Genomic DNA, 108,979 nt, shown 5'->3' with positions numbered 1-108,979 from the left:
GCCAGGCGCACCCCGCCCTTGGCGTCGGCAGGCAGTTCCTTGAACTTGCCCTTGCCGCGGCCGCCCGCATGGATCTGCGACTTCACCACGTAAAGCGGACCAGGAAGCTCCTTCGCCCCCTTCACCGCTTCCTCCACCGTCAGCGCCGGGACGCCCTTCGACACGGGCAGGCCGAATTCCTTCAGAACCGCCTTTGCCTGGTATTCATGAATGTTCATGGCCAGTAGCTCCAGATTGGCTAAAGCGTTTTGGGATTTGATGAAATCGCCTCAGATCCCAAAAACGCGTTGTCATTCGAACGCGTTTTGCTCTGGGAATCAGGCGAGCGAGGGAGCGATGGTCTTGCACGCGTCGACCAGCGACTTCACCGCGTTGACCGACTTCTCGAAGCCGGCACGCTCTTCCTTGTCGAGCTGGATCTCGACGATGCGCTCGACGCCGCCGGCACCGATGACCACGGGCACGCCGACATAGAGATCCTTGACGCCGTACTGGCCGGTGAGATGCGCGGCGCAGGGCAGCACGCGCTTCTTGTCCTTGAGATAGCTCTCGGCCATCACGATGGCGGAGGCGGCCGGGGCATAGAAGGCCGAGCCGGTCTTCAGCAGGTTGACGATCTCGGCGCCGCCGTCACGGGTGCGCTGCACGATCTCGGCAAGGCGTGCCTCGGTGATCCAGCCCATCTTGACGAGGTCGGGCAGCGGAATGCCGGCCACCGTGGAGTAGCGCACCGAGGGAACCATGGTGTCGCCATGGCCGCCGAGCACGAAGGCGGTGACGTCTTCCACCGAGACGTTGAACTCGTCGGCCAGGAAGTGGCGGAAGCGCGAGGAGTCGAGCACGCCGGCCATGCCGACGACCTTGTTGGCCGGCAGGCCGCAGGACTTCTGCAGCGCCCAGACCATGGCGTCGAGCGGGTTGGTGATGCAGATCACGAAGGCATCCGGGGCATATTTGGCAATGCCGGCGCCGACCTGCTCCATCACCTTGAGGTTGATGGTGAGGAGATCGTCACGGCTCATGCCGGGCTTGCGCGGCACGCCGGCGGTGACGATCACCACATCGGCGCCCTTGATGCCCTCGTAGCTCTGGGTGCCGGCAAGCTTCACGTCGAAGCCATCGACCGGGGCAGCCTCGGCAATGTCGAGGGCCTTGCCCTGCGGCACGCCTTCCATCACGTCGAAGAGCACGATATCGCCCAGTTCCTTCAGACCGGCCAGAAGAGCCAGCGTGCCACCGATCTGTCCCGCCCCGATAAGAGCGATCTTGCTACGTGCCATAACGTAATGTCCCTGAGATTGTAGCCAAAGGTGAGTTTCGTTCCCCACCTCCCTAGCCCCTTTGGAAGCGTGGTTCAAGCGACAGCCGATTCCAGGTTGAAATGCCCCCTTCTTCGCGACTGGGGGCTGTCGGCGCTCGAAAAATAATCCTTTCCAATCAATATGATGGCAGATATGGCTCCGCTTACGTTCCGGCAAGACCGAGCCTTAAAATCCATGTTACAAATTTCATATTTTGTAACATGTAACATGGTTCTGAAGATTTTTCTCTGAATTCCCCATCCTACCCGTCCAGGTAGGATGGCTGCGCTTCCAGGTGACGCTCCGGGCGAGGGCTTGCCCCCGGTCCCATCCCTTCATTGCCACGCAATATGCACGGCACCGTGACAGGCAGCGCTGGCCGGGCTACAAGGCGGCCACAAATTTGGAGAATCCGATGCGTCCTTCCCGCCGCGCTTTCGATGAGCTGCGCCCCGTTTCGATCGAGCGCAACGTCGCTCGCTATGCCGAAGGCTCCTGCCTGATCAAGTTCGGCGAAACCCATGTGCTGTGCACCGCCAGCCTGGAGGACAAGCCGCCGTCCTGGCTGCGAGGCACCGGCAAGGGCTGGGTCACGGCCGAATATGCCATGCTGCCGCGCGCCACGCATGAGCGCACGCGCCGCGAATCCTCTTCCGGCAAGCCGTCCGGCCGTACCCAGGAGATCCAGCGCCTGGTCGGCCGCTCGCTGCGCGCGGTGGTCGATCTGGTGCGTCTGGGCGAGAAGCAGATCACCATCGATTGCGACGTGCTGCAGGCCGATGGCGGCACCCGCACCGCCTCGATCACCGGCGGCTTCGTCGCGCTCCAGGAATGCGTGAAGTGGATGATGGAGCGCAAGATGCTCACCGTCAGCCCGATCAAGGACCATGTCGCTGCGATTTCCTGCGGCATCTCGAAGGGAACGGCGGTGCTCGACCTCGACTATGCCGAGGATTCGGAAGCGATGACCGACGCCAACTTCGTGATGACCGGCTCGGGCGGCCTGGTCGAGATCCAGGGCACGGCTGAAGGCGCCCCCTTCAGCCAGGAGCAGTTCCTGGACATGCTGGCATTGGCCCGCAAGGGCATCGGCGAGCTGGTCGAGCTGCAGAAGCAGGCGGTGGCGTGATGGGTCGGCGCCTCACCGGCAAGCTGGTGCTCGCCACGCACAACAACGGCAAGCTCTCCGAGTTCAAGGCCCTGATGGCGCCCTATGGCGTGGATGTCGTCTCCGTCGGGCAGCTCGGCCTGCCGGTACCGGAGGAAACCGGCACAACCTTCGTCGAGAATGCCCGCATCAAGGCGCTCGCCGCCCTCGAAGCCACCGGCCTGCCGGCCATCGCTGACGATTCAGGGCTGTGCATCGAGGCCCTGGGCGGCGCGCCCGGCGTCTACACCGCCGACTGGTCCGGCCCGACCCGCGACTGGGACATCGCCATGCAGAGGGCGCAGGACGAACTCCTCGCTGCCGGAGCCACCGAGCCGGCCCAGCGGCGCGGCAGCTTCGTCTCCGTCCTGACCGTGGTCTGGCCCGACGGCCATTCCGAAACGTTCGAGGGGCGGGCCGAGGGTACCCTGGTCTGGCCCACCCGCGGCCAACACGGGCACGGCTATGATCCGATGTTCCAGCCGGACGGCTCGGACAAGACCTTCGCCGAGATGACGGAAGCGCAGAAGAACACCATCTCCCACCGCGCGCGCTCCTTCCAGAAATTGGCTGAGGCCTGCCTGAAGGATTGACGGCCCGCCGCCCGGAATCACCCTTCCACGAGTGCCCGCCGGAATGCCTCGAAGGCCGGCGACGCCTCGCCCCGGCGCCGGACGAGCAGGGTTTCGATCCGCCCGAGGGGATGGGTCTGGACTTCGCTCCCGCCCGGCAGGAGGTCGAGCACCGAACGCGGCATGACGCCGATGGCATTGCCGGTCGAGACCGCCGCCAGCATGGCATGATACGAGGCCAGCTCCTGCACGCGCAGCCTCCTGGCGCCGCGCCCCCAATGCTCGGCCACCGCCCGGTAGGTACAGCCCGGCTCCAGGGCGGCAAGGCTGTCGACCCTGAGGTCGGCAGCCTCGGCAATGGGCGGATGGCGGGGTGGCAGCACGATCAGCAGATCCTCGGTGAAGACGCGCTCGCCTTCGAGCCGCCCGGCATCATAGCCGGTGTCGATCCCCTCGACGGACGGCTGGCCGATCAGGGCGCAATCGAGGTCATGCGCGAGCAGCTGGCGGATCAGCCCCTTCGTGCCGCCGGTGATCAGTTTCAGCGAAACGGCAGGCCAGGCGGCGTGAAATTTCGCCAGCACCGGCGGCAGGCGGCTCGCAGCCGTGCTCTCCATCGTCCCCACTCGGAAAGATCCCGCCGGCCCCGACGGCTTCAGCGCGCCGCGGGCTTCATCCGCCAGGGCGATCAGACGATTGGCATAGGTGAGGAAGACCTCACCTTCCTGGGTCAGACGCATGCGCTTGCCCTCTCGGCTGAACAGCGCCGCGCCGAGTTCCTGTTCGAGTTGCTTGACCCTTGTGGTCACGTTGGACGGCACTCGCCCCAACCGGCTCGAAGCCCTGGTAACGCTCTGCTCGTCGGCAACGGCAAGGAAGATATCGAGGGAAGACAGATCCAATTTTATTCTCTTTTTAAGAACGAAAAAACAATTATCATTTTCAAAAAGGAAATGATAGGCCTGTTTTCAGTTTAGTCCTTTGTGGCATTTCCGCCCCCCGGTCGTGGGGACATTCGGAAACGCCGCATAGACCATACAAGGAGAACGGCGATGTGGCCCGATCGGCGCATTCAGGAGCTCTTCGGCATCGAGATCCCCCTCATCCAGGCGCCGATGGCAGGCCCCTGTCACTACGACATGGTGATCGAGGTCAGCGAAGCGGGCGGGCTCGGCTCGCTGCCCTGTGCCACGCTGACACCCGAACAGGTCCGCACCGAACTCGGCCTCATCCGCCAGCAGACCGCGAAGCCGTTCAGCGTCAATTTCTTCAGCCACACCTCGCCAACGCCCGACGCTGCCCGCGAAACCGGCTGGCGCAAGCGGCTCGAACCCTATTACCGCGAGGTAGGCATCGATCCCGCCGCGCCGATTCCAACCTCGAACCGGGCTCCCTTCGACGACGAGCTCTGCACCCTCGTCGAGGAGTTCAGACCCCCAATCGTCAGCTTTCATTTCGGGCTGCCCGAGAAATCCCTGCTCGACCGCGTAAGGGCGACGGGCGCCAAGATCCTGTCCTCCGCCACCACGGTCGACGAGGCGCGCTGGCTCGAGGATCGCGGCTGCGACGCCATCATCGCCCAGGGTTTCGAGGCGGGTGGCCATCGCGGCGTCTTCCTCACCGACGACATCGCCACCCAGATCGGTACCTTCGCCCTGGTGCCGCAAGTCGCGGATGCCGTGAAGGTGCCGGTGATCGCCGCCGGCGGCATCACCGACGCCCGCGGCATCGTGGCGGCCTTCGCGCTGGGAGCGGCGGCGGTGCAGATCGGCACCGCCTATATGTTCACGCCTCAGGCTCGTCTTCCTGCCCCGCATGCCGCCGCCCTGCGCAGTCCCGATGCCGACAAGACGGCTCTCACCAATCTGTTCACGGGGCGGCCGGCCCGCGGCATCGTCAACCGCCTGATGCGCGAAGTCGGCCCGATATCGGACCTCGCCCCCGCCTTCCCGCTCGCCGGCGGCGCCCTGGCACCGCTGCGCGCCAAGACCGAACCGCAGGGCTCGGGCGATTTCATGTCGCTCTGGTCCGGCCAAGCCGCGCGTCTTGCCCAAGACGGCTATTCGGCGGGCGAATTGACGAAGCTTCTGGCGGCGGAAGCGCTGGCCAAGCTGGGGAGGTGATGGGGGTCGATCTCCAGATCGACCCTCCGGTTCCGCGCCAAACCGGCGAGGCCGATGCTTGCGGATATATTGTTCTCTTCCTACTCAGCGGCAATCGCCATGGCCGGCGTCAGCCAGAGATCGAGGAAGCGGTGCAGCCATTGCTGCATGCCGGGATCATATTGGCAACGGTTGGAGAATTGCTGCGCCCGATCTTGCGCGCCGGGCAATTTGCAGCTTTCCTCGCTGCCCGTCGTCCAGCGGTTCATCATCAGATAAGTAACTTCGGGATGAAACTGCAGGCCATAGGCGGCGCGCCCGCAGGTGAAAGCCTGGTTGGCGAAGGTCGAGCCGGTGGCAAGCAGCCGGGTGCCGCGGACATGCTCGGAGCCTTCATTGTGCCAATGATAGACATGGCTCGGCCAGGACATCAGGGAACGGCCTTCCGCCGTCGGCTCGATCGGCCAATAGCCGATCTCGACCGTGCCGGCCTCATGGCGCGAGACACGGCCGCCGAGATGGCGCGTCAGCATCTGGGCCCCGAGGCAGACGCCGAGAAAGGGCTTGTCCTCGTTGAGAGGCACGCCGATCCAGTCGATCTCGCGGCGGATCCAGGCGTCCCCGTCATTCACGCTCATCGGGCCGCCGAAAATGATGGCGCCGGCATGGTCGCGCATGGTTTCCGGCAGGGGATCGTCGAAGCGGGGGCGCCTGATATCGAGTTCGTAGCCGCGTTCGATCAGGAAGCGCCCGATCCGCCCGGGCGAAGAATGTTCCTGATGCAGAACGATGAGGATCTTTCCCGTCACGATTCGGCCTGTGAAACGATTTCGTAACCATGATGTTACGGAAGTCTTAGCGAAAAGTTAAGCATTCGCGGTGCCGGAAAGCACATTACCCGCACTACTGGTGCCATTTTGCAGCACTTTGCGTGAAGCGGCCGTGAGCAGGTTGAATTCCGCCACCGGCACGCCGTGGTCGCTGGCGGTGCGGATATTGCGGGTCATGTCGGTCATATGCGTGTCGACGACGTGGTCGTTATAGACCTGCAGATAGCGGAAATCGCCGATCCGGTGCGGATTGCGGCTATGGAATTCCTGGCTGAACAGGATGTGGTCCAGCACCTGATAATCGCCGAAATGGATATGGGTATAGAGCGTGGTGCCCTTGATGTGCATGGCCTGCTGGTCGGAGGCGGCATAAAGATGCAGGTCCCACAAGCGGCGGTTCTTGCGCTGCCAGTCGCCGGGATCGGCCATCAGCGGCTTCAGCGTCTCGGGCAGAGGCTGCTCGCCCCGGATGAGCTCGGTGGTCACGCTGGTCAGCTCGTCGTTGAGATCGCCCAGCACCATCACCGGGCGGGGTTCGGTACCCCGTCCCGCCATCTCCCGCGACAGCATCACCCTGAGCGCCGCCGCCTCGGCGCCCCGCTGCAGCAGCGCCCTGACCACGGCGAGCGCGCGCACGGCGGGGTCGCGCCGGTCCTCGTCCTCCAGCACCACGGGCCGGCGCGACTTGAGATGCACCACATAGACGGTCAGCGGCACGCTGTCGGGCAGCAGCACCTCGGCCCTGAGGACCGGGCGCTCGAAGAAGCCGATGCCGACCGGCACGGCCTGCTGGCGGCCGTTTTCGTCGCGCCTGACCGCAAAGCCCTGGCCGAGGCCGGGCGGAAAAGCTGCGATGGATTCGACCTTCAGCACGGGAAGCCGGCTCGCCAGCCCGACCCGCGGCGCGTTCAACGCCCCGTCCGGCGTCTTGGGGCCGTCATCATCCGCCAGCGGCGCATTGACGGTCGCTCCTCGCAGGCGCGGCGCCTTCCAGACCGCCTCGCGCAGGGCTTCCTCGTGGAACACTTCCTGGAAGCCGGCGAGATCGACCTGGCCGCGTTCGAGCAGCCCGCCGATGAAGGCGGTCTTGGCGTCATATTCCTCGGGCGAATAAGGCGGCTGCTCATGGAAGCGCACGCCGGGCCTCGCCAGCAGCTGGGTGTTGAAGGTGGCGACGCGCAGGACGGAGGAGGACATCGGGATACCCTTGCGAGAGCCGCAATCTCGCAAGGGTTGGGATTCGTGGCAATGGCCGGGAAGGAGCCGGTTTGCGAACACCACGACCACACCAAGCGAAATGCGACGAGCCTCCCCCACGAAGCTGGGGGAGGTGGCCTTGCGAAGCAAGGTCGGAGGGGGGGAGGCAGCATGGCATCGTTTCAGAACTTTGCGCAACCGTTGTGCCATCTCGTCATGCTCAGCGCACTGCCCGCAGCCCCCCTCCGTCACGACTTCGTCGTGACACCTCCCCCAGCTTCGTGGGGGAGGCTCGTCGCGCTTTGCTCCGCTAAGGTAGTCGCCGCCCCCTCATTCCGCCGGCGCCAGCTCCCGCCGGTTGCGGATGGGCCGTCCCGGCGACAGGGCCTGGGCCGCGTGCAGGATGGCATTGGCGTCGAGGCCGTGGTGGCGATAGAGATCCCCAATGCTGCCGGTCTGGCCGAAATGCTCCACGCCGAGCGAGGTTACACGCTGGCCGCGCACGCTGCCGAGCCAGGCCAGGGTGGCCGGGTGGCCGTCCAGCACGGTGACGAGGCCGCAATCGCGCGAGAGTGGCGCGAGCAGGCGCTCGATATGGCTCCTGGCCCCGGCATTGCCGCGCTGGCGGGCCCGTTCGGCCGCCGTCCAGCCGGCATTGAGCCGGTCGGCCGAGGTGATGACCAGCAGGCCGGCATCGCGGCGGTCCTCGCCCATCAGGCCGATGGCCTCGATCGCCTCGGGCACCACGGCCCCCATGGCCGCCACCACGATCTCGGCGTTCGGCCCCGGCGGACGCAGCCAATAGGCGCCATTGACGATATCGGCGGCCAGGGCCGGCGACATCGTCCGCTGCGGCTGGTCGATGGTGCGGGTCGACAGGCGCAGATAGACCGAGCCGCCTGTCTCGTCGCGCAGCCAGGTGGTCTCGTCAGGGTCACCCTCCCCGTCCCGCTGCATATAGTCGAAGGCAAAGCGCATGATCACCGCGAGCTCGTCGACGAAGGCGGGCTCGAAGGCGGCGAGGCCGTCCTGGGCCAGGCCGATCAGCGGCGTGGCGATCGACTGGTGCGCCCCGCCCTCCGGCGCCAGAGTGATGCCCGAGGGCGTCGCCACCACCATGAAGCGGGCATCCTGGTAACAGCCATAGTTGAGCGCATCGAGGCCACGCTGGATGAAGGGATCGTAGAGCGTGCCGATCGGCAGGAGCCGCTCACCATTGATGGAATGGGACAGGCCCAGCGCCGAGAGCAGGATGAAGAGATTCATCTCGGCGATGCCGAGCTCGATATGCTGCCCCTTGGGCGAAAAGTCCCAGGCGAAGGTCGAGGGGATCTTCTCCTTCCTGAAGGTGTCGGCCAGTTCCTCGCGGGCGAACAGGCCGCGCCGGTTGACCCAGCCGCCGAGATTGGTGGAGACGGTGACGTCGGGCGCCGTGGTGACGATGCGCTCGGCGACGGCCAGGTCCGTCCCCGCGAGATCGTTGAGGATGATGCCGAAGCCCTGCTGGGTCGACATCGAGGCCGAGGCCCGGTAGGGCAGCGCGGCCGGCACCTCGACCTTGGCCGCGGCCAGGCGGCGCCTGCCCTTCTGCACGAAGGGCACCTGGTCGAGTGCCGACTGCATCGCCTCCGGCGTCAGGTCGAGCCCCTCGAACTTGTCCCATTCATGCCCGGGGCGGATGGCCATGGCCTGCTGCCAGGCCTCCATCTGGGCCGGCGTCATCAGGCCGGCGTGGTTGTCCTTGTGGCCCTGGAACGGCAGGCCGAAGCCCTTCACCGTATAGGCGATGAAGCAGGTCGGCTTGTCATGGCGGGCCGCCGCCTCGAAGGCGTCGACGAGGCTCGGCATGTCATGGCCGGCGAGATTGGTCATCAGCGCCGCGAGTTCGGCGTCGGAGCGTCTCTCGATCAGCCTGCTGACCTCGCCCTGGTCGCCGATGGCATCGGTAAGGTGGCGGCGCCAGACTTTGCCTCCTTCGGCCGAGCCGCCCTGATAGCATAGCGCCGCATAGAGCTGGTTGGGGCAGTTGTCGATCCAGCGCCGCAGCGCCTCGCCGCCAGGCTCGGCGAAGGCCGCCTCGAGCAGGCGGCCATATTTGAGGATGACCACCTCCCAGCCGAAATTGCGGAAGATGGATTCGAAGCGCTGCCACAGGCCCTCGCGCACCACCGCATCGAGCGACTGGCGGTTGTAGTCGACGATCCACCAGACATTGCGCACGCCCTGCTTCCAGCCCTCCAGCAAGGCTTCGAAGATGTTGCCCTCGTCCATCTCGGCATCGCCGACGAGCGAGATCATCCGCCCTTCCGGCCACTCGCCCCAGCCCTTGGCCTTCACATAGTCCTGTACCAGGGCCGAGAACAGCGTCTGGGCCACGCCGAGGCCGACGGAGCCGGTGGAAAAATCCACGTCGTCGATATCCTTGGTGCGGGAGGGATAGCTCTGGGCACCCTTGAAGCCGCGGAAATTCTGCAGCTTTTCGAGGCTCTGCAGGCCGAAGAGATAGTTGAGCGCATGGAAGACCGGCGAGGCATGCGGTTTCACCGCGACGCGGTCCTGCGGCCTGAGCACCGCGCCATAGAGCGCCGTCATGATCGTCGCCAGCGAGGCCGAGGAGGCCTGATGGCCGCCGATCTTGAGACCATCCTCCTTGGCCCTCAGGTGGTTGGCGTTGTGGATCATCCAGGACGACAGCCACAGGGCCTTGCGTTCGAGAGCGGCGAGAAAAGGAAGACGAGGGTCGGCCATGACAGGGGTTCCAGCTGAACTGTCTCGTTATATCAAAAGCCGAGAAGCGATTTTGGTTGATCTTATCAGATCCTGAGCATTATCTCAGCGATAATCACTCGGATTGAGAAACATTTAGCTTAATATGGTCTCAATTCCGGCTCACGCCTGCGACCCCAGGGGAAGGCCCATGCCGCTCGATATGATCGACAACAAGATCCTGCGCCTGCTGCAGGAGGACGGCCGCATAACGGTGCAGGCCCTGGCCGAGCAGGTCGGCCTGTCGCATTCGCCCTGCCTGCGCCGCGTGCGGCAGCTGGAGGAGAGCGGCGTCATCCGCGGCTATGTCGCCGTGGTCGAGCAGAAGCAGGTCGGGCTGCCGGTCAGCGTGTTCATCTCGATCAAGCTGGAGCGCCAGCGCGAGGAGGACCTCGACCGGTTCGCCGCCGCCATCGCCCCCTGGCCGGAAGTGCTGGAATGCTATCTGATGACCGGCACGCGCGACTATCTGCTGCGCGCGGTCTGCGCCGACCTCGCCGCCTATGAGCGCTTTCTCAAGGAAAAGCTCACCCGCCTCGACGGCATCGCCTCGATCGAATCGAGCTTCGCCCTGGCGCAGGTGAAATATACGAATGTGCTGCCGATCAGGTGAGGCTTGGGGCGCGGACATCACAGCGACATGCTCGCATGTCGCGATGTCGCCTCTTCCTCTCCTGAAAGCACAGCGTTTTCCAAGGGCGGACAGGATGTCCGCGCTCCGCTACCTCTTCGCCGCCAGCGCCGAGACGCCAACCAGCAGCCAGGCCAGCATCGAACCGGTACCGCCGATCGGCGCGGCCATCGGGAACAGGCGTTGGCCGGTCATGGCGTTCAGCACCACATCGGCCGAGAACAGAGCCACGGCCGCCGCCAGCAGGAAGGCGGCGGGACGGGCCAGGCTTGCATGGAGCAGGCCGGCGCGAACGGCCGCGACGATGGCGATCAGGGCCGGCGCGTGGGCGAGCACCATGATGGCGGCATAATCGATGCTGGGCCATTTGCCATGCGCGGCCAGCGCCATCAGGCCGATGCCGGCCGCGCCGAACAGGCAGCCCAGTACTGTGAGGAGCCGGTCGGCCATCACAGCGTCAGGCCGCCGCGTTCGGCCAGGATCTGGGCGATGGTCGCGCGTAATTCGTCCATGCCGGTGCCGTTGCGGCTGGAGGTGACGATCAGTTCCGGGAAGGCGGCCGGTCGGCGCGAGATTTTTTCCCGGGTCTCGGCGATACGGCGTTCCAGCTCGGGCTTCTTCACTTCGTCCGCCTTGGTCAGCACGATCTGATAGACCACGGCCGACAGGTCCAGCGTCTTCAGCACGGCATCGTCGGTGGTCTTCAGGCCATGCCGGGCATCGATCAGCACGAAGACCCGCGCCAGGTTCACCCGACCGCGCAGATAATCGTGGATCAGCCGAGTCCAGGCCTTCACCTTGGCATCGCTGACCTTGGCATAGCCATAGCCGGGCATGTCCACCAGGGTCAGCGGCGCGTTCGAGGAAAAGAAGATCAGTTCCTGCGTTCGCCCGGGCGTGTGCGAAGTGCGGGCCAGGGCGTTGCGATTGGTCAGCGCGTTGATCAGGCTCGACTTGCCGACATTGGAACGCCCGGCGAGGGCGATCTCGACTCCGTCGGGCGGCGGCAAGGCCTCCAGCGTATTGGCGGCGTGGCGAAAATCCCACGTCGAGGCAAAGAGTTTCCTGCCCGCCGCCGTATAGTCCGGGCCCTCCGACATCAGCTCGATGCCGAGGGCGCCTTGCGCCCGAACATGGCCCTGAGGTTATCCCACAATTCGACCTTCACGCCGTTCTTCTTCATGATGAAGACCTGCTGCAGGATCGAGAGCGTGTTGTTCCAGCAATAATAGATCACCAGGCCGGCCGGGAAGGCTGCGAGCATGTAGGTGAAGATGATCGGCATCCAGCGGAACATGGCGGCCTGGGTCGGATCCGGCGGCGCCGGGTTGAGCTGCATCTGGATGAACATGGTGATGCCCATCACCACCACCCAGAAGCCGACCATCAGGAAGGAGGGCGGCGTCCACGGGATCAGGCCGAACAGGTTGAACAGAGTGGTCGGATCGGGCGCCGACAGGTCGTGAATCCAGCCATAGAACGGCGCCTGGCGCATTTCGATGGTGACGAACAGCACCTTGTAGAGCGCGAAGAACACCGGGATCTGCAGCAGCATCGGCAGACAGCCCGACAGCGGATTGATCTTGTGCTCCTTGTAGAGCGCCATCATCGCCTGCTGCTGCTTCATGCGGTCGTCAGGGAACTCGTCCTTGATCTTCTGCATTTCGGGCTGGAACTTCTTCATGCGCGACATCGACTCGTAGGAGCGATTGGCGAGCGGGAAGAAGAACAGCTTGAGGATGACGGTGGTGCCGAGGATGGCGAGGCCGAAATTGCCGAGGAGATGGAAGAGGATCTCGATCAGGCGGAACAGCGGCTTGGTGATGAACCACAGATAGCCCCAGTCGATGAGGTAGGACAGATAATCCGACTTCAGCTTCTCATCGTAATAGGACAGCGTGGCGACTTCCTTGGCGCCGGCGAACAGATCGGTGCTCACTTCGGCCTTGGCGCCGGGCTCGATGGTCTGCACCGGCCGGTCGAGCTGCGCGGCATAAGCCGGCTTGCCGCTGCGATCGTCCATCGCGAAGCTGCCGGTGAAGGTCGCCGTCGGGTCGGGCACCAGGGCGTTGGCCCAATATTTGTCGGTAAAGCCCAGCCAGCCGGTGGCGTTGGGATGTTCGACCGGCTTGCCGGCCTCCAGCTTGGAGTAGCCGGTTTCCACCAGCGCCCCGCTGAAGCGGCCGATCAGGCCCTCATGCAGCACCATGTTGCCGCCGACGGTCGGCGTACCCTGGCGCAGGATATAGGCATAGGGCGCGATCTGGACGGCTGCCGAGGTCTTGTTCTCGACGCTGTCCTTGATGGTGAACAGGAAGCCGCCGACCGGCTTGGCGGCATTGGCCTGCTTGTCCTTGGGCAGGTTCTGGCGCGGCAGGTCGAGCGCGTCGGCGGGCAGGAGATCGCCGGTCGTAGGCACCAGCCAGCCGGTTTGAGCCCGGTCGCCGTCGATCGAAATAGTGCGATGGAAGACCAGGCCCTCGCCATTGTCCCATTCGAGCTCGACCGGAGAGGTCGCCGACAGCGGCTTGGTGGATTTGACCGTCCACACCGTGTTGCTGTCGGGCAGCTTCATCTTGGCGCCCGGCTGGGCCTTCCAGCCGAAGGCGGCGAAATAGGGGCCGTGATTTTCGAGAATATCGTGGTGGTTCGCTGCCTGGATCGGCGTGCCGCGCGGCGAGAACAATTTGACGTTGGGCGAATTGGGATCGAGCGTCTCGCGATAGCCGCGCAGAGCGAGATCGTCGATGAGGCCGCCGGTGAGATTGATAGAGCCGATCAGGCGCTGGGCGTCGATCTGAACGCGCTGGCCGCTCGCCGCCACCGCTTCCTCGCGGCTAGAGAACTGCTTCTGGCCACCAGCGCCGCCGGGAATGCCGGGCGTCGGAGTGGCGGCCGGCTGCTGTTGTTGCGCCTGCTGGGCCTGCTGGACCTGTTGCTGCAGCCGCGCCTCTTCCTGCTGGCGCCTTTGCATGGGCTGGCCGATGAAATATTCCCACACGACGACGACGAGCAGCGTCAGGACGACCGCCAGAACGACGTTCTTGGTGTCAACATTCTTCATCGCACAGCCTCATCGGCCGAACGGCGTGGCTTGCGGGCGCCTTGGCGCTCGCCATGCACACGGCCGAACGCCGTTACCATTTCATCAACGATCGTCGCAAAAGATGCATCGAGGGCGGAGCGCCGCCCGAGCACGACATAATCATAGCCCTCGCGCGCGTGAAGCGCGCCAGACAGCCGCACCGCCTCGCGCAAGCGCCGACGGATCCGGTTGCGCTCGACGGCGCAACCTTCCTTCTTGGTCACGGTGAAGCCGACGCGCGGCTCGAGATCCTCAGGCGTCGACGGCGCAGCCTCGCTTGCGCCAGCGCTTGCGCGGCGGCGTGCCTGCAGGGATAGCGTTGCAGCATGTGCCCTGCGGCCTTCGCGGACGAAAAGGAAGTCCCGACGCTTGAGCAGACGCTGCATCGATAAGGGCTCGGAGGCTCTTGAGCACAGTGCTCGCGCGCAATGATACGCAATCATTGCGCCAACCCGGCCAGGTCAGGCCGACAGGCGCTTGCGGCCGTGGGCGCGGCGAGCAGCCAGAACCTTGCGGCCACCCTTGGTGGCCAGACGGGCCCGGAAGCCGTGGCGGCGCTTGCGAACAAGCTTGGACGGTTGATAAGTACGTTTCACGGGTCGTTCTCCGCGGTCGCGGCCGGATGCCGATCGAGTTGACTGGAAAAGCGCTCCCCCGAACACCAAAAACGCGCCCCGGCCTTCGCCCTGGGTGCGTCCGGGCCCGATGGGGCGACGCCAAATTCGCCGGTGCTTATGGGGGATGGCGTCCGGGAAGTCAATCGGGACTCGCATGAACTCACGCAGATTGCGACGATCGGGTGACGGAGCCGCAGATCGCAGCGAGGCCCGGGTGAAGATACCCCCCACGGATCGGCCGGGATTCGCAAAACCGGCTCCTGAAGCAGGGTACCGTCATCGAGCGATCCGGCTGACGGCCAATGACGAGGAGATCGACGCCGCCGCGACTTCCATCAACGGCCCGATCCTGCGTACGGAATTCGTGTGCAGGCGTTACGGGCCCCGATCAGGGGCCACACGGTCGCCACCGCAAAGCAACCCAGCTTGCGGCATCGGCATAGCTGAGTTTCGCCCTCAATCAATCGGGCAACCCCCTTCCCCGCCGAATGTTATATTTGGTTAACATTCTTGAATTTCCGCGTCTGATTTTCTGCAATTTTGGAACTTAGTATTTGAACAAGTGTTTAATCATTCGAGGTTATCGACATGACCTTTTTAGACCTGTGGCATCGTATTTTGGATCATCTTCCGCGTCGCGCCGAGTCACGCTCCATCGACAAGGAGGCTGCCCCGCCGGATATCCGCATCGTCTCGCTGCCGCCGTCGCCGGCAACCGACGCCCTCGCCGAAGCGCTTAGGGAGGTCCATAGTCAGGACGACAAATCCTGATCGGGCTGGTTCGGCTTGCGCGTGGCCGGCGATCGGCTTGGAGATCGGCCGGGAGGGCGCCGACATTATCCCTCGTTCTCTTCATGCCAAGCTAAGATAAGAGAGCATTCACTGATCAAAAATCGGGATGCAATGTCGGTGGATCATCCCAGCGCGGCGACGGCGAATGCCGGGGCCCCGCCGCAATCGAGGAGATCGACATGCGCATCCTGGTCATCGGCGCCTCAGGAACCATCGGCCGGCCGCTCTGCGAAGAGCTCGGCAGGCGTCACGAGGTGATTGCCGCCGGCCGCCGAGGCCCTGATGCGGTGGTCGACATCCGCTCGGCCGAGAGTATCCGGGCTCTCTATGAGGCGGTCGGCCCGGTCGATGCCTGCATCTGCGTCGCCGAGTCGGGCGCCCTGGACAGGTTCGAGATCCTGACCGAGGCCGAGCTTCTCGAAAATATGCGCGGCAAGTTCTTTGGCCAGATCAATCTGGTCCTGATCGGGCAGAGTTTTCTCAAGGATCGCGGCTCCTTCACTCTGACCAGCGGCATCTTTGCCGACGAGGCCTGGCCCGGCGTCACCGGCGGCGCGGTGATCAGCGGCGGCTTGCACAGCTTCGTGCTGTCGGCGGCGATCGAGCTCAAGCGCGGCCTGCGCATCAATGCGGTGAGCCCAACCATCGTCGCCGATTCGGTCGAGGCCTATGCCCATCTCTTTCCCGGCATGGAGCCGGTCGAGATGGACCGCCTGATCGGCACCTATGTGAACTGCGTGGAAGGCAGCGAGACCGGCCGGATCCACAGACTGTACCGCCCGGCGGGCTCCGCCGATACAGGGTTCCCGCTTGGCTGAATCCAGGATGGTGGGCAACAGCGCCACTCCCAGAGGCGCCGTGACAGCAGGATCCTCAGAGGGGGCGGCTATGACAGCGCGGCTCCGGCGGTATCCTCACCGGCGGTATAGGATCGCCCCCTGCCAATTGCGGATCTCGAAGATCAGCTTCGACTGCGGCGCATAGTCGACCTCTCCGGTACGCGCGTCCTGCGCTGCCCTTGCGGTCGCTTCATCGATCCTAAACTCGCCTTCCGGCAGCTTCAGCCACCAAGTCACGTCGACATCGTCGAGGCTTCCTTCGTCACCGAGCGTGACCTCGAATCCCCCGATGCTGAGGGCGTTCGAGCTGGACCTGTCATCGTCGGACGGCGACCGCCGCACATGTCGCCGAATCACCAGGTCCCCCGAATAACGCAGGAAGTTTCCGGCGCCGAGGTCCTTCCCGGCCTTGATGCGAAGCCAGACATAGGGAGAGATCGAGGCAGCGGCGAGGATCACGCCCGTCAGGGCGCGATTGGTTCCGGAGGCCATGACGGTCGGCCACAGACCGAGAAACGAAATCAGCAACAGGCAGATGACGAAAGCGATTGCGCAGATAGGACCGGAAGCGGCAGGGGACTGCGCCTCGCGCAGTTGCGACCGCATGCTCGCCGTCAGGGGTAGCGCCGTGGTCTGTCCGCGCAGCGGTTCCGGTGCGGGCGGCTCGCCGTAGCGATGCGAAGGATCGTAGGGGTTGAAGGTCATCTCGGAACCTTTGGGCCTGCACCGGCCCGTTGGATATATCCCGCGTTACACGAGCTTGACCATGGATCTCCGGTCCTCGGACTCGTCCGGCATCCTTGATCGGCGGGATGCGACCATTCCTTCAAGTGCCCCTGGGTTTGGCCCGCGTGGTCGGCAGAGCCGCCGCCGGATCCTCCGGCCAGGGATGGCGGGGATAGCGCCCTTTCATCTCGGTCCGGACAGCGGCATAGGAGCCCTTCCAGAAGCCGGGCAGGTCCTTGGTCACCTGCACGGGCCGATATGCCGGCGAAAGCAGGTTGATGGTGAGGGGCACGCGGCCGCCGGCGATGCTGGGATGGCTGGCAAGGCCGAACAATTCCTGCACGCGCACCGAAATGGCCGGCCCGCCCTCCGCCTCGTAGTCGATGGCGAGATGCGAGCCTGTCGGTGCCTCGAAAAAGGCCGGCGCCTCGATGTCGAGCCGCCTGCGCTCGTGCCAGGGCAGCAGGCTCGCAAGGCCATTCTCCAGATGCTCGGGAGTGATGCCCGAAAGCCCCCGCACCCCTTCGATGACAGGGGCGAGCCAGGTTTCGGCCGTTTCGGCCAGGGCCTGGTCGGAGAGATCGGGCCAATCCGGCGAACCACTGGCCCTGAGGAAGGCGACGCGGTCGCGCAACTGGCGCTGGGCCTTGCTCCAGAGCAGGCGGCCGATGCCGCTCTGGGCAAGACCGCGGGCAAGCATGACGGCGGCCTCGGCATCCAGGGCCAGCGGTGCCGTGGTCTCCTGCAGCACCAGCCGGCGATAGCGCCTGACAGCGCGCGCCTTAAGGCTGGCGCTGGCCGCGTCATAGCCGACGCTCACGCTTTCGCTGACGCCCGGCAAGGCCGCGATTTCCTCGGCGGCGATCGGCGCTGCCAGGAGGATGCGGCTCGCACCGGCACTGCCGGCGATCTCGGCCACGGCGAGCGTCGGCTCGCGGGCCAGGCGGTCATGCGGTTCCAGGCGGGCGGCCCGCCCGTTCTCCATGGTGAAGCTGCCGGGCTGCCCCCGCGCCACGGCGACACGGTCCGGATAGGCCAGGGCGAGGACCGCTCCGGCCCGGCCCGGATCGCCCGCACCGCCCAGGTCCCCACGGCTTTTACCGCCTCCGGCTTCCTTGCCGGCCGCTCTGGCCCAATTCGTGGCCAGCCGGCGCATATCCTGCGCGCGGCCACCGCGGTCGCGCCGGAAGCGCTCGATGCGCTCGACGAGGTCGGTGCCGTCGCCACCGAGGCCGCGCTCCGAGAGGACGGCCGCGATCTCGGCAGCCAGCAGGGCTTCCCCCGCCGGCGCGGCGGCCACGATCATGCGCGCCAGCCGCGGCGGCAGCGCCAGGCTGGAGAGGTGGCGCCCCGTTTCCGTGAGCCGGCCATCGCCATCCAGCGCCTCGATCGCCGTCAGCAGCGTCTTCGCTTCCTTGAGCGCGGGCACGGGCGGCGGATCGAGCCAGGCGAGTGCCAGGGGATCGCCGACGCCCCAGGCGGCGCAATCGAGCAGCAACGGGCTGAGATCGGCGGCCAGGATCTCAGGCTTGGCGAAAGCCTCGAAGGCGCCGGTGGCCGCCTCCTCCCACAGCCGGTAGCAGGCGCCCGGCTCAGTGCGCCCGGCGCGGCCGCGCCGCTGGTCGGCGCTCGCCCGCGACACCCTGACGGTTTCGAGCCGCGTCAGGCCGAGATCGGGCTCGTAGCGCGGTACCCGGGCGAGGCCAGAATCGATGACCACCCGCACGCCCTGGATGGTGAGGCTGGTTTCGGCGATCGAGGTTGATAGCACCACCTTGCGGCGCCCCGGCGGCGCGGGCGCCACGGCACGGTCCTGGTCGCCAGCGTCCATGGCGCCGAACAAGGGGGCGATGTCGACGCCTTCCCCGAGGTTGCGCTCCGCCAGCAGCCGGGCCGTGCGGATGATCTCGCCCTGGCCGGGCAGGAACACCAGGATCGAACCCGCCTCCGCCCGCAGGGCCCGCATCACCGCGTCGGCGACAGCCTCTTCCAGCCGCTGGCGTGGATCGCGGCCGAGATAATGCGTCGTCACCGGAAAAGCGCGGCCGGCGCTCTCGATCACCGGTGCATCGCCCAGAAGCGCGGCGACGCGCGCGCCGTCGATGGTGGCCGACATCGGCAGGATGCGCAGGTCCTCGCGCAGCCCCGCCTGGGCGTCGAGCGCGAAGGCAAGCCCCTGATCGGCATCGAGCGAGCGTTCGTGGAACTCGTCGAACAGCACGGCCGCCACGCCATCGAGCGAGGGATCGTCGAGAATCATGCGGGCGAACACGCCCTCGGTGACCACCTCGATGCGGGTCCTGGCCGAAATGCGCGATTCCAGGCGCACGCGCAGGCCCACAGTGGCGCCGACCGGCTCGCCCAGCGTGGCGGCCATGCGGGCGGCCGCGGCGCGGGCGGCGAGGCGGCGCGGTTCCAGCACGATGATCTTGCCCCCCTTTGTCCAGGCCTCGTCGAGGAGGGCCAGCGGCACGCGCGTGGTCTTGCCGGCGCCGGGCGGGGCGACGAGAACGGCATTGGAACGAGCCTGCAGGGCCTGCCTGAGGGTGGGCAGGGCATCGTCGATGGGCAGGGGCTGGTCGAACACGCGCATCGCGCCGATGTGACGCATCGAACCGGTAAGTGCAATGAATTCCTGGGATCGCCGGCTTCCAGCCGGCTCCTTCCTGTCCAGCAGGCGCATCGGCTCCAGGAGCCGGCTGGAAGCCGGCGGGCCCAGGAATAGAAAGTCGATTTTAACCATAGTGTGACTTTTTCGTCATCGACGCCCCGGCCGCCATCCGCCATAGCTAACGCTCGACGATTGAGGACGAGGCGATGGAACGGCGCGCCTATGAAGCTCCGCTCGACCCCGCACTCGCGGTATCGGGCCTCCTGACCCGGCTGGGCTTGTTCCTGCTGGTGATCTTTGCGCCGTTCTTCGCCATGTTCTCGCGCCACGCCGTGGCGATCATCGTGCCGATCGCCACCGCCCTGCTGATCCTGGCGGCGGCGCTCGACAATCGCCTGCCGACGGCGCTGCGCCGCCTGCGGGGCGCGCTGACCTCTCCCCGCACCCTGGCGCTGCTCGCTTTGCTCCTCTGGGCCGCCGTCAGCATCTGGTGGACTCCCCGGCCCGGCTCGGCGGCAGGCCGGCTCCCGGGCATATTGGTTATCGTGCTGTTGTTCGCCGTCACGATTTCCTGCCTGAAGCCGCGGGTGCGCTTCAGCGACGCCAATCTCATCCCGATCGGCGTCGGCATCGCCAGCGTGACCCTGATCCTCGAATATCTGCCGGGCTCGCCCTTGCGAGGCCTCGGCGAGACGGGCACGGAGGACGCCGAGAGCACGCGCGCCGCCATGCTTCTGGCTTTGCTGGTCTGGCCGGCCGTGGGCGCGGTGCTGGCGCGCGGCCGCAGCTGGCAGGCCCTGCTGCTCTGCCTGGTGATGATCCTGGCGCTCTGGCTGGTGCATGATCTGGTGATCTTCACCGCCTTCATCGCCGGCATCGTGGTGATGACCCTGGCCCTGTGGCGCCGGCGGGCCGCTGCTTTGGCCGTCGCCATCTCGGCCCTCGTCCTGCTGGTGCTCGCACCGCTGGCGGGCTGGATGATGGCGCGCTGGGGCGGCTTCCTGCTGCCGGCCGAGGGCGATCACCTGGTCGCGCTCTGGCGCGACGTGACCTATGCCCTGCCCAACCACCTGTTAGCCGGCTTCGGATATGATTCGAGTTCCTCGCTGACCCGCGGGGTCGGCGGCCAGCTCCTCTCCTCGCCCCACAATGCCGCGCTGCAGATCTGGCTCGAGCTCGGCCTCGTCGGCGTGGCGCTGGCGGCGCTCGCCCTCTGGCTGACGCTGATGGGCATGGACCGCGACGACGACCGTTCGGCCCCGGCCGCCCTCGCCGTCTCGGCCTCGGCTTTGGTGATGATGTTCGCGGGCCCGGCCGCCTGGCAGCCCTGGTGGCTGATGGCGCTGGGCCTCACCAGCGTCTCGCTGGCCTTCCTCGCCCGGCTGGGCGCGCGCCGGCGCGACTGAGGGCGGCAGTGGTTCACCCCTCATCCGGCTGCCGCCACCTTCTCCCACAAGGGGAGAAGGGACTTACGGCTTGGTTTTGGCTTGCAAGAAAAGGCGCGGATCAGCCTTCTCCCCTTGTGGGAGAAGGTGGCGCGTAGCGCCGGATGAGGGGTGGAAACGCGCCCCCCATCATTTCCGCGGCGCCACGCCCTTCAGATTGGCGAGCGCGGCCGCCAGGGTCTCGTCGCGCTTGGCGAAGCAGAACCGCACCACCGTCGTCACCGCATCCTGTGCGTAGAAGGCCGAGACGGGGATGGCGGCGACCTTGTGCTCGGCGACGAGGCGCCGGCAGAAGCTGACGTCATCCTCCTCGATGCCGCTGGCGGGCAGGTCGATGTTGAGGAAGTAGCTCGCCTCGCTCGGCAGGGTGGCGAAGCCGAGCCCGGCCAGTCCCGCCGCGAACCTGTCGCGAGAGCGCTGCAGGTCCGCCCGCATGCCGGTGAAATAGGCGTCTTCCTTGCCCAGGCCATAGGCCACGGCCGCCTGCAGATTGGGCGGCGTGGTGAAGGTGAAGAACTGATGCGCCTTGGCGATCACCTTCAGGATCGGCGCGGCCGCCATGACGAAGCCGACCTTCCAGCCGGTGAGCGAGAAGATCTTGCCGGCCGAACCGATCTTCACCGTGCGCTCGCGCATGCCTGGAAAGCCGATCAGCGGCCGGTGCGTGCGGCCGTCGAAGACGACATGCTCCCAGACCTCGTCGCAAACGGCGATGGCGTTGTAATGCACGCAATATTCCGCCAGCAGGGCCTGGTCTTCATCCGAGAAAGCGACGGCGGCCGGATTGAGCGGGTTGTTGAACAGCACCACCTTGGTGCGCGCGGAAAAGGCGGCGTCGAGCGCCTCCCGCGTCAGACGCCAATGCGGCGGCTGCAGGGTGACGAAGCGCGGCACCCCGCCTGCCCGCCTCACCAGCGGCAGATAGGCATCGTACATCGGCTGGAACAGCACCACCTCGTCGCCCGGCTCGATCAGCGCCATCAGCGCATCGGCGATCGCTTCCGTCGCACCGGACGTGACCATCACCTCGCTGTCGGGATCGACAACCACGTCCTGGAAGCGGGCATAGTGCTCGGCAATGGCGCGGCGCAATTCGGGCAGGCCGAGCATGGGCGGATACTGGTTCCAGCCCGTCATCACGGCTTCCGCCGCCTTCTCGCGCACATCGAGCGGGCCGGCATCGTCCGGAAAGCCCTGGCCGAGATTGACGGCGTCATGCTCACGGGCCAGCCGCGACATGGTCTCGAAAATGGTGGTGGAAAGGCCGGCGAAGATGCTGTTCATCCAAAATCGATAGACGAGTTGGGCGGTGGGATAAAGGGGCATCGGATTTCCCCCAAGGCCGCGAACTCAAGTTAATAGCGGATGACTTTTGGTGCTGGGCGAGCAGCCGTTCCAGGTGCACGGGCATCCGGAATGCGCTGTTCGGAACACGCATTGACCTGGATTCGGAAGCCTGGATGTCCCCGCCCTTTGCCTTTTGCCCGCGACCTCCTAGATAGAGGGCATGTTCAGTGAGGTTCCCATGACGTTCAACCCTTCCGCCGGCCCCGACAGCGGCCCCCGCTCCCCCTTCCACGCCACCACCATCCTGATGGTCCGCAAGGGCGGGCGCGTGGTGATCGGCGGCGACGGGCAGGTCAGCCTCGGCCAGACCGTGATCAAGGGCAATGCCCGCAAGGTCCGCCGGCTCGGCAAGGGCGACGTCATCGCCGGCTTCGCCGGCGCCACGGCCGACGCCTTCACCTTGTTCGAGCGGCTGGAAGCCAAGCTTGAGCAATACCCCACCCAGTTGACGCGGGCCTGCGTCGAGCTCGCCAAGGACTGGCGGACCGACCGCTATCTGCGCCGGCTGGAAGCAATGATGCTGGTGGCGGACAAATCGGCCGGGCTGGTGCTCACCGGGACCGGCGACGTGCTGGAGCCTGAGAACGGCGTGATGGCGATCGGCTCGGGCGGCAATTACGCCCTGGCCGCCGCCAGGGCGCTGGTCGACACCGACTATGATGCCGAGACGATCGTCAAGAAGGCGATGAACATCGCAGCGGATATCTGTGTCTATACCAACCATAATCTGGTGATCGAGAGCATCGATCTCTGATAAGAGGGCGAGACTCACCACAGGCAGAAAGCCGCCCGCGCATGCTCTCCTTCCGGATCAGCCTTCCCGTCGTCTTCGCCGCCGTCGCCCTCGCGGGCTGCGCGGCGGAGAAGCAACCTGAATTTCCCACCACCAATCCCCTCGAAAAGGCCTGCCAGGCCGAGGGCGTGAAGGCGGGCACGGCCATGACGGACTGCATGCGGCGCAAGGCCTCCCAGGGCATTGCCGGCGACACCTGCAGCCGCAGGGGCATCCGACCCGGCTCGCCGCAGCGCGAACGCTGCGTCAAGCTCGAAGCCGAATACAGCCAGGCGAGTTCGGAATGCCAGGCCCAGGGCCTGGGCACGTTCGGCCCCGAGGAAGTCGCCAAGTTCAAGGCCTGCATCAGCGCCAAGGCGCCGGAAGCGGCCGCCTACAAATTCGCCCAGGACAGATAGCGGAGATTCCCGGTCCTGAACCGGAGGCGGCATGAAGGGCAGGTTCGATCTCAGCGCCTATGACAGCGGCACGCAATTGCTGATGCATCTGGTTGTGCTGCTGGCCTGCCTCGTCGCCAGCGCGCTGGTCTGCTTCGGCCTCGTCGCGGTGAGCGCGCCCTTCGTGCTGCTGCAATGGATCGGCTTTTTCACCCTCGCCAAATTCGTCTATTTCGTCGTCGCCTATGTGCTGTTCGGCGGCTCCTTCATCGATCCGCTCGAACAGATGTACGAGGATCGGCGCAACCGGCGCTGATAGCAGCGGCGGCTATGATCGACCGGTCCGGGCAATCGCGCCCGCCCTTCCGGCAGGGTCAAAGCCCCTGCCGGAAATGACCGGTTAAACTCTCGCCCCCGGGTACCCTACTCCTTCACCGCCCCCGTCATCGACGACACGTAATAGTCGACGAAGAAGGAATAGAGGATCACCACCGGCAGGGAGCCGAACAGCGCCCCGGCCATCAGGGACCCCCATTCGAAGATGTCCCCGCGCACCAGTTCGGTCAGCACGCCCACCGGCACGGTCTTGTTCTCGGACGACTGGATGAAGGTCAGCGCGTAGATGAACTCGTTCCACGACAGGGTGAAGGCGAAGATGCCGGCCGAAATCAGCCCCGGCACCGCCAAGGGCAGGATGACCCGCACCAGGATCTGCCAGCGCGAGGCGCCGTCCACCAGGGCGCTCTCCTCCAGCTCATAGGGAATCGAGCGGAAATAGCCCATCAGCAGCCAGGTGCAGAACGGGATCAGGAAGGTCGGGTAGGTGAAGATCAGGGCAAGCTTGGAATCGTAGATGCCGAGCTTGAAGACGATGAAGGCGAGCGGGATGAACAGGATCGAGGGCGGCACCAGATAGGCCAGGAAGATCAGGAGGCCGACGATCCTCGATCCCCTGAAGCGGATGCGCTCGATCGCATAGGCGGCCAGAACGGAGGCGAACAGCGCCAGCGCCGTCGCGCCGACCGAGACATAGATCGTGTTGAGCAGCCAGCCCGGATAGGATGTCTCGAACAGCAGATAGCGGATATGTTCGAGCGTGGGGCCCACCACCCAGAACGGGCTGTGATTGGCGTAATCGGTCAACTGATCATTGGGCTTCACCGTGGTGATCGCCATCCAGTAGAACGGGAACAGCAGCACGATGACGAAGACCAGCAGCGGCAGGTAGACGGTCACCACCCGCCGCGGCAGGCTGGAGAGATAGCCCATGCCCTCGACATGGTCGGCGAGCGGCGCGGTGGCCTGGTTCGAGCTCATCGTCATGCCTCCGCTATTCCTGTCCGCCCTGCTGCCAGCGCCGGCGCTGCAGGCCGAAGAAGCTGAACAGGATCGCCGCCAGCAGGAAGGGCACCATGGCGACCGCGATGGCCGCGCCTTCGCCGAGCTGGCCGCCGGGAATGCCGCGCTGGAAGGACAAAGTCGCCATCAGATGGGTGGCGTTCACCGGGCCGCCCTTGGTCAGCACATAGATGAGCTGGAAATCGGTGAAGGTGAACAGCACCGAGAAGGTCATCACCACCGCGATGATCGGCGTCAGCAGCGGCAGGGTGACATGGCGGAAGCGCTGCCAGCTGGTGGCGCCGTCGAGCGAGGCCGCCTCCTGCAGCGAGGGCGAAATGGTCTGCAGGCCGGCCAGCAGCGAGATGGCGACAAAGGGAATGCCGCGCCAGACATTGGCGACGATCACCGAGATGCGGGCATTGAGGGGATCGCCGAGGAAGTTGATCGGCTGCTGAATCAGGCCGAGCTGCATCAGCGACCAGGAAATGATCGAGAACTGCGAATCATAAATCCACCAAAAAGCCAGCGCCGACAGCACGGTGGGCACGACCCAGGGCAGCAGCACGATCGCCCGGAACAGCGACTTGAAGGGCAGATGCTGGTTGAGCAGCAGAGCCAGCCAGAGGCCGAGGCCGAATTTCAGGATCGAGGCGACCACCGTGTAGACGATGGTGTTGAACACCGACAGCCAGAACACCGAATCGGCCCAGAGGAACTCGTAATTCTCCAGTCCGATGAAAATGCCCTCGCGCCCGATCTTGGTGTCGGTGAAGCCGAGCCAGACCCCCAGGCCCAGCGGGTAGGCCAGCAGGCAGATCAGGAACACCGCCGCCGGCAGCATGAAGAGCGTGCCGAGCGCGCCCCTGCTCTGCGCCAGCCTGGCGAAGGCGGAAGGTCGCGGCCGTGGTCTCGATGTCGCGATGCTCATGAGGTGCCTTGGTGGGAGGGAAGGAGAAAGGAGGAGGTCGCGTTTCCACCCCTCATCCAGCTGCCGCCACCTTCTCCCGCAAGGGGAGAAGGGGACTTATCTGGTGGGCGGCGAGCGCATGAGAACCGTTCCGCTGACGCGCCCCATCCCAATCAATTTCCTTCTCCCCTTGCGGGAGAAGGTGGCGGCAGCCGGATGAGGGGTGGACGCACCACAGATACGACTAGCCCACCCCCTCACACCCGGTAGTAGCGATTGGCGCGCTTCTCGGCCTGGGCCGCCGCATCCTCCGGCGACATCTGGCCGGTCACCGCGACCGCATACATGTCGACCAGCACATAATCGGCCATCACGCCGGCGGAGGCGTAGCCGAGGGGCCCCGCATAGCCGTTGGGCCGCAGCGTTTCCGAAGCGTGCGAATAGGGCTCATGGATCGGATCGGCCTTCCAGACCGGATTGGCGGCAAAGGCTTTGAGCGCCTGGCAGCAATAGGCGCTCGATCCGCCGATCCAGGCGTTCATCTGAGGTTCCTCATACATGAACTTCAGATAGGCCTTGGCCGCCTCGGGATATTTGGAATGCTTGAACAGCAGGGCCGAGGTGGTCTGGTGCAGCTCGACCTTCTGCCCGACCGGGCCGACCGGGAAGTTGACCGTGCGGATATCGGCAGCCAGGTCCTTGAGCTTGGCGTCCTTCTTGGCGGCGTAATAGAGCGAGACGCCGTTGGCCGTCAGCGACACCTGCCCGGCGAGGAAGGCCCGGTTGTTGTTGATGTCGAGCCAGCTCTCGGTGCCGGGGATGAAGGTCTCGTAGAGCGACTTGGCATATTTGATCGAGGCGATGGTCTCGGGCGAGTTGATGGTGACCTTGCCGCTCTCGTCGACCATCTTGCCGCCATGGCTCCACAAGAGCCAGTGGGCATAGTTGTTGCCATCGCCGACCGCCTTGCCATGGGGGAATCCGGCGGGCGTCCCCTTGGCCTTGAGCGCCTTGCACAATTCGAGGAAGCCGGCAGTGTCCTTGGGAAACTCATTGAAGCCGGCCGCCTTCACATGGCTGTCGCGGTAGCAGATGGCATTGCCGATCGCCGCCAGCGGCAGGGCGATGAATTTGCCTTCGCGCGTGGCATAGCCCTTAAGGCCGTCATACCAGCCGCCATATTTGCCGCCGAGATAGGTGCCGAGGTCGGTGAGGTCGGCCAGCTTGTCGGGATATTGATGGGCATCGTCGAACCAGCACAGCACGATATCAGGCCCCGAGCCGACATTGGCGGCCACGGCCGCCTTCGGACGGATGTCCTCCCAGCTCTCCTTGTCGACACGGACCTGCACGCCGGTCGCCTCGGTGAATTTCTTGGTATTGGCGAGCCAGGCATCCTCGTCGCCCTGCACGAAGGGGGTCCAGCGCAGCACGCGCAGGCTCGCTCCCTCTTCGGGCTTGTAGGCGGGCTCGGCACCCTGTGCGAAAGCCGGTCCGATGCCGAACCGGCCCAAACCGGCGGCCGCGGCGAGACCTGCGGAAGCAGTGAGCAGATCACGTCTGTTGATCGTCATCGAAGTCCTCCCTGGCAATGGCAATTTATCGTTATGGGCAGTTCGGCGGCGCCGCAGGCAACGCAGCCCTCCCGCGACGTCCACGGGAAGTGGCCCGCCCCCTGCTGGCACGACACGCGTCCCGGCGGCCCGAAGGCCGGCCGGTTCCGGACGTCAGACGAGGCCGCTCAGGCGGCGGGCTCCAGCCGGCGCCCGCTTTCGGCGTCGAACAGATGGGTCGAGCCGACATCGATGGAGACATTGATGGTCTCGCCGGGCTGTGCCGCCACGCGCTCGTGGAAGACGCAGGCGACGTCCGTGCCCGCGAGTCTCGCCATCATATGGGTCTCCGATCCCGTCGGTTCGGTAACCACGACGTTCAGCGGAATGCCGCCGGCGCTCAACCGCAGGCTTTCTGGCCTGAGACCATAGATGAGCGGCTTGTCGGTCGCCTGGCGCGGCGCCCGGGCCGGAAGCACGCTGCCATCCTCGGCGATGAACCGGCTGGAATCCTGCGGATCGAGCCGGCCCTTGATGAAATTCATCGCCGGCGAGCCGATGAAGCCGGCCACGAACAGGTTGGCGGGCTGGTCGTAGAGATCAAGCGGGGCACCGATCTGCTCGACGATGCCGTCATGCATCACCACGATCTTGTCGGCCATGGTCATGGCCTCGATCTGGTCGTGGGTGACGTAGACCGTCGTCGTCTTCAGGCGCTGATGCAGTTCCTTGATCTCGGCGCGCATGGCGACGCGCAGCTTGGCGTCGAGGTTGGAGAGCGGTTCGTCGAACAGGAAGACCTGCGGGTCACGTACGATCGCCCGGCCCATGGCGACGCGCTGGCGCTGGCCGCCGGAGAGCTGGCGCGGATAGCGGTCGAGCAGCTTGGACAGGCCGAGGATTTCGGCCGCCGGCTTCACGCGCTTTTCGATGTCGGCCTTGCTGGCCCCCTTCAGCTTGAGCGAGAAGCCCATGTTGTCGGCGACGCTCATATGCGGATAGAGCGCGTAATTCTGGAACACCATGGCGATGTCGCGCTCTTTGGGCGGCAGGTTGTTGACCACGTCCTTGCCGATGCGGATCTCGCCGTCCGAGATGTTCTCCAGGCCCGCCAGCATGCGCAGGAGCGTGGATTTCCCGCAGCCCGAAGGGCCGACCAGGATTACGAACTCGCCATCGGCAATCTCGATGTCCACTCCCTTGATGACGGGGTGGGTCCCGAATGATTTCCTGACATTGACGAAGTCGACTGACGCCACGACGCTTCCCCCAAGCAAAAGGATGATGAACCTGATCGCCGCCCCGGGGCGGCATTTCAACCTGTTCGGCCTCTTCCGGACCGTTACGAACACTGGAACACGCCTGCCGGAGCCGGCGCACCATCGGTGTAGGCGGTCCCCACAGGCGGCGGCATCCTGACGGTGGGACAAGACTCCTGTCAAGGCAAAGAGGCCATCATCCCTCACAAATCTTCAGACCAATGCCGTTCAACCGGGAAATTGCGTTAACATCGTACCGCCGCCCCTCGGTTTCCTTCGTGCAATTGCGGGGCCGCCTGCAATTCTCGATGCTGGATTTTCGCGTTTCAGCCATTATGTAGCAGCTTTACCCTTCCTCCCGAGTGCCTATGTCCAATTTCTCCCCCCGCGAAATCGTCTCAGAACTCGACCGCCACATCGTCGGCCAGCACGACGCCAAGCGCGCCGTCGCCATTGCCCTGCGCAATCGCTGGCGCCGCCTGCAGCTCGACGAGACGCTGCGCGAAGAGGTAATGCCCAAGAACATCCTGATGATCGGGCCGACCGGCGTCGGCAAGACCGAGATTTCGCGGCGCCTCGCCAAGCTCGCCAATGCGCCGTTCCTGAAGGTGGAAGCGACGAAGTTCACCGAGGTCGGCTATGTCGGGCGCGACGTCGAACAGATCGTGCGCGATCTCGTCGATATCGGCATAGCGCTGGTAAAGGCCGAAAAGCGCAAGGAAGTCCAGGCCAAGGCTCATCTGGCTGCCGAACAGCGCGTGCTGAACGCGCTGGTCGGCGCCACGGCGAGCCCGGCCACCCGCGACAGTTTCCAGAAGAAGCTGCGAGCAGGCGAGCTCGACGACAAGGAAATCGAGATCGAGATGAAGGACACCTCCTCGCCCACCTTCGAGCTGCCCGGCCTGCCGCAGGGCCAGATGGGCGTCGTCTCGATCGGCGACATCTTCGGCAAGGCCTTTTCGGGGCGCACCAAGACCAAGCGCACCACGGTCCGTGACAGCTACGACCAGCTGATCCAGGAGGAGGCCGACAATCTGCTCGACCAGGACCAGATCGTGCAGGAGGCCATCCGCCAGGTCGAGAACAACGGCATCGTCTTCCTCGACGAGATCGACAAGATCTGCGCCCGCGAGAACCGCGGCGGCGCCGATGTCAGCCGCGAGGGTGTACAGCGCGATCTCCTGCCGCTGATCGAAGGCACCACCGTGTCGACCAAGCACGGCGCGGTGCGCACCGACCACATCCTCTTCATCGCCTCCGGTGCCTTCCACGTCGCCAAGCCTTCCGATCTCCTGCCGGAATTGCAGGGCCGCCTGCCGATCCGCGTCGAGCTGCAGGCGCTGACCCAGGACGACTTCCGCCGCATCCTCACCGACACGGAAGCGAGCCTGATCAAGCAATATGTGGCCTTGATGGGCACGGAGAACCTCGAGCTCAGCTTCACGCCCGAGGCGATCGACGCCATCGCCGCCATCGCGGTGCAGGTGAACGCCTCCGTCGAGAATATCGGCGCGCGCCGGCTGCAGACGGTGATGGAACGCATCCTCGACGAGATCTCCTTCACCGCTCCCGACAAGGGCGGCGAGAAGGTGACGATCGACGCCGACTATGTGCAGAAGACGGTGGGCGACCTCGCCAAGAACACCGATCTCAGCCAGTTCATCCTGTAACGCCGGACCGCGAGAAGATTGACCTATCGCCCTTGGCGTCGCCCGCGGTGGGCGGGTCCCAGACCCGCCTGGAAATGCGGCCCCTGTAGGCGGGTCTGGGGACCCGCCCATCAGGAAGCCGCTTGGCGCCATGACCCGCCAACTCGGATGAACCCTGTAGGAGTGGCCGCGCTGAATAATATATAATTTTTATGGATTTAATGAATTAATTTTTCTACCATCGCATCGTCCATCCCTTTGACGAGATCGATCGATGCCCCTCTCCCTCACCCGCCGCTCCCTCCTGACGCTCGCCGCCGCATCCCTGCTGACCGGCCCCGCCGCGCTGGCCTCGCCGACCCGTATCCGCGTCGGCGCCACGCCCGGGCCGATGGCCGAGACCCTGGAAGCGGCCAAGCCGGTCGCCGCCAAGCGCGGGCTGGACATCGAGGTGGTCGAATTCTCCGACTATGTCGTGCCCAATGCGGCGCTGGATGCCGGAGAAATCGAGGCCAACGCCTTCCAGAACCAGCCTTATCTCGACAACCAGATCGCCGACCGCGGCTACAAGATCGTCGGCATCGCCCCGATCATCAATTCACGCCTGGGCGTCTATTCGCGCAGGCACAAGGCCTGGAGCGAGGTGCCGGACGGCGCCACCATCGCCATCCAGAACGATCCGACCAATGGCGGCCGCACGCTCCTCCTGCTGCGCGACAAGGGCGTGATCTCGCTCCGGGACGGCGTCGGCTACAAGCCGATCGTGCCCGATATCACCGCCAATCCCAAGCAGTTGCGCTTCCTGGAGGTCGATGCCGCCCAGACGCCGCGCTCCCTCGACGATGTCGATGCCGCGGCCGTCAATGCCAATTACGCCGTCACGGCCGGCCTCGACCCGACCAGGCAAGCCCTGCTGCTGGAGGACCTCAAGCCGCAATACACCAATCTGATTGCGGTACGCGCGGCGGACAAGGACCAGCCCTGGGTGCCCATCCTGGCCGAGGCCTATCGCTCGCCCGAGGTCCGGGCCTTCGTGCTGGACAAATACAAGGGCGCCTATGTACCGACCTGGTAAGACACCGACATCACGGGGGGCGTCGCCGGGCGCCTCCGCGGACCGAACGCGAGCGCTCAAAAGGGCACGAAGTCGCCCACCATGTCATTGCGGGCGAACCATGGCGTCTGCCGCCCATCCGTGGCCTTGATCACGCTGCCCTTGACGCCGGCATAGAGTTCGGAGGCCTCTATTGCGCCATTGCTGTTGAGGTCGGTGGCCTTGTTCGCCATCGCCTTGACCAGAGCGTCGGTGAAGACGCCGCCGCCCTGGCTGGGCATTTCCTCCGATAATTCTCGTCCCTTCGCCGCGGAGAAGATCACGATGCCGGAGGGCACCTTGTCGATGAGCGCGCTTGCCGTACTGTCGCTGGTGGCGAAGAAGCCGGTGCCGGCGCTGCCACTATGGCAACTGTCGAGGAAGACGGCGATGCGCGACTTCGCCTTTGCCAGCTCAGCGGCAAGATCGCTCCAGCGCAAGGCCGTACCGGCGATATCGGCCAGTCGTGTCTGGCTCGTCGCGAGATAATATTGACCGTCGGGCGTCTGGATGCCGTGCCCCGCCACGAACAGCAGGATGGTGTCGCCCGGTTCGCCGGCGGCGATTGCCACGCGCAGCTTGGCGAGGATGGCTTCTCGCGAAGCCTGCTCATCCGTCAGCAGGGCCTGCGAGACGATATCCACGCTGTCGCCGGCCTTGGTTGCGATCGCCGCGTGGAAGCGCCCGGCATCACTTGCCGCCAGTTCGAGCTGGCTGATGCCGGGGTCCTCATATTTGTCGACGCCGACGCTGATGAGGTGAACACGCCGCCGCCCGGTTCCGGGCTGGCCCGCATCGAAGGTCGCAGCCTGGCTGTAGAGACCCGACTTGCCCTTGGCCACGACGGCGATCCAGCGCGCACCGGCCAGGCGCGGCACATCGACGGAAGCCGATCTTGCGCCCGCCGCCACCGCGATCTCGTCCGTGAACTGACCATCCTGATAGATGCGCAACGCTGCAACCTCGCCTTCGGTGACGGCAATTTCCGCCGTCACGCGCGGAGAGGGAGTCGGCTTCACCGCAATCACCGGAGGGAAGCGATCAATCGCGACGTCTGGAAGCGTCCTGCCGGTGAGCACTTCCTTGAGCAGGCCCGCCTTATGGAGGACGCCACGGTATTGCTGCAGCGTGTATTGGCCTTGCCTTCCCGGCAGCTTGAGTGAAACGAAGCTGGCGCCTTCCATGGTGGCGTCGAATTGGCCCGTGGGGGCCCATACCACCACCTCGTCATCGACCACACGGCCATAGAGTATGACGGGCTTCTGCACGGACTGGCTGGTGAATTTGCCGTCGGCGCTCTTCTGGCTGCGGCTGAGGTCCAGGATCTGGAAGCCGCCATCTCGATCGATCTTGGTGAGGGTCTTGAGATCGTTCGATAGGGAGATACGCTCCATCACGTCGGGCGATGGCAGGCGGATCAGCGAATGCAGAAGTTTGCGCGTCTGCAAGTCATAGACCGCCGCCGCAAAGCTCTCCCTGGACCAGATGACCAGATAACGTTCGAAGAAGAGTGTTCCGGAGATGCCGCAGGCGCCGATGCGGGTCGGGCACCAGGTAGCGGGACTGTCGGGATCCTCGTTGGTTCCGGCGATCAGGTCGAAGACTTCTCCCGGTTCGCGAGAATCATGCATGAAGCGTTGCGCATCGAGAAAACCGCCATTGCCGCCATTGCAGCTACCGCCGAAGAAGGTCAGCTTATAACGCGGCGTCGAGAGCTGCTCGACGATCGGGGTGAAGGCATCGATGGTTATGGTGCCATCGGCCTCTTTGTCGGCCGATCCGCAGTTTTCACTGCTCGCCGCCACCTGGATTTTGTTGTCCCCGACGAACTGCCAGATATCGGGCTTGCGCGAGTTCTTCAGGACGGCATTCGCTGGCAACGTCGCCAGATTGCTTCCCGTATTGATTTCCAGGCCGAAATCGAGCAGGCGCCGCTCGAGCTTGGAAAGCTGGGCCTCGTCGGGCAGGAAGACGCGGCCTATTCCCCTCGTCGCGACAGCGATGGGATCGCTGGATACCGGGTCGGCTGCCGGCATGCCCGAGGCGAGGATGGGCTGCACCAGGAATTGATGCAGGGCCGCATTCGCCTTCACGGCCGGGGCGTCCGTTTGGTAGGAACGGTCGCCCAGCACGGTGAACTTCAGGCCATCAATGAAGTCCCACCGTTTGGGGATCGCCAAGGCGACCGTCTGATAGGGCGCCGCAAAGGCATTGATCGAGCTGTGATAGACCATGGGCCTGCCGTCGCCGGACGTCTCGACGGCGTTGTTGGGCTTGTTGCGAATGTCCCGGAACGTCGCCGTTCCCGTCATCAGCCGGGCATATGCATCGGCCACTGTGTCGAACGCCCGGGTCCCGCGCCCCAGCACCAGATTATTCTCCAGATCGATCTTTACGGCCGAACTCTCCACACCGGGGCATGCGGCCCGGCAACCGTCTCCCACTTGAATGTCTGGATCCGTTTCGCTGAGGGGATAGAGGACGTTGATGAAGCCGCGCCCGCTTGCGCCGATGACGAGGAAGCTGTCCCGGTCGTCCCAGGCGAGGTCCCAACTGCCGGTCCATAATTTTTGAACAAACTTGCCGTCGACGGCATCGTAGAGGCTGAACTGCTCTTCAGCCGTCGCGGTTACGAAGCGCCCCGTCGGTGAAAAGCGCGGCTCCTTCCCGACTTGCTCCGACAGCTGGCTCCCACTGGCGACATCGATCAATCGCCAGCGTGGACCGACAATGTCAATCCGGCGTGTCCCGTCAGGCGACAGGATGCTCTGATCGGGTTTCCTGAGTTCGAAACGATCGGAAATCACGATTTCGGGTGTTCCGGCACTCACCGCCAGATCGATCGACCTCGGCGAGTCATCGGCAAGCTCGCCGCATTGCGCAAAACCGGTGATGGCGGCCGTGAGATGAAGGGTTCCTGCCTGAAGCGGCCTGACATCGAGGCTGCCGCTGCGCGCCGTATCCCCGATGTGCAAGGGAATGACGATACGCGTCAATTCCTTGAATTGTCGAAGGCGGAACGGGGCTATGGCATCGGGCGCAAGCACATAGAATCCCTTGCCATTCACCCGGACAGGCGCATCGGCGGCGATCATGAGATAGGTCGGAGCACGGCCCTGCTGCGGGCCGACCGACCAGGAAAGCGTCTTGATGTCCCCGGCTCGAACGGCGGTGCCGCCGATCGCCGTCACGGAGAGGCGACTTCTCAGCTCGGCAAGCAACGGCAACGCGGCGTCGCAGCTCTGGTTGGCCTCACCGAGCAGCGTATGGGATCGCTTGCCCTCGGCGGACGCTGCGGGCGGCCTGCCCTGCACGCGAGCATCGGGTTTGTCGGATTGCGTGGTGACCGTCGGTTCTGCCAGCGGCTTTACCGCGTCCGGCCATTTATCGGCATACCAGTCTCCCGGGTCGACATCGCTGCGTACCGCGCCCGGAGCCAGGCGCACCGGGATGATGGCATGCGAGGGACAGCCGGCCTGCACGCCGCAGGTTACGAACTCGGTAAAATAGGCGCGTGCCTCCTGCCCGCTTTCCCGACTGACGGCATAGACATGATAGTCGCCGGCCGCCACCGTCAGCCGATAGCCGGCTGGCCGCCCCTTGCGCTTCAGCCTGATGCGCCCGCCGGTACAAGTTTCCTTTGTGGTCGCAAGATTGACGGCGCAGACTTTGAGGTCGTCCGGCAATCCCTCCCCGGGATAGGACAGTTGGCCCTCGATGGTGGCAGGCAACGCGGCGTCGATGCGCGAGAGCCCTCGCGGGCTGGGAGCCGCATCGGGGCCGGCCACCGCCCGCGAACAAAGGGCCGTGCCCAGACACAGCCACGCAACAAAGAAGACAGCCCGCATGCCCCAAACCCGCCCTTCCGAGACACCGCCACGGCAAGAACCTTAATGTGCCGGTGGTGAATATCCATTCGGCTTTTGGGGGTAGCTCCGCCCCCAAGGGAGGTAGCCTGCTACGTCCTTCTTCCTTCACGATTCACGAATATGGGGAACAGTGGTGTTCGCTCCGCCGGCGGCAGAAGCGTTGGGGATTTGCCCCTTACTCCCTGTCCTGCAGGCCGTAGCTCTTGAAGCCCTCGACCACCTGGGCAATCTCGCCGTCGGGCAGGATGTTCGCGCCACCGATCTGCAGCGCATGGTAATATTGCTTGGCCAGGGTTTCGAGTTCATGGGCGAGCCACATCGCCTTGTCCAGGCTGGAGCCGACCGCGATCATGCCGTGATTGGCGAGCAGGCAACCATTGCGGCCTTCCAGCGCCTCGAGGGCGAAACGCGACAATTCCTCGGAGCCGTAGCGGGCATAGGGCGCGCAGCGTATGTCGGGCCCGCCAAAGGCGGCGATCATGTAGTGGATGGCCGGGATCGGCTTATGGGCGATGGCGAGGATGGTGGACCAGGTGGCATGGGTATGCACCACAGCGCCGGCATCCGGGCGGCCCCTGAGGATGTCGAAATGGAAACGCCATTCCACCGACGGCTTCAGCGGTCCCTGCCAGGCGCCGTACTCGCCCTCGAAGGGCATGGCGGCGATCATGTCCGGTTCCATCTCGTGATAGGGGACGGCCGAGGGGGTGATCAGCATGCGGTCGCCGAAGCGGGCCGAAATATTGCCGGAGGTGCCTTGGTTGAGGCCGTTGGCGTTCATCCAGCGGCATTTGTCGATGATGGCGCGGCGCAGGCCGAGTTCGTCTGGGCTCATGGTGGGTCTTCCGGATTCGAGGCTGTGCCATCGATGCGGAAGAAGGGCCCGGGGTGGCAAGCCCAAATTGTCGAATGAGCGATATTGAGCGCAGAGAGCCGCCGTGCCGATCTTCTCGGCCCATCGCGCGATGGGGCGGGATCGGCATTCCCGCAAACGAAGCGCCGACGGGGAGGACCTCGAGCCTGGTCATGACCCCGGTGATCCAGGGGTCGCACTCGCGGCGACTTGCGCTGTCTGGATGCCCGGGACAAGCCCGGGCACGACAAGGGTAGAGTTTTTTCCCGGTTCCGGTGCGAGGTCCGTGCCGGGGCTCCGAAGACCGGCGCACCAGTCCGCGCTCCCGGCAAAGGGGCGTCCTGGCGGGTCTGACGACCCGCCCCCGAATCCGATCAGCGGCGACGCATATTGCCACCGCCGCGCTGCGGCGGACGGGGGCCGGACGAAGCACGCTCGTCCTTGTGGCGGAAGATGATGCGTCCCTTGTCGAGGTCGTAGGGCGACATCTCGACGGTGACGCGGTCGCCTTCGATGGTCTTGATGCGATTCTTCTTCATCTTGCCGGCCGTATAGGCGATCATCTCGTGGCCATTGTCGAGCTTCACGCGGAAACGGGCGTCCGGCAACACTTCGGAAACCTCGCCTTCAAATTCCATCAGTTCTTCTTTTGCCATGTGCAGGTCCTATTGAGGGAATGAAAAGGCCGCGCCCTTAGGCGGCGCGACGCTGATTGTTGCGGCCACCCGGACGGCGCGAACGCCCCGAACGCGGCTGGCCCGAATGGGATTTTTCCTGCTGCCCGCTGTTGCGGGGCTTGCCGTTCGGCTTGCCCTGATGCGGGTGACGGGGACCACGCTCGCCGTGCTTCTGATCGGCTTCGAGCCCCTGCACCGGAGCGGCCACCATCAGCGGCTTCTTGGTGAGGCGCTCGATCGCCTTGAGCTCGTCGCGCTCATTGGGATCGCAGAAGGAATAGGCGATGCCGCTGCGTCCGGCGCGGGCGGTGCGGCCGATGCGGTGCACATAGCTTTCCGCATCCACCGGCATCTCGAAATTGACGACATGGGTGATGTCGTCGACATCGATGCCGCGGGCGGCGATATCGGTGGCGACCAGGATGCGCGTGGCGCCGGAGCGGAAATCCTCCAGGGCCTTCTGGCGCGCATTCTGCGACTTGTTGCCATGGATCGCCGCCGAGGGGATGCCGGCCTTGTCGAGATGGCCCGAGACGCGGTTGGCGCCATGCTTGGTCCGCGTGAAGACGATGACGCGGCTCATCGCCGGATCGTTGAGCAGATGGAGCAGCAGCGAACGCTTCACCGAGGCCGGCACGTGGTAGACATGCTGGTCGATCTTGTCGACCGTCACCACTTCCGGCGTCACTTCCACATGCACGGGCTCGAGCAGGATTTCCTCGCCGAGCTTCTTGATCGCCTTCGGCATGGTGGCCGAGAACAGGAGGGACTGGCGCTCCAGCGGCGTCTCGTCGACGATCTTGAGCACGTCGCGCGAGAAGCCCATGTCGAGCATGCGATCGGCCTCGTCGAGCACCAGGATCTCCACCTTGTCGAGGCGGACCTTGCGCTGCTGCTGCAGGTCGAGCAGGCGGCCGGGCGTGGCGACCAGAATGTCGACGCCGTCGGACAATGCCTTGACCTGCGGCCCCTGGCTGACGCCCCCGAAGATCACAGCGGTGCGGAAGCCCATATGCACGCCATAGGTGCGGAAGCTCTCGTCGATCTGAATGGCGAGTTCTCGCGTCGGCGCCAGGATGAGGGCGCGCACGCCCTTAGGGCCGGCGCCGTGGCGCGACTTCGACAGGCGCTGCAGGATCGGCAGCGCGAAGGCCGCGGTCTTGCCCGTGCCGGTCTGAGCCAGGCCCATCATGTCGCGCCCTTCGAGAAGGGCGGGAATGGCCTTGTGCTGGATCGGGGTGGGATTTTTGTAGTCGGCGGCGTCAAGCGCACGCAAAAGCGGCTCGGCCAAGCCGAGCGACGCAAAAGTTACTTCGGAAGTCACATCAAATCCTTCATGCCACGCTCGTCGATCGGACGGCAGCGCGGCCACCGTCCGGGTCCGCGATCACAGCCCGTCACCCGCCGCAATGGCATGATGAGACGGTACGGCGATATCGCGACCCACGCGCGGATGGGAGCAGCGGAATGTTAGTGGGGACGGCCGGGAGGTGAGGCGCTGCTTCTCAACGAGCAAAAAACCAGCGCGCCGCGCGAACCCCCGAGCGGTCGATACAGCCGGTTGCTGCGCTTTTTGCAGCGCAAAGTCAAGGAAAAAGCAAAGCACACCGGATGGATTGCGGAATATCGACCTCTCGGCACCACCGTCGGGAAGGCGACTTCGGTACTAACGCAACGTCATGGACATTCCCTAACGTTGCTGCTCATATGCCGGCAGATTCTCTCGAGCGTGACTCGGGATTCGTGCGGCGGATGAAGAGGCCTCGCCGCAGTCCCGGCAGGTTCTGCCGAGGTGCAAAGGCGTTCCGTCAGCATGTCCGAATCCGAAACCATGTCGCCCGATGACAGCCCGGCGAGGCCCGGCGAGCAAGACCTTGACAGGGCTATTGCCGAATTCAGCAGGGCAATCGAACGCAAGCCCCACGCCATCGACGCCATTTACGAGCGGGCTCTTGCCTATCACCACAAACGGGCCTTTCCCGAGGCGATCGCCGATTATGACAGGGTGATCGCGTTGGACCCCGGCCATGCCGACGCCCTCTTCAAGCGCAGCATCGTCCACCGCCAGCTCGGCGCCTTCGACAAGGCCACCGCCGATTTCGACCGGGCCATACAAATCCTGTGGCGCCGGCAGGCGTTTTCATCCGCGAACGAGTCCTGATGCCCGGGTCGCGATGTTTGACTCACGCGTCAATGCGAGGGTAGCGAAGCAATCCAGGAGCGAAGGCCACCGCTTCTAGAAGCCCTGGATTGCTTCGCTACCCTCGCAATGACGGGCTCGGTCGGGCTTAGCATCGATGGCGTTGGCATGACCGGCCAACCTTCTTGCCTGTCGCTGCGCCAGATTAACATTTTGTCATCCAAGCTTCACGAACCCCGCCTAAGGGTCGCCAGACCATGGAAACACGGGGGTGTTTGGAGATGACGGACCTTACTTCGGGCCACAGGAGCGGCCATCCGCTCGACAGGCCGAGTTCTCTTGGCAACCTGCCCAATATCGTGATCGCCCTGATCCTGCTCGGGGGCCTGGGCTATGTCTGCTACGCACTGGTCGCCGATCTCACCGGCGCGGTGGCCGTGCCCTGGATCCTGCTCGGCCTGGCCCTGCTGATCGCCCTCGGCTTCGAATTCGTCAACGGCTTCCACGATACCGCCAATGCGGTGGCGACGGTGATCTACACCCACTCGCTGCCGGCCGAATTCGCGGTGATCTGGTCGGGCGTCTTCAACTTCCTCGGCGTGCTCACGGCGAGCGGTGCGGTGGCTTTCGGCATCATCTCGCTGCTGCCTGTGGAGTTGATCATGCAGGTCGGTTCGAGCGCGGGCCTGGCCATGGTGTTCGCGCTTCTGATCGCCGCCATCGTCTGGAACCTCGGCACCTGGTATTTCGGCCTGCCGGCCTCGAGCTCGCACACCATGGTCGGCTCGATCATCGGTGTCGGCCTCGCCAACCAGTTCCTAGCGCCGGCCGGCTCCGCCACCAGCGGCGTCGACTGGTCCCAGGCCAAGAATATCGGCCTGTCGCTGCTGATCTCGCCCCTGTTCGGCTTCTTCCTGGCCGGCGCCCTGCTGCTCCTGATGAAGGTCGTGGTGCGCAATAAGGCCCTTTATGTCGAGCCGAAGGGCAACAACCCGCCGCCGCTGTGGATCCGCGGCCTGCTGATCCTGACCTGCACGCTGGTCAGCTTCTTCCACGGCTCCAATGACGGCCAGAAAGGCATGGGCCTGATCATGCTGATCCTGATCGGCGTGGTGCCCACCGCCTTCGCCCTCAACCGCACGCCCGACATCAACTATCTCGAAACCTACAAGGCTGCTTCGACCGCAGCCGGTTCGGTCCTGGGCAACTACGTCAAGCCGGGCGTGACGGTCGCCCCCGCCGATGCCAAGGCCAAGGTCGCCGAGGCGGTGCGCACGCGCAACTGGAGCGACGAGACGACGCCGGCCCTGAAGATCTTCATCGAGCAGACCACATCCCAGCTCTCGCCCTACGGCTCGGCCGCGGCGGTGCCTGCCGGGCTGGTCTCGAACACCCGCAACGACATGTATCTGATCGGCGAGGCCCTCAAGCTGATCGACTCCAAGAAGCTGCTGCCGGTGTCGGACGCTGACCTGAAGACGATCAAGACCTATCACGTAGCCACCGACAACACGACCAAGTTCATCCCGACCTGGGTGAAGGTCGCCATCGCCCTGGCCCTCGGCCTCGGCACCATGGTGGGATGGAAGCGCATCGTGGTGACGGTCGGCGAGAAGATCGGCAAGACCCATCTCACCTATGGCCAGGGGGCCTCGGCCGAGATCGTGGCCGCGGCGACGATCGGCGCCGCCGACTATCTCGGCCTGCCCGTCTCCACCACCCATGTGCTGTCGTCCGGTGTCGCCGGCACCATGGCGGCCAACGGCACGGGGCTGCAGATGTCGACGGTGCGCAACTTGATCATGGCCTGGGTGCTCACCCTCCCGGCCTCGATGGCCCTGTCCTTCGCGCTCTTCGTGGTGCTGCGCCAGATCATCTGAAGCAGCGCATCCTGGTCGCTGGAATGGCCGCCTCCGGGCGGCCATTCCTTTAGGCTATATCTGAACCGTCACGCCGCCCCTCACCCTGTCCAGTGGATAGATGGGTAACACTTTGAACCGGATACATGGGTTACAGTCTCCCCGTAAGAACGGGGCGAGGGAGACTTCGGTGTTTCGCCTTATTCTGCAGACGCAACATCTCGCACCAAGGCGTGACATGGGACCCCCTCTCCCCGCCTCTTGCGGGGAGAGGGTAAGGGTAAGGGGCGGCTCGGCCAGGGCCGGACTTATCCATCGGCTTGATCTAGATTCCCGCCATCGCCGCCCGGAAGGCGCGGACGATGTCCGCCCTGGTGCGGCGTCGTCCGCCCACCGCAAAGCCGAGGCGGACGGCATCGGCGCTCCATGGCTCCCCTTCCGCCGAACAGGAGCTGTGCACCTCGGTGACGGGAAGCGCCGCCAGCAGCGCGGCGATATTGGCCGGCGTCAATCCCGAGCCCGGCATGATGCCGATGCGGCCCCGGGCCGCCCGGTGCAGGCGCACCAATTCGTCCAGCCCGGCGGGAGCGCCGGCCGATCCTCCCGAAGTAAGGATGCGTTCGAAGCCGAGCGCGATGGCCGTCTCCAGCGCCGCCTGCCGGTCCGGCACCAGATCGAAGGCGCGATGCAGCGTGGTGCCGAGCCCCTCGGTATGCGGATGCAGGCGCGACAGCAACGCTTCGTCGAGCCGACCACCGGGCAGGGATGCCCCCAGCACCACGCCGGCCAGCCCTGCTCCGCCCGCCGCCTCGATATCGGCCAGCATGATCTCGCCCTCCCGGGGCGAGAAAACGAAGTCGCCGGCCCTCGGCCGGATCATGGCATAGACCGGGATCGGTGCCTGGGCAGCCAGGCGCATCAGGCCCGATGACGGCGTCAACCCGCCGAGTTCGAGCGCCGAGCACAGTTCGATGCGGTCGGCGCCGCCCTCGATCGCGGCTTCGAGGCTGTCGGCGTCGGCAACGCAGATTTCGAGCAAGGCCGTCACGAGCGTTCTCCCTGATGGGCCAGGAGGGCCGCGCCGATCAGCCCGGGCTCCGGCGCGAGGGTCGAAGGTACCACCAGCGGCGCCGAGGATCGTCGCAGGATGCGATGGCGCACCGCCTCGTCCAGCCTTGCGATCAGTTCCGGCACGCTGGCGAGGCCGCCCCCGACCGGCACGATGTCGGCACCGACGATATTGATCGCAAGGGCGAGGGGTGAGGCGACGAGATCGACCTGGCAGGCCACGGTGCGGGCCGCCGCCGCATCGCCGGCCCGCCAGGCCGCGATGATCTCGGTGCTCTCGCACGCATCCCCGGTGAGATGGCGGTGCAGCCTTTCGAGGCCGCGCGCGCCGCCGACCGTGTCGACACAGCCCTTCTGGCCGCAGCCGCAGGCAAAGCGCGGGATCGCGACCGGCGGCTCGCCCGCCTCGCTCGCCACCACCGGTCCATGCCCCCATTCGCCGGCGAAACCGCCAGCGCCGGTGAGGATCCGGCCGTCGACGACCAGGCCGCCGCCGATGCCGGTGCCGATGATGATGCCGAAGACGATGCGATGCCCACGCCCGGCGCCCTTCACCGCCTCGGCCAGGGCAAAGCAGTCGGCGTCATTGGCGACGTGCACGGGCACGCCAAGCCGCTCGGCCAGGTCGGGAGCCAGCCGCCGCCCGTCGATGCAGGGAATGTTGGCGCAGGTGATGATTTCGCTGCGTGGATCGACCACACCGGTGATGGACACGGCGATATCATCGCCCGCCCCCGCCCCGCCCTGCCGCCTCAGTTGCGCGAGCGCCTGCACGAAGGCCCCGAAATCGTCGAGCGGCGTCGCAATGCGGGCAAAGGGCCTGACCTCGCCCCGCGGCGTGGCGAGGGCCGCCTTGATGGCGGAGCCTCCGATATCGAAGCAGATCGTCATTGACAGAAGAGACCTTCCAAACCGTTGTTTCCTGTATTAGGCCGTGGCGTCAGGTATGATTTCGCGTTTCCATGGAGCAAAGCGCATTTACACCCTGACGCTGCATTGCTCTAACTCTTTGGTTCGACGTGTCTTTGCGATTCTTGGCGATACGGCCAAATCGCAAAACGCTTTGGAGGAGCAGGCAAGGCCGCATGAGGCGCAAGGCAGCACCGACCATCAGCGACGTGGCCGCGCTCGCCGGCGTCTCCAGGGCCGTCGCCTCGCGCGCACTCTCCGCTTCCAAGCGGCCGGTATCCGACGCCAAGCGCGACCGCGTCCTGGCTGCGGCCGCCGAACTCGGCTATCGCGTCAACCTCCTGGCCCAGAGCCTGACCACCCAGACCGTCAATCTCGTCGCCGTCCTGGTCAACCATATCCACGATCTTTCCGATCTCGACCTGTTCGACCTGCTGCTCGCCGAGATCCAGGCGGGCGGCCGGCAGGTCATCCTGGTGCGGGTCGGCTCCACCGACAAGGTCGAGGAGTTCCTGCGCCAGGGCGTGGCCTATCATGTCGATGCCGCCCTGGTGTTCTCCGATTTCGCCGACGCGGCGACGGTGAGGCGCATGTTCCGCTCCGACCTGGTGATCATGCTCAATGGCCGCCACGATCATCGCTCGCCCGCCATCATTCCGGACGAAGCCGTCGGCATCGGCCAGGCGGTCGCGGATGCCGCTGCCAAGGGCGTCAAATGCGCCAGCCTCGTCACGGGCCGGGCGAGTTCTCTGGTGGAGCAGGCACGCATCGGCCTTTTTCATCGCGCCTTCGAAAGCCATGGCATCGCGCTGCTGCAAACCCTGCAGGGCGACTATTCCTATCGTTCCGGCCATGCTTTGGCAGCCAGCCTGCTCGAGGGCGAGCGCCCGGATGCGGTATTCTGCACGTCCGACGCCATGGCGATGGGCATCCTCGACGTCTTCAGGGCGGACTTTTCCCGCAACCGGCCGAGCCGTTTCCGTCTCTATGGCTTCGACAATCTCTCCCTGCTCGACTTCGAGGCCTATCCGATCTCCTCGATCGGCTACGACAAGGCGGCCTATGTCGCCCGCATGCTGCGCCTGCTCAACGAACCTCCCGCCGGCGGGGGCACCTTCGAGCCGGAACTGGTGCCGACCCGCTACGTGCCGCGCCTGACGGGGTGATGGCCGCCCCCTCACCAGAGCGGGGTCAGCTTGGGCGGGTTGGCCTTCTCCCCCCACCACTTCTTGTAATTGGCCTCATAGGCGCCGGACTGGATGTAGTCGGAGACGAACATATCGAGCCAGCGCACGAATTCGGGATCGCCCTTGGCCACCGCGATGCCGATGGGATCGTTGGAATAGAGCCCCGGCAGGGTGACGAGCGAGGGGTTCTTGGTGGCGAGATAGTCGAGCAGGGACGAATCCTCGATCGCCGCGTCCACGCGCTTTTGCTGGAGCTGCAGCACGCCATCGGGGGCGAACTGGTCGACATAGACGAGATTGGCGGTCGGCACCGCCTTCTTGAGGAAGCTCTCGCCGGTGGTGCCGCGCCCCACTACCACCGACTTGCCGCCGAGATCCTCCAGCTTGGTAATGCCCGCATCGGCCTGCACCAGGATACGCAGGCCCGCCCGGTTATAGGGGATGGAGAAGTTCACCGTCTTGGCCCGCTCCAGCGTGGCCGAGGTGTTGGCGACCACAATGTCGAGCTGCCCGGAGACCAGCATCGAGATGCGGGCATCGCCGGAAACGTCGGTGAACTCCACGGGCACGCCGAGCTTTTCGGCGAGAAGGTTGGCGACGTCGACATCATAGCCCACCGGATTGTTCTGGGCGTCGCGGAAACCGATCGGCTCGCCTCCCAGCGAGACGCCGATCCGCACGCTGCCGCGCGAACGGATGTCGTCGAGCTTGCCGGCGAGTACCGGCAGGGCGGCGCAGGCGGCGATCGCCAGGCCCAGTACTACAGGCAGGATCTTCTTCATGATTGTGCACTCCCCTCTGTCAGATCGTTCTCGCCGGCCGGAGCTCGGGCTCCGCCATGGTATCGTCCCACAGCCAGTAGCGGATCTCGCCCTCGCAGCGGAAATTGACCACCTCGTGGTGTCCCTCGGCATCGGCCGCGTGGATCACCACGCCGCCGAGAAAGCCTTCGGCGAGCTCGGCCAGTTCCTCCACGGCGAGATCGACGGCCTCGCGCAGCGAGCGGCCGAGCTTGAGCGCGAGCACGATGGTGCGCGCGGTGGCGCAGCGCATGGTCATCTCGCCGGTATGGGTGCAGACGGCGGCGCCGTAACGGCTGTCGGCATAGAAGCCGGCGCCGGGAATGGGGCTATCGCCGAGGCGGCCCGGATATTTCCAGGCCCAGCCCGAGGTGGACGTCGCCGTATGGATGCCGCGCCGGTGGTCGGCGCTGAGAAAGACCGTGGTGTCCCTCACTCGTTCAGGGTCGGTGATCGCGCGCGACAGGGGCGCGAGCGGTATGTCGGGAAAACGGGCCAGTTGCTCGGCATCGAGCTCGGCTTCGAGGCGTTCGCGCCAGACACGCCTGGAATCCTCGATCAGCACCTCATCGACGGAGAAACCGATTTCACTGGCAAAGCGCCGGGCGCCCGTGCCCGTCAGCATGACATGGGGCAGGCGTTGCATCACGGCCTGGGCCAGGGCGGCGACCGGGATGGTGTCAGGCACGGCGCCGACCGAACCGATTTCCCTCGTCGTGCCGTTCATCACGGCGGCATCGCATTCCATCGCGCCCAGCATATTGGGCCAGCCGCCATAGCCGACGCTGCGCACGCGCGGCTCGGCTTCGACGCGGCCGATGCCGGCGACCATGGCATCGAGGCTGTCGGCGCCCGCCCGCAGCATCTCGACCGTCAGCGGGAATCCGGGCCAGGCTTCGGCATTGGCGAGCAGCAACATTTCAGGGCCTAATCTTTCCGCATTTTTGAAAGGAATTGCGCGATGCGCGGATGGTCGCGCCCGACTTCGGGGGCGAAGAAGGCTTCCGTCGGCAGATCGACCAGCAGCCTGCCATGTTCGAGGAAGACGATACGGTTCGAGATACGCCGGGCGAACTCCACCTCATGGGTGACGAACAGCATGGTGGTGCCGGTGCGGGCGAGCCTGGCCAGAATGGCCAGGACCTCGGCGGTCATTTCCGGATCGAGCGCGCTCGTCACCTCGTCGAGCAGGAGATAGCGTGGGTTCATGGCAAGCGCCCGGCAGATGCCGACGCGCTGGCGCTGGCCGCCGGAAAGCTGGGCCGGATAGGCACTTGCCTTGTCGCCCATGCCGACCTGCTCCAACAGCACGACGGCACGGTGCTCTGCTTCCGCCCGCGGCTGGCGCAGCACCTCCAACGGCGCCAGCGTGATGTTCTGCAACACGGTCAGATGCGGATAGAGATTGAAAAGCTGGAACACGGTGGCCGAGCGCTTGCGCGCCTCGGCAAGGTCGCGCGATTTCGATACGTCGAAATCGTCGATGGTGATGCGGCCGGCGTCGAGCTTCTCCAGCCCGTTGATGCAGCGGATCAGGGTGGACTTGCCCGAACCGGACGAGCCGAGCACGGAGACGACCTGCCCGGGCTCGATGGCAAGGTCCAGGCCGTCAAGCACACGGTGCGAGCCGAAATCCTTGCAGACTTTCTCGACTTTCAGCATGTAGGGCGTGTCATCCATTATGGTTTCGGGCTAGACGGGAGCGATTTTGGCCGAGTGGAAGAAGCGTGAGGACGCAAGCCTTTCGGCTTGCTACGATACGCGACGCGCCAATCGGCCAAAATCGCCCCGCCGCCGGAGGCGGTGAGGTGAAAAATGGCCATCTGCGGCGTCGCTTCGCTTGCCAAGACACAAGTCTTGGCAGCGCTTGCTCCTCCCATCTCGCCATTTTTGACCTCATCTCGCTCCAAACCATAATGGATGACACGCCCTAGATACCTCTCCAGGCGCTATGGGCCCTGAGCCTCGTCTCGTAGCGCGCCCCCAGCCAGGCGACCGTCTTGGCCGCCGCGTAGTAGAAGAGGCCGACCACAGTCCACACCACGAAGGGCTTGAGGGTGCGCAGGTTGAGGATGTTGCCGACCTTGGTCAGGTCCATCACGCCGATCACCGAAATCAGCGAGGTGACCTGGAGCTGGTTGACCAGGAGCCCGGTCAGCGGCCCGATGGCGAAGGCCGTGGCCTGGGGCGTGACGATATGCTTGAGCACCTGCCAGCGGGTGAGGCCGAACACCCTGGCGGCCTCGAGCTGGTCGCGCCCGACGGCGTCGATGGCGGCGGTGGCGATCACATAGACGAAGGCCGCGGTATTGCCTGTCAGGGTTATCGATGCCGCCGTGACGGGCGTGACGTTGATCTTCAGGAAGGCCGGCACGCCGAAAAACACCAGGAAGAGCTGCACCAGCACGGGGGAGTTCTTCAGCAGCTCGGTCACGGCCGTCAGCACCGGGTTCAATCCGGGCAGACGATAAAAGCGCAGCCCGGCCAGCAGAGCGCCGAGCGCGAGCCCGGCCAGCGTGGTGCCGACGAACAGGCCGAGGGAGACGCCGAGCCCCTGCGCCAGCAGCACCAGATCATAAGGCGTGAACTCGGTGTAGCGCATCAGCGGACCGCCTCCATCATGTCGCGGTTGAGGCGCCGATGGATGAGGCCGATGGCGAGCGAGATGAGATAGGTCATCGCTGCATAGACGACCAGCAGGGCAGCATAGACCTCGAAGGGACGGAAGGTATTGGAGGCCACGATCTTGGCCGCGCCGGTGAGCTCGTTCAGCGTGATGACCGAGAGGATCGAAGAGGTCAGGACCAGGTTGACGAACACCGAGCCGAGCGGCCGGATCGAGGTGCGCAGGGCGATCGGCATGACGATGCGGGTGAAGATGGTGCGCTTCGACAGGCCGCTCACCTCCGCCGCCTCGAGAATGCCGGTGTCGATGGCGAGAATCCCGGAGCGGATCACGTCTGAGGCGAAGGCGCCGCCGGCGATGGACAGCGCGATCACGCCGGTGGCGAAGGCATTGAGATAGATGCCGATCTCGGGCAGACCGTAATAGAAGAAGAAGAGCTGCACGATGAAGGGGACGTTGCGGAAGAGGTCCACATAGACGAAGGCGACGCGCCGCAACCAGAGCGAGGCCGACGTACGCGCGATCGCCACCAGCGCCCCGCAGACCAGACTGCCGGCCAGGGCGAGGACGCAGGCCTCCAGCGTCAGCAGCGCCCCTTGGGCGAGGAAGCCGACATAGGGCGTGAGGATGGCGAGATCGAAGCGCATGCTCGCTTCTTTGCTGAGTGAAACCGGTTTCACTTTCGATTACGAACCCGGTAGTGTCAAGCCGCCGGGCCGGTACCCGCACGCCGAAGTCGAGGCTGAAACGGAAATTCCGATGCAAGGGCCCCTCATCGGGATCGCAGGCATCTGCCCGCTTCTGCAACGGCATGGGTCCGGGAAAGAGAGATGCCCGCAAGGATGCCTGCGATCCCAAAGGCTGTCTCTCCGCGGCCATGGCGAAATGCCCGACTGACTCGGCCCCGTTCCCCGGAAGCGCGGGCGCCCTGCCCGCGCTTCCGGACTGAAACTCAGCGGGCGGCTTCCCAGCCCTTGTAGTTCGCCAGATTCTCGCTGGTGATCAGCACGGGGTCGAGCAGGATCACGTTCGGATCCGGCTTCTTGCCCTCGATGATGCCCGCCCCCAGCTCCAGCGCCTTGCCGGCCATCGCGTAGGGATCCTGCGACGCCGAAGCCTTGATCATCGAGGTGCCGCTCTTCAGCTGGACCTCGATATCCGGCGCGCCGTCGACGCTGGTGATGATGAACTCGTTGCGGTTGAGCTGCTTGGCGGCCAGTTCGACGCCGATGGCGGTCGGATCGTTGATCGCGAAGACGGCATCGACCTTCTGGAAGCGGGTGAGCAGGCTCTGCGCCACGGCAAGGCCCCCGTCACGCGAGCCCTTGGCGTCCTGGTCGTCGGACAGAACCTTGATGTCGGGGCTCTTGGCGAACACCTCCTTGCAGCCCTTGACGCGATCGGTCACCGAGGAGACCTGCGGCCCGTTGACGATGAGGACATTGCCTTTGCCCTTGAGCCGGTCGACGATGTACTGGCAGGCTTCGGAGCCCGCCTTGACGTTGTCGGTCATCACGGTGACGTCGGCGCCGGCCGCGGCGACGTCGAAAGCCGCCACCACGATGCCGGCAGCCTGTGCCTTCTTCACGGCCGGCAGGATCGCCTGCGGATCGACGGCGTTGAGCATGATGACGTTCACGCCGGCGGCGATGAAATTGTCGATCTGGGTGAACTGCTTGTTGAGATCGTAGTCGGAGGAGACCGACGTCACCTCGACGCTGGGGTTGATGGCCTTGGCCTTGTCGGTGATGCCCTTGATCGTGGCGACGAAGAAGGGATTGCCGAGCGAACCGACCGAAATACCGACTTTCTTCAAGCTCTGGGCCGATGCCGGGCCGGCAAGCCCCAGCGCCAGGGTCATGGCGACCCCCGTCAACGCGGCGCCTGCAATGCGACGTGAAAACTTCATATGGCTCTCCTCTGGAAACCCTTCCTCCCCCTGCGGCCTCTGGGCCGTCAGGAAGGCAAAAGGTCCGGGAGCGCCGATCCAAAGTCAAGCGAGCAGGCTGGCTTGACGGCGAAATAATCCGACAAATTCAGATTGATGACGGCGGGCCTGCGAGTCCTCCGGATGCACGGGCATCGTGCCGTTCTCGGCAAGGCGGTTTTGGCGACGGAGGAGGAACCGTCAAGATGCCCATAGGCGCTAACTTTGCACAGAATGCGCAGGATTGGAGTGTCGATCTTCAGATCGACATTCTTGCAGATGATACTTTCGCAAGAAAAATATCACGGAAGGAAGATGTCGATCTGAAGATCGACACTCCGCGTTTCGGGCGCTTCAGCCTGCAAAGCTAGCGCCTATTGGCAAGATGCCGTGCCCCGGGACCTGCCGCCCCTGCCTACTTCACCTGATATTCCACCCGGCGGTCGAAGGAATAGAGGTCGTCGCGGCTGTATTTGGAGCGGTCGTCGGCGGCGAAGGGGTCGCGGGCACCGCGGCCCTCCACCCGGATCACCAGGGTCAGGCCCCGGCGGCGCAGGGCGTCCGCCACGGTTTGGGCACGGGCGCGCGACAGGCTCATATTGTATTGGGGATCGCCGCGCTCGTCAGTATGGCCGGTCAGGATCACCGAGTCGGCGCTCTGCGTCTTGAGGAAGTTGAACAGATCGTCCACCGCCTTGTCGCCGTCCTCGGTCAGCACCGCCTCATTGGTGTTGAAGCGGATCGGCACCGGCACGGACACCGCGGTGAAATTGCGGAAGGTCGGCACCATCACGCCTTCGGCCTGGCCGCGCACGCCGCGCGAGGAAATATAGTTCGGCGCCAGCGACTTGGCCTGATAGGCGCGCTTGGCCAGATATTCCTCGATCTCGCGCGGCGGCGCCTTGGGCACGTCCTTGACATTGCGGATGTCGTTGATGGCCGCCTCATAGGCTTCCACCGCTGCCGGATAGTCCTTGGCATCGTATTTCACGTCGCCCAGCGCCATCGCCACTTGCCAGGGCCGGGCGATCGCCGCCGCGCTGGCGACGGCCTGCGGGCTATAGCCCCCGCCGGCCTGTTCGCCGCCGAGCAGGACGGCGAGCGCGATCGAGCGGCGTGCCTTTGCGACATAGGTGCTGTCGCAGGTCGTGTCCTTGGCGATGGCATCGGCCAGCGCCGGCAGGGTATCCGCCTTGCCGGCCCCGATCGCCGCCTTCACCTGGGCATCCAGGCTGGCGCAATCGGCCAGGGCCGCGCCTGCCGACGCCAGGCCGATGACGGTGGCGGCAGCAAGCTTCAGGAGGAAGGAGACGCCCATACTCACCTCCCTCATCGCACCGGGATCACGATGGCCGTGGAGGCGACCGACTGCTTGGCGGCGTCGGGAGCGCCAGGGGCCACCTTGTTGCCCGTCGCCTGCGCGATCTTGGCGAACTGGGCCTGTTTGCGGCTGTCATTGTCGAGGCCGGAGGCTTCCTGGCGGTCCTCATTGGCTTCGACGACGATCTGGCGGGTCAGGCCCTGCTCGAAATTGGGGATCGAGGCAAAGCTGTTGGCCACCGGATCGACAGTCGTACCGGCGATGCTGCGCGTCGCATTGCCCACGCGGCAGACCGCCACCACCTTCTCCTGGCCGGGATCGCGCAGCTTGAAGGCGAATTTCGAGCCGGAACCGCCGAGCACCACCCGCTCTCCCGCCCGGACCGCATTCTCGGTCTGGAACTTGTTGGGGAAGATGATGGTGCCGGTGCCCATCTTGTCGACATTCACCACGAAGAGGTTGCAGTCGCGGGTGGAGACCACCTGCAGCACCGCCTTGTCGCCGATATTGTAGGCGCTCTTGTCCGAGGTCAGCTGCAGGTCGAAGGAACCGCCGGAGGCGGGCTTGTCGATCGGCGGCGCCACGGCCTGGGCGCCTTCGAGCTTGGAGGTGTCGAGCACGCGGTCCTCGGTGGCACCTTCCACGAATTTCGCGAAGAGCTGCTCGAACTGGTCGCGCGGCACGATCCCCTGCTCCAGGCGGCGCATCAGAGCGATGGCCTCAGGGCCGGCATCGATGAAGCGCTGCTTGAACTCTTCCGGCGGATAGCCGTATTCGGCCGCCGCGCGGCGCAGCGACAGGTCGTCCTCATAACGCTTGAACAGGGCGTTGGTCATCTCCACGCCCGCCAGCTTCAGCGTCGGGTCGAGGCCGGCCCGTTTCATCGCCGAATTGAAGCGCTGGAAGTCGTCCTCGATGATCGCATCCATCTTGGCGTTGTCGGGATAGAGCGAGGCGACGGTGTCGCGGATGTCCTTGGAGAAGGAACGGTCGGCGGTCACCGCCTTGCGCACCTCGTCCTTGGCCTTGCGCATGCCCTGATCATGGCAGCCCATGCAGGAAATGCCGTTGGTCACCGAAAGGTCGCGCCGCGAAGGATCGCGCACGATCTGGGTCGGTCCCTTGTCGAGGCGGGTACCGTCGGACTTGTTGAGATAGTAGCCCTGGAAGCCGTTGGGCAGGGAGAAGATGCTCTCGCCGCCGTCATGATGGAAGCCGTTGGCGATACCGTCCTGCTCCGGGCCAAGCGGGTGCAGGAACAGGCTCTGCCTGCCCTTCGAGCCGGCGAAGTCATAGGAGGTCCAGAAATAGCCGGTGCTGATCGGATGGCGCTCGATCAGGCGGTTGTTCTGCGACACACCCGACTTCTGGAAGCCGGCACGCTGAGCGATGAACTTGGCAATGTTGTCCGCCATCGGCACGCCGAGCTTGTCGGTCAGGCCGGGGAAGTCGTTGGGCAGCTGCAGCAGCGTGTCGTAGAGCGGAGGCTGGGACGCGGCGAAGGTGAACCAGTCGCCGCGGACATAGGGCAGTTCGGTGTTGGTCTGCTGGGCGATGAAGTCGTAGGCCCGCACATCCGGCTTGGCGGCATAGGGATAGTTGGCGAGCACCGTGTTCCAGTCGCTCTCCTGCCAGCCGAGATCCTCGAGATTGATCCCCACGATCGTCTTGGCCTCGTCGACGGTGGCGAGCTTGATCACGTCGGAGCGGCGGCCGAGCCCGTTGATCAACTTGACCAGGCCCTGGCGATAGACGTTCATCGCCTCGTCGCTGGCGCAGGCATTGTAGAGATTGGTCAGCGTGAAATAGCGCATGCCGCGCACGCGGTGATCGTCCTGCTTCTGCAGATCGGCCGAGATCGCAGCGACGATGTCTTCGGACGTGACGAATTTGCGCCCGGTGCAGGCGGCGGCTTCCTGATCGCCGGTTGCCTTGATCCAGGTGCGCAACGCCTCGATATCGGCCGTCGTGACCTCCGGCTTCGTGGTGTCGAACTCGTAGTTCACGTCATAGGGCATCTCCTTGTTGAGCACCTGCTGGAACAGCTTGGAGCCCTCGGGATTGCCGGCCTGGACGAGGTGCGGATCGGCGGCAATCTCGTCCAGATGCAGGATATTGCCGAAATTCTTGGCCGGCTTCTCCCGGTTGAGCATGCCGTTCTGGTGGCAGCGCGAGCAATGCTTGTCCAGGACGTCGAAGGCCGCCTTGGCCACCGGATCGCTCGGCACCTTGACGTCGGCCGGAATGCCGGCAGCAGAGGCGGGCGCAGGCGTAGGTGCAGGCGCTGCCGGGGCGGGAGCCGCCGCCGGAGTCGGCGCCGGCTCTGGAGCCGGGGCGGCGGCAGGCGCGGGAGGTGCCGCGGCAGGTGCAGGCGCGGGAGATGCTGCCGGAGCGGCGGCGGGCGCAGGAGCCGGCGCCGGAGTTGCGGCAGGAGCCGCTGCCGGCTCGGGCTCGGCTTCCACGATCGGAGCAGCCGGTGCCGGCGCGGGCTTGGACGCCTCGGCTGCGGCCGCGGCCGGCGCAGGAGCGGCAGCCGGAGCCTCGGCCTGTGCCGGAGGGGCGGGCTTGGCCGTTGCCGGCGTTTCGGCAGGCGCGGGAGCGGGGCTATTCTGGGTGCTGGTCTGGGCAAATGCCTGCGAGGTCGAGGCCGCCAGCCCCACCGTCAGTAGGGCGCCCGCGACCATCAGGCCGGCGATGCGCAAGGGATTGCGGTAAAACATGACGGTCTCCTCACGGGACGATGTGACGGGACGGAGCGGCGAGGCCGCGCCATCCGAGTTGCTTGTTGGCCTTGGCGCCTGCGGCCAGGCGGCATGAACGGGGCAGCTCAATGCCGTCGACGGAACTTCTCGACGGTTTCGCGAACATGGTTGCTGCCATCGGACCGGCGGTAAAGTCGTTCTGGCTGCAGGTCATGGCGAGTTCCTCACGGCACGATTTCATAACGCATGGTCGCGACGGAGCGTCCGACCGCCTTGGCATTGGCCTTGACACCGTCCGCATTGGCGGGCCTGGCGAGGCTGTCGGCAAGTTCGGGCAGGACCGAGCCGTTGACCTCGTCCTGCGGGATCACATCGATCTTGCGCGTGACGAAGCCTTTCGACAGTTTCAGAGGATCGACCGCAACCAGCGCCAGGACTGTACCTTTTGTCACAGAGGTCGCATCGAAGCGCATGCCGTAGCTGGCATCGGGCACCATGATCGGGCTGCCGGCGCGAATGCGGCCATCCTTGCCATGGGCGGCGGCGATCGCATTGGGAAAGAGCTGCACCACCTCGCCCTCGTCGGAGACCGAGAGCAGGATCAGGAAGCCGTCCTGCGACGAGGTCACCTTGAAGCGCATGTCCCTGGTGCCCAAACGCACCGGCGAAGGGGGGAACTGCTCCACGGTAACGCTGTCGGACAATCTGGCGCCCAAGAGATCGAGGATCTTGTCCGCCGTCGGCTTGCCCTGGTTGAGCGCCTCGCCACTGCCTGTCTTGTCGGCCGCGACCTTGAGGGCGGCCCCCTCCCCCGACAGCATCGGCGTCAGGCCCATCTCGCAACGGTCGCGATGGCGCCCGCAATAGGCGGATGACTGCGCCCGCACATAGTCGAGCAGTTCCTGGTTCGAGACGGTGCCGTTGCCATTGGTGTCGGCCAGCCCCTTCTCGATGCCGTCGGCGAAGGCGGTGGTGAAGACGCCGCGATAGGCAGGCGCGGCTTCCTCGTCGACCAGGGCGGTCTGGGCGGGCGAAACCGCCTGCCACTTGACGAAATCCAGGCCCGCCGGCTCGGGCACCGCCACCGGCTCCTCCCCGAGAGCGGGCTCGACCACGATCGAACGGGTGGAGCCGTCGAGTTGCGGCGAGCGGGCCGCCGGGTTGGCCCCGCCGCTGGCCTCCACGCTGATCGCCCGCGTCACCGTGCCGGCATGGCTGGAATCGATCACCTCCGTGATCCGGCGGCCGGCCAGCCGGCCGAGCTGCCGGTCGATCTCGTTGCGGCTCAGCGCATTGCCGAAACCGCCCGGCTTGGCGGCGGCATCGAACGGCAGGAGGATGTCCTCACGCCCGCTACCGGTCTTGGCGGACTGGCCCTGGCCGGCGAAATAGAAGAACACCCGCTCTCCCGGCTTGCTGCGGCCGAGCCAGTCCCGCAGTCCCGCGAGGATCGCCGTGCCGGTGGCCTGATCGTCGACGAGGAGTTGGATATCGTCCTTGCCATAACCAAGCGTACCCGTCAGCAGCCCCTGCATGCGCAGGGCATCGGCGCGGGCGCCGCCTCCGAGCTCGGCCGAAAGCCTGCTGTCCCGGTAGCTATCGATGCCGACGATCAGGGCCTTGTCGGCCAGGGCCTGACCGGCGGTCATCAGGGCCGCCAAGCATACGATGATCTGGCACACGGCGATCGGGCCCGCGGCGATCTGAAAGTGTCGCATGAAGCGCATCATGGCGTCCCCGCGCTGGTGAAGACATTGGCGATGCCGACCGTGACCGACTGACCGCTCAGGGCGTTCTTCAGCGTGTCGGGCAGATCCTGGGCGGCCTGCGGCCTCGACAATTTCTGCAGGGCGGTATGGAGCTGGTCCAGCGGCTGGTCGGACAGGACGGCGACCAGGTGCTCGGCGCCGAAAGGCGGATCGCGCACCTGCAGCGGCAGGGTGAAGGGCTTGCCGCTCCAATCCTCGTCGCGCTCGGCCTGGGAGGTCGGATAGAGGAATTCGACCTTGCCGTTGGGCGGCAGGTTGAACAGCGTCATGAAACGGTGGCTGGAGGCGGCGAGGCCCACCGTCAGCTTTTCACCGCGATTGAAGGTACGCGAACCGCCCGCCACTTCGAAAGGCTGGATCGAACCGCCGGCCATGGCCTGCAGGAAGGCGATCGCCCGCCATTTGGCGACGATGCCGCCGAGCCCCGAAGGCTGCACGCCCTCGGCCACCACGCCGGCCACGCGCTTTTCCACGGTGCCGGCCGCCGCATCATAGACGAGGTCGGCGCCGGCCTCGTCATCCACCAGCGTCGCACCGGGGGGAGCATCGGGGAGGCTGCCATTGCGCACGGCAAGCGCGAGCTTGGTATTCGTCGCGGCCTGCTCGGCAACGGCGATCGCCTTCACGATGTCGTCCTGGCTCCCCTTCGGGCCGGCCGCGACGGAGCGGAAGACGGGAATGTCGCGGCTGATGTCGGGGAAGGATTGCGAGACCTGCTGGCTCTGCGTCGCCTGCAGCACGAAAGCGCGCACGAAGGCAACGAGTTCCTTCTCGGTGGTCGTCCCGTCCCCATCGGCATCGGCCTTGCCCTCCACCGCGCGCGAGAAAGCATAGGACAAGGCGCCGCGCGGCTGGCCGTCGATCGCCACCTCCGGCACCAGCTTGTCGTCGGAAACCCCCGCCAGGAAGGTGAAGGGATCGTTGGCGGCGATCTTGGTGGAGACGTCGGGCACGGGCGGGGCGAATTCCAGCAATTCCTCGCGCGAGATCTTGGCCTGCGGCGTCGCCCGGTAGGTCAGGCTCAGGCTGACCGAACGATACATCGTGCCGGAGTTGCAGGCGTCGATGACGACGACGGGGTAGACCTGCTTGGCCGCCGCCTGCTTGAGCAGCACCGCCATTTCCTTGTCGACGATACGGTTGAGGCCGCCCGGCAGCTTGGGGGCGAAGTCCGTCATCACCAGGATGTTGTTCAAGCCGTCCGGCGAATCGGGATCGTTCGGCTTGCCCGGTTCGCGCGAGCCATGGCCGGCATAGGTGAAGTAGAACGTGTCGCCGGGCTGGGCCTGGTCCATCAACTCCTTCCAGGCGGCGAGGATATTGGGCTTGGTCGCCTGCTTGTCGGTGAGCAGGGTCAGCTTCTTGACGCCGGCCTTGGTCAGGGCCTGGGCAATGTCCTTGGCGTCGTTGACGGCCCCGTGCAGGGAATTGATCGGCGCTTCATAGGCATCGATCCCCACCACCAGCGCATAGGAATCGGCGGCCAGCGCCGGTGAGGCGAGAGCGAGCCCCGCCCCGGTCAGAACCGCCCTGATCGACGTCAGAATTCTCGGCGCTCGCACCACGTATCGTCCCTGCCTGCAACAAAGCGCGCTTATGAGAAAACGCCGCTTGGTTCTTACCTCTTTGTTTTGACGCGCCCTGCGTGATTCCATCGGGACAGGGGCGCCCCGCCCCGAGAAACCTGCTTGGAGCTTAGCCCGATCAATCGATCGGATCACGCTCCAAGCCCTTGTTTCGACGCATAATCTTGTCCAGGAAGCCGTGCGGCTTCTTGGGATTATGTTCTAGGGCTTCTTCGGCGCCTTGCCCGGGATCGCCGGCAGCGTCACCAGAAAGGCAGCCATCGCCTTGCGGTCGTCGTCACTGAGATGGCCCGTATTCTGGATCACCTCCGCCATGCTGCCACCGGCCGAATCATAGTCAGGCGTAAAGCCATCCTTCAGGAAACTCGCGATCTGCGCCTCGGTCCAGCTGCCGATGCCGTCGGCATGGGGGGTGATGTTGGGCACCCAGCCCTTGCCTTCCGGATCGGGCCCGCCCGAAAACCGTTTATCCGCTTCAATACCGCCAAAGGCGTTGCGCGGGCTGTGACATTCGGAACAGTGGCCGGGACCGAGCACCAGATAGGCGCCGCGATTCCATTCGGCGCTCTTGGACGCATCGGGCTTGAAGGGCTTGTCGTCGAAGAACAGGAACTTCCAGCCGCCGAGCAGACGGCGGATGTTGAAGGGAAAGCCGATCGCATGCGGCTTGTCGACGGTATCGACCGCCGGCAGCGTCTTCATATAGGCATAGAGATCGCGCACATCCTCCAGCTTCATATGGGCATAGGAGGTGTAGGGCAGGGCCGGATAGAGATGCTCGCCCTCGCGCCCGACGCCGCGCTGCAGCGCATTGACGAATTCGAGTTCGCTCCAGGCGCCGATGCCTTGTTTGGCATCGGGGGAAATATTGGGGGCGTAGAACGTGCCGAAGGGCGAGCCCAGGGCCAGGCCGCCGCCGAGCTTGAGCCGATCCTCCTGGCCGGGGGACTTATGGCAGGAGACGCAACCGCCGATATTGAAGATGGTCTCGCCATTGGCGAGGTCCGGCTTGTAATCCGCCGAGAGGGCGGAGGCCGGCAAGGGCGAGGGTTGCGTGACGAACCAGAACACGCCCAGCCCGATCAGGCCAAGCACCACCAACCCACCGAGTATTCGGTTCAGTGACATCCGGGAAAGCCCCCTTTTCCGGCTTGAACGCCATTGTCCAGGCCTGTCTCGCCCGACAGCCGCCGCACCGGTTTTATTCCCGGCGCGTGCCCGTCCGTAGGTTTCCCGGCCCTTATCGTTTTTTGACCCGGGCGTCCCGCCCCCGGAGCGTTTTGTAATTTGAACGACCGGTTCAAATTACAAAACGCTCCGGATGTCCCGGGTCATCGAGGCATCGCGCGGCGCGGCGGGACCCGCCAGGCGCCGCGCAGACGCCTTCAAAACGACATTACCGGGACGAGCCCGGCAATGTCAGCTTGAGATCAAGTCTGGGTGAAGCATCCCCGGCAGGTCTGCTCGAACCTCAGTTCTTCTTGATGCGGTAGGTGCCGTGGCAGGCGTTGCAGTTGGAGGCAACCGTGCCGAAAGCCTTGGCGAAGCTGGCCTGGTCGGCCGCGGCGAGGGCGGCGGTTGCATCGGTGCCGAGCTTGGCGGCCGCGGCCTTGAAGCCGGCCTGGTCTTCCCAGATCTTCGGCGCAGCCGTGGTCGGATCGGTGCCGCCGGTCTTGCTGTCATCCGGGAAGAGCGTGGGCAGCTTGGCCGAGTCGTCGACATAGACCTGCAGCAGGGCCTTGACCTTGGCCGCGTCGAACGGCGTCTCGCCCTTGGCGACCGCCGCCAGTTCCTTGGTGTTCTTGGCCATGGTCTTCATCAAGGCCTGCCGATCCTCGATCGGGCCGGCGAAAGCCGAGGCGGCGCCGGCGGCAACCAGAGCGGCGGCAATAACGAAACGTTTCATACAGTTCTCCCTCACATGGGCAAAACGACGCGGTGGCAAATAGCACCTCGTTTTTGTTTCAATCGCAAGTGGGTAGCTTTGAATTATTTCAAATCATACGGCGGATTTTGCGCTTGACCTTCGCGGATGTCATGGTCGCGTCATGCCGCGAGATGAATGCCGGCAGCGGGACGGACTTCCCTGGCGCCCGACAATTGGCCGGTACCGTCGATCAAAAAAGTATCACTCTTGACGCCGAAGGCTGGTAGCTAGCGCCGCCGCGTTGCAGTAGGCTCCCTGGTACCGGGCAAACCTCAACAAGAAGCCAAGCCCGGTCGGCCTGGTATGTGGGAGGCGAGAACGATGGAGCCACAGCTCGAACTGGTGCAGATTCACAGCGGCGAATCCTTCATCGTCTGGGCGCATGGCTACCCCTTCCGCACGGTTCGCTGGCATTTTCATCCCGAATACGAGATTCACCTGATCACCGATACGACGGGGCATTATTTCGTCGGCGATTTCATCGGCGACTTCGCCCCCGGCAATCTGGTGATGACGGGTCCCAACCTGCCGCACAACTGGATCAGCGACGTCCCGGAGGGCACCACCATCCCCCGCCGCTGCATCGTGCTGCAATTCACTCAGACCTTCATCGAATCCTGCATCGGCGTCTTCCCGGAACTCGAGGCGGTGGCCGCCCTGCTCGACGAGAGCCGGCGCGGCCTGCTGTTCCGGGCTGCGACTGGCGAGACCGCCCGCAGGATCATGACGGCGCTTCTCAACGCCCATGGCGCCGAGCGCATCGCCCTGTTCGTGCAGTTGCTCGGCCTGCTCACCGCCGACAAGGGCCGCAAGAATCTCACCAGCGCGGGCTATCTGCCCGACCCCTCGGCCTATATGTCCGGCGGCATGAACCGGGCGCTCGCCTATGTCGGCGAACATCTCGACGGCAATATGAGCGAGAGCGCCATCGCCGCCATTGCCGGCATGACGCCGGGCGGCTTCTCGCGTGCCTTCAAGCGCCATACCGGCATGACCTTCGTGCACTATGTCAATCGCATGCGCATCAATCTGGCCTGCCAGCTGCTGATGAGCGAGAAGAGCCCGGTGACCGACATCTGCTTCCGGATCGGCTTCAACAATCTGTCGAATTTCAACCGGCACTTCGCCCTGCAGAAAGGCATGTCGCCGAGCCGCTTCCGCGCCCTGTTCAACGAAAACCGCACCGCCAATTTCGCGGCGTGACGGCGGCTTCGTCGCCCGGAGCTCCGCAACAAACACAATCGATATCCAGCACAGAGGAACGCCATGCCCGCCAGCAATTCGAGAATGACGGCCATCGTCTGCCACGGTCCCGAGGACTACCGGGTCGAGGAGGTCGGCCGCCCGGTGGCCGGCCAGAACGAACTGGTCGTGAAGATCGGGGCCTGCGGCATCTGCGCCAGCGACTGCAAATGCTGGTCGGGCGCCGCCATGTTCTGGGGCGGCAAGAATCCCTATGTGAAGCCGCCCGTCATTCCGGGGCATGAATTCTTCGGTTATGTCGAGGAACTGGGGCCGGGGGCGGCCGAGCATTTCGGCGTGAAGGCCGGCGACATGGTGATCGCCGAGCAGATCGTGCCCTGCGACCGCTGCCGCTATTGCCGCTCGGGCAGCTACTGGATGTGCGAGGTGCACAACATCTTCGGCTTCCAGCGCGAGGTCGCCGATGGCGGCATGAGCGAATATATGAAGTTCCCGTCCACGGCGCGCGTGCACAAGATCCCGGCGGAAATGCCGCTGGCCGATGCCGCGGTGATCGAGCCCTTGTCCTGCGCCATCCACACGGTGCAGCGCGGCGACATCCAGCTCGCCGACGTGGTGGTGATCGCCGGCGCCGGCCCGCTCGGCCTGCTGATGACGCAGGTCGCCCGGCTGAAGACGCCCAAGAAGCTGGTGGTGGTCGACCTGATGGAAGACCGGCTGGAACTCGCCCGGGGCTTCGGGGCCGACGTCACCATCAACCCCAAGACGCAGGACGTCGACGAGGTCTTGCGCTCCCTCACCGACGGCTATGGCTGCGACGTCTATATCGAGACCACCGGCCATCCCAGCGGCGTCACCCAGGGCCTGCAGATCATCCGCAAGCTCGGGCGCTTCGTGGAATTTTCGGTGTTCGGCAAGGAAACCTCGGCGGACTGGTCGATCATCGGCGACCGCAAGGAGCTCGATATCCGCGGCGCCCATCTCGGCCCCTATTGCTATCCGATCGCCATCGACCTGCTGACGCGCGGGCTGGTGACATCGAAGGGCATCGTCACCCATCAATACGACCTGGCCGACTGGGACGAGGCGCTCAAGCTCGCCAACTCGACCGACTCGATCAAGGTGCTGCTGACGCCGGGATACCGCCGTTAGGCTCTGACAGCGACACTTCCCGCTCGGCGGCATCCACCCTTCCGCCCGGCGGGTCAAAGCATCGGCAGGGATCGTCCCCCGTCTTCTCTCCCAAGCAGAGGGACGAACCCTGCCCGAGGGCCGGTGCTTCTTGCGTCCCGGCGCGCCGGCCCTCATATCTTGCCGAAACGGGCACCTGTTTCGCCCCCGGATCCGCATGAACTATCTCGCCCATCTCCTGCTCTCGCCGCCCGATGCGGCGTTCAGGGTCGGCAATCTCCTGCCCGACCTGCTGCGGCTGCCGCAGCTCGAACAGTTCGAGGGCCGTTATCGCGACGGCATCGAGCTGCATCGGCGCATCGACGCCTTCACCGATGCCCATCCCCTCACGCGGCACAGCCGCCAACGTCTCTGGCCGACCTTCCGGCGCTTTTCCGGCGTCATCGTCGACGTCGTCTACGACCACTGCCTGATCCAGCGCTGGGAGCGCTATCACCGGCAGCCCCTGCCGATATTCCTGGCCGAGGTGCGGGCCTCCTTGCCTGCCACGCGCGCCGACCTGCCGGACAAGGCCTATCGGCGTATCGATTCCCTCACGCAATGGCTCGGCGACTACGAGACGATGGAAGGCGTCAGCACCGCCATGACCCATCTTGGCAAGCGCTTGCGCCGGCCGGTGGAATTCGTCGGGCTCCAGACTGTGCTGGAACAGCAGCAGCAGGGATTTCTCGAGGATTTCGACGCCTTCTTCCCCGATCTCCTCGCCATGGCCGAGAGCGCCATGAATGGCGGCGCTCAAAAGTAATCTAATTGTAATGATGCCTTAGAGCCTCGTTAACATCTGTGCCCAAACATTGTCACGCGGGGGCAAGAACGAGGAATTCATGCAAACATGACTCAACTATCGATTTTCGCACTGGTCATTTTCGCTCTTTCGACCACAGGTGTACTTGCGTCATCGCCAAAATCTCTAGGTGTATTCGGCAAATGGAGCACGTGGTCCTATACTGATAACTCGGGGAACCACTGTTTTATCTATTCTAGCCCGATCAGCAAAGAGCCCGCATCGCTCAATCATGGCGATGTTTCCTTCTTCATTCGTGCCGCCAGGCAGACGGAGGCCCGCAGCGAGGCGAGCCTGCAGACCGGCTATGCCCTTGCCGGCAATGCCGACATCCTGGTCAATGTGGGAGCTCAGCCCTTCCACATGATCTCATCCGGCAATGGCGCCTGGCTGCGGCGGTCGGGCACGCGGGAGACGGAATTCCTCGCCGCCCTCAAGCAGGAGCGCACCATGACCGTCGACGCGGTCTCGGGCCGGGGCAACAAGACCCATTACGTCTTTTCGCTCGATGGCGTGACCAAGGCGATGGCCCGCCTGCGCCAGGCCTGCCCCTAAGGGGTAATGCTGGATCTTCGAATTCGCACGGCCTTTGTCATAGCCTGGCTCGACCCGGCTATGACAACAGTCGGGCCCGCCGGTCTTTCGGGGTCGCCAAAGACAATCCGATCATCGTTAACGGCCGCAGGAGCTCCCGTAAGGAAAGATTCACTATCCGCACGATAGTCTGAGGCCCTGTAAGTGTCTCCTGTTGCGTTTGAGTGATTTCATGACCTCCTCCTGGCTTTCCTTTTCGTTCCAGAACCGGGAGACTTCATCCCGCCGCGCTTCTTCGCGAATTGGAAGTTCGAGAACGGGATGGTCCGGCGCCCCGCTGCGCGGTCTGGTCGCCATTCGGCGCCTGGGTGCTCTGACCTCCGCCCTCGTCGTCGCCTTCACCCTCCCGGCTTTCGCCAACGAGGAGCCCAACTATTCCCCGCGCACCTATGAGCTGACACTCAGGGCGATCTCCGCCTATGAGGAGATCGCCGACAATGGCGGCTGGCAGGCCCTGCCGCCGGCGGCCGCCGGCCTGAGGATCGGCGCCAGGGGCAAGTTCGCCAAGGCCCTGCGCGACCGGCTGACCGCCACCCGCGACCTCGATCCGTCCCTGCCCGCCAGCAGCGAGTTCGACCAGGCCACGCAGGATGCGCTCAAGCGCTTCCAGGCCCGGCACGGCCTGAGCGAGACCGGCTCGGTCGGCCGCCTGACCATGCTGGCGCTCAACGTACCGGTGGAGCAGCGGCTGCGCGAGCTCGACGCCTCCGCCAACCGCCTGGCTGCCCTCAAATTCAAGTTCGGCGAGCGCTACATCGTCTCCAACATTCCCGCCGCCGCCCTGGAGGCGGTCGACAATGGCGTGGTGGCGCGCACCTACACCACTGTGGTCGGCCGTCCCGACCGCGCCTCGCCGACCCTGCAGACCAAGGTCGTCGCCATCAACATCCTGCCCTACTGGAACGCGCCGCAGTCGATCTTCAAGGCCGACATCATGCCCAAGCTCCAGAAGGATCCGGGCTATCTGAAGGCCAACCATATCCGGCTCTATCGCGGCCGCCAGGAGATCGATCCGGCCACCGTGGACTGGAGCAAGGCGCGTGCTTCCGATTTCCTCGCCAAGCAGGATCCCGGCGTGTGGAACTCGCTCGGCTTCCTGCGCATCGACATGCCCAACTCCGACGCCGTCTACATGCACGACACCTCCCATCGCGAGCTCTTCCGCAACGATGTGCGCTTCCAGTCCTCGGGCTGCATCCGCGTCGCCGGCGCGCAGGATCTCGCCGCCTGGATCATGGAGGGCTCCGAATGGAGCGGCCAGGCCATCCAGGACCAGATCGATTCCGGCGAGCCCAAGACCATCAAGCCGGCCAAGCCGATTCCCGTGGCCTGGGTCTATCTGACCGGCTGGGGCGGCCCCGACGGCAGCGTGCAGTTCCGCCCGGACGTCTACAATTTCGACACGCCGGCCGATCAGCTCGTGGCCAAGGACGCCAACGCCCAGCCCACTCCGGTGGATCGCACCGGCTCGGTGCCGGTGGCGCCACCGAAGGCGGCCAGCCCGGCGACGCCCAAACCCATTTCCGCCAAACCCGCGTCGGTGCCTGCCGCCCCGGCGAGGCCGGCCGCCGTCAAGCCCGTGAGCGCCAAGATCGCGAGCGTGAAGGCGCCTGCCAGCAGGACGGTGACGGTCAAGACCATTCCCGTCTCGATCAGCCTGCCGGCGGACTGATCGCCCCCCTGCCTCACCGCCCTTCCGCGCGACGCCCCCGCTCCGATGGCGGGGCGTTGCGCTTTTCAAGGCATACGGATTTTGGTGGGTGGAATCACCCCTTTCCACGGCGGCGCGCGGAAGCGAGCCATTCGTGCTAAGCTGGCGGTCAAACCGATGGCGGGTGCTGGCCATGTTGGAAGCGGACAAGCTGTTCACGGGCTCCATTCCGGAAAACTACGACCGCTATATGGTGCCGTTGATCTTCGAGCCGTTCGCCGCCGACCTGGCAAGACGGGCCGCCTCCCTGTCGCCCGTCGCAGTCCTCGAAATGGCCGCGGGCACCGGAGCCGTCACCCGCATACTGGCGCCGAAACTGTCTCCCGACGCCCGCTATGCCGTGACCGACCTCAACCAGCCGATGCTCGATTACGCCGCCTCGCGGCAGGCTCCGGACAGCCGCATCAGCTGGCACCGGGCGGATGCCCAGGCATTGCCGTTTGAAGATGCCGCCTTCGATCTCGTCTGCTGCCAGTTCGGCGCGATGTTCTTTCCCGACCGGCCGCAGGCCTATCGCGAAGCAAGGCGGGTCCTCAAACCCGGCGGACATTTCCTGTTCAACGTCTGGGACCGGATCGAGGAGAACATCTTTGCCGATGAGGTGACGAAGGCACTGGCGGAGATGTTCCCGGACGATCCGCCGCGCTTTCTGGCGCGCACGCCGCATGGCTATCACGACACCGGACTGATCCGCAGCGAGTTGGAGGACGCCGGCTTTTCCCGCGTGCTGATCGAGACGAGAGCCGAGCAAAGCCGTGCCCCCTCGCCGCGCCTGCCGGCCGTCGCCTATTGCCAGGGAACCCTGCTTCGTACCGAAATCGAGACCCGGGACGCAGCGAAATTGGAGGCTGCAACCGACCACGCCGCATCCGCGATTGCCGCCAGGCATGGCGATGGCGAGGTGGCCGCCAAGATTCAGGCGCATGTCGTCGTAGCCGCAGTCTAGGGCCCGTCTGGCTCATTTGTCATAGCCGGGCTTGCCCCGCTATCCAGAAGCTCCCGCCCGCCTGCCAGGCGGCTGGATTGCCGGACCAGGTCCGGCAATGACAAAGCCCGTGCACATTCGCGCGATGCCTAAGTGACCGGCACCTGCCGAACACCGGGCACGGTAAACCGGCAAGAACGCACTTGCCGCGCAGGCCAAACTCCTGTTTGGTCCGCCCATGCCCGACCCACGAAATTCCGCTTCCCAGACCCTGCCGCAACTGCTGGTGACGCCCGGCTTCGCCGATTATCGCCTGGTCGATTGCGGTGAAGGCCGCAAGCTCGAACGCTTCGGCAAGCTCCTCGTCGACCGCCCCGAGCCGCAGGCCATGGGCCGGCGCCTGAAACCCGAGGCCTGGGACAAGGCCGACGCCGTCTTCCTCGGCATGAATGCCGAGGATGAGGGTTCGGACGGGCGCTGGAAATTCGCCCGCCGGGCGGTCGAGACCTTCCCGGTCTCCTATCGCGGCGTCGCCTTCCATGGCCGCTTCACGCCCTTCCGCCATCTCGGCTTCTTTCCCGAGCAGGCGCCGCATTGGGATTACATGATCGAGGCGCTGAACGCCCTGAAACGGCCCGCCCGCGTGCTCAACCTGTTCGGCTATACCGGCGTCGCCTCCCTGCTGGCGGCCAAGCATGGCGCGCAGGTCACCCATGTCGACGCCTCCAAGAAATCGATCGGCTTCGCGCGCGAGAACCAGGCCCTGGCCGGCCTCGCCGACGCGCCGATCCGCTGGATCGTCGATGACGCCATGAAGTTCACCGCGCGCGAGCAGCGCCGCGGCTCACACTATGACGTCGTGCTGCTCGATCCGCCCAAATATGGCCGCGGCCCCGGCGGCGAGGTGTGGGATCTGTTCCGCGACCTGCCCAAGATGCTCGACCTCTGCCGGGCCGTGCTCACCGACAAGCCGGCCTTCGTGATCGTCACCGCCTATGCTATCCGCGCCTCCTTCGTGGCGGTGCACGAGCTCACCCGCGAAGTGTTCGGCGATCTCGGCGGCGACATCACCTCCGGCGAACTCGTCGTCTCCGAGGAAAGCTCGGGGCGCCTGCTCTCCACTTCGCTCTATTCGCGCTGGAGTGCCGCATGAGGCCGAAAGCTTCTACCACTCCGCGGCGGACTGTCATCCCCGGCGAGGCCGCAGGCCGAGGGAAGGGGATGACGGTTCCCTTCGAAAGGACGCCGGCATGAAGCCCCGCTTTCAACGCCCGCGCCCGGCAGCGCCTGCCGCGCCCGTCTCCCGCGTCGTGACCAGCCTGACCAATCCGCTGATCAAGGACATCCGCGCGCTCGAGATGCGCAAGGTCCGCCAGGAGGCCGGCCTCTTCATCGCCGAGGGGCTGAAGCTGGTGGCCGACGCCATCGAGGCCGGCTGGCCGATCCGTATCCTGGTGCATCGCTCGGGTGAAGAAAAACCGATGCTCACCCGCGCCATCAGGGCCACCCGGCAGGCCGGCGGCGAGGTGCTGGAGGTCACCGGCGAGATCCTGGAAAAACTGTCCCGCCGCGACAATCCGCAGACGGTGATCGGCGTCTTCGAGCAGCGCTTGGATAAGATCGACAACGTCAAGATCGCGCGCGACCAGATCTGGATCGGGCTCGACCGGGTGCGCGATCCCGGCAATCTCGGCACCATCATCCGTACCGCCGATGCGGTCGGCGCCGAGGGTATCGTGCTGATCGGCGACACCACCGATCCCTTCGGCATCGAGGCCGTCAGGGCCACCATGGGTTCGATCTTCAACCTCCGCCTGGCGACGGCAACGCCGCAGGCCTTCCTCGCCTGGCGCAAGGGCTTCGAGGGCCTCGTGGTCGGCACGCATCTGTCCGGCAGGCATGATTATCGCGAGGTCGCCTATGCCGGCCGCCCCTGCCTCCTGCTGATGGGCAATGAACAGCAGGGCCTGCCCGACGACCTCGCCGGCGCCTGCAGCCATCTCGTCAAGATCCCGATGCGCGGGCAGGCCGATTCGCTCAACCTGGCCGTGGCGACCGGCGTGATGCTGTTCGAGATCGCGCGCGGGCAGCTGAAGCTGGGGTGAGACGGCGTTCATGATCGCCAGGCTACTCACCGTCGCCGGCCGTCTCGTCCTGGTGCTGGCAGCTGCCCTCATCGCTCTATGGGGCACGCTGGCGCTGTGGTATCGGCTGCCCCTTGGGGAGACCGGCCGCTATGCCGTGCCGGCCCTGTGGCTCATCCTCGCCTTCCTGGCCCTGGCCGGCCTCCTTGCGGCACGCTGGCGGCTTGCCCTTCCCTTCGTCCTCGCCGTCGCCGCCCTGCTGATCTGGTGGTCCACCATCCAGCCGACCGGCAAGGGCGACTGGGCGCCCGACGTGGCGCGCCAGTTCACAGCCAGCGTGGAAGGCTCCACGGCGAGGCTGACCAATGTGCGTGATTTCGAGTGGCGCTCGAACAGCGACTTCACGCCGCGCTGGGACGATCGCAGCTACGATCTCGACACCATCACCGGCGTCGACCTGTTCGCCTCCTATTGGGCCGGCCCCGCCATCGCCCACACCATGCTGAGCTTCGGCTTTGCCGACGGGCGCCACCTCGTCTTCTCGGTGGAGGTCCGGCGCAAGCAAGGCGAGGTCTATTCGGCGATCTCCGGCTTCTTCAAGCAGAACGAACTGGTGGTCATCGCCGCCGACGAGCGCGACGTCATCCGCGTGCGTTCCAATGTCAGGGGCGAGGATGTCCAGCTTTTCCGGCTGCGCATCGGTCCGGTCCAGGCCAGGGAGCTGTTCCTCTATCTTGTTTCGGAAGCCAACGCCCTTGCCGCCCAACCCCGCTTCTACAACACGGCGACCACCAACTGCACCACGGTGCCGTTCCACCTCGCCCGGAAACTCGATCCCGGCCTGCCGGTGGACTGGCGCGTGCTCGTCAGCGGCTATCTGCCCGATTATCTCCACGACATCGGCGCCCTGAGCCATCAGGTGCCGCTCAGCGAGCTGCGCCAGCGCGGCCGCATCGACGCGCGCGCCAAGGCCGCCGACAACAGCCCCGACTTTTCCACGCTCATTCGCGTAGACGTCCCGCGGCCTTAGTTTCGCTTCCTATTTCAGCGTCCACACGCTGGTTTTCTTGATCTCCAGATCCTCGAGATCGCGCGAGACCGGCACCTGATAGGTCGCCAGCAGGCTCAGTTCGTCCTTGGGCAGATAGGTCCGGCCGGGATCGCCCACCAGGATGGCGGCGCCGCGCTCGCGCCAACCCTTGAGCCAGGCCAGCATTTCCGCCGAGATCTCGCGATCGTAGAAGATGTCGCCCGCCAGGACGACGTCGACGGGACAATCGAAGCAGCCGAGCATGTTCTCGCCCGAGAGCTCGATCGCCACGCCGTTGAGATCGGCGTTGAGTCGGATAGCCTCCACGGCGAAGGCGTCGATATCGGCGGCAAGGACCTGCGCCGCCCCCGCCTTCATGGCCGCGATCGCCACCAGGCCCGATCCCGAGGCGAAGTCGAGCACGCGGCGGCCGGCGACATGCTCGGGATGGTCGAGGATATAGCGCGCCAGGGCCTGGCCGCCGGCCCAGGCGAAGGCCCAGAAGGGCGGCGGCAATCCCATCTCACCGAGCTCTTCCTCGGTCTTGAGCCAGAGCGGCGTGACCTCGTCGGCGAGATAAAGGCTGATCTCCGGCGCATGCGGCACCGGCAGCGGGCGCGTATTGGCGGCGATGAAGGCTCTGCGGTCTCCAATCGTATCTTTACGATTGCCGATCACAGGCGCAACTGGCGCTCATAGAGGTCGGGCAGATCGTTTTCGAGCAGCACGACGTCCCCGGCCTTCAGGTTGCCGCCCATCCAGGCCTGCGCCGCGGCGAAGCTGGCGCATTCCACCACCTGGCCGTCGGGTTTCGCCGCCTTGTAGGCGTCGATGAAATCGCGGATGCGATCGGGCGCCACGGCCAGCAGGATGTCGACGGTCTCGCCGGCCTTGGTGCCGATCTTGCGGTGCTCCTCGGCATGGGCCGCGCCGAGTTCGACCATGCCCGGCGTCACCAGGATGCGCCGGCCCTCGCCCGAGACCAGCAGGGGCAGGATCTCCAGGGCCGAGGCAAAACCCGCCGGATTGGAATTATAGGCATCGTCGACGATGACGGTGCCGTCGGCCTGGCGCTTCACCTCGAGGCGATGGCTGATCTGCGGCGTCGAGCGCATGGCGATCTCGGCCGTCTCGGCGTCGATGCCCATGGCCAGCGCGGTGACGAAGGCAATCGCCATGTTGCTGCCGTGATGCAGGCCGTAGAGCGGGGCGGAGAGCTGGTAGTCCTTGCCGAGATAGGTGAGCGAAACCTTGAGCCCGTCCTTTTCCTGCGTGACGGCGTTGATGCGGGCCTCGCTGCCCTCGCCATTGCCGACCAGCACCATCGAGGCGCGGTGGGCATCGGTGAAGTCGCGGGCGTCCTTGAAGGCGAGCACGGCATCGTTGATGATCGCCTTGCCGCCCCGCGCGATCGCCGCGGTGGGCAACTCGAACTTGGTCTTGGCCACGGTATCGAGCGACTTGAAGCGCTCGTAATGCGCCGCGCCGACCGCCGTCACCACCGCGATGTCGGGCGGGGCGAGACGGCAGAGGCGTTCGATCGAGCCCGGCCCATAGGCGCCCATCTCCACCACGAAATGGCGGTGATAGGGTTCCAGGCGCTCGCGCACGATGCGGGCGATGCCCATCGGCGTGTTGACCGAGCCGGGCGTGATCAGCGCCGAGCCGGCGCTTTCGAGCAGGTGGCCGAGGATGTGCTTGGTCGAGGTCTTGCCATAGGAGCCGGTGACGCCGACGACCACCGGGGACAGGCGCTTTAGCTTCTCATGCGCCTCGTTCCAGAAGCCCTGCTGGATGCGGTTCTCGCCGGGCTGCAGGATCATCACCGCCGCGACCAGGGCAAAGGGGATCAGTTGGATCAAGAGCACGACCCAGACCGGCGCCACGCCGAAGCCCAACCCGATCAGGCCGATCACCAGCACGAGGGCGAAGGCGACGCGCAGGATGCGGGTGGCGCGCTGCGTCATCGCCAGCTTCTTCTTGCCGGTCTGGCGCGGATCGCGCTCCCGCCGCGCCACCACCAGCAGGATCACCGCGATGAACAGCGCGAGCACCGCTGCCGGTGAGGGATAGAGCTTGGCCATCACCGACAGGAGGACGATGGCGAGGCTCGCCTTGGTGTCGACCACCACATTGTAGAAGAGCCAGTGCAGGAAGCGCCTGCCGTCATATTCCTCCTGCTGGAAGATATGCAGATAGGTCAGGAAGCGCTTCCACGCGAAGGGGATGAAGGCAGCCAGCACCAGGGCGGCCGCGAGATACGGCGAGTTCAGCACGGGGGCTAGTGTTTCAAGCATAGGGTTGGACGCGATCCGGCAAAGAGGGACAGGCGGGGCGATTGTATGGAAGAGCGCGACGCCAGCTCCCCCCTCGCCCCGCTTGCGGGGAGAGGGTATGGGTGAGGGGCAGCGCGACCTTCTCCACTATGAATCGGATGGTGTTGCCATGCAGTGGCGAAGCGCTTCGATAACCATAATTTGTGCAGCCCCTCACCCTTACCCTCTCCCCGCAAGCGGGGCGAGGGGACATCGACCTCGCAGCTGCTCCGGTTAGGCTCTCGTCTCGCACAGCCCTTTCCAGCCACGCTTTCACCCCTCCCCCTCCAGGAGTTTGGCAACCGTATGGGCGATCTGGGGACCGCCATCGGAGAGAACGGTGTAGTGGTCGAGGCCCGGCAGGATGCTGACGCTGGCGCCCGGGATGAGCCGGCCCATGCGTTCGCTCATTTCCGGCGGGGCCTGGTCGTCGAGGGCGCCGCAGATGATGCGGACGGGAATGCGGATCGCCTTGATATCCTGGCTCTGGTCCTCGCCGATCACCTTGACGAAAACAGGGCGCATGGCGCCGGCATTGCGGTAGTCGGCCGAACCGAACTTGGCCTTGCGGGCCGAGACATCGACGCCGAGTTTTTCGAGAAGCTTGAGCGCCTTGAAGGCGCGCACGCGCAGGAAGATCTTCAGCCGGGTCATCAGGCTGCGGATGGGCTTGAGGCCGTGCGAGCCCACCAGCACCATGCCGTCGAGGATATCGGGATGGCGGGTTGCCAGGCGCAGGCCGACGCGCCCGCCGAAGGAGTGCCCCACCCAGATGCGCCGGCCGCGCGGCAGGGTCCCGAGCCATTCGGCGACGGCATCGGCATAGTCGGCCGTATCCCAGATGCCGGCATGGCCGGTCTCGGGCGGCACCGGGCTCTGGCCGAAACCGGGAAAATCGATCAGGGTATGATGGGCTGCCCGCTCCAGCGAGCCGGCCAGGGCCTGGAAGGCGCGATGATCCTGCCCCCAGCCATGCGCCCAGATGACGTGCGGAACCCCGGCCTCGAGCGGCTTGCCCAGTGAGACGATGGCGTGGGGCGCACCCTTGGCTTTGAAGGTGGAGAAGTTCAAGGCAGTCCTTCCGGCAGATCCGTGGTTCCATACCACGCAGCTTGGGGGGCACCGGCCTGGCCTTCATCCTGCAAGGTCAGGATATGGGCCTGCGTTCCCCAATCGAAGTGCCAGAATTCGTACGCATAGTTGGTAAAGCCCACGTTAACCATCGCATTCACCAGAATGCGGCGGTTGACCAGGCGCGTATCGTCGGCGGCGATCTCGCCCCGCTGCAGCAGGCGCTCATAGTGATCGGTATAGGAGCGTTCATGGGCCTCGTCGAAACCGGCGCCGTGGTCGAGCATGGCGCCGCTGGCCGCATCCACCAGCACGACGTCGACGGAGCCGCCGGTGGAATGGATCGGCCAGGTCGTCTCGTCCTCACGGTCGAAGCGGCGCGGATCGGAGACGAAGGTGCGGACGATCCCCTCCTGCTCGGCGGCGGAAAGCTCGGGGCGCTCGGCCGCCACCTGCTGTTCGAAGAAGGTCCACAGGCCTGCCTGGGTCTCGATCGGCCTGTAGGCGTCGAGCACCTTGAGCCGCAGGCCGAGGTGAGCGACGGCGGCATCGGCCTCGCGCACCAGGCGTGCCACGCTGGCGCGGGCCGCCACCGTCTTCACCGCGCCCGCGATCGGCATGAAATAGGGCGCGTTGCCGCCGTCCGTGCGGGCATACCAGGCCTCGGTGAGCAGCCCCTCCGCCGCCAGGTCGACCAGCGGCTCATTCCAGCGCGGATCGGCGCGGTCGAAGGGAATCCACCGGTATTCGACGGACGTACCGTCCGGATCGGGACGGAGACGGAGAGGGGCGCGGAGGTCGGGCATGGCTTGCCGATAGCAGAACGGCATGCCCAGGTCGAGGCAAAGGAAGCGATGCGGCTGGGACCGCGAACGTCCCAGCCGCGGCGCTTCCCGGAAATCACAAAAACTTCGCGGCCACCTTGCCGTGCGCCTCGCGCAGCGCGCCGAGATCCACACCCACCGGCAGGCCATCCTCGACGCGCCACTGGCCGGCCACCATCACGCGGTCGGCGCGATGGGCGCCGCAATGGACAAGGGCGGCGATGGGATGATGGGCGCCGGAAAAACGCAATTCGTCCAGCGTGTAGAGCGCCAGGTCCGCCTCCAGGCCCGCCGCGATCGCGCCGATGTCGTCGCGGCCGAGGCAGCGGGCCGAGCCTTCGCTGGCCCAGCGCAGGCAGTCGCGCCAGGAGACGGCCTCGGCGCCATGCGAGAGGCGGTTGATCATCAAAGCGTGGCGCACGCCCTCCATCAAGTTGGAGGAATCGTTGGAGGCAGAGCCGTCGACGCCGAGGCCGACCGGGGCGCCGGCCTTTTCCAGGAGGCCGGTATGGCAGAAGCCGGAAGCGAGCACGGCGTTGGAGGTCGGGCAATGGCAGACGCCGACGCCGTGGCGGCCCAATGTGGTGCAGTCGTCGGCCGTGAAATGGATGCCGTGGGCAAGCCAGGTGCGCGGGGTCATCCAGCCCACCTCGTCGAGGAGCTCGATCGGCCGGCACTTGTAGGTGGCGAGGCAGAAATCGTCCTCGTCATGGGTTTCGGCCAGATGGGTGTGCAGGCGGCAGTCGAAGCGTTCGGCGAGGTCGGCCGTCTTGCGCATCAGGCTCCTGGTCACCGAGAAAGGCGAGCAGGGCGAGAAGGCGATGCGCGTCATCGCGCCCGGCCTGGTGTCGTGGTAGGCGCTCGCCACCCGTTCGCAATCGGCCAGGATGGTGTCCTCGTCCTGTACGACGGAATCGGGCGGCAGGCCGCCATCCTTCTGCGACAGGTTCATCGATCCGCGCGACACCGTCATGCGGATGCCGAGCCTGCGGGCTTCCTCGACTTCGATGTCGACGGCATTCTCGAGCCCCTCCGGGAAGACATAGTGATGATCGGCCGCCGTGGTGCAGCCGGACATCAGGAGCTCGACCAGCGCCAGGCGCACCGACAGGCGAAAGCTGTCGGGATCGAGGCGCGACCAGATCGGATAGAGCGTCTTCAGCCAGGGAAACAGCGGCTGGTCGCAGGCATCGGGATGGGCGCGGGTGAGCGTCTGGTAGAAATGATGGTGAGTGTTGACCAGGCCCGGCAGCACGACGTGCCTGGACGCATCGAAGACCTTGTCGACGGGCGAGGCCGGCTCGCGCCCGGCCGGCACCAGCTCGACGATGCGGCTGCCCTCGACGACGATGCCGCGCTCGGCGCCCTCGGCGAGAATGGCGAGCGGATCCTTCAGCCACAGGCGCATGAGGTTTCCTCGGATGCTGAGATCGATTGCGCGCATAAGAGCGCGCCCGGCAGGCGAGGCCAAGCGGTATTAAATTGGAAGATGTTTCGCGCAGATCTTCCGGGTGCGCGGGCGTCTCGCCCGTTCTTGAACCGCTGATGTCGGAGCAGCAAGAACGGGCGAGACGCCCGCGCACCCGGAAAAAATCAGAAGAACGCCTGGATGCCGGTCTGGGCGCGGCCGAGGATGAGGGCGTGCACGTCATGCGTGCCCTCATAGGTGTTCACCGTCTCCAGGTTCTGCGCCACGCGCAGGACGTGGAACTCGTCGGCGATGCCGTTGCCGCCATGCATGTCGCGGGCGACACGGGCGATGTCGAGCGCCTTGCCGCAATTATTGCGCTTCATCAGGCTGATCGCCGGCGGCGCCGCGGTGTGGGCGTCGAGCAGGCGGCCGAGCTGCAGCGCGCCGAGCAGGCCGAGGGCGATCTCGGTCTGCATGTCGGCGAGCTTCTTCTGCACGAGCTGCGTCGCCGCCAGGGGCCGGCCGAACTGCTTGCGGTCGAGCGTGTATTGGCGGGCGCGATGCCAGCAGAACTCGGCCGCGCCCATGGCGCCCCAGGCGATGCCGTAGCGTGCCTTGTTGAGGCAGCCGAACGGCCCGGACAGGCCTTTCGCATTAGGCAGCAAATTCTCTTCCGGCACCACGGCGCCCTCGAGCACGATCTCGCCGGTGATCGAGGCGCGCAGCGAGAGCTTGCCCTCGATCTTGGGCGTGGAGAACCCCTTGGTGCCGCGCTCGACGATGAAGCCGCGGATGACGCCGTCCAGCTTGGCCCAGACCACCGCGATGTCGGCGATCGGCGAATTGGTGATCCACATCTTGGTGCCGTCGAGCTGGTAGCCGCCGGCGACCTTGACAGCACGGGTCTTCATCGAGCCCGGATCGGAGCCGGCATCGGGCTCGGTGAGGCCGAAGCAGCCGACGAGTTCGCCGCGGGCGAGCTTGGGCAGGTATTTCTTGCGCTGCTCCTCGCTGCCATAGGCATGGATCGGGTGCATCACCAGCGAGGACTGCACCGACATCGCCGAGCGATAGCCCGAATCAACCCGCTCCACCTCGCGAGCCACCAGCCCATAGGCGACATGGCCGAGGCCGGCGCCGCCATAGGTTTCCGGAATCGTGGCGCCGAGCAGGCCGAGTTCGCCCATCTCGGACATGATGGCGCGGTCGAAATCCTCGTCGCGATAGGCCTTGAGCACGCGCGGCATCAGTCTGTCCTGCGCGTAGTCGCGGGCTGTGTCGCGGACCAGCCGCTCTTCTTCCATCAACAGCGATTCCAGATCGAGCGGATCCGACCAGTCAAAGGCGTCGCTCGCCTTTTTGATCGCGTCGCTGGCGTCATGAAGCTTGATCGCCGCGTCCACCATGGCCATACCCTCCATTGAACAAATTTGGCGCGACATTGGTCGCGCTGGTTGCGGGCGTCAAGACAAGAGTGGCAGGCGAATGAGCGCAGTGGAGCATGGCGGCAATCTCGGCGAGGCACGTCGCCTCTTCCCGCAGGCCTCCGGGCCCTGGATCGATCTTTCCACCGGCATCAACCCCTGGCCCTATCCGATTCCGGCGATTCCGGCCGAATCCTGGGCTGCCCTGCCCTCCCCGGACGAGGCGCGCGAACTGGAGGCCGTCGCGGCGCAATGCTATGGCGTGCCCTTCGATGCCTGCGTCGTTGCGACGCCGGGCACGCAGGCCGCCATCCAGTGGCTGCCGCATCTGTTCGCGGCCGGCACGGTGAGCGTATTGGGGCCGACCTATGCCGAACATGCCCGCAGCTGGGCGCTGGGCGGCCATCATGTGCGCGAGGCCCGCCGCTTCGAGGACCTGGCCGGCTCCGAGATCGCGGTTCTCGTCAACCCGAACAATCCCGACGGCAATTTCTTCGGCCGCGAGGAATTGCTGGCGCTCGCCGCCGAAAAATATGCCAGGGGCGGCGCCCTCATCATCGACGAGGCCTTTGCCGACGTGATGCCGCAGGTCAGCCTGGCCGCGATGGCCGGCACGCAGGGCCTGGTCATGCTGCGTTCCTTCGGCAAATTCTTCGGCCTCGCCGGCATCCGGCTCGGTTTCGTGCTGGCCGAACCTTCGCTCACCGGCAAATTGCGCCAGGCCATGGGCCCCTGGGCGGTTTCGGGGGAGGCCATCGCCATCGGCCGGGCCGCGCTCGCCGACATCCTCTGGCAGAACGGTACGCGCACCTCGCTGCGCACGGCGCGTCAGACTCTCGACGAGGACCTCGCCAAGGCCGGCGCCGTGATCGGCGGCACCGATCTCTACCGGCTGCTGCAGACCGCCCACGCCCCGGCGCTGTTCCGCCAGCTCGGCCAGGCCGGCATCTGGGTGCGCCGCTTTTCCGCCAATCCGCGGTGGCTGCGCTTCGGCCTGCCTCCCCACGCGGAAGCCGAAGCGCGGCTGCGCGCCGTGCTTGCCCGTTATCACAAGAACGGCACGCGGGCGATGTGAGGCATTCCCGGGACCGCCGGCATCCGGCCGGCTCCTCCTTCCTGCAAGCGACGTGTTTCCAAGAGCCGGCAGGGGTGCCGGCTATCCCGGGAACGACTGCCTCAAGCCGCGAGCTTGGCGCCTATCTCACCCAGCACCTCCTCCAGCGGCAACAGGGCGCGCAGCGCGCCGCTGCCGGTGGCGGGAACGCCGTCCTCGATGGCATGGGCGAAGCGCACGGCCGGATCGGCCTCCAGCCTGGCCTTCAGCGCCTGGATCTTCGGGAAGGGCGTGAGATCGAGCGCCTGATGGAACTCGGCCCAGCGCGCCACCCCGACAAAGACGGCATCGGCCAGGCTCGGCCTGTCGCCGACGAGGTAGGGCGACGAACCGATCATTGCCTCGAGCTGGCGATGGCGATGGGCGACCAGAGTGCGGCCGAAGGTCCGCAGCGCCTGCCTGTAGTCCTCGCCGCCATCCTGCATTTCCAGCGCCACCCAGAGCGGCGTGAAAGCGCCGGTAAACCCGGTGTTGAGGAAGCCGATGAACTGGTGCATGCGATGCGCCTCGGCACTGCCGGCGGGAAAGCTGATGCGGTGGTCTTCGTCGCGCAGTTCGAGCCAGCGGGCGATCGCCATGGTCTCGGTCAGTACGCTGCCGTCCTCGCGGATCAGTACCGGCGTTTCCTGGCGGCCGTTCACCCGCTTATAGGCCTCGGTCAGCATGGCGTCGGGCATGTGGACCCGGGTCGCACGATAGGGCCTGCCGAGCCACTCGAAGGCGGCAACGAGGCCGAGGGAGCTGCCAGCGGGATAACCAGCGAAGAGGATCGGTTCCATTGTCATAATCTCCTGTCAAATCGACGGAGACAATATGCCGGCATGGACTTTGAAGCTGTAGACTGCCAATCATAGATCTAAAGTCCATGATTGGAGACTTTGAATGGCGAATCTCAACGATTTCGTCCTCTTTGCCCAAGCCGTCGAACAGGGCAGCTTTGCCGCCGCCGCCCGGCGCCTGGGCGTGCCGAAATCGACGGTGAGCAAGCGCGTGGCCGAACTGGAGGCACGGCTCGGCGCCCGCCTCCTGAACCGTACCTCGCGTAGCTTCATGCTGACCGATGCCGGCCGGGAGGTGTTCGAGCATGCGCGCGCGGCGATGATCGAGGTCGAGGCGGCCGAAAGCGCCGTGCTGGCCCGGCGGGCGGAACCGAGCGGCACCGTCCGCATCACCGCCTCGGTACCCGCCGCGCAGTTCCAGCTCGCCGCTCAACTGCCCAGGCTCGCGGCGGCCCTGCCCAAGCTGCAGATCCAACTCCATGTCACCGACCGTTTCGTCGATCTCATCCAGGAAGGCTTCGACATCGCGCTCAGGAGCCATTTCAGCCCCCTGCCCGATTCCGACCTGATGGCCAGGCCTGTGCACCGCGAGGCGTTCGGCCTGGTCGCGGCCCCTGCCTACCTCGCCGCCAACGGCACGCCGGCTACGCCGGGGGATCTCGCCGGCCATGACGGCCTCCTTGCCCAGCCCCGGGCTCCCGGCTGGAAATTGTCGGCAGGCCATCAGACGGCGGAAGTCACGCCCCGCCCGCGCTTCTTCGCCGATGAATCCGTCGCCCTGCTGGAGGCGGCCAAGGCCGGGCTCGGCATCACCGCCTTGCCTCGCTCGATCAGCGCGGCGGCGGTGGCCGCCGGCCTGGTCGTGCCCGTGCTGCCGGAATGGCAGGCGGGCGAGGTCACCACCACGGTGCTGACCACCCATCGGCGCGGGCAATTGCCGGCCGTGCGCGCCGTGGTCGACTTCCTGGCCGGCTCCCTGCGGCCGGCCGGCGCGGGCGAGTGACGCACAGTTCCGCCGCCTTGCGAACCAGCCCGGCAAAAGGGCATCCTCCCGCCCACAACGACGCGAGGAGGAAGGCATGGCAGGGCGCGAACACCGCTACAAGGTCACGGTCGTGTGGACCGGCAATGAGGGCGAGGGCACCTCGACCTATCGCGGCTATAGCCGCGCCCATCAGATCCTGGCCGAAGGCAAGCCGACCATCGAAGGCTCGTCAGACCCGAGCTTTCGCGGCGACGCCACGCGCTGGAACCCCGAAGACCTGCTGGTCGCCTCGCTCTCGGCCTGCCACAAGCTGTGGTATCTCGGCCTGTGCTCGCAGATGGGCGTCAGCGTGCTCTCCTACGAGGACGAGGCCGAGGGCGTGATGCTCGAGGTGGCGGGCGGCGCCGGCCAGTTCGAGAAGGTCACCCTGCGCCCGCACATCGTGGTCGCCGCCGGCACCGACCTGCAGAAAGCACATGATCTGCACAAGAAGGCGCATGAGATGTGCTTCATAGCCCGCTCGGTGAATTTTCCGGTGGAGCATGAGGCGGAGATCGTCCTGGCGGGCGCATAGAGCGTTTTTCTTTTTGGGCGTGCCGGTCGATGGGACGATGGAGCGGACGGGACGTCCGCGGTCCCAGCCTATGCGGTTCCGGCACGAAGCTTGTCAGCGTCATGCGGGAAGCGGCGCATCTGGCACCGCGGACGTCCCGTCCGCCTCCGCCCATGCCCCATAATGACGTATCTCCCCTTGACTTCCTGAATTTGTGATCACAAAATTGGGATCACATTTTTCGGGAAAGCACGCATCATGACCTTGCACCAGACCAACCTCACCACCGCGGAACTGCGTGCGATCGATGCCGCGCATCATTTGCATCCCTTCACCGACACCAAGGGCCTGAACGCCGAGGGTGCGCGCGTCATCGTCAAGGCCAAGGGCGTGCATCTGTGGGATTCGGAGGGCAACCAGATCATCGACGGCATGTCGGGTCTGTGGAACGTCAATGTCGGCTATGGCCGCGAGGAGATCGTCGAAGTCGTGGCGCAGCAGATGCGCGAACTGCCCTTCTACAACACCTTCTTCAAGACCACCCATCTGCCGGCCATCGAGCTGTCGCGCCTGCTGGCGGAAGTGACGCCGCCGCAGTTCAGCCGGGTGTTCTTCACCGGTTCGGGCTCCGAATCCAACGACACGATCATCCGCATGGTGCGCCATTACTGGGCGGCCCAGGACAAGCCCGGCAAATCGACCATCATCGCCCGCAAGAACGGCTATCACGGCTCGACCATCGGCGGCGCCTCGCTCGGCGGCATGACCCCGATGCACGCCCAGGGCGGCCTGCCGATCCCCGGCATCGTCCATATCGCCCAGCCCTATTGGTATGCCGAGGGCGGCGACCGCAGCCCAGAGGAGTTCGGCCTGTGGGCGGCGCGTGAGCTCGAACGCACCATCGACGAGCTCGGCGCCGACACCATCGCCGCCTTCATCGCCGAGCCGATCCAGGGCGCCGGGGCGGTGGTGATTCCGCCCGCGACCTATTGGCCGGAAATCCAGCGCATCTGCCGCGAGCGCGACATCCTTTTGGTCTCCGACGAGGTGATCTGCGGCTTCGGGCGCACCGGCGAATGGTTCGGCTGCGAATATTTCGGCGTCCAGCCCGACATCATGGCGATGGCCAAGGGCATCTCCTCCGGCTATCTGCCGATCGGCGGCGTGATGGTGACGGAGAAGGTGGCCGAGGTGATCGCCAATGCCGGGGACTTCAACCATGGCTACACCTATTCGGGCCATCCGGCCTGCGCGGCGGCGGCGATCGCCAACATCAAGATCCTGCGTGACGAGAAGATCGTCGAGCGCGTGAAGAGCGATATCGGCCCCTATATGCAGAAGCAGTGGCTCGCGCTGGGCGACCATCCCATGGTCGGCGAAGCCCGCATGGTCGGCCTGATCGGCGCCCTCGAACTGACGCCGAACAAGAAGACCCGCGCCTCCTGGCCGGTAGAGACGGGCACGGTCGGCCTGATCGCCCGCGACTTTTCCTTCCAGAACGGCCTGGTCATGCGCGCCACCCGCGACACGCTGATCATCGCCCCGCCGCTGGTGATCAGCCATGAGGAAGTCGACGCCCTGATCGCCGCCGCCAAGAAGACGCTCGACGACAGCTGGGCCGAGGTGAAGCGCCGGGGTTATGTGTGAGGGGGTGAGAAGTCACCCCTCATCCCCCTGCCGGGACCTCTAGAGCAAAGCGCGTTCATGACTGAACGCTTATTTGCTCTAACTCTTTGTTTTAACGCGTCTTTGCGATTCTGGGTGACTCCGTCAAATCGCAAAACGCTATCGTCAACTCAAGAGAGTTGACGATACCCGCAAGGGGAGAAGGAGTTTTAGTGGGTTAGATCGAGCTTAACTGCCCGGTGCCGAGTACCGCATCCCAAGTCCAATAAGTCCCCTTCTCCCCTTCCGGGAGAAGGTGGCGGCAGCCGGATGAGGGTGGTGGCACCGCCCTCACCGATACCGCCGCGGCCGCGTCGAGACTGCCAGCGAGGCGACCGCCACGCCATTCGCCACCGCCCTCTCTAGATCGTCGCTCTTGGCCAGGCTGGCGAAATAGCCCGCCGAGAAGGTATCGCCGGCCCCGATCGTATCGACGACCTTCACCTTCGGCGCCGGGACCCCGACATGCTCGTCCCCGCGCCAGGCCAGGGCGCCCCTGGGCCCGCATTTGATCACCAGGCTGGCACCGGCGGGCAGCAGCGGCCGGATCATCTCGGCAGCCGCCTCGACCGTGTCGGCGCCGGTCAGTCCCTTGGCCTCGATGTCGTTGATCAGGACATGCTCGCAATGGCCGATCCAGGCGTTCACCCGCGCGCGCACCTCGGGCGTCCAGCCGCCGTCAGGCCAGCCCGTATCGAGGGCGACGCGGTAGTTCCGGCGCCTCAGGATGGCGATCAGTTCGTCATAATCGGCGAGCAGGGCCGGAATCACGAAGGGGCCGACCAGCAGGGCCACGCAGCCCTCCCCCGCCTGGTCGAGCTGCGCCAGTACGTCCTCGAGCCCGAAGGCATGCAGATGGCCCGACGTGGTGAAGAAGGTGCGGTCCCCGTCGGGATGGCCGATGCCGACCGATACCGTGGTCGCCCCCTCGGCCACCGTCCAGCCTTCGGCCCGCGCCCCGAACGGCTCGGCCAGCCAGCGGCCCAGCATGTCGTTGCCGCGGCTGGTGATCAGCCGATAGTCGACGCCGAGCGCATCGAGCGCCAGCGCCGTGTTGCCGGCGGCGCCGCCGACGCGGAATTCGCTTTCGGGCACGATCACTTCCGTGCCCGGCTGCGGCCAGGGCGCCTGCGGGCCCATCACCAGATCGACATTGACGTTGCCGATCAGATAGAGCGGCTCCTTCATAGTTCCGTCGTCACCTTGGTCGAGCGCAGGGGCTCGCCGACATGCTCGACCCGGCCGGCCGCGAAGGTCACCAGGAAGGACTGCAGCGCCGGCAGCACCGCGAAGATGGCCGCCATGCCCTCCTCCCGCGGCAGGCGGATGGTAACGGCGTCGGCGATATCGGCTTCGCCGGAGAGATCGAACACCACTACCGGTGATCCGGCGGCGCGGCAGGCGGCGACCAGCCCCGGCGCCAGGCCGGCGGAGCGACCGGCGGCGCGCAGCAGCACGATGCCGCTCGCCGGCGACAGCATCTCCATCGGGCCATGCCGCAACTGGCCGCCCTCCAGCGCCAGGGCCGGCAGGCGGGCGAGCTCCATCACGCAGAGCGCCCCGGATTCGGCCACGCCCTGCAGCTCGGCCCGGCCGCTGAGGATCAGCGAGGTGCAGGCGGCGAGAGCGGACAGGGCCTCGCCGAGATCGGGCCGGACGGGCGCGCCGAGCACGGCAAGCGCCCGTTCCGGCGGCAGGCCCAGGCCGGCGAGCACGGCGAGGTGCAGCGCATGGCTGACCAGGAGGCTGCGGGTGGCGGCGAAGGCCTTTTCCGGCCCGCCGACGCCGACGAGGGCAGGCACGCCCCGGCCGAGCGCGCTGCCAGCGTCGAGGGTGAGGCCGAAGCGTTCCTGCCGGCCGGCGGGCCGTTCGAGAAAGGCGACGATCTCACCCGAGTTGCCGGATTGCGAGACCAGCAGCACGGTGCGCTCACGGTCGGGCTGCGGCGTGATCAGCAGCTCGGAGACCACCTCCGTCTCGACCTCGATGCCGAGCCGGCGATAGAGCACGGCCGCCGCCCGGTTGACCCAGTGCGAGCCGCCCATGGCGGCGAGCGTCAGCCGCCCGGTGCGGCGGATGCTCTCCGCCAGCCGCGCCGCCATCGGTCCGGCGCCGTGAAAGGAAGCCAGCGCGTCTTCATGCTGGCGGGCCATTTCGGCCTCGATCATCGCCAGGCCCGTGCCCGGCACGATTGTGCTCATGATATCAACCCTTGACGCTGCCGGCCGTCAGGCCGGCAACCAGTGACTTTTGCAGGATGAAGGCGATCAGGACCGGCGGCAGCGCCGTCAGCAGGCCCGCGGCCGAGACCAGGCCGAAATCCGTGGCGCGGCCGGCGGCGAAATCGGCGATGGTGACGGTAAGCGTCTTGGCGTTCTGGTTCGAGGTGAAGAGCAGGGCGTAGAAGAACTCGTCCCAGGCGAGCAGGATGGCGAACAGGGCCGCCGTGGCGACACCGGCCCGGGCATAGGGCAGCGTGACCCACCACAGGGTCTGCAGCGTCGAAGCGCCGTCGATCGCCGCCGCGCTTTCGAGTTCGCCCGGCACGGCGTCGAAGGAGGATTTGATGAACCAGGCGGTGAAGGGCGTCAGGATCGAGCAATAGACCAGGATCAGGCCGAACACATTGTTGAGCAGCCCGAGCATCGACAAGAGGAAATAGAGCGGCAGGATCAGCGCCACGGCGGGCGTCATATAGGTGGCGAGCACGCCATAGAGCACCGCCGAGACGCCGCGATTGCGGTAGCGCGAAAAGGCCCAGCCCGCCGGCACCGCCACCAGCAGCGACAGGGCCGTCGCGCCGAGCGAACTCGCAAGGCTGTTGCGCAGCGCCATCAGGAAGGCCTCGCCCGGGCTGTTGGCCTCGAAGGTGAGCAGGCGGGCATAACGGCTGAAATCGAGATGGCGCGGAATGAGAGACAGGGGCTTGGTGGTGAGGTCGGAGGGCAGCGAGATGCTCATCACGGCGAGCCAGAGCACCGGCGCCAGCGTCACCACCAGGAAGAGGCCGACGCCGCAATAAAGGAAGAAGGTCGCTACAGCGCTGCGTTGCATGATCAGGCCTCCTGCCTGCGCATCAGCCGGACATAGAAGCCGACGAAGACCATGCAGATCAGCACCACGATGAGGGCGTAGGAGGCGCCCGATCCCACCCGCATGAAGCGGAAGGATTCCTCATAGACGAAGAAGCTCATGGTCTTGGTCGAGCTCGCCGGCCCGCCGCGGGTCATCACATAGAAGATATCGAAGACTTTCAGCGCCTCGATCGAGCGCAGCACCAGCGCCACCAGCAAGGGCGGTGCGATCACCGGCCAGGTCACGGCCTTGAAGCGCTGCCAGGCATTGGCCCCGTCCAGCGTGGCGGCGCCATAGAGTTCCAGCGGCGCCGATTGCAGCGCGGCCAGCACGATCAGCGCCACCAGCGGATAGTTCTTCCAGACATCGGCCAGGATCACCGCATTCATGGCGCTGCCTTCGCTGCCGAGCCAGCTGCGATAGCTCTCCATCAGCCCGCTCTGGGTCAGCACCGCGTTGAGCACGCCGAAATCGGGCTGGTAGATCAGCCGCCACATCAGGGCATTGACGATGGTGGGCACCGCCCAGGGCAGCACCAGCAGGGCCCGGCAGAAGGTGCGGCCGTAGAATTTCTCGTTGAGCAGCAGCGCCACGCCGACGCCGAGCAGCGCCGAGGCGCTGATCGAGACCAGGGTGAAATAGATCGTCCGCCCCGCTGCGGCGAGGAATTCGGAATCGCTGAAGGCATAGGCGAAGTTCTCCAGCCCGACGAAATGCGCCGCCCCTGGCCCCGCCATCAGGCGGGTATCGGTGAAGGCAAGCCACAGGGTCATCAGGATGGGATAGCCGACCGCCGCGAACACGATGACCAGCATCGGGCCGAGCAGAAGCCATGGTGAGGGCATGCCGACACGGCCGCTCATCATCAGGCAGATTCCTTCCACTATACCCTCCCCTGCAGGGGGAGGGTCGGCCTGAAAGGCCGGGGTGGGGTGAAAATACGCAGGCCGAGACGAGAGAGGCTGCCACTCTTAAAGAAGTCGCCCCACCCCGACGCTGTGCGTCGACCCTCCCCCTCCAGGGGAGGGTAAAGATCTCAGCGGATGCGCGCCGCCTGCTTGGCCGCTTCCGCCAGCGCGTCGGCGGGGGAAGCCTTGCCCGCCAGCGCGTTCTGGATCTGGGCCTGCAGGATGGTGGAGAGCTCCTGGTAGGAAGCGACCGTGGGGCGCGGCGTCATCAGGCCGATGGAGACATCGGCGGCCTTGACCAGGGCTTCCTGCCCCTTGGTGACGGCGGGATCGGTATAGGACGCCTTCCAGATCGGCAGGCTGAGCTTGGCATATTGGTCCTGCACCGGCTTGGAGGTGAGATAGGCGACGTATTTCCAGGCGAGATCCGGCTTGGAGGAGCCGGCCGTGATGCCGAGCGCCATCGAGCCGTTCACGCCCGACGCCTTGCTCTTGCCCTCGACGCCGGGAGCCGGCACCACGCCGACCTTGCCGACCACCTTGCTCTCGGCCGGATCATTGGCCTTGGCATACATATAGGTCCAGTTGAGCGCGAAGGCCGCGTCGCCCGCCGAGAACACCTTGCGGACGTCCTCCTCCAGATATTCCTTGGAATTGGGGTTGGAGAGGCCGTTCTTGAGGCTGTCGGCCATATAGGTGACCGCATCGAGCGAGCCGCCCTTGTCGAAGGCCGGCTTGTCCCCGTCGAAGAAGGTGCCGCCATAGGCCGCCGTCAGGGTGACATAATCGCAAATCACGGCTTCCGCCTGCGACCAGCTCCAGACGATGGGATATTGCACCAGTCCCTTGTCCTTGATGATCTTGGCGTCCTTGGCCAGTTCGTCCCAGGTCTTGGGCGGCTCGGCGATGCCGGCCTTCTGAAGGATCTCGGTGTTGTAGAACAGATATTTGGTGTCGAGGATCCACGGCATGCCATAGGTCTTGCCGTCATAGTTCACGGTGGCCCAGGCGCCGTCGAACACCTTGGAGCGATCGAGATCCTTCAACCGGTCGGTGACATCGAGCAGGACGCCGTTCTGCGCGAAGGCGGCCGGCCAGATCACGTCGTAGAGCACGACGTCATAGCCGGCGCCGCCGGCGGCCTTGGAAGCGACGATCTTGTCGTAGAGGGCCTCGTAGGGCACGAATTCGGCGTTGACGGTGACGCCGGGATTTTCCTTCTCGAAGGCCGCCGTCATCGCCTTGACGTCGGCGTCGCTATAGGCGGCCTGCGCCATGAACAGGGCATTGAGCGTTTCGGCCCCTGCCGGCGACAATCCTGCCAGGGCCGTCATCGCCACTCCGGCCAGGACGGCCTTGTGAATTCCAGACATTGCAATCATCTCCCGCTTGCAATTCGATCGGCAGCCGGTGGCCGCCCTGCATGGTTCAAAGGCGCGGAGAGTTCTCGATGGCTCCCGACCATTTCTGCGCCCGGAAAAATTATTAACTCAATTTGTTTGAATGTAAACATGCTGCCATAGTCGCCGATGAAATCGGGAAGCGTTTTGCGATTTGACGGAAGCACCCAGAATCGCAAAAACGCGTCGAACCAAAGAGTTAGAGCAAAGAGCGTTCTCATCCGGACGCGTTTTGCTCTGGGGAGTGAGTGGACATGGCAGGGCGCGAGAGCAACAGGGCGCTCCAACCGGGCCGAAGCGTCGCGGGAACCAATCTCGAATTCACCCGCTCCCACAACCGGCGCGTGGTGCTCGACACGGTGCGCCGGCTGGGGCCGGTCTCGCGCGCCGAGATCGCCCGGGAGACCGCCCTGACCAACCAGACGATCTCCAACATCGTCGAGGAACTGGAACAGGCCGGCTTCCTCCTCGCCGGCGAGCCCAAGCGCGAGGGACGGGGCCAGCCTTCCATTCCCTATGCCATCAATCCCGAGGGTGCCTGGTCGCTCGGCTTTCATGTCGATCACAGCGCCATCATCGCGGCCCTGGTCGACCTCACCGGCAAGCCTGTCGCCATCCGTGAGATCCCGGCCCAGCGCCCCTCGCCCCACAGCGCGGCGCCGGCCCTGCGGCGGCTCGCCGACGAGCTGACCGCTGAGGCCGGCATTCCCGCCTCGCGCCTGCTCGGCGCCGGGGTCGCCCTGCCCGTGCGGTTCGGGGTCGGCGCCATCACCACCGCCGGCCCGACCACCCTGCCCGGCTGGGACGATCCCGATGCCAGGCAGCATATCGCCGAGGCTCTCGCCCAGCCCGTGCAGATCGAGAACGATGCCATGGCGGCGGCGATCGGCGAGCGGCTGCACGGCGTCGCCCGCGCGATCGACAGTTTCGTCTTCCTGTTCCTCGACGAGGGGCTCGGCGCGGGCGTCTTCCTCGGCGGACAGCCCTGGCGCGGCGCCTCGCTCAATGCCGGCGAGATCGGCCACATGATCGTGGCGCCCAACGGCAAGCCCTGCCCCTGCGGCAATCGCGGCTGCCTGGAACGCTACCTCTCCCTGAGCGCCGCTCAGGAATTCCTCGCCGATCAGCCCGGCGCTCCGGCCCTGTCCGAACTGGACGGCGCGCCATCCGCGCCCGTCGAACGCTGGGTAGCGGACGCTGCCCCCTATCTGGCCGGGGCTGTCAACATCCTGGAATCGACCCTGGATCCCGAGACGATCCTGCTCGGCGGGCTGGCCCCGGCCGGAGTATTGGCCAGCCTGATCGAGAAGGCCAAGCCGCTGCCGATGTCGGTGGGCTCGCGCAGCGGCCGCCGCCTCCCCCGGCTGATGGCCGGCTCGGTGGGGCATCATACCGTCGTGCTGGGCGCCGCCTCGCTGCCGATCTTCGACGAGATCAATCCCCGCTTCGACGTGCTGCTGAAGCATTGAGCGTCATTGCGAGCGCAGCGAAGCAATCCAGGCACCGCAAGCGCCGCATTCTCCAGCTCTGGATTGCTTCGCTGCGCTCGCAATGACGGCAGGACTAGCCCTCGACCCGGCCCGGCGTCACCCGATAGACCGCGGCCCGGCCGGCGATCGCCTCGAAGGCGGAGGGGTCGGCCCCGGTCAGCCAGACCTGCGCGCCGAAGCTCTCGAGCCGGTCATAGAGGGCGGCGCGGCGCATCGGGTCGAGATGGGCGGCAACCTCGTCGAGCAGGACGATCGGCGTCATGCCGGCGAGACGGGCGACCAGCCTGGCATGCGCCAGCACCAGGCCGAGCAGCAGGGCCTTCTGCTCGCCGGTGGAGGCACGCTCGGCCGCGATGCCCTTCGGACCGTGCACGACGAGAAGATCGGTCAGATGCGGCCCGTCGAGCGTGCGGCCGGCGGCACGATCCCGCGGACGGCCTTCACGCAGGGTCTGGCGATAGCGCTCCTCCACGGCCAGCGCCGGCTCGTCCAGCACGGCGTTCTCGATGGCGCCGTCGAGGGCGATGCGCGCATGGGGGAAGGGCGAGGCGGGATCGATCTCCTCCTCGATCAGGCCGGCGAGACGGCGCACCGTATCGGCGCGCGAGGCCGCCACCGCGATGGCGAGATCGGCGACTTCATGCTCGGCGGCGTCCAGCCAGCGCTGATCGGCGCGGGGATCCTCCAGCAGGCGGTTGCGCGAGCGCAGCGCGCGTTCGAGCGCATTGACGCGGGTGCCATGGCCGGCATCGACCGCCAGCACCAGCCGGTCGAGGAAACGCCGCCGCTCCCCGGCGGAGCCGGAGAACAGCCCGTCCATCGAGGGCGTCAGCCACACCAGGCGCAGGTGATCGGCAAAGCTGGCGGCGGAGGAAACCGGCTGGCGGTCGACGCGGTATTTGCGCGGGCCGCTCTCGGGGCCCTCCAGCCCGGTGCCGAGCTGCGCCGGGCCGAGCGCGCCCTCCACCTCGGCGGCAACGGCAAAGCTGCCGGGCCCGTCCTCGCTGGCCATGTCCTCCAGATCCGCCCGGCGCAGGCCCTTGCCCTGGGTGAACAGCGAGATGGCCTCGAGCACATTGGTCTTGCCGGCGCCGTTCTGGCCGGTGAGCACCACCATGCCGGCATCCACGGCAAGATCGAGCCGCGGATAGGAGCGGAAGGAGGTGAGGATCAGGCGGGTGATGCGGGGCGAGATCATTCTTGGAGCGCGGACGTCCTGCTCCCGGCGCTAACTTTGCGGGGACAAGCGTGAAACAGGTGTGCCGATCTCCAGATCGGCATTGTTGCAACCGCCGTGCTCGCCAACATGGCAGATGCCGATCTGGAGATCGGCACACCGCATTTCGAGCGCCATCGCCTGCAGGGCAGACGCCACGAGTTACCCGCACCTTCCCCGCTGGACGGAGAAGGCAAGTCGCGGCTTACACCCGCATCGGCATCAGCACATAGAGAGCGGCGGCGCCTTCGCGGTCCTGCACCAGGGTCGGCGAGCCCGGATCGGCGAATTTCAGCAAGGCGGTATCGCCGTCGAGCTGCGCCGCGATGTCGAGCAGATAGCGCGAGTTGAAGCCGATATCGAGCGGGGCAGCGTCGTAGTCGACCTCGATCTCCTCGGTCGCCGTGCCGGAATCGGGGTTGGTGACGGTGAGGACGAGGCGCCTGTCGGCCAGTGACAGCTTCACGGCGCGGCCGCGCTCGGAGGAGATGGTCGAGACGCGGTCGACGGCGGCGGTGAAGTCGGCGCGCTCGACGGTGAGCGCCTTGTCGTTGCCGACAGGGATGACGCGGGCATAATCGGGGAAGGTGCCGTCGATCAGCTTGGAAGTCAGCACCACCGGGCCGATGGTGAAGCGGACCTTGGCCTGGGACAGTTCGACCGAGACGATGGCCTCGGCATCCTCCATCAGTTTCTGGATCTCGCCGACCGCCTTGCGCGGCAGGATCACGCCGGGCATGCCGCTGGAGCCTTCGGGCGCCGGCAGCTCGACGCGGGCGAGGCGATGGCCGTCCGTGGCCACGGCGCGGATGCGGGTTTCGCCCTCGACATCCAGCGTGTGCAGATAGATGCCGTTGAGATAATAGCGCGTCTCTTCGGTGGAGATCGCGAACTGCGTCTTCTCGATGAGCTTGCGCAGATCGGCGGCCTTGAGCTGGAAATTATGCGGGAACTCGCCCGCCGCCAGATCCGGGAAATCCGAAGGCGGCAGCGTCTGCAGGGTGAAGCGCGAGCGGCCGGAACGCACGATCAGCTGGGTTGCCTCGCCGCCCCCCTCCAGCGAGACCTGGGCGCCGTCCGGGAGCTTGCGGACGATGTCGTAGAGGGTATGCGCCGGCACCGTGGTGCCACCGTCCATGGTGACGTCGGCAGGAGAGGACTCCACCACCTCCAGATCGAGATCGGTCGCTTTCAACAGCAGGCTGGCGCCCTGGGCCTGGATCAGCACGTTGGACAGGATCGGGATGGTGTTGCGCCGCTCGACGACGCGGTGGACGTGGCCCAGCGATTTGAGAAGGGCAGTCCGTTCGAGCGTAACCTTCATGGAATGCGTCCTGGCATAACGACCCGCAAGCGGACCGAGCTGCCGCGAGCGGTGGAAAAAGGGCGAAGACCATGCAATTTGCTTTGGCGAAAGGCAAGCCATCCCGCAGCTTTTTCAGGGTTTTCCCGAACATGTCGGGTTTGCGCCCGATCAGGCTGCCCTGCGCCATGGAGCCCGTTTCCGACAAGGACCGATCCGGAGGTCCCCGAGCAGAAAGCCGCTGGTTACAGCGTGGGCGGCGGCTCCAGCAGCACCACCACGCGCTGCAGGATGGCGAGCACCGCGATGAGGATGATGAGAACACGCAGGATCTGCTTGAAACGTCCTTCCATGGGCAGGCGGTCGATCACATACATCAACAGCCAGCAGACGAGACCGATGACGACGATACCGATCAGCAGCGAGATCACACCAGACAACATGCACACTTTCCCCGAGCAACCACGACAATCATGGTCGCCCGGTAACGCGAATGTCGGCCCGGGGGTTCCCGTTCGTCAGGTCAGACCGTGAGGGGCGGCGCAGCGACCGGGGGCAGGCTTCTCGATCGGGATCGCAGGATCGACGAAGCGCTTGACAAGGACTACCGCACATCGAAATGATACAGACCTGTCTCACCTCTTGGGGAAAGCACGATGCCGGAGGGCTATGGCAATCTCGAAAAGCGCCATCACATCGTCGAAACCGCCTATGAGCTGTTCAAGCGCTTCGGCTTCCATGCCACCGGAATCGATCGCATCATCGCCGAGGCGAAGGTGGCGAAGATGACGATGTATCGCCATTTTCCCTCGAAGGACGGCCTGATCGTCGAGGTGCTGGACTATCGTTCGCAGCGCTTCGACAGCCAGCTCGACCGCCTGGCGGAACAGGCCGCCACGGCGGAGGCCAAGATCGCGACGATCTTCGACTGGTATGGTCGCTGGTTCGCGAGCCCGCGGTTCCACGGCTGCCTGTTCGCGCATGCCGTGGCCGAGTTCGGCGATCGCGCCCATCCGGTGTTCAAGGCCGCCTCCGCACAGAAGGAAAAGCTGCGGCAGCGCATGCGCGCGATCCTGGCGGATAGGCTGCCTGCCAACCGAGCGGAGAATCTGGCTTCAGCCCTGCTCATGCTGCTCGAGGGTGCCACGTTGCTGGCGCAGATGGGACGGGGCGACGAGGCCATCCGGGAGGCGCGCGAAGCCGGACTCGGCCTGATCAGGGCCGCGGCTGCCGGGCAATGAGCGCAACCGTCATCGCCATGGCCCTTTTTGCAGCGGTCCTGCATGCAAGCTGGAACGCCTTCCTGCGGAACGGCCGCGACAGGCTGTGGACGGTCACGGTGATGAGCTTTTCCACCACGACTGCCGCCATCCCCCTCGCCCTGCTTTCACCCCTGCCGCCGCAACAGGCTTGGGCCTCCATCGGCCTCTCCGCCCTGCTTCAGGTCGGCTATAGCATCTTCCTGGTCGCAGCCTACCGGCATGGCCAACTGGGGCAGATCTATCCCATCGTCCGCGGGACCGTGCCGCTGCTGGTGACGTTCGGCGGGCTGGCTTTCGCGGGCGAACGCCTCGGCCTCCTCCAATTGCTGGGTGTCGGCTTGATCGCCGCCGGCATCATGAGCCTGGCGCTGGGCAGGAACCGCGCCACGGCCTCATCCATCCTCTATGCCCTCGCGACGGGCGCCATCATCGCCAGCTATGCGACGGTGGATGCAATCGGAGTTCGGTTGGCAGGCGACGCCGGGGCCTACACGGCATGGGTGCTGCTCGCCTATGGCGCCCTGCTGCCGGCGGCCTTCGTCCTCTCCCGCGGCAGGCTGTCCGTCGACCTTCGCTCCGCGGAGACCCGGCAGGCGCTCGCCGGAGGCGTTGTCGTCCTGCTCGCCTATGGCATCGTGGTGGCGGCCTATAGACTCGGCCCGGCCGGGCCGATCACGGCCCTGCGCGAGACCAATGTGATCTTCGCCACCCTCATAGGCTGGCTGTTTCTCGGCGAACCCCTGACGATACGGAGCATCATCGCCTGCCTCGTGGTGGCTTGCGGCGCCATCTGCATCGGCTTTCAGCCGTGAGAGGCGCCGCCGCCCGGGGCCTCAGGTCAGAGGGATCATCACAGCCCGGCGATAGGCCGGGCGCTCGGTCAGGCGTTCGTACCAGGCTGCGAGATTGGGCAGGTCCGGCCGCTCGATCGGCATGTTGAACCAGCCATAGGCGAGGCAGCCGAGCGGAATGTCGCCGATGCCGAATTTTTCGCCCGACAGATAGGCCTGGCCGGCCAGCGCCTTGTCGGCGATCGCCAGCAGGCGGCCGCAGCTGTCGAGCCCGCGGGAGAGCTCGGTCTCGACCCGGTCCTGGGCGGTCCGGCGCACGACGTTCCAGAACACGTCGCGGAAGGGACCGGCGATGGTCGAGGTCGTCCAGTCCATCCAGCGCTCGGCCGACGCCTTGTCCTGGCGCGAGGACGGCACCAGCCGGCGCTCGGGGTCGCCCTCGGCCAGATAACGCACGACGGCATTGGATTCCCACAGCACGAAGCCGTCATCCTCGATGCAGGGCACCAGCCCGTTGGGGTTGAGCGCGCGATAAGCGGGATCGTTGACCACGCCGAAAGCGCCGCCTGCATCGATGCGCTCATAGTCGAGCCCGAGTTCCTCGGCGCACCAGAGCACCTTCTTCACATTGGAGGAATTGGTTCGGCCCCAGATCTTCAGCATGTCGGTTCCTTCCACAGAGCGTTGAGGTTCACCCGCCCGACCTTTGTCATTGCCGGGCTTGACCCGGCAATCCAGCTCTTCCCGCCATACATCAAAGACGGGCCCCCTGGATGCCCGGGTCAAGCCCGGGCATGACAAAGCAAGCGCTTGAGTTATTTCCGAACGAGGTTCGGTCCTTCCCTGACGCCGCCTCACTTCGCCCGGATGAAGCCCACGATGTCCTTCACCGAGGCCATGATCGGGGCGGCGATCGCCCGCGCCCGGTCCGAGCCCTCGGCCAGCACGGCATCGATATGGCCGGGATCGGCCATCAGGCGCTTCATCTCGGTGGTGATCGGCGAGATCTTCGCGACGGTGAGATCGGCGAGCGCCGTCTTGAAGGTGGAGAACTGGCCGCCGCCGAACTCGGCGAGAACCTCAGCCACCGTACGCCCCGCCAGGGCCGCGAAGATCGAGACCAAATTGTCGGCCTCGGGGCGGCCCTTCAGCCCTTCTTCTTCGCTCGGCAGCGGCTCGGGATCGGTGCGCGCCTTGCGGATCTTGGCGGCGATGGTGTCGGCATCGTCGGTCATGTTGATGCGCGAGAGGTCGGAAGGGTCGGATTTCGACATCTTCTTGGACCCGTCGCGCAGGCTCATCACGCGGGTCGCCGCCCCCTGGATCAGAGGTTCGGGCAGCGGGAAGAAGCCGCCATTGAAGCCGTTGGCCGCGATGGAATCGCCGAAATCATTGTTGAATTTCGCCGCGATGTCGCGGGCAAGCTCCAGATGCTGCTTCTGATCCTCGCCGACGGGCACGTGGGTGGCGCGGTAGACCAGGATGTCGGCGGCCATCAGGGTGGGATAGGCGAACAGGCCCACCGAGGCCGCCTCCTTGTCCTTGCCGGCCTTCTCCTTGAACTGGGTCATGCGGTTGAGCCAGCCCATGCGCGCCACGCAGTTGAACACCCAGGCCAGCTCGGCATGCTCGGCCACCTGGCTCTGGTTGAAGACGATATGGGCCTTCGGGTCGATGCCGGCGGCCAGGAAGGCGGCGGTGACCTCGCGAATGGCGCTCGCCAGGCTCTTGGGATCCTGCCAGAGCGTGATGGCGTGCTGATCCACCACGCAATAGATGCATTGATGGCTCTTCTGCATCTCGACGAAACGCTGGATCGCGCCGAGATAATTGCCCAGATGCAGGTTGCCGGTCGGCTGAACGCCCGAAAAGACGCGTTCCACGAACTTCGTCATGGCTGGAGGATTCCATATTGTCCAGGCAGCTTGTTCTCGATCGAGCCACCGGCGCGATCAAGAACAAGCTGCAAGATATCGAAAACGTGCACGATTTTCCGGCGAAGCCCGCTGCGGGCCTCACCGGAAAATCGTGCCTCGGCTAGCGCTTATGGCGGGCGCTGGCGCAAGACGCAAGTGCGGGCGGCAGGAACGGCTGGGCGATCGGGTGAAAGCGTTCCGGTCATCCCGGACGCGGTGCGGCCTGTAATGCTGCGCCGCAGAGGCGGGTCCGCAGGCAGAAAAGGGCCGCGCCACTTCGCGGCGCAGCGTGCACGGGATGACATTTTCCTTTCACCCGATGGCACAGCCCGCCCCGGCACTGGTGCAAGGCTCCAACTTGCCGGCTCCGTCCAGGCCCTGTACGCATGCGGAGCTGGAGCCTCGCCGTGACTGCATCTTCCCCCTCCCTGCGCGTGCTGATCGTCGGCGGCTACGGCATTTTCGGCGGACGGCTGGCGGAATTGCTGGCGGACGAGCCCCGCCTCACCCTCATCATCGCCGGACGCTCGCTGGCCAAGGCCGAATTCTTCTGCGCCAGCCGTCCCGTGCGGGCCCGCCTGTTCCCGGCCGAGTTCGACCGCGACCAGCCCCTGGAGCCGCAATTGCGCGCCCTGAAGCCGGACGTCATCGTCGATGCCAGCGGCCCCTTCCAGGACTATGGCAAGCAGCCCTATCGCCTGATCGAGGCCGCGATCGCCCATGGCGCCGATTATTTCGACTTCTCGGATGGGGCGGCCTTCGTGCGCGGCGTTACCGGCCTCGACGCGGCGGCCCGGCAGCGCGGCGTCGCCATCCTGTCCGGCGTCAGCAGTTTTCCCGTGCTTACCGCCGCCGCCGTCAGGCACCTTGCCGGCGCCTTCTCGCGCATTGATGCCATCCGCGCCGGCATCGCTCCCTCGCCACATGCGATCGTCGGCGAGAACGTGCTCAGGGCGATCGCCGGATATGCCGGCCAGGCCGTGCCGGCCCGGCGGCGCGGGCAGACCCTGCTCGTGCATCCGCTCACCGAAACCTGCCGCTTCACTATCGCCCCGCCGGGAAAGCTGCCGCTGCCCAACACGCTGTTCTCCCTGGTGGAGGTGCCCGATCTCCTGCTGCTCGCCGATCTGTGGCCGGGCCTGCGCTCGGTCTGGGTCGGCGCCGGCCCGCGTCCGGAGATCCTGCACCGCTGCCTGATCGGGCTGAGCCTGCTGGTGCGCTGGAAAATCCTGCCCTCCCTCGCGCCGCTCGCCGGCCTGTTCCTCCGGGCAGGCCGCATCCTGCGCTGGGGCTCTCATCGCGGCGGCATGGTCGTCCAGGTCGAGGGCGCCGGGCATCGCGGCGAGAAGCTGGTCCGCGGCTGGCATCTCACGGTCGAGGGCGACGACGGCCCCTATATTCCGGCCATGGCGATCGAGGCCCTGATCCGCCAGCGCCTCGATGGCACCAGGCCGGAGCCAGGCGCCCGCTCGGCGGCGGGCGCCCTCACCCTGGCCGACTATGATCGCGTCTTTGCCGGCCGTCCCTTCGCCCATGGCACGCGCGACCTCACCGCCGAGGCGAGCCTGCCGCTCTACCCGCGCATCCTGGGCTCGGCCTACCAGGACCTGCCGCCGGCCATCCAGGCCCTGCACCGGCATGAAGCGGGCCACGTCGTCAGCGGCCGCGCCAGCGTGGAGCGCGGCAAGGGGTTGTTGTCGCGGCTGGTCGGCACCCTCGTCGGCTTCCCCGAGGCCGGCACGGATGTTCCGGTGCGCGTAACGTTCGAGATCGAGGACGGACGGGAGGTCTGGACCCGGGAATTTGCCGGGCGCCGCTTCCGCTCGGTCCAGACCGCCGGGCGCGGCCGCAACGCCTATCTGGTCGACGAGCGTTTCGGCCCGCTGAGCTTCGCGCTGGCCCTCCTGGTCGAGGACGGCAGGCTGAAGCTCGTCGTGCGCAACTGGCGCTTCCTCGGCCTGAGGCTGCCCCGGTTCCTGGCTCCCTCTGGCGACAGTTTCGAGAGCGCCGAGGATGGGCGCTTCAACTTTCATGTCGAGATCGCCCATCCCCTGCTCGGCCTGATCGTGCGCTACAAGGGCTGGCTGGTCTCCGAACCTCGGAACTGAGCGCGGTCTCCAACGGCAATACAGTTCAGGTCGTGGATGGCTTCCAAATAGCCGGGTCAGGCCCGGCTATGACAATTCGGAGCTTTTCCCGGGATGACGGAGCGCATCGCTAAAGGCGTCCGTCATCTGGCGAGCTGGTCTCGAAGCGCCGTCGCTCACATCGCCTTCATGGCCTTGTGATGCTTCTTCATCATCTTCTTCTTGGCCATCTTCTTCATCGGCTTCTTCATGGTGTCGCCCTTCATCGCATCGCCCTTCATGGCCTCACCCTGCATCGCCGTCGGTTTCATCGTTTGCGACTGCATCGTGTTCGTCTGAGGCATCGCGTCCTGGGCTTGCGCCAGAGAGGCCGTGGCGAAAGCCAGCCCCAGGCCCAACAGGCCCGCAGAGGCGAGTTTGGCAAGATGATCCATGATCCGTTCCTTTCTGTGATTGCGCCGGGGCGCAGGGAGAGCCGGACGAGCCGCCCGGCGGGTGGAGAGGCGAGGGTTTGGATGCCACCTCAATCGGTGGCGGCTGCCTGGATGGGCCCGCCATCCGGCGCCTGCAGCAGGATGGCGGTGCGCAGGCCGGCCGGCGCCGGCGCGATCGGCAGATCGAGAGCTTCGCCCTTCCAACGGCCGAGCCGGACCAGATCGTGCACGACATTCTTGTGCGGCAGGGTGCGGCCGGCATTCTCGCCGGCGCGCACCGGCACCTCGACCTGCCTCGGGTCATAGCGCACCAGCCAGATGTCGAACCCGCTCCGGGGCGAGGCCTGGCGACCGATGGCGACATGGCCGGGTGAGACGGTCAGGCTCGGCGCGGCATCCGGCACGCCTGCCCCGGCGATCGCCGCATCGACCTCGGCAAGGTCGTTGCCGACCAGCGAGGCCCGGCCGTTCACCACCATTTGCGGCGTGAACGGACCGCTCTGCCCGAGAGGCCTTTCATAGGTCACCTGGCGCTGCGTGTAGTCAGGGCGCACGAAGACGTCCTTCCAGCCCAGCCGGTCCCAATAGGTGACGCTGAAGCTCAGGGCCAACACGCCGGGCCGCCGGCTGATCGCAGCCAGATTGGCATTGGCGGGCGGGCAGGACGAACAGCCCTGGCTGGTGAAGAGCTCCACCACGGTGAGCGGCCTCGCCTCGACCGGCGTCGCGCCACCGAGCAAGGGCACGATCAGGCCCAATGCCGGCAAAGCCAGCCGCAAAGCGCCAAAACATGGCCTCTTCGTCGATCGCCTCATCCACGGCCTCGTCAGTCTTCGACCCCGACAAGGGCCGCTTCCCAGGTTTATTCGTCGACGGATCGAGGCTCGTTACAGGCTCACGGCCTCGTGATGATGTGGCGTTGGCATCGCGAATACCGCCGGAAAACACGTAAGGAGGCGTGAATTCGCTGCTGTTTCACCGATTCCCGGCGCTTCGCGCTTTCGTTCGGCGGCGGGGCGGTGTAAGAGGCGCCCACAATCGTTCCTGGAGCAGAGCGCGTTTTGGTGAAAACGCGTCTTTACTCCAGCGCCTTGGTTCGACGCGTCTTTGCGGTCTGGGATGATTCCACCAGACCGCAAGACGCTTTAGCTCATTCGAAACGTTTCAGGACATCATCGTGAAGGTCATCGCCAGTCAGATCCGCAAGGGCAACGTCGTCGAGATCGACAATCAGCTCTACGTCGTGCTCAAGGCCGAGAGTTTCTTCCCGGGCAAGGGCACGCCCACCACCCAGATCGACATGCGTCGCCTGTCGGACGGCGTGAAGACCGTCCAGCGCTACCGCACCACCGAGCAGGTGGAGCGCGCCTTCATCGAGACCAAGTCGCACACCTATCTCTATGAAGACGCGCATGGCTACGCCTTCATGAACATGGACAGCTACGAGCAGGTCGCGGTGCCGGCCGACGTGATCGGCGACCAGTCGGTCTATCTGGCCGAGAACATGGAATGCCAGATCAGCCTCTATAACGGCGTGCCCGTGGCGATCGAACTGCCGGCCCGCGTGGTCCTGGAAGTGACGGAAACCGAGCCGGTGACCAAGGGCCAGACGGCTTCCTCCTCCTACAAGCCCGCCACCCTCTCCAACGGCGTGCGCACCACGGTGCCGCCGCACATCACCGCCGGCACCCGCGTGGTGATCATGACGGAAGACGGCTCCTACGTCGAACGCGCCAAGGACTGAGCCAATCCATCAGCCCATTACGGCCCGTTCACGGGCTTGCTATTCGAAAGCCCTGGCCGCATTCGCCAGGGCTTTTCTTTCTTCCGGCGTCGGCCCATAGCGATTGGCTCCCCGCCCGCCTGGGATGAGACCGAGGACGAGAAGGCAGGCGGAGGCGAACATCATCGCCGCGCTTGTCAAGGTGATGGCGATGCCGAGTGGCACCCGGTCGTTCATGGCCAGATAATACAGAACGGAAGGCGCCGCCCCCGAGGCGAAAATCACCACCCTGGCAATCCATGGCGAGGCACCGATGTCGGAGAGGCGTCGGCCGGCCAGCCAGGCCAGCAGGATGGCGAAACACGCCAAGAGGCCGGAGCGCCGCAACCCCGCTCCCAACTGCAAGGTTTCGAAGACACGAATACCCAGCGCGAAACAGCCCGCCACCAGGACGAGGCCCAGCCAATAAGGCAGACGGCGCAGGCGGCCTCTGTCACGAAAGAGCTGGACCAGGACCTGCGGCATGATGGCGCTCAGACCGGTACCGACTCTGCCGCCGCCGCGATCTCCGCCTGGATCGCCTCGGCCGCAGCCTTGGGATCGGGAGCCGCCACGATGGGGCGGGCCACCACGAGATGGTCGGCCCCGGCGCGGATGGCATCGCCGGGCGTCATCACGCGCTTCTGGTCGCCGCTGTCGCTGCCGGCCGGGCGCACGCCCGGGGTCACCAGCAGCATGCTGTCGCCCACCTTGTTGCGGGTGGATACCGCCTCTTCCGGCGATAGGATCAGGCCGGGCACGCCGATCGACATCGCCTGGGCCACACGCTGGGCCACCAGTTCGCTGACGCTCTGGCGATAGCCCGCCTCGGCGAGGTCGGCATCGTCATAGGACGTCATCACGGTGACGGCGAGGATCTTCAGGTCCGAGCCGCGGGCGCCTTCGACCGCGGCCCGCATCGTCTGGGGGAAGGCATGCACGGTGAGGAAGGTCATGCCCATGCCGGCAATGGCCTCGACCGCCTTGGTCACGGTGTTGCCGATGTCGTGCAGCTTCATGTCGAGGAAGATCTTCTTGCCCGAACGCGCCAGGTCCTGGGCAAAGGGCAGGCCGCCATTGAAGACGAGCTGATAGCCGATCTTGTAGGAGGTCACGCTGTCGCCGAGCCGGGTTACCAGGGCTTCGGCCTTGGCGACGCTGTCGACATCCAGGCCACAGATCAGGCAGTCTTTCGTATTCAAATCAGTTCCTCAGCAGTTGGCGATAGGTCCAGACGCGGGCGGGCGGTACGTTGCGCCAGATACGCGGCGACGCCTGCCAGGTGAAGAAGGCGTTCTTGGTGGGAATCGGCGAGGTCAGCGAATAGGTGAACTGGATGAAGGCCGCGTCGGGCTGCATCAGGGTGAAGGCCTGCGACAAGAGGTCGAGGCGCTGCCGTTCCGGCTTGGTCAGCAGCGGCAGGCCGCAGACCACGGCGGCAGCCTTGCCGGGAAGCCGGCCGTCCAGCGTCCTGGCGAGGGCATAGGCATCGCCCTGCACCACCGTCGCCCTGGGAAAGCGCCGGGAGAGGAGATCGCAGAATTGCGGGCTGTATTCGACCAGGACCAGGCGATCCTCGGCGACGCCTCGCTCGACCAGCGCCTGGGTGATCGGCCCGGTGCCGGGCCCGATCTCCACCACCGGCCCTTCGGAGGCCGGATCGACGCAATTGGCCATTGCCTTGGACAGGAAAGGGCTGGACGGCGTGATCGATCCCATCTGCAGGGGCTTTTCGGTCCAGCTGCGGAAGAACTGGGCGGCCTCGCCGAAACGCCTGGATGGCTTGCAATTGTCACGTCGCGCGCCGCCCTTGTGGACCATCGGCCTGCTCCTTGCTTGCCCCGTTCGCATCGCTATTGGCGAACGCCGCCGCCGTCAAGCGGTCCCTGCGTCCGATCATCGGTATAAGGCCTCCTGAGGCGCCGGTGCCGCATGACCCGCAGCCCGCCATTCCGCCCGCACGTCCGGGTCGGTCTCGTGTTGCCGCCGCCAGGACTGGGCTGCCAGGCGGCTGGGAGCGAGGCGGGCCAGCGCCCAGACCGCCATGGCGCGTACCAGCGCCGATCCGTCGTCGAGAAGCCGTTCGGCCTCCTCGACAAGCCCCGGATCGCCGGAATTGCCGATGGCGATCAGTACATTGCGGATGAAACGGTCGCGCCCGATGCGCTTCACCGGGTTCTTGGCAAACAGCGCCCGAAAGGTCGGATCGTCCAGCCGCGCCAGTTCCGCCAGCCGCGGGGCCTGCAGTGCCTCCCGCGCCTTGAGTTTATGTTCGCGTGCCGCCACCGCGAATTTGTTCCAGGGGCAGGCCGCCAGGCAATCGTCGCAGCCATAGATGCGGTTGCCGATCGCCTCGCGAAACTCGGCGGGGATGGGTCCCTTGTTCTCGATGGTGAGATAGGAGATGCAGCGCCGGGCATCGAGCCGGTAGGGCGCGGGAAAGGCGGCGGTCGGGCAGGCATCGAGGCAGGCCCGGCAGGAGCCACACCGGTCCCGTTCCGGCGCATCGGCCTCGATTTCGGCGGCGCTGAAGATCGAGCCCAGAAAGAGCCAGGAGCCGAAGTCCCGGCTGACCAGATTGGTGTGCTTGCCCTGCCAGCCCAGGCCCGCCGCGGCGGCCAGGGGCTTTTCCATCACCGGCGCGGTATCGACGAACACCTTGAGCGGTGCCCCTGTCACCTCGCCCCACCAGCGCCCAAGGCTTTTCAGCCGTTTCTTGATGACGTCGTGATAGTCGTCGCCCTGGGCATAGACCGAGATCAGCCCGCCGGAGCGATCGGAAAGCCCGGCCATCGGATCCCCGTCGGGGCCGTAGTTGACGCCCAGCATGATGATGCTGCGCACCTCCGGCCAGAGCGTGGCGGGGGCGCCGCGCTGCTCGGCGCGCTCCTGCATCCAGCCCATCTCGCCATGGAACCCTTCCTCGAGAAAGCGGCGCAGCCGTGCCGGCGCCTCGGGGATGGCCTCGGGCGTAGTGACGCGGACGACATCGAAGCCTTCCGCTTCGGCGCGCTGGAGGAGCTCTGTCTTGAGGGCGCTCACGGCGACCTCCTTGCGCGAGGCCACCGGCGTCCGGGGAACTGCCCCTCCGCAAAGTTCAAAAGCACTTGCACCGTCATCCCCGGCACGGCCGCAGGCAGTGGGCAACGGAACGCAGGCAGCCTCAAGCCGGAAAATACCAAGCTAGAAATCGAGATCCGCATAGGTGGCCGAAGGCGGCGTGCCCCGCAGCGTCTCGGCCAGGAGGGGGCGGAAGGACGGACGCGACTTGAGGCGGGCATACCATTCCTTGGCAGCCTGGTCTTCGTCCCAGGGCACGTCGCCGAGATAGTCGACGATCGACAGATGCGCCGCAGCCACGAAATCGGCGTAGGACAGCCTGTCTCCCGCCAGCCAGTTCCGCCGCCGCACCAGATATCCGACATAGCGCAGATGATAGCGCACATTCGATTTGGCCGCACGGATCGCCGCCGTATCCGGGGAGGAACCGCCCTCGCCGATCGGCAGGAAGCGCTTCAGGATCTTCTCGGTGATCAGATATTCGCTGACTTCGGCATAGAATTTGATGCTGAACCACTCGATCAGGCGGCGGGTCTCCACGCGCGCCCTGGCGTCGCGGGGCAGCAGACGCTGCTCGCCCAGGGCATCGCCATAGGCTTCGTCGAGATATTCGCAGATCGGCGAGGCGCCGGGCACGATCAGGCCGGTGGCGTCGATCATCACGGGCAGCACGCCGGCCGGGTTCATGTGCAGGAAGGCTTCGCGCCGCTCCCACGGCTTTTCCTCGACCAGATCGGTCGCCACGTCCATTTCGCTGAGCACGAGGCGGATGAAGCGCGATTGCGGGTCGACAGGATGATGAAAAAGCTTGGCCATTGAACCGTGAATCTGGAAACCGCGGATGAGGGCCCGAAGCAGGGCGAAGCGGATAACCGGTATACCCCCCCGTGCAACCGCCCGGCAACCGCCTTGCGCGAATAGAACACAGGCTCTGCGGTCGGCGGCGGAAAATGGGCGGCAGGGGTTAACGAGACATTGACGCCCCCGGGCCCGGCACTTCGCACCGCACAGCCCGGCAGGCCGCCTGAAACGCCATGCGGCGCCTGGCCGCCTTTCCAGGTCTCTCCGTTGCCAGCGCGGTCATTATGCCATGTGGAAAAGTAACTTACAGATCTCCTATACGTCGGCGATAGGGATCGACAGATGTCGCAATCACAGGTGGTCCCGCGCGCAGCCCGCAACCTGTTCGTCTGCTGCCCCTTTCCCAAGAGGTAATATCGGAAGCATTGACATGAAGCGATTCAGCGCCAAATTGTTACAAAACGTTAACAAACAATAGTGTGGGAAGAAATAGCACTGCAAGGAGCGTGATCATGCCGGTAGACCTGACCGACAGCAAAGCCATTCGCAGCCTCATTCCGGCGCGCATGGACCGCCTGCCCTGGGCCCGCTTCCATTGGATGGTCGTGGTGGGCCTGGGGATCAGCTGGATTCTCGACGGCATCGAGATCCAGCTCGTTTCGGCCTCCGGCTTCAAGCAGAGCCTGGGCATGTCGAGCGCGGAGGTCGGCTTCGCGGGCACGATCTATCTGATCGGCCAGGTGGTCGGCGCCCTCTTCTTCGGCCGATTGACCGACCGCTGGGGCCGCAAGAAACTGTTCATCATCACGCTGGCGATCTATCTCGTCGGCTCCGGCGTGGCGGGTTTCGCCTGGACACCCTGGTTCCTCTATCTCTGGCGTTTCGTTGCGGGCCTCGGCATCGGCGGGGAATATACCGCGATCAATTCGGCCATCGACGAACTCATTCCGGCCAAATATCGCGGCCGGGTCGACATTGCCGTCAACGGCACCTATTGGGCCGGCGCCATGCTGGGCGCCATCGGCAGCTTCTATCTGCTCGACCACAGCCTGTTTGCCGAGAATGTCGGCTGGCGTATCGCCTTCTTCATCGGCCCGGTGCTCGGCCTGATCATCATCTTCCTGCGCCGGCACATCCCCGAAAGCCCGCGCTGGATGGTCACCCACGGCCAGGCCAGGGAAGCGGAGACCATCGTCGACGGCATCGAGGCCGGCGTGCGCGCACAGGGCGTCACCCTGGCCCCGGTCGACGACAGCAAGGCGATGTATGTCAAGCCGGAGGAATCGGTCCCCTTCTCCAAGCTGGTGGACGTCTTCTTCCGCGAATACCCCTCACGTACCTTCCTCGGCATCACCATGATGGTGACCCAGTCCTTCCTCTACAACGCGATCTTCTTCACCTACGCCCTGGTGCTGCAGAACTTCTACCACCTCAACGAGTCGCAGACGGCGCTGTATTTCTTCCCCTTCGCCATCGGCAATCTGATCGGCCCGTTGCTGCTGGGACCGCTGTTCGACACGATCGGGCGGCGCAAGATGATCTTCAGCACCTATGTGCTGGCAGGGCTGGTCCTGCTCGTCTCGGCCTATCTGTTCAAGCAGGGCAGCCTGAGCGCCAACACCCACACGCTGTTCTGGTGCGTCTCCTTCTTCTTCGCCTCGGCCGGTGCGTCCTCGGCCTATCTCACCGTCAGCGAGATCTTCCCGCTGGAAGTCCGCGGCCAGGCGATTTCCTATTTCTTCGCCGTCGCCCAGATCGTCGGCTCGATGGGCCCGCTGATCTTCGGCTATCTGGTCGGTGACGGCACGCAGCGCGATCCGCTGTTCTGGGGCTATGTCGTCGGTTCGGTGGTGATGATCTTCGGCGGCGTGGTCGCGCTGATCTTCGGCGTCGATGCCGAAGGCAAGGGGCTGGAGGATATCGCCGATCCCCTCACCAAGGTCAGCGTCACCGTGGAGGGGGTGCTCGGGCCGCAGGCGCTGCGCTAGGGCGGCGCACGGGGCGCGTTCAACCATGGGCGCGCCCAGCGGTCGAGGACGGTTCATCGAAGCCCGTCATCGCGAGCGAAGCGAAGCAGTGACAGGGCGGGTATTGCGGCGACATCAATGGAAAACCTCAACCCTGCCGATAGGTCTAGCCCCGTGACAGCCACCGCGGCGCGCCGGACAAGGCAAGAGATAGTGGAAGAACAGGCATCCAATTCCGCCACATTTCCTTCCAGACTGGCGGCCATCACAGGCCGATCGAAGAAATGGGTGAGGAAATGGCTGCCGTCACGGAGGATCTCGTCAAGCTCTATGCTCAGTCCGATGCCCTGGCGCTCGGAGAGCTGGTGCGGACCAGGCAGGTCAAGGCTTCGGAACTGGTCGAGACGGCGATCGAACTCGTCGCCCGCCTCGATCCCAAGCTGAACAGCGTCGTCATTCCGACCTTCGATGTCGCGCGGCAGATCGCGGAGGCGCCGGGCACGGGCCCGTTCGCGGGCGTACCGTTCCTGCTCAAGAATCTCGGCACGCAATGGAAGGGCACGCCCCTGACCTCGGGGCTCGCCTATCTCCAGAACTATGTCTGCCCCGCCGATTCCGAAATCGGCCGCCGCATGCGCGCCTCCGGCCTCGCTCCGATCGGGCGCAGCAACACGCCGGAATATGGCTGGTGCATTTCCACCGAGCCGCGCCTCTACGGACCCACCGTCAATCCCTGGAATCCGGCTGTTACCGCCGGCGGCTCGAGCGGCGGCTCGGCGGCGGCCGTCGCGGCGCGCATCGTTCCGATCGCCGATGCCTCCGATGGCGGCGGCTCGATACGCGTGCCGGCCTCCTGCTGCGGCGTGGTCGGTCTCAAACCCTCGCGCGGGCGCGTCAGCTACGGGCCCTTCGACGCGGATCTGTGGTTCGGCTGCATCTATTTCCTGTGCAACAGCCGCAGCGTGCGCGATACCGCCGCCTTTCTCGACGTCGTCGCCGGCAATCTGCCGGGCGATCCTTATACGGCGCCGCGCCCCGAGGAGAGCTGGCTGTCCCTGCTCGCCAGGCGCCCCAAGGGCCTGAAGATCGGCTACACCCTCACCGCCCCCTTCGGCGATCCCTATGCGCCCGAGGTGAAGGCGGCGGTCGAGGACGCCGTCCGGCTGCTGGAGAGCCTCGGCCACACGGCGGAGGAATATCGCTTCGAGGTCGATCTCGAGGAAGCCTGGTGGCGCTACAACGACATCATCGCGGTGGAGACCTCGACCGAATTCACCCAGCACGCCAAATTCGCGGGGCGCCCGCCCGAAGAGGCCGATCTCCAGCCCTTCAACTGGTCGATGCTGGAATATGCCAGGACGCTGTCGGCGACGCAGTATTCGGCCAGCATCGGTGCCGTGCGCAAGGCAGCCCAGCGCATTGCCATGGAGCTTGCGCCCTTCGACGCCTTCGTCACGCCCACCTTGACGCAGCCGCCGCGCCCGGTCGGCTACTGGTCGATGGAGGACGGCAATCGCGAGCGCTATCTGGCGCGCTGGTCGGACGCCGCCTTCATGTTCGCCTTCAACATCTCAGGCCTCCCGGCGATGTCGGTGCCGCTCGGCATGGCCGACGGCAACAAGCCCGTGGGCATCCAGTTCATCGGCCGCCACGGCGACGAGGCGACGATCCTGCAGCTCGCCGCGCAGGCGGAGGAAGCCGCGCCCTGGATCGGGCGCAAGCCGCAGGTGTGCGCGATCTGACAATCGCGGTCTGACAATCGTGATCTGAAGCGTCGCGCTGCCCCTCACCCGTACCCTCTTCCCGTAAGAACGGGGCGAGGGTACGGGCGAGGGGCAGCACTATGGCTGGCCACATCATGAAGAAGCCCTCCCCGGCACGACCGGGAGGGCTTTTCAGATCTGCTTCGATGCCGCGGCGGCCTCAGGCCGTCAGGCCGCCCGCCAGGCTCGGCAGGTCGAAGGGGCGGAAGCCGAAATGCGACAGCCATCGCACATCGGCGTCGAAGAACGGGCGCAGGTCCGGCATGCCATATTTCAGCATGGCGATGCGGTCGATGCCCATGCCCCAGGCAAAGCCCTGATATTCGTCGGGATCCAGGCCGCAATTGCGGAGCACATTGGGATGCACCATGCCGCAGCCCAGGATTTCCAGCCAATCCTCGCCCTCGCCGAAGCGGATCTCGCCACCCTTGCGCGAGCACTGGATGTCGACTTCCATCGACGGCTCGGTGAAGGGGAAGAAGGAGGGACGGAAGCGCATCTTCACCGAAGGCACTTCGAAGAAGGCGCGGCAGAACTCTTCCAGCACCCACTTCATGTGGCCGACATGGCTCACCTTGTCGATGACCAGCCCCTCGACCTGATGGAACATCGGCGTGTGGGTCTGGTCGCTGTCATGGCGATAGGTGCGCCCGGGCACGACGATGCGGATCGGCGGCTTCTGGCTCAGCATGGTGCGGATCTGCACCGGACTGGTATGGGTGCGCAGCACCTTGCGCTCGCCCTTCTCGTCGGGCGCCAGGAAGAAGGTGTCGTGCATCTCGCGGGCCGGATGGCCGGGCGGGAAGTTGAGCAGGGTGAAGTTGTATTCGTCCGTCTCGATATCGGGGCCTTCGGCGATGGCGAAGCCCATATCGGCGAAGATGGCGGTAATCTCGTCGATGACCTGGCTGATCGGGTGAATGCGGCCGAGCTCGGTGCCGCTCTCGCGCACCGGCAGCGTCACGTCGACGGCTTCCGCCACCAGGCGCGCTTCCAGCGCGGCGGCCTTCAGCACGGTCCTGCGCTCGGCCAGCGCCGCGGTGACGCGGTCCTTGACGACATTGATGGCGGCGCCCGCCTGCCTGCGCTCTTCCGGCGCCATCTTGCCGAGGGTGGCCAGGCGCTCGGAGATCGAGCCCTTCTTGCCGAGCGCCGAGACGCGCACCGCTTCCAGGGCCGCCTCGTCGCCGGCGGCGGCGATCTCGGACAACAGGGTCGTTTCCAGGCTGGTCAGGTCGTTCATCGTCACTTCCTCAAATCGAGGTGCCTTCTAGCCTATTTCAGGCGGAAAAGGGAACCGCATTCGACAGATCAGGCACTGCAGATTTGCGCCATCGAATAACGGTTTTGCACCCGAACCGACGAAAAAAGCGGGAATTGCGCCCCCCGGATACCCCCCAGCAAAATGGCGCTTAAGCGCCCGATGAATGGCTGCGATGCCCTTCCCGGCGGCATTTCGAACCCCGCTTTTCGATCATCTGAATGATTCACATATTCGCTAATTATCTAATTAATTAATCTTGAAAATATTTAAAAACCCGTGTTATCAAGGGCTTGTGAGCAGCCCGGCGAAAATGGCGAAGGGATGATGACGGTCGACAAGGTCTTCGAAGCGCTTTCCTCACCGCCGCGACGGCGGATTCTGGCCGATCTGTCGCGGGCGGACATGACGGCTGGGCAGGTGGTCGAAAAGCTCGCCGATGCGATGTCGGCGCCGGCGGTTTCCAAGCATCTTTCCATTCTGGAGAATGCCGGCCTGGTCCGGCGCGAGCGGCGGGGCCAGAACGTGCATTACGGCCTCAGGCGCGAGACGCTCGCCAACACGCTGCTGGAATTCCTGTCCGCCTTCGAGCCGGCGGCCAGGCCCGATGGCGCCGACTCGGCGCTGGAGCGCATCCGCCGCAACATGCTGTCGGGGCGCGGGCTCTAGAGCAAAGCGCGTTCAAGCGTGAACGCTTATTTGCTCTAGCTCATTGTTCTGACGCGTCTTTGCGATTCTTGGTGACTCCGTCTAATCGCAAAACGCTATAGGGCATGTCGCCGGGTGCGCGGGCATCTCGCCCGTTCTTCTTTGCCTGCAACCGCTGGGCTCTTGCAGTGCCGGGCGCAACGGCTCAATAGAGTCGGACCGTCCTATCGTTTGATGCAAGGTCTCCATGCCGTCTCCCGACAATTCCGCGCCCACCAACATGCTGTCCACCGTCGAGGCTCTTACCCCCGAGACGCGCGCGAAGGTCGACGAATTGCAGCGAACCGAAGCGCCGGCCTACCGGCTGGCCGCGCTCGACCCCGACTTCATGCTGGGCGATTCCACCCGAGGCGTGCGCTTCCAGCTCGAATACGCCAAGGCGCAGGAGGGGATGAAGGCGGCCCATATCCGCTCCACCATCGTGGTGTTCGGTTCGGCCCGCGTCAGGGAGAACGCGCCCGGCAATCACGGCCGCTGGTACAAGGAGGCGCGCACCTTCGGCTACATCGCTTCGCGCCGCGGCGGCGCCCTCAACGAGGATGGCGGCGGGCGCTTCAACGTGATCGCCACAGGCGGCGGCCCGGGCATCATGGAGGCCGCCAATCGCGGCGCCGCCGAGGCCGGCGCTCCCACCATCGGCTTCAACATCACCCTGCCGCACGAGCAATATCCCAACCCCTACACCACCCCTTCCCTCTCCTTCCGCTTCCACTATTTCGCCATGCGCAAGATGCATCTGGCCATGCATTCGGCGGCGCTGGTGGTGTTTCCGGGCGGCTTCGGCACGCTCGATGAATTGTTCGAGATCATCACCCTGCGCCAGACGGGCAAGATGTCCTTCTGCCCGATCGTGCTGATGGACAAGGCCTATTGGACCCGGATCATCAATTTCGACGCCCTGGTCGAGGAAGGCTTCATCAAGGCCGAGGACCTGACCCTGTTCGACTTTGCCGAGACGGCCGAGGAATGCTGGTCGATCCTGGAGCGCAAGGGTTTGACCGCCCCGAGCGAATAGGCTTCAGGACGGGTCGAATACGGCCTTGGCGCACCAATCGAGTTGCTCGGGCTTGAAGGCAGGCTTTTTGCCGTAGATGTCGCCCATCTCGGCGACATAGGCTTTCTCGACCTCCACAAGATTCCTGTAGAGGGGCAGTGGCTCGCAGGGGCGGGCCAACTGCCACTCCTTGCTGTCGAGGGGGTGACGCTCGCCCTTGGCGAGAAGGGCGCCTGAAATCTTCAGCACCGAGCCATCCGGCGCCACATGGACCTTGCCCTCCCGGCTTACGGCCGCGTCGCGATTGGGCCCGTCAACGATGTTGGGAGACAGCATCGCCGTGACGATATAAGCAAGGCTGCCGTCCTGGCGGTAACAATAGGTCGCAAAACGCCCGATACCATCGAAATAGGCGGCAATGGACAGCACCGAACGGCTCCCGGTCGCGCTGGCGCGATTGTCCCAGAAGGAAAAATCGTCGCCATAGCCGTTGAAGAAGCTGCGGCGCCAGCCGAGCCATGCCTGCGGATTGTCCTTCATCACCGCCTGGCACGCCGCCCAATCGGCGCCGATCTCGGCCAGAGCCTTGGCATCGGGTTGCCCGGCGGCGCGAACCGGGGCCGCTGCCGCCAGAACGGCGATCACGGCCAGAGACATCAATACCCACATGCGTAACCCCTGAGCGACGTATAGAGCCTTGCGATGCTAGGCCGGGCCGGGTCGCCTCGCGATATCCATGGGAACAACCGGCACAACCACGATCGAGCGAGAATTCCGGGTGCACGGGCATCTTGCCCGTTCCTGGAAACGCAGCGCTTGCGGAATGAGAAGAACGGGCAAAATGCCCGTGCACCCTGTGTAGTTGGAATGTGTCAGGATGGGTGCGGGCGAGAGACCGTGTGCACCCCGGCCCGTTAA

Annotated in this window: 101 protein-coding genes; 38 read left to right on the top strand and 63 right to left on the bottom strand. The window is 65.6% G+C overall.

Annotated elements, in window-relative coordinates; translation table 11 throughout:
- The coding region (locus tag J8I29_RS25695) for an ATP-grasp domain-containing protein (RefSeq protein ID WP_348536170.1) at positions 1-218 on the bottom strand (218 nt) is incomplete at its 3' end.
- A 99-nt stretch (positions 219-317) separates the two neighbouring features.
- Entirely contained in the window at positions 318-1,280 is a 963-nt protein-coding gene (gene mdh / locus J8I29_RS25690; protein ID WP_105865461.1) for a malate dehydrogenase, read from the bottom strand.
- A 436-nt stretch (positions 1,281-1,716) separates the two neighbouring features.
- On the opposite strand from mdh, the gene rph reads away from it, so the two are divergent.
- Together rph and rdgB are read left to right on the top strand one after the other, a co-directional pair.
- Positions 1,717-2,430, top strand: coding sequence for a ribonuclease PH (rph, locus tag J8I29_RS25685; protein ID WP_105865462.1), 714 nt, complete (start codon positions 1,717-1,719; stop codon positions 2,428-2,430).
- Entirely contained in the window at positions 2,430-3,041 is a 612-nt protein-coding gene (gene rdgB / locus J8I29_RS25680; RefSeq protein WP_209433823.1) for an RdgB/HAM1 family non-canonical purine NTP pyrophosphatase, read from the top strand. The genes rph and rdgB overlap by 1 nt, the downstream gene beginning before the upstream one ends.
- Before the next feature lie 17 nt (positions 3,042-3,058).
- On the opposite strand, the gene J8I29_RS25675 is transcribed toward rdgB, so the two are convergent.
- Positions 3,059-3,922: a LysR substrate-binding domain-containing protein gene (locus tag J8I29_RS25675; protein WP_209433822.1), complete on the bottom strand. Its 864-nt coding sequence runs from the start codon at positions 3,920-3,922 to the stop codon at positions 3,059-3,061.
- 150 nt (positions 3,923-4,072) lie between these two features.
- Between J8I29_RS25675 and J8I29_RS25670 the strand changes: the two genes are divergently transcribed.
- The gene (locus tag J8I29_RS25670; protein WP_209433821.1) at positions 4,073-5,143 is read left to right on the top strand and encodes a nitronate monooxygenase family protein; all 1,071 of its coding nucleotides are present in this window, start codon (positions 4,073-4,075) and stop codon (positions 5,141-5,143) included.
- An 80-nt stretch (positions 5,144-5,223) separates the two neighbouring features.
- Here J8I29_RS25670 and J8I29_RS25665 read toward each other — a convergent pair whose 3' ends face one another.
- The 3 genes from J8I29_RS25665 to J8I29_RS25655 all read right to left on the bottom strand — a co-directional run bounded on the left by J8I29_RS25665 (position 5,224) and on the right by J8I29_RS25655 (position 9,897).
- The gene (locus J8I29_RS25665; protein ID WP_245443637.1) at positions 5,224-5,931 is read right to left on the bottom strand and encodes a glutamine amidotransferase; all 708 of its coding nucleotides are present in this window, start codon (positions 5,929-5,931) and stop codon (positions 5,224-5,226) included.
- A gap of 57 nt (positions 5,932-5,988) precedes the next feature.
- Positions 5,989-7,149, bottom strand: coding sequence for an endonuclease/exonuclease/phosphatase family protein (locus tag J8I29_RS25660; RefSeq protein ID WP_209433820.1), 1,161 nt, complete (start codon positions 7,147-7,149; stop codon positions 5,989-5,991).
- A 330-nt stretch (positions 7,150-7,479) separates the two neighbouring features.
- Positions 7,480-9,897 (bottom strand): transketolase, encoded by a 2,418-nt coding sequence (locus tag J8I29_RS25655; protein WP_209433819.1) that lies wholly within the window; start codon positions 9,895-9,897, stop codon positions 7,480-7,482.
- Between the two features lie 169 nt (positions 9,898-10,066).
- Between J8I29_RS25655 and J8I29_RS25650 the strand changes: the two genes are divergently transcribed.
- A complete protein-coding gene (locus J8I29_RS25650; protein WP_209433818.1) occupies positions 10,067-10,528 on the top strand; it encodes an Lrp/AsnC family transcriptional regulator in 462 nt (153 codons plus the stop codon).
- Between the two features lie 108 nt (positions 10,529-10,636).
- Here J8I29_RS25650 and J8I29_RS25645 read toward each other — a convergent pair whose 3' ends face one another.
- The 5 genes from J8I29_RS25645 to rpmH all read right to left on the bottom strand — a co-directional run bounded on the left by J8I29_RS25645 (position 10,637) and on the right by rpmH (position 14,227).
- Entirely contained in the window at positions 10,637-10,996 is a 360-nt protein-coding gene (locus J8I29_RS25645) for a DUF423 domain-containing protein (protein ID WP_105865470.1), read from the bottom strand.
- The gene (gene yihA / locus J8I29_RS25640) at positions 10,996-11,646 is read right to left on the bottom strand and encodes a ribosome biogenesis GTP-binding protein YihA/YsxC (protein ID WP_105865471.1); all 651 of its coding nucleotides are present in this window, start codon (positions 11,644-11,646) and stop codon (positions 10,996-10,998) included. Before yihA ends, J8I29_RS25645 begins: the two co-directional genes overlap by 1 nt.
- Positions 11,646-13,610, bottom strand: a complete 1,965-nt coding sequence (gene yidC, locus J8I29_RS25635; RefSeq protein ID WP_105865472.1) for a membrane protein insertase YidC — start codon at positions 13,608-13,610, stop codon at positions 11,646-11,648. The genes yihA and yidC overlap by 1 nt, the downstream gene beginning before the upstream one ends.
- The gene (rnpA, locus tag J8I29_RS25630) at positions 13,607-14,017 is read right to left on the bottom strand and encodes a ribonuclease P protein component (protein WP_209433817.1); all 411 of its coding nucleotides are present in this window, start codon (positions 14,015-14,017) and stop codon (positions 13,607-13,609) included. Before rnpA ends, yidC begins: the two co-directional genes overlap by 4 nt.
- A gap of 75 nt (positions 14,018-14,092) precedes the next feature.
- On the bottom strand, positions 14,093-14,227 hold the full coding sequence (rpmH, locus tag J8I29_RS25625) for a 50S ribosomal protein L34 (RefSeq protein WP_105865474.1): 135 nt from the start codon (positions 14,225-14,227) through the stop codon (positions 14,093-14,095).
- A gap of 609 nt (positions 14,228-14,836) precedes the next feature.
- Here rpmH and J8I29_RS25620 point away from each other — a divergent pair.
- The gene (locus tag J8I29_RS25620; RefSeq protein ID WP_105865475.1) at positions 14,837-15,019 is read left to right on the top strand and encodes a hypothetical protein; all 183 of its coding nucleotides are present in this window, start codon (positions 14,837-14,839) and stop codon (positions 15,017-15,019) included.
- A gap of 200 nt (positions 15,020-15,219) precedes the next feature.
- Complete coding sequence (locus J8I29_RS25615) at positions 15,220-15,858, top strand: short chain dehydrogenase (RefSeq protein ID WP_209433816.1); 639 nt, start codon at positions 15,220-15,222, stop codon at positions 15,856-15,858.
- Positions 15,859-15,954: 96 nt separating this feature from the next.
- Here the strand turns inward: J8I29_RS25615 and J8I29_RS25610 are convergent, their stop codons facing one another.
- Together J8I29_RS25610 and hrpB are read right to left on the bottom strand one after the other, a co-directional pair.
- Positions 15,955-16,584, bottom strand: coding sequence for a hypothetical protein (locus J8I29_RS25610; RefSeq protein ID WP_209433815.1), 630 nt, complete (start codon positions 16,582-16,584; stop codon positions 15,955-15,957).
- A 121-nt stretch (positions 16,585-16,705) separates the two neighbouring features.
- On the bottom strand, positions 16,706-19,198 hold the full coding sequence (gene hrpB / locus J8I29_RS25605; RefSeq protein ID WP_209433830.1) for an ATP-dependent helicase HrpB: 2,493 nt from the start codon (positions 19,196-19,198) through the stop codon (positions 16,706-16,708).
- Positions 19,199-19,422: 224 nt separating this feature from the next.
- Between hrpB and J8I29_RS25600 the strand changes: the two genes are divergently transcribed.
- Positions 19,423-20,622 (top strand): hypothetical protein, encoded by a 1,200-nt coding sequence (locus J8I29_RS25600; RefSeq protein ID WP_105865478.1) that lies wholly within the window; start codon positions 19,423-19,425, stop codon positions 20,620-20,622.
- A 168-nt stretch (positions 20,623-20,790) separates the two neighbouring features.
- Here the strand turns inward: J8I29_RS25600 and J8I29_RS25595 are convergent, their stop codons facing one another.
- Complete coding sequence (locus J8I29_RS25595) at positions 20,791-21,945, bottom strand: aminotransferase (protein WP_209433829.1); 1,155 nt, start codon at positions 21,943-21,945, stop codon at positions 20,791-20,793.
- Positions 21,946-22,186: 241 nt separating this feature from the next.
- Here J8I29_RS25595 and hslV point away from each other — a divergent pair, with 241 nt between their 5' ends.
- The 3 genes from hslV to J8I29_RS25580 are packed head-to-tail and all read left to right on the top strand — an operon-like array spanning position 22,187 to position 23,494.
- A complete protein-coding gene (hslV, locus tag J8I29_RS25590; RefSeq protein ID WP_105865479.1) occupies positions 22,187-22,762 on the top strand; it encodes an ATP-dependent protease subunit HslV in 576 nt (191 codons plus the stop codon).
- A gap of 41 nt (positions 22,763-22,803) precedes the next feature.
- Positions 22,804-23,199, top strand: coding sequence for a hypothetical protein (locus tag J8I29_RS25585; RefSeq protein ID WP_209433814.1), 396 nt, complete (start codon positions 22,804-22,806; stop codon positions 23,197-23,199).
- 31 nt (positions 23,200-23,230) lie between these two features.
- The gene (locus tag J8I29_RS25580; RefSeq protein ID WP_209433813.1) at positions 23,231-23,494 is read left to right on the top strand and encodes a hypothetical protein; all 264 of its coding nucleotides are present in this window, start codon (positions 23,231-23,233) and stop codon (positions 23,492-23,494) included.
- A gap of 107 nt (positions 23,495-23,601) precedes the next feature.
- Here the strand turns inward: J8I29_RS25580 and J8I29_RS25575 are convergent, their stop codons facing one another.
- The 4 genes from J8I29_RS25575 to ugpC form a co-directional block, all read right to left on the bottom strand.
- Positions 23,602-24,501, bottom strand: coding sequence for a carbohydrate ABC transporter permease (locus J8I29_RS25575; protein WP_105865482.1), 900 nt, complete (start codon positions 24,499-24,501; stop codon positions 23,602-23,604).
- A 7-nt stretch (positions 24,502-24,508) separates the two neighbouring features.
- Positions 24,509-25,441, bottom strand: a complete 933-nt coding sequence (locus J8I29_RS25570) for a sugar ABC transporter permease (RefSeq protein WP_209433828.1) — start codon at positions 25,439-25,441, stop codon at positions 24,509-24,511.
- Between the two features lie 242 nt (positions 25,442-25,683).
- Entirely contained in the window at positions 25,684-27,000 is a 1,317-nt protein-coding gene (locus J8I29_RS25565; RefSeq protein WP_209433812.1) for an ABC transporter substrate-binding protein, read from the bottom strand.
- Between the two features lie 167 nt (positions 27,001-27,167).
- Entirely contained in the window at positions 27,168-28,238 is a 1,071-nt protein-coding gene (gene ugpC / locus J8I29_RS25560) for a sn-glycerol-3-phosphate ABC transporter ATP-binding protein UgpC (protein ID WP_105865485.1), read from the bottom strand.
- Positions 28,239-28,606: 368 nt separating this feature from the next.
- On the opposite strand from ugpC, the gene hslU reads away from it, so the two are divergent.
- Both hslU and J8I29_RS25550 read left to right on the top strand, forming a co-directional pair.
- Positions 28,607-29,908, top strand: a complete 1,302-nt coding sequence (hslU, locus tag J8I29_RS25555) for an ATP-dependent protease ATPase subunit HslU (RefSeq protein ID WP_105865486.1) — start codon at positions 28,607-28,609, stop codon at positions 29,906-29,908.
- A gap of 253 nt (positions 29,909-30,161) precedes the next feature.
- Entirely contained in the window at positions 30,162-30,962 is an 801-nt protein-coding gene (locus J8I29_RS25550; RefSeq protein WP_105865487.1) for a MetQ/NlpA family ABC transporter substrate-binding protein, read from the top strand.
- Positions 30,963-31,018: 56 nt separating this feature from the next.
- Here J8I29_RS25550 and J8I29_RS25545 read toward each other — a convergent pair whose 3' ends face one another.
- From J8I29_RS25545 to J8I29_RS25530, 4 genes are all read right to left on the bottom strand, one after another.
- Positions 31,019-34,828, bottom strand: a complete 3,810-nt coding sequence (locus J8I29_RS25545; RefSeq protein WP_209433811.1) for a caspase family protein — start codon at positions 34,826-34,828, stop codon at positions 31,019-31,021.
- A 196-nt stretch (positions 34,829-35,024) separates the two neighbouring features.
- On the bottom strand, positions 35,025-35,684 hold the full coding sequence (locus J8I29_RS25540; RefSeq protein WP_209433810.1) for a class II aldolase/adducin family protein: 660 nt from the start codon (positions 35,682-35,684) through the stop codon (positions 35,025-35,027).
- A gap of 392 nt (positions 35,685-36,076) precedes the next feature.
- Positions 36,077-36,358, bottom strand: a complete 282-nt coding sequence (gene infA / locus J8I29_RS25535; RefSeq protein ID WP_068294521.1) for a translation initiation factor IF-1 — start codon at positions 36,356-36,358, stop codon at positions 36,077-36,079.
- A gap of 37 nt (positions 36,359-36,395) precedes the next feature.
- On the bottom strand, positions 36,396-37,703 hold the full coding sequence (locus tag J8I29_RS25530; protein WP_209433809.1) for a DEAD/DEAH box helicase: 1,308 nt from the start codon (positions 37,701-37,703) through the stop codon (positions 36,396-36,398).
- A gap of 489 nt (positions 37,704-38,192) precedes the next feature.
- Between J8I29_RS25530 and J8I29_RS25525 the strand changes: the two genes are divergently transcribed.
- Both J8I29_RS25525 and J8I29_RS25520 read left to right on the top strand, forming a co-directional pair.
- Entirely contained in the window at positions 38,193-38,540 is a 348-nt protein-coding gene (locus J8I29_RS25525; RefSeq protein WP_105865491.1) for a tetratricopeptide repeat protein, read from the top strand.
- Between the two features lie 260 nt (positions 38,541-38,800).
- Positions 38,801-40,399 (top strand): inorganic phosphate transporter, encoded by a 1,599-nt coding sequence (locus tag J8I29_RS25520; RefSeq protein WP_209433808.1) that lies wholly within the window; start codon positions 38,801-38,803, stop codon positions 40,397-40,399.
- A gap of 304 nt (positions 40,400-40,703) precedes the next feature.
- Here J8I29_RS25520 and J8I29_RS25515 read toward each other — a convergent pair whose 3' ends face one another.
- Both J8I29_RS25515 and J8I29_RS25510 read right to left on the bottom strand, forming a co-directional pair.
- Positions 40,704-41,426, bottom strand: coding sequence for a copper homeostasis protein CutC (locus tag J8I29_RS25515; RefSeq protein ID WP_209433807.1), 723 nt, complete (start codon positions 41,424-41,426; stop codon positions 40,704-40,706).
- Positions 41,423-42,337: an ROK family protein gene (locus J8I29_RS25510; RefSeq protein WP_209433806.1), complete on the bottom strand. Its 915-nt coding sequence runs from the start codon at positions 42,335-42,337 to the stop codon at positions 41,423-41,425. The genes J8I29_RS25515 and J8I29_RS25510 overlap by 4 nt, the downstream gene beginning before the upstream one ends.
- A gap of 194 nt (positions 42,338-42,531) precedes the next feature.
- On the opposite strand from J8I29_RS25510, the gene J8I29_RS25505 reads away from it, so the two are divergent.
- A complete protein-coding gene (locus J8I29_RS25505; RefSeq protein ID WP_209433805.1) occupies positions 42,532-43,521 on the top strand; it encodes a LacI family DNA-binding transcriptional regulator in 990 nt (329 codons plus the stop codon).
- A gap of 11 nt (positions 43,522-43,532) precedes the next feature.
- Here J8I29_RS25505 and J8I29_RS25500 read toward each other — a convergent pair whose 3' ends face one another.
- The 6 genes from J8I29_RS25500 to J8I29_RS25475 form a co-directional block, all read right to left on the bottom strand.
- On the bottom strand, positions 43,533-44,324 hold the full coding sequence (locus J8I29_RS25500) for a transporter substrate-binding domain-containing protein (RefSeq protein WP_105865496.1): 792 nt from the start codon (positions 44,322-44,324) through the stop codon (positions 43,533-43,535).
- Positions 44,325-44,343: 19 nt separating this feature from the next.
- Positions 44,344-45,261, bottom strand: a complete 918-nt coding sequence (locus J8I29_RS25495) for an isoaspartyl peptidase/L-asparaginase (RefSeq protein WP_209433804.1) — start codon at positions 45,259-45,261, stop codon at positions 44,344-44,346.
- Positions 45,262-45,269: 8 nt separating this feature from the next.
- A complete protein-coding gene (locus J8I29_RS25490) occupies positions 45,270-46,004 on the bottom strand; it encodes an amino acid ABC transporter ATP-binding protein (protein ID WP_209433827.1) in 735 nt (244 codons plus the stop codon).
- 268 nt (positions 46,005-46,272) lie between these two features.
- A complete protein-coding gene (locus tag J8I29_RS25485; protein ID WP_209433803.1) occupies positions 46,273-46,944 on the bottom strand; it encodes an amino acid ABC transporter permease in 672 nt (223 codons plus the stop codon).
- Entirely contained in the window at positions 46,944-47,615 is a 672-nt protein-coding gene (locus J8I29_RS25480; protein WP_105865499.1) for an amino acid ABC transporter permease, read from the bottom strand. The genes J8I29_RS25485 and J8I29_RS25480 overlap by 1 nt, the downstream gene beginning before the upstream one ends.
- A gap of 305 nt (positions 47,616-47,920) precedes the next feature.
- Positions 47,921-48,877 carry an ABC transporter substrate-binding protein gene (locus J8I29_RS25475; protein WP_209433802.1) on the bottom strand — a complete coding sequence of 319 codons (957 nt, stop codon included), beginning with the start codon at positions 48,875-48,877 and terminating at the stop codon, positions 47,921-47,923.
- A 224-nt stretch (positions 48,878-49,101) separates the two neighbouring features.
- Between J8I29_RS25475 and J8I29_RS25470 the strand changes: the two genes are divergently transcribed.
- The gene (locus tag J8I29_RS25470) at positions 49,102-49,266 is read left to right on the top strand and encodes a hypothetical protein (RefSeq protein ID WP_209433801.1); all 165 of its coding nucleotides are present in this window, start codon (positions 49,102-49,104) and stop codon (positions 49,264-49,266) included.
- A 44-nt stretch (positions 49,267-49,310) separates the two neighbouring features.
- On the opposite strand, the gene J8I29_RS25465 is transcribed toward J8I29_RS25470, so the two are convergent.
- From J8I29_RS25465 to J8I29_RS25435, 7 genes are all read right to left on the bottom strand, one after another.
- A complete protein-coding gene (locus tag J8I29_RS25465) occupies positions 49,311-50,213 on the bottom strand; it encodes an OmpA family protein (protein WP_209433800.1) in 903 nt (300 codons plus the stop codon).
- Positions 50,214-50,224: 11 nt separating this feature from the next.
- Positions 50,225-52,936: a DUF4384 domain-containing protein gene (locus tag J8I29_RS25460; protein WP_209433799.1), complete on the bottom strand. Its 2,712-nt coding sequence runs from the start codon at positions 52,934-52,936 to the stop codon at positions 50,225-50,227.
- A 10-nt stretch (positions 52,937-52,946) separates the two neighbouring features.
- Positions 52,947-53,132, bottom strand: a complete 186-nt coding sequence (locus J8I29_RS25455) for a hypothetical protein (RefSeq protein ID WP_209433798.1) — start codon at positions 53,130-53,132, stop codon at positions 52,947-52,949.
- A gap of 10 nt (positions 53,133-53,142) precedes the next feature.
- Entirely contained in the window at positions 53,143-54,636 is a 1,494-nt protein-coding gene (locus J8I29_RS25450; protein ID WP_209433797.1) for a caspase family protein, read from the bottom strand.
- 8 nt (positions 54,637-54,644) lie between these two features.
- Positions 54,645-56,249, bottom strand: a complete 1,605-nt coding sequence (locus J8I29_RS25445) for a caspase family protein (RefSeq protein WP_209433796.1) — start codon at positions 56,247-56,249, stop codon at positions 54,645-54,647.
- 225 nt (positions 56,250-56,474) lie between these two features.
- Positions 56,475-57,401 carry a cytochrome c gene (locus J8I29_RS25440; RefSeq protein ID WP_209433795.1) on the bottom strand — a complete coding sequence of 309 codons (927 nt, stop codon included), beginning with the start codon at positions 57,399-57,401 and terminating at the stop codon, positions 56,475-56,477.
- Between the two features lie 343 nt (positions 57,402-57,744).
- Positions 57,745-58,179 carry a cytochrome c gene (locus J8I29_RS25435; RefSeq protein WP_209433794.1) on the bottom strand — a complete coding sequence of 145 codons (435 nt, stop codon included), beginning with the start codon at positions 58,177-58,179 and terminating at the stop codon, positions 57,745-57,747.
- A 342-nt stretch (positions 58,180-58,521) separates the two neighbouring features.
- Between J8I29_RS25435 and J8I29_RS25430 the strand changes: the two genes are divergently transcribed.
- From J8I29_RS25430 to J8I29_RS25390, 9 genes are all read left to right on the top strand, one after another.
- Positions 58,522-59,403: an AraC family transcriptional regulator gene (locus J8I29_RS25430; RefSeq protein WP_209433793.1), complete on the top strand. Its 882-nt coding sequence runs from the start codon at positions 58,522-58,524 to the stop codon at positions 59,401-59,403.
- 63 nt (positions 59,404-59,466) lie between these two features.
- A complete protein-coding gene (locus J8I29_RS25425; protein ID WP_245197362.1) occupies positions 59,467-60,555 on the top strand; it encodes an alcohol dehydrogenase catalytic domain-containing protein in 1,089 nt (362 codons plus the stop codon).
- 196 nt (positions 60,556-60,751) lie between these two features.
- A complete protein-coding gene (locus J8I29_RS25420) occupies positions 60,752-61,339 on the top strand; it encodes an ACP phosphodiesterase (protein ID WP_209433792.1) in 588 nt (195 codons plus the stop codon).
- 87 nt (positions 61,340-61,426) lie between these two features.
- On the top strand, positions 61,427-61,933 hold the full coding sequence (locus tag J8I29_RS25415; RefSeq protein ID WP_209433791.1) for an invasion associated locus B family protein: 507 nt from the start codon (positions 61,427-61,429) through the stop codon (positions 61,931-61,933).
- A 211-nt stretch (positions 61,934-62,144) separates the two neighbouring features.
- On the top strand, positions 62,145-63,644 hold the full coding sequence (locus tag J8I29_RS25410) for a L,D-transpeptidase family protein (protein ID WP_209433790.1): 1,500 nt from the start codon (positions 62,145-62,147) through the stop codon (positions 63,642-63,644).
- Positions 63,645-63,816: 172 nt separating this feature from the next.
- Entirely contained in the window at positions 63,817-64,629 is an 813-nt protein-coding gene (locus J8I29_RS25405) for a class I SAM-dependent methyltransferase (RefSeq protein ID WP_209433789.1), read from the top strand.
- 217 nt (positions 64,630-64,846) lie between these two features.
- Positions 64,847-65,761, top strand: a complete 915-nt coding sequence (locus J8I29_RS25400; RefSeq protein ID WP_209433788.1) for a class I SAM-dependent methyltransferase — start codon at positions 64,847-64,849, stop codon at positions 65,759-65,761.
- 97 nt (positions 65,762-65,858) lie between these two features.
- The gene (locus tag J8I29_RS25395; RefSeq protein ID WP_209433787.1) at positions 65,859-66,713 is read left to right on the top strand and encodes an RNA methyltransferase; all 855 of its coding nucleotides are present in this window, start codon (positions 65,859-65,861) and stop codon (positions 66,711-66,713) included.
- Positions 66,714-66,723: 10 nt separating this feature from the next.
- Positions 66,724-67,722, top strand: a complete 999-nt coding sequence (locus J8I29_RS25390) for a DUF4105 domain-containing protein (protein WP_209433786.1) — start codon at positions 66,724-66,726, stop codon at positions 67,720-67,722.
- A 9-nt stretch (positions 67,723-67,731) separates the two neighbouring features.
- Here J8I29_RS25390 and J8I29_RS25385 read toward each other — a convergent pair whose 3' ends face one another.
- The 6 genes from J8I29_RS25385 to J8I29_RS25360 form a co-directional block, all read right to left on the bottom strand.
- The gene (locus tag J8I29_RS25385) at positions 67,732-68,400 is read right to left on the bottom strand and encodes a methyltransferase (RefSeq protein ID WP_348536166.1); all 669 of its coding nucleotides are present in this window, start codon (positions 68,398-68,400) and stop codon (positions 67,732-67,734) included.
- Complete coding sequence (locus tag J8I29_RS25380; protein ID WP_209433785.1) at positions 68,397-69,998, bottom strand: Mur ligase family protein; 1,602 nt, start codon at positions 69,996-69,998, stop codon at positions 68,397-68,399. Before J8I29_RS25380 ends, J8I29_RS25385 begins: the two co-directional genes overlap by 4 nt.
- Before the next feature lie 312 nt (positions 69,999-70,310).
- Entirely contained in the window at positions 70,311-71,108 is a 798-nt protein-coding gene (locus J8I29_RS25375; RefSeq protein WP_209433784.1) for an alpha/beta fold hydrolase, read from the bottom strand.
- Positions 71,105-71,914 carry a M15 family metallopeptidase gene (locus J8I29_RS25370; protein WP_181161376.1) on the bottom strand — a complete coding sequence of 270 codons (810 nt, stop codon included), beginning with the start codon at positions 71,912-71,914 and terminating at the stop codon, positions 71,105-71,107. The genes J8I29_RS25375 and J8I29_RS25370 overlap by 4 nt, the downstream gene beginning before the upstream one ends.
- A gap of 94 nt (positions 71,915-72,008) precedes the next feature.
- A complete protein-coding gene (locus tag J8I29_RS25365; RefSeq protein WP_209433783.1) occupies positions 72,009-73,340 on the bottom strand; it encodes an 8-oxoguanine deaminase in 1,332 nt (443 codons plus the stop codon).
- A gap of 185 nt (positions 73,341-73,525) precedes the next feature.
- Entirely contained in the window at positions 73,526-74,749 is a 1,224-nt protein-coding gene (locus tag J8I29_RS25360) for an acyl-CoA dehydrogenase (RefSeq protein ID WP_209433782.1), read from the bottom strand.
- A 79-nt stretch (positions 74,750-74,828) separates the two neighbouring features.
- On the opposite strand from J8I29_RS25360, the gene cobD reads away from it, so the two are divergent.
- Entirely contained in the window at positions 74,829-75,842 is a 1,014-nt protein-coding gene (gene cobD / locus J8I29_RS25355; protein WP_105865521.1) for a threonine-phosphate decarboxylase CobD, read from the top strand.
- A gap of 101 nt (positions 75,843-75,943) precedes the next feature.
- Here cobD and J8I29_RS25350 read toward each other — a convergent pair whose 3' ends face one another.
- Positions 75,944-76,660 carry a glutathione S-transferase family protein gene (locus tag J8I29_RS25350; protein WP_209433781.1) on the bottom strand — a complete coding sequence of 239 codons (717 nt, stop codon included), beginning with the start codon at positions 76,658-76,660 and terminating at the stop codon, positions 75,944-75,946.
- 103 nt (positions 76,661-76,763) lie between these two features.
- Here J8I29_RS25350 and J8I29_RS25345 point away from each other — a divergent pair, with 103 nt between their 5' ends.
- The 3 genes from J8I29_RS25345 to J8I29_RS25335 all read left to right on the top strand — a co-directional run bounded on the left by J8I29_RS25345 (position 76,764) and on the right by J8I29_RS25335 (position 79,845).
- On the top strand, positions 76,764-77,663 hold the full coding sequence (locus J8I29_RS25345; RefSeq protein WP_209433780.1) for a LysR substrate-binding domain-containing protein: 900 nt from the start codon (positions 76,764-76,766) through the stop codon (positions 77,661-77,663).
- 76 nt (positions 77,664-77,739) lie between these two features.
- Positions 77,740-78,219: an OsmC family protein gene (locus J8I29_RS25340; protein WP_105865524.1), complete on the top strand. Its 480-nt coding sequence runs from the start codon at positions 77,740-77,742 to the stop codon at positions 78,217-78,219.
- Between the two features lie 237 nt (positions 78,220-78,456).
- A complete protein-coding gene (locus J8I29_RS25335) occupies positions 78,457-79,845 on the top strand; it encodes an aspartate aminotransferase family protein (protein WP_105865525.1) in 1,389 nt (462 codons plus the stop codon).
- Positions 79,846-80,154: 309 nt separating this feature from the next.
- Here J8I29_RS25335 and J8I29_RS25330 read toward each other — a convergent pair whose 3' ends face one another.
- The 5 genes from J8I29_RS25330 to J8I29_RS25310 form a co-directional block, all read right to left on the bottom strand.
- Complete coding sequence (locus J8I29_RS25330; RefSeq protein WP_209433779.1) at positions 80,155-81,051, bottom strand: carbohydrate kinase family protein; 897 nt, start codon at positions 81,049-81,051, stop codon at positions 80,155-80,157.
- Positions 81,048-82,064: an SIS domain-containing protein gene (locus J8I29_RS25325; protein ID WP_209433778.1), complete on the bottom strand. Its 1,017-nt coding sequence runs from the start codon at positions 82,062-82,064 to the stop codon at positions 81,048-81,050. The genes J8I29_RS25330 and J8I29_RS25325 overlap by 4 nt, the downstream gene beginning before the upstream one ends.
- A gap of 4 nt (positions 82,065-82,068) precedes the next feature.
- Entirely contained in the window at positions 82,069-82,917 is an 849-nt protein-coding gene (locus tag J8I29_RS25320) for a carbohydrate ABC transporter permease (RefSeq protein WP_105865528.1), read from the bottom strand.
- Between the two features lie 2 nt (positions 82,918-82,919).
- A complete protein-coding gene (locus J8I29_RS25315; RefSeq protein WP_105865529.1) occupies positions 82,920-83,804 on the bottom strand; it encodes a sugar ABC transporter permease in 885 nt (294 codons plus the stop codon).
- A gap of 170 nt (positions 83,805-83,974) precedes the next feature.
- Positions 83,975-85,180, bottom strand: a complete 1,206-nt coding sequence (locus J8I29_RS25310; protein WP_245197367.1) for an extracellular solute-binding protein — start codon at positions 85,178-85,180, stop codon at positions 83,975-83,977.
- Positions 85,181-85,500: 320 nt separating this feature from the next.
- Between J8I29_RS25310 and J8I29_RS25305 the strand changes: the two genes are divergently transcribed.
- A complete protein-coding gene (locus J8I29_RS25305; RefSeq protein ID WP_209433776.1) occupies positions 85,501-86,715 on the top strand; it encodes an ROK family transcriptional regulator in 1,215 nt (404 codons plus the stop codon).
- Between the two features lie 94 nt (positions 86,716-86,809).
- On the opposite strand, the gene recF is transcribed toward J8I29_RS25305, so the two are convergent.
- The 3 genes from recF to J8I29_RS25290 form a co-directional block, all read right to left on the bottom strand.
- Entirely contained in the window at positions 86,810-87,934 is a 1,125-nt protein-coding gene (gene recF / locus J8I29_RS25300) for a DNA replication/repair protein RecF (protein WP_209433775.1), read from the bottom strand.
- Between the two features lie 223 nt (positions 87,935-88,157).
- The gene (gene dnaN / locus J8I29_RS25295) at positions 88,158-89,276 is read right to left on the bottom strand and encodes a DNA polymerase III subunit beta (protein WP_105865533.1); all 1,119 of its coding nucleotides are present in this window, start codon (positions 89,274-89,276) and stop codon (positions 88,158-88,160) included.
- Between the two features lie 224 nt (positions 89,277-89,500).
- Positions 89,501-89,698: a hypothetical protein gene (locus J8I29_RS25290; RefSeq protein WP_209433774.1), complete on the bottom strand. Its 198-nt coding sequence runs from the start codon at positions 89,696-89,698 to the stop codon at positions 89,501-89,503.
- A gap of 213 nt (positions 89,699-89,911) precedes the next feature.
- Between J8I29_RS25290 and J8I29_RS25285 the strand changes: the two genes are divergently transcribed.
- Complete coding sequence (locus J8I29_RS25285; protein WP_209433773.1) at positions 89,912-90,496, top strand: TetR/AcrR family transcriptional regulator; 585 nt, start codon at positions 89,912-89,914, stop codon at positions 90,494-90,496.
- Positions 90,493-91,329: a DMT family transporter gene (locus J8I29_RS25280; protein ID WP_209433772.1), complete on the top strand. Its 837-nt coding sequence runs from the start codon at positions 90,493-90,495 to the stop codon at positions 91,327-91,329. Before J8I29_RS25285 ends, J8I29_RS25280 begins: the two co-directional genes overlap by 4 nt.
- 21 nt (positions 91,330-91,350) lie before the next feature.
- Here J8I29_RS25280 and J8I29_RS25275 read toward each other — a convergent pair whose 3' ends face one another.
- Complete coding sequence (locus tag J8I29_RS25275) at positions 91,351-91,971, bottom strand: glutathione S-transferase (RefSeq protein WP_209433771.1); 621 nt, start codon at positions 91,969-91,971, stop codon at positions 91,351-91,353.
- A 191-nt stretch (positions 91,972-92,162) separates the two neighbouring features.
- Positions 92,163-93,203, bottom strand: a complete 1,041-nt coding sequence (gene trpS, locus J8I29_RS25270) for a tryptophan--tRNA ligase (RefSeq protein ID WP_209433770.1) — start codon at positions 93,201-93,203, stop codon at positions 92,163-92,165.
- 428 nt (positions 93,204-93,631) lie between these two features.
- Between trpS and J8I29_RS25265 the strand changes: the two genes are divergently transcribed.
- The gene (locus tag J8I29_RS25265; RefSeq protein ID WP_348536164.1) at positions 93,632-95,332 is read left to right on the top strand and encodes a DUF4166 domain-containing protein; all 1,701 of its coding nucleotides are present in this window, start codon (positions 93,632-93,634) and stop codon (positions 95,330-95,332) included.
- Positions 95,333-95,487: 155 nt separating this feature from the next.
- Here J8I29_RS25265 and J8I29_RS25260 read toward each other — a convergent pair whose 3' ends face one another.
- Positions 95,488-95,745: a pentapeptide MXKDX repeat protein gene (locus J8I29_RS25260; protein ID WP_209433768.1), complete on the bottom strand. Its 258-nt coding sequence runs from the start codon at positions 95,743-95,745 to the stop codon at positions 95,488-95,490.
- An 89-nt stretch (positions 95,746-95,834) separates the two neighbouring features.
- A complete protein-coding gene (locus J8I29_RS25255) occupies positions 95,835-96,560 on the bottom strand; it encodes a DUF1223 domain-containing protein (protein WP_209433767.1) in 726 nt (241 codons plus the stop codon).
- Between the two features lie 362 nt (positions 96,561-96,922).
- Here J8I29_RS25255 and efp point away from each other — a divergent pair, with 362 nt between their 5' ends.
- On the top strand, positions 96,923-97,489 hold the full coding sequence (gene efp / locus J8I29_RS25250; protein ID WP_105865540.1) for an elongation factor P: 567 nt from the start codon (positions 96,923-96,925) through the stop codon (positions 97,487-97,489).
- A gap of 39 nt (positions 97,490-97,528) precedes the next feature.
- Here efp and J8I29_RS25245 read toward each other — a convergent pair whose 3' ends face one another.
- The 5 genes from J8I29_RS25245 to J8I29_RS25225 all read right to left on the bottom strand — a co-directional run bounded on the left by J8I29_RS25245 (position 97,529) and on the right by J8I29_RS25225 (position 101,383).
- Positions 97,529-97,993: a DUF805 domain-containing protein gene (locus tag J8I29_RS25245; protein WP_209433766.1), complete on the bottom strand. Its 465-nt coding sequence runs from the start codon at positions 97,991-97,993 to the stop codon at positions 97,529-97,531.
- A gap of 8 nt (positions 97,994-98,001) precedes the next feature.
- Positions 98,002-98,709, bottom strand: a complete 708-nt coding sequence (pyrF, locus tag J8I29_RS25240) for an orotidine-5'-phosphate decarboxylase (protein WP_245197360.1) — start codon at positions 98,707-98,709, stop codon at positions 98,002-98,004.
- Between the two features lies 1 nt (position 98,710).
- A complete protein-coding gene (locus J8I29_RS25235) occupies positions 98,711-99,328 on the bottom strand; it encodes a methyltransferase domain-containing protein (protein WP_105865542.1) in 618 nt (205 codons plus the stop codon).
- A gap of 75 nt (positions 99,329-99,403) precedes the next feature.
- Positions 99,404-100,549, bottom strand: a complete 1,146-nt coding sequence (gene queG / locus J8I29_RS25230) for a tRNA epoxyqueuosine(34) reductase QueG (RefSeq protein ID WP_348536162.1) — start codon at positions 100,547-100,549, stop codon at positions 99,404-99,406.
- A 141-nt stretch (positions 100,550-100,690) separates the two neighbouring features.
- The gene (locus J8I29_RS25225; protein ID WP_068297410.1) at positions 100,691-101,383 is read right to left on the bottom strand and encodes a glutathione S-transferase family protein; all 693 of its coding nucleotides are present in this window, start codon (positions 101,381-101,383) and stop codon (positions 100,691-100,693) included.
- A gap of 497 nt (positions 101,384-101,880) precedes the next feature.
- Here J8I29_RS25225 and J8I29_RS25220 point away from each other — a divergent pair, with 497 nt between their 5' ends.
- Both J8I29_RS25220 and J8I29_RS25215 read left to right on the top strand, forming a co-directional pair.
- Complete coding sequence (locus tag J8I29_RS25220) at positions 101,881-103,356, top strand: MFS transporter (protein ID WP_209433764.1); 1,476 nt, start codon at positions 101,881-101,883, stop codon at positions 103,354-103,356.
- A 275-nt stretch (positions 103,357-103,631) separates the two neighbouring features.
- Positions 103,632-105,077 (top strand): amidase, encoded by a 1,446-nt coding sequence (locus tag J8I29_RS25215; RefSeq protein ID WP_209433763.1) that lies wholly within the window; start codon positions 103,632-103,634, stop codon positions 105,075-105,077.
- Between the two features lie 181 nt (positions 105,078-105,258).
- On the opposite strand, the gene pheS is transcribed toward J8I29_RS25215, so the two are convergent.
- Complete coding sequence (gene pheS, locus J8I29_RS25210; protein ID WP_105865546.1) at positions 105,259-106,341, bottom strand: phenylalanine--tRNA ligase subunit alpha; 1,083 nt, start codon at positions 106,339-106,341, stop codon at positions 105,259-105,261.
- A gap of 345 nt (positions 106,342-106,686) precedes the next feature.
- Here pheS and J8I29_RS25205 point away from each other — a divergent pair, with 345 nt between their 5' ends.
- Together J8I29_RS25205 and J8I29_RS25200 are read left to right on the top strand one after the other, a co-directional pair.
- Positions 106,687-107,028, top strand: coding sequence for a metalloregulator ArsR/SmtB family transcription factor (locus J8I29_RS25205; RefSeq protein WP_245197359.1), 342 nt, complete (start codon positions 106,687-106,689; stop codon positions 107,026-107,028).
- A gap of 367 nt (positions 107,029-107,395) precedes the next feature.
- On the top strand, positions 107,396-108,082 hold the full coding sequence (locus tag J8I29_RS25200; protein ID WP_245197365.1) for a TIGR00730 family Rossman fold protein: 687 nt from the start codon (positions 107,396-107,398) through the stop codon (positions 108,080-108,082).
- A gap of 3 nt (positions 108,083-108,085) precedes the next feature.
- Here J8I29_RS25200 and J8I29_RS25195 read toward each other — a convergent pair whose 3' ends face one another.
- Positions 108,086-108,730 carry a hypothetical protein gene (locus J8I29_RS25195; protein WP_209433761.1) on the bottom strand — a complete coding sequence of 215 codons (645 nt, stop codon included), beginning with the start codon at positions 108,728-108,730 and terminating at the stop codon, positions 108,086-108,088.
- Positions 108,731-108,979: the final 249 nt, after the last annotated feature.

The organism is Labrys sp. LIt4, from assembly GCF_017813775.1.
GTDB lineage: Bacteria > Pseudomonadota > Alphaproteobacteria > Rhizobiales > Labraceae > Labrys > Labrys okinawensis_A.
The sequence above is the reverse complement of the archived record's forward strand: the minus strand, read 5'-3'. Positions and strand labels throughout refer to the sequence as shown.

Excerpts from the sequence above, each read along its gene's own strand:
- J8I29_RS25520 (WP_209433808.1), top strand. The coding sequence starts at position 38,801 with ATGACGGACCTTACTTCGGGCCACAGGAGCGGCCATCCGCTCGACAGG.
- hslV (WP_105865479.1), top strand. The coding sequence starts at position 22,187 with ATGACGTTCAACCCTTCCGCCGGCCCCGACAGCGGCCCCCGCTCCCCC.
- J8I29_RS25305 (WP_209433776.1), top strand. The coding sequence starts at position 85,501 with ATGGCAGGGCGCGAGAGCAACAGGGCGCTCCAACCGGGCCGAAGCGTC.
- J8I29_RS25390 (WP_209433786.1), top strand. The coding sequence starts at position 66,724 with ATGATCGCCAGGCTACTCACCGTCGCCGGCCGTCTCGTCCTGGTGCTG.
- J8I29_RS25650 (WP_209433818.1), top strand. The coding sequence starts at position 10,067 with ATGCCGCTCGATATGATCGACAACAAGATCCTGCGCCTGCTGCAGGAG.
- J8I29_RS25395 (WP_209433787.1), top strand. The coding sequence starts at position 65,859 with ATGAAGCCCCGCTTTCAACGCCCGCGCCCGGCAGCGCCTGCCGCGCCC.
- J8I29_RS25485 (WP_209433803.1), bottom strand. The coding sequence starts at position 46,944 with ATGCGCTACACCGAGTTCACGCCTTATGATCTGGTGCTGCTGGCGCAG.
- J8I29_RS25340 (WP_105865524.1), top strand. The coding sequence starts at position 77,740 with ATGGCAGGGCGCGAACACCGCTACAAGGTCACGGTCGTGTGGACCGGC.
- J8I29_RS25540 (WP_209433810.1), bottom strand. The coding sequence starts at position 35,684 with ATGAGCCCAGACGAACTCGGCCTGCGCCGCGCCATCATCGACAAATGC.
- J8I29_RS25280 (WP_209433772.1), top strand. The coding sequence starts at position 90,493 with ATGAGCGCAACCGTCATCGCCATGGCCCTTTTTGCAGCGGTCCTGCAT.
- J8I29_RS25595 (WP_209433829.1), bottom strand. The coding sequence starts at position 21,945 with ATGAACAGCATCTTCGCCGGCCTTTCCACCACCATTTTCGAGACCATG.
- J8I29_RS25580 (WP_209433813.1), top strand. The coding sequence starts at position 23,231 with ATGAAGGGCAGGTTCGATCTCAGCGCCTATGACAGCGGCACGCAATTG.
- J8I29_RS25400 (WP_209433788.1), top strand. The coding sequence starts at position 64,847 with ATGCCCGACCCACGAAATTCCGCTTCCCAGACCCTGCCGCAACTGCTG.
- J8I29_RS25615 (WP_209433816.1), top strand. The coding sequence starts at position 15,220 with ATGCGCATCCTGGTCATCGGCGCCTCAGGAACCATCGGCCGGCCGCTC.
- J8I29_RS25370 (WP_181161376.1), bottom strand. The coding sequence starts at position 71,914 with ATGCCCGACCTCCGCGCCCCTCTCCGTCTCCGTCCCGATCCGGACGGT.
- J8I29_RS25365 (WP_209433783.1), bottom strand. The coding sequence starts at position 73,340 with ATGCGCCTGTGGCTGAAGGATCCGCTCGCCATTCTCGCCGAGGGCGCC.
- J8I29_RS25500 (WP_105865496.1), bottom strand. The coding sequence starts at position 44,324 with ATGAAGAAGATCCTGCCTGTAGTACTGGGCCTGGCGATCGCCGCCTGC.
- J8I29_RS25610 (WP_209433815.1), bottom strand. The coding sequence starts at position 16,584 with ATGACCTTCAACCCCTACGATCCTTCGCATCGCTACGGCGAGCCGCCC.
- J8I29_RS25220 (WP_209433764.1), top strand. The coding sequence starts at position 101,881 with ATGCCGGTAGACCTGACCGACAGCAAAGCCATTCGCAGCCTCATTCCG.
- pheS (WP_105865546.1), bottom strand. The coding sequence starts at position 106,341 with ATGAACGACCTGACCAGCCTGGAAACGACCCTGTTGTCCGAGATCGCC.
- rnpA (WP_209433817.1), bottom strand. The coding sequence starts at position 14,017 with ATGCAGCGTCTGCTCAAGCGTCGGGACTTCCTTTTCGTCCGCGAAGGC.
- J8I29_RS25620 (WP_105865475.1), top strand. The coding sequence starts at position 14,837 with ATGACCTTTTTAGACCTGTGGCATCGTATTTTGGATCATCTTCCGCGT.
- J8I29_RS25260 (WP_209433768.1), bottom strand. The coding sequence starts at position 95,745 with ATGGATCATCTTGCCAAACTCGCCTCTGCGGGCCTGTTGGGCCTGGGG.
- J8I29_RS25275 (WP_209433771.1), bottom strand. The coding sequence starts at position 91,971 with ATGCTGAAGATCTGGGGCCGAACCAATTCCTCCAATGTGAAGAAGGTG.
- J8I29_RS25490 (WP_209433827.1), bottom strand. The coding sequence starts at position 46,004 with ATGCTGAAAGTCGAGAAAGTCTGCAAGGATTTCGGCTCGCACCGTGTG.
- J8I29_RS25325 (WP_209433778.1), bottom strand. The coding sequence starts at position 82,064 with ATGAGCACAATCGTGCCGGGCACGGGCCTGGCGATGATCGAGGCCGAA.
- J8I29_RS25470 (WP_209433801.1), top strand. The coding sequence starts at position 49,102 with ATGCCCATAGGCGCTAACTTTGCACAGAATGCGCAGGATTGGAGTGTC.
- J8I29_RS25245 (WP_209433766.1), bottom strand. The coding sequence starts at position 97,993 with ATGCCGCAGGTCCTGGTCCAGCTCTTTCGTGACAGAGGCCGCCTGCGC.
- J8I29_RS25335 (WP_105865525.1), top strand. The coding sequence starts at position 78,457 with ATGACCTTGCACCAGACCAACCTCACCACCGCGGAACTGCGTGCGATC.
- J8I29_RS25360 (WP_209433782.1), bottom strand. The coding sequence starts at position 74,749 with ATGGTGGACGCGGCGATCAAGCTTCATGACGCCAGCGACGCGATCAAA.
- J8I29_RS25480 (WP_105865499.1), bottom strand. The coding sequence starts at position 47,615 with ATGCGCTTCGATCTCGCCATCCTCACGCCCTATGTCGGCTTCCTCGCC.
- J8I29_RS25415 (WP_209433791.1), top strand. The coding sequence starts at position 61,427 with ATGACTCAACTATCGATTTTCGCACTGGTCATTTTCGCTCTTTCGACC.
- hrpB (WP_209433830.1), bottom strand. The coding sequence starts at position 19,198 with ATGCGCGTGTTCGACCAGCCCCTGCCCATCGACGATGCCCTGCCCACC.
- J8I29_RS25565 (WP_209433812.1), bottom strand. The coding sequence starts at position 27,000 with ATGACGATCAACAGACGTGATCTGCTCACTGCTTCCGCAGGTCTCGCC.
- J8I29_RS25345 (WP_209433780.1), top strand. The coding sequence starts at position 76,764 with ATGGCGAATCTCAACGATTTCGTCCTCTTTGCCCAAGCCGTCGAACAG.
- J8I29_RS25575 (WP_105865482.1), bottom strand. The coding sequence starts at position 24,501 with ATGACGATGAGCTCGAACCAGGCCACCGCGCCGCTCGCCGACCATGTC.
- J8I29_RS25255 (WP_209433767.1), bottom strand. The coding sequence starts at position 96,560 with ATGAGGCGATCGACGAAGAGGCCATGTTTTGGCGCTTTGCGGCTGGCT.
- J8I29_RS25235 (WP_105865542.1), bottom strand. The coding sequence starts at position 99,328 with ATGGTCCACAAGGGCGGCGCGCGACGTGACAATTGCAAGCCATCCAGG.
- J8I29_RS25405 (WP_209433789.1), top strand. The coding sequence starts at position 63,817 with ATGTTGGAAGCGGACAAGCTGTTCACGGGCTCCATTCCGGAAAACTAC.
- J8I29_RS25525 (WP_105865491.1), top strand. The coding sequence starts at position 38,193 with ATGTCCGAATCCGAAACCATGTCGCCCGATGACAGCCCGGCGAGGCCC.
- J8I29_RS25290 (WP_209433774.1), bottom strand. The coding sequence starts at position 89,698 with ATGTTGTCTGGTGTGATCTCGCTGCTGATCGGTATCGTCGTCATCGGT.
- J8I29_RS25460 (WP_209433799.1), bottom strand. The coding sequence starts at position 52,936 with ATGTTTTACCGCAATCCCTTGCGCATCGCCGGCCTGATGGTCGCGGGC.
- rdgB (WP_209433823.1), top strand. The coding sequence starts at position 2,430 with ATGGGTCGGCGCCTCACCGGCAAGCTGGTGCTCGCCACGCACAACAAC.
- J8I29_RS25225 (WP_068297410.1), bottom strand. The coding sequence starts at position 101,383 with ATGGCCAAGCTTTTTCATCATCCTGTCGACCCGCAATCGCGCTTCATC.
- J8I29_RS25425 (WP_245197362.1), top strand. The coding sequence starts at position 59,467 with ATGCCCGCCAGCAATTCGAGAATGACGGCCATCGTCTGCCACGGTCCC.
- J8I29_RS25495 (WP_209433804.1), bottom strand. The coding sequence starts at position 45,261 with ATGTTGCTGCTCGCCAATGCCGAAGCCTGGCCCGGATTCCCGCTGACG.
- J8I29_RS25550 (WP_105865487.1), top strand. The coding sequence starts at position 30,162 with ATGCCCCTCTCCCTCACCCGCCGCTCCCTCCTGACGCTCGCCGCCGCA.
- J8I29_RS25215 (WP_209433763.1), top strand. The coding sequence starts at position 103,632 with ATGGCTGCCGTCACGGAGGATCTCGTCAAGCTCTATGCTCAGTCCGAT.
- J8I29_RS25200 (WP_245197365.1), top strand. The coding sequence starts at position 107,396 with ATGCTGGGCGATTCCACCCGAGGCGTGCGCTTCCAGCTCGAATACGCC.
- rph (WP_105865462.1), top strand. The coding sequence starts at position 1,717 with ATGCGTCCTTCCCGCCGCGCTTTCGATGAGCTGCGCCCCGTTTCGATC.
- J8I29_RS25600 (WP_105865478.1), top strand. The coding sequence starts at position 19,423 with ATGGAACGGCGCGCCTATGAAGCTCCGCTCGACCCCGCACTCGCGGTA.
- J8I29_RS25330 (WP_209433779.1), bottom strand. The coding sequence starts at position 81,051 with ATGAAGGAGCCGCTCTATCTGATCGGCAACGTCAATGTCGATCTGGTG.
- J8I29_RS25410 (WP_209433790.1), top strand. The coding sequence starts at position 62,145 with ATGACCTCCTCCTGGCTTTCCTTTTCGTTCCAGAACCGGGAGACTTCA.
- recF (WP_209433775.1), bottom strand. The coding sequence starts at position 87,934 with ATGATCTCGCCCCGCATCACCCGCCTGATCCTCACCTCCTTCCGCTCC.
- J8I29_RS25435 (WP_209433794.1), bottom strand. The coding sequence starts at position 58,179 with ATGAAACGTTTCGTTATTGCCGCCGCTCTGGTTGCCGCCGGCGCCGCC.
- J8I29_RS25440 (WP_209433795.1), bottom strand. The coding sequence starts at position 57,401 with ATGTCACTGAACCGAATACTCGGTGGGTTGGTGGTGCTTGGCCTGATC.
- J8I29_RS25320 (WP_105865528.1), bottom strand. The coding sequence starts at position 82,917 with ATGCAACGCAGCGCTGTAGCGACCTTCTTCCTTTATTGCGGCGTCGGC.
- J8I29_RS25655 (WP_209433819.1), bottom strand. The coding sequence starts at position 9,897 with ATGGCCGACCCTCGTCTTCCTTTTCTCGCCGCTCTCGAACGCAAGGCC.
- J8I29_RS25430 (WP_209433793.1), top strand. The coding sequence starts at position 58,522 with ATGGAGCCACAGCTCGAACTGGTGCAGATTCACAGCGGCGAATCCTTC.
- hslU (WP_105865486.1), top strand. The coding sequence starts at position 28,607 with ATGTCCAATTTCTCCCCCCGCGAAATCGTCTCAGAACTCGACCGCCAC.
- J8I29_RS25585 (WP_209433814.1), top strand. The coding sequence starts at position 22,804 with ATGCTCTCCTTCCGGATCAGCCTTCCCGTCGTCTTCGCCGCCGTCGCC.
- yidC (WP_105865472.1), bottom strand. The coding sequence starts at position 13,610 with ATGAAGAATGTTGACACCAAGAACGTCGTTCTGGCGGTCGTCCTGACG.
- J8I29_RS25310 (WP_245197367.1), bottom strand. The coding sequence starts at position 85,180 with ATGACGGCCCTGGCAGGATTGTCGCCGGCAGGGGCCGAAACGCTCAAT.
- J8I29_RS25510 (WP_209433806.1), bottom strand. The coding sequence starts at position 42,337 with ATGACGATCTGCTTCGATATCGGAGGCTCCGCCATCAAGGCGGCCCTC.
- yihA (WP_105865471.1), bottom strand. The coding sequence starts at position 11,646 with ATGTCGGAGGGCCCGGACTATACGGCGGCGGGCAGGAAACTCTTTGCC.
- J8I29_RS25315 (WP_105865529.1), bottom strand. The coding sequence starts at position 83,804 with ATGATGAGCGGCCGTGTCGGCATGCCCTCACCATGGCTTCTGCTCGGC.
- J8I29_RS25660 (WP_209433820.1), bottom strand. The coding sequence starts at position 7,149 with ATGTCCTCCTCCGTCCTGCGCGTCGCCACCTTCAACACCCAGCTGCTG.
- J8I29_RS25505 (WP_209433805.1), top strand. The coding sequence starts at position 42,532 with ATGAGGCGCAAGGCAGCACCGACCATCAGCGACGTGGCCGCGCTCGCC.
- dnaN (WP_105865533.1), bottom strand. The coding sequence starts at position 89,276 with ATGAAGGTTACGCTCGAACGGACTGCCCTTCTCAAATCGCTGGGCCAC.
- trpS (WP_209433770.1), bottom strand. The coding sequence starts at position 93,203 with ATGACGAAGTTCGTGGAACGCGTCTTTTCGGGCGTTCAGCCGACCGGC.
- J8I29_RS25475 (WP_209433802.1), bottom strand. The coding sequence starts at position 48,877 with ATGAAGTTTTCACGTCGCATTGCAGGCGCCGCGTTGACGGGGGTCGCC.
- J8I29_RS25465 (WP_209433800.1), bottom strand. The coding sequence starts at position 50,213 with ATGGGCGTCTCCTTCCTCCTGAAGCTTGCTGCCGCCACCGTCATCGGC.
- J8I29_RS25545 (WP_209433811.1), bottom strand. The coding sequence starts at position 34,828 with ATGCGGGCTGTCTTCTTTGTTGCGTGGCTGTGTCTGGGCACGGCCCTT.
- J8I29_RS25670 (WP_209433821.1), top strand. The coding sequence starts at position 4,073 with ATGTGGCCCGATCGGCGCATTCAGGAGCTCTTCGGCATCGAGATCCCC.
- J8I29_RS25350 (WP_209433781.1), bottom strand. The coding sequence starts at position 76,660 with ATGGAACCGATCCTCTTCGCTGGTTATCCCGCTGGCAGCTCCCTCGGC.
- mdh (WP_105865461.1), bottom strand. The coding sequence starts at position 1,280 with ATGGCACGTAGCAAGATCGCTCTTATCGGGGCGGGACAGATCGGTGGC.
- J8I29_RS25645 (WP_105865470.1), bottom strand. The coding sequence starts at position 10,996 with ATGGCCGACCGGCTCCTCACAGTACTGGGCTGCCTGTTCGGCGCGGCC.
- J8I29_RS25205 (WP_245197359.1), top strand. The coding sequence starts at position 106,687 with ATGACGGTCGACAAGGTCTTCGAAGCGCTTTCCTCACCGCCGCGACGG.
- J8I29_RS25195 (WP_209433761.1), bottom strand. The coding sequence starts at position 108,730 with ATGTGGGTATTGATGTCTCTGGCCGTGATCGCCGTTCTGGCGGCAGCG.
- cobD (WP_105865521.1), top strand. The coding sequence starts at position 74,829 with ATGAGCGCAGTGGAGCATGGCGGCAATCTCGGCGAGGCACGTCGCCTC.
- J8I29_RS25420 (WP_209433792.1), top strand. The coding sequence starts at position 60,752 with ATGAACTATCTCGCCCATCTCCTGCTCTCGCCGCCCGATGCGGCGTTC.
- J8I29_RS25450 (WP_209433797.1), bottom strand. The coding sequence starts at position 54,636 with ATGCGACACTTTCAGATCGCCGCGGGCCCGATCGCCGTGTGCCAGATC.
- J8I29_RS25455 (WP_209433798.1), bottom strand. The coding sequence starts at position 53,132 with ATGACCTGCAGCCAGAACGACTTTACCGCCGGTCCGATGGCAGCAACC.
- infA (WP_068294521.1), bottom strand. The coding sequence starts at position 36,358 with ATGGCAAAAGAAGAACTGATGGAATTTGAAGGCGAGGTTTCCGAAGTG.
- J8I29_RS25285 (WP_209433773.1), top strand. The coding sequence starts at position 89,912 with ATGCCGGAGGGCTATGGCAATCTCGAAAAGCGCCATCACATCGTCGAA.